Below are 90436 nucleotides of genomic sequence, written 5' to 3' on the forward strand. Positions count from 1 at the left end.
ATGGCCGGCGCCTGCCTGATCGGCTGGGACAGCCCGCACGACTTCGGCCCCGACGAACGCGCCCTGCTCACCGCCTCCGCCGGCCTCGCCGGCCAGGCCCTGATGCGCGCCCACGCCTTCGACGCCGAGCACGAACTCGTCGGCATGCTCCAGCGCCAGCTGCTCCCGCGCCGGCTGCCGAAACTGCCCGGCGCCGTCGCCGTCGCCCGCTATCTGCCCACCACGGCCGGCCTCGAGGTGGGCGGCGACTGGTACGACGTGATCCCGCTGCCCGACCACCACGTCGCCCTCGTCATCGGCGACGTCCAGGGCCACAGCGCGGCCGCCGCCACCCTGATGGGCCAGATGCGCACCGCCCTGCGCGCCTACGCCACCGAGGGGCACCCCCCTGACGTGGTGGTCTCCCACGCCAACCGCCTCCTGGCGGACCTGGAGACCGACCTCTTCGTCACCTGCTGCTATGTCGACATCGACCTGGAGGAAGGCTCCGCCTGGTGCGTGCGCGCCGGACATCTGCCGCCGGTGCTCCGTCACCCGGACGGCAGCACGGAGATCGCGGAGGCGGAGGGCGGCCCGCCGCTCGGCGTCATGACGCAGGCCGACTTCCCGATGAGCCCGCTCGGGCTGCAGCCCGGCACGGTCATCGCCCTGACCACCGACGGCCTCGTCGAGTCTCCCGACACCGACATCGACACCGGGATGGGCCGGTTCGCCCATGAACTGGCCGTCTCCGACCCCGCCCACCTCGGCCTCGTCGCCGACGCCCTCCTCGGCAACGCCCGCCGCAGCGACGACGTCGCCCTGCTCCTGCTGCGCTACGACGGGATGGCCTCGCGCCCGCTGCGGGAGGGCTGGACGGTGTGGCGGGTCCCGCAGGCCGTCGGCCACGCCCGCCGCTTCACCCGGCGCACCCTGCGCACCTGGGGTGTGCCGGCGGCGGACCTGGACGCCGTCCTCCTCGTCGTCTCGGAACTCGTCACCAACGCCCTCGTCCACACCGACGGCAAGGTCCGCCTCGACCTCACCCTCATCAGCGACCGGCTGCGTGTCGCGGTCGCCGACGCCTCACCCCGTACGCCCATCAAACCGACCAGCATCGGCTGGGAGGCCACCGGCGGCCGCGGCATCCTCCTCGTCGAGGCCATGTCGGCGGTCTGGGGGACCGTGCCCGTCAGCGGCGGCAAGCAGGTGTGGAGCGAGATCGCGCTGGGCCGGTAGGGCACATGCGCGTCAGACCGGCACCGGTTATCCGGCTGGATCAGGGCTATCGTGAAGCAGATGAAGGCTCTCGTGCTGTCCGGTGGCGCCGGCACGCGGTTAAGGCCGATCACGCACACTTCGGCCAAACAACTCGTGCCGGTGGCCAACAAGTCCGTTCTCTTCTACGGGTTGGAATCGATCGCCGCGGCCGGTATCACCCAGGTCGGCGTCATCGTCGGCGACACCGCCGCCGAGATCGAGGACGCCGTCGGCGACGGATCCAAATTCGGCCTGGAAGTCACCTACATCCCCCAGGAACGCCCCCTCGGGCTGGCCCACGCGGTGCTCATCGCCCGCGACTGGCTCGGCGACGACGACTTCGTGATGTACCTCGGCGACAACTTCATCGTCGGCGGCATCGCGGACCTCGTCGACGGGTTCCGCAGAAACCGGCCCGACGCCCAGATCCTGCTCACCCGCGTCCCCGACCCCCGCTCCTTCGGCGTCGCCGAACTCGACGACGCCGGCCAGGTCGTCGGCCTGGAGGAGAAACCGGAGCACCCGAAGAGCGACCTCGCCCTGGTCGGCGTGTACCTGTTCACGCCGGTGATCCACGAGGCGGTGCGCGCCATCGGACCGTCCTGGCGCGGCGAGTTGGAGATCACCCACGCCATCCAGCACCTGATCGACCGTCATGCCGATGTGCGTTCCACGGTCATCAAGGGCTACTGGAAGGACACCGGGAACGTCGACGACATGCTCGAGGTCAACCGGACCGTCCTGGAAAGCCTGGGCCGCCGCATCGACGGCGACGTCGACACCGCGTCGGAGACCGTGGGCCGGGTGGTCGTGGAGGAGGGGGCGCGCATCGTGAACTCGCGCATCGTCGGCCCCGTCGTCGTCGGTGCCGGAACCGTCGTCAGCGACTCCTACGTCGGCCCCTTCACCTCGATCGCGGAGAACTGCCGTATCACCGACAGCGAGGTGGAGTTCTCCATCGTGCTGCGGAACTCCTCGATCCACGGAGTGGGCCGCATAGAGTCCTCGCTCATCGGCCGGCACGTCGAGGTCACCCCCGCACCCAGCGTCCCCAGCGCCCACCGACTCGTCCTCGGCGACCACAGCAAGGTGCAGATCCACACATGAACCTTCTCGTCACCGGCGCCGCCGGTTTTATCGGCTCGCACTACGTCCGCACCCTGCTGGCCTCCGACGCGCCACCGAGGATCACCGTGCTGGACAAACTCACCTACGCCGGCACCCTCACCAACCTCGAACCCGCCCATCCCCGGCTGAAGTTCGTCCACGGTGACATCCGCGACGCCGAACTGGTCGACAAGCTGATGGCCGAGGCCGACCAGGTGGTGCACTTCGCCGCCGAGTCCCACGTGGACCGTTCGATCGACGGGGCGGCCGACTTCGTCCTCACCAACGTGCTCGGCACCCAGACCCTTCTCGACGCCGCCCTGCGCTACCGGGTGGAGCCCTTCGTGCACGTCTCCACCGACGAGGTCTACGGCTCCGTGGAGACCGGCTCGGCCACCGAGGACGACCCGCTGCGGCCCAGCTCCCCGTACTCCGCCTCCAAGGCATCCTCCGACCTGCTCGCCCTGGCCCACCACCGCACCCACGGCCTGGACGTCCGCGTCACCCGCTGCTCCAACAACTACGGCCCGCACCAGTTCCCCGAGAAGGTCGTCCCCCTCTTCGTCACCAATCTCCTCGACGGCGCCAAGGTCCCGCTCTACGGCGACGGCCGCAACGTCCGCGACTGGCTGCATGTCGACGACCACTGCCACGGCGTGGAACTCGTCCGCACCCAGGGCCGCCCCGGCGAGGTCTACAACATCGGCGGCGGCACCGAGCTCAGTAACCGGGACCTCACCGGCCTGCTCCTCGAGGCCTGCGGCGCGGACTGGGACAGCGTGACGTACGTCGAGGACCGCAAGGGCCACGACCTGCGCTACTCCGTCGACTGGACCAAGGCCCGCACCGAGCTGGGCTACCACCCCCGCCACGACTTCACGGCCGGCCTCGCCGCCACCATCGCCTGGTACCGCGAGCACCGCGCCTGGTGGGAGCCGCTCAAACGGCGTGAGGAGCCCGGATGAGGTGGCTGGTCACCGGAGCGGCCGGCATGCTCGGCCACGACCTGGTCGAAGAGCTGCTGCGGCGCGGCGAACACGTCACCGGCCCGTCCCACTCCGCCCTCGACATCACCCAACGGGCCTCCGTCGACCGGGCCTTCGCCGAGCACCGCCCCGACGTCATGGTCAACTGCGCGGCCTACACGGCCGTCGACGACGCCGAGGAGGACGAGGAGGCGGCCCTGCGGATCAACGGCGACGGCCCGCGCCTGCTCGCCCGCGCCTGTGCGGCGTACGGCGCACGCCTGATCCACCTCTCCACCGACTACGTGTTCTCCGGCGACGCCCGCACCACCCCGTACCCGGAGGACCATCCGACCGCCCCGCGCACCGCCTACGGCCGCACCAAACTCGCCGGCGAACAGGCCGTGTCGGACGAACTCCCCGAAGCGAGCGCGATCGTACGTACCGCCTGGCTCTACGGCGTCCACGGCCGCAGCTTCGTCCGTACGATGATCGGGCTCGAGGCCCGCCGGGACACCGACACCGTCGACGTAGTCGACGACCAGCGCGGGCAGCCCACTTGGACCGCCGACGTCGCCGCCCGTATCGCCGACCTCGGCCCGCACGTCGGCCGCGACGCGAAAGGCGTCCTGCACGCCACCAGCTCCGGCGAGGCCACCTGGTACGAGCTGGCCCGCGAGGTGTTCCGACAGCTCGGCGCCGACCCCGACCGGGTGCACCCGGTCAGCAGCGAGGCCTTCCCGCGGCCCGCACCCCGCCCCGCCTACAGCGCCCTCGCGCACGGCCGCTGGCGGCAGACCGGTCTGCCGCCGCTGCGCGACTGGCGCACCGCCCTCGACGAAGCACTGCCCCGGATCCGCAAGGAGGCCCTAGGTGAAGCGCCATGAGTTCCTGAGGGAACTGCACAAGGTGAGCGGCAACCGCAACTACCTGGAGATCGGCGTCAACGACGGCCGCAGCCTCAGACTGTCCCGCGTCCCCACCGTCGCCGTCGACCCCGCGTTCAAGGTCGTCACCGAGATCCGCTGCGACGTCCACCTGGTGAAGGCCACCAGCGACGACTTCTTCGCCCGCGACAACCCGCTCGTCCATCTCAGGGGCGGCCGCCACCCGCTGCGCAACCTGCGCCGGGGCCGCGGCCCGCTCGCCCACTGGCGGCGCACCACCCTGGACCTGTCGTTCATCGACGGCATGCATCTGTTCGAGTACGCGCTGCGGGACTTCATGAACGTCGAGCAGTACTCAGACTGGGCGAGTGTGATCGTCTTCGACGACATGCTGCCGCGCAGCGTCGACGAGGCGGCCCGCGACCGGCACACCGGAGCCTGGACCGGCGACGTGTACAAGCTCGTCGAGATCCTCGCCCGGTACCGCCCCGACCTGGTGACCGTCCTGGTCGACACCCAGCCCACCGGCCAGCTCGTGGTCTTCGGTGCCGACCGGCGCAACACCGTGCTGCGGGAGCGGTACGAGGAGATCGTCGCCGAGTACGACGTGCCCGACCCGCAGAAGGTGCCCGAGACGGTCCTGGACCGGGCGGGCGCGGTGCCGCCGGAGGCGTTGCTGGAGGCGGGTTTCTGGCGGCCGCTGGCCCGGGCCCGGCGCCTCGGCGTGGGGCGTTCACGGGGCTGGGAGCCGTTGCGGCACGCCGTCGAGCAGATCGCTGTCAGCCGCTGAACCGGCGGTCGCGCAGCTCGGCGTAGCGGGCGGTGCAGGCCGCGTACGACGGGAGCAGGCCGGAGCGTTCCGCCGCCGCCAGCGAGGGCGCCTCCTCGTCCTTCGGCGACAGCAGCGGCGGGATGTGCTCGGGCCAGGCGATGCCCAGCTCGGGGTCGAGCGGGTGCACCCCGTGCTCGCGCTCCGGGGCGTACCCGGTCGAGCACAGGTACACCACCGTGGCCTCGTCGGTGAGCGCCATGAAGGCGTGCCCGAGCCCCTCCGCGAGGAACACGGCGGGCCGGCTGCCCTCGTCGAGCCGCAGCGCCTCCCACCGCCCGAAGGTGGGCGAGCCGACCCGCAGGTCGACGACCACGTCGAGGACGGCGCCGCGCACACAGGTGACGTACTTGGCCTGCCCGGGCGGCACGTCCGAGAAGTGCACCCCGCGCAGCACGCCCCACCGGGAGACCGAGCAGTTGGCCTGCGCCAGGCTCAGGTCGTATCCGGTGGCCTCGCGGAACTCCTCGCCGCGGTACCACTCGTGGAAGCTGCCCCGGTCGTCCGGGAACACCTTGGGCTCCAGCGCCCAGGCGCCTTCGATGCCGAGGGCTCGCATACCGTCACCTCCGTCGTGTCCGGATCCGGGCCACCGCCCGCCGCAGCACCGTGCCGAGCTTCCGGCGCGTTCCGTGGGCCAGCCGCCGTACGGCGCCCGTGCGGGGAGCGCGGACCATCCGCACGGCGTCCGCGCGGACGCGCAGGGCGAACGGCAGCGCGACGAAGCGCGGCCCGGGCACCCCGAGCGCCGTCCGCCAGGTCGCGTCCGTCAGCTCGCGGACGGGCAGTACGGCCTCCAGCAGCGCCCCCGATCGGTCCGGGACCAGCGTGCCCGGCGCCTCGACGGTCGTACCCGCCGAGGCGAGCCGTAGCAGCACCGCGGTCTCGCCGGGTACGTGCAGCGGCAGCGGCGCGCGGAACCGGCCGCCCGAGACCATGACGTTCGCGGGCGTGACGGCACCCAGGCCCAGGCGTTCGGTCGCACGGTCGACGTCCAGGGCGAGATGGCCGTGCGGCGACGTCCAGTACGGCAGGACCACATGGCCGCCCGCCACACCGGCGGACAGGGCCTCCCGGCGCGGGGCGGGGCCGAGGCGGCACTCCTTGGTCCAGCCGCCGACCTTGACGCGGACGAAGGCGTCCCACAGGCCGCCGCGGGTCAGGTCGGCGGGGTCGACGTCGGCGGTGGCCCGCAGCACCAGCCGGACCGGGCCGCCGTCCCCGGCCGGCACCGTCTCCCTGGTGAACCGCACCGGCTGGAAGTACTGGGCGCCGCCGGCGCGTTCACGCAGCAGCAGGTCGGCGGTGGCCTTGCCGAACCGGGCGACGGTGTCGGCGCCCACCCAGGCGATCGCCGCGGCGACGTCGGCCGGCGGACCGTCGAGGGGCGCCCGGTCGCCGTCGCCGGGGAACGTCATCGGCGTACCGCCGGAGGCATACTCGGCGGCGAACCCGACCCGCAGCCTGCCGCCCTCCCACACCACGCGCTCCGGTACGGCCGTCAGGACGACCCCGGCCTCCCACGCGGCGAAGGCCTCGACGTCGTCGTACCGGCCCGCCGCGATCAACGCGGCCACGACCTGCTGCGTGGGCTGCAGACCGGCCGCGACACCCGGCCCGAAGCGGTCGACGACGACCTGGCGGATCTCCTCGAACAGCTCCCGGCGATAGTCCTCCGGCACCGCGAGGAGCCGCCGCCCGCGCAGCCGCTCCACCATCTCGACCCGCAGCCATCGCCGGAACAGCCGGTCTCGCACCGGCCCCGGCTCGGTGTACAGCTCGACGACGTCGAGCGCCTCCCGGAGGTTCTTGAAGTACCCGGCCGGGTCGAAGCGCTGGAAACCCGCGTTCGAGGCGTCGTCCCGCCGCGTGTGGTAGTAGCAGACGTAGTCGCTGAGCACGGAGACGTTGGCCGCGCGCAGGAACGCCTCGGTGACGAAGACGTGGTCCTCCAGCCGCCGCCTGCCCTCCGGGAAACGCAGCCCGATGTCGTCGAGGAACGCGCGGCGGAACATCTTGTGCGGGGTGAGACTGTCGATCAGCGGCGCGTTCTCGACGGTGGCACGGGGATGGTTGCGGCGGAACAGCTCCACCGGCACCCCGCGCCCCTTGCCGGCCATCTTGCCGACCACGACATCGGCGCCGTTGGCGACGCCGTAGTCGTACATCCGCTCGAGGGCCTCGTCGCCGAGGTAGTCGTCGTTGTCGACGAACATGACGTACTCGCCCCGGGCGGCGGCGATCCCGACGTTGCGCGGCTTGCCCGACCAGCCGGAGTTCTCCTGACGGAGGACCGTCACCCGGGAGTCCGCGGCGGCGAGCGCGTCCAGCCTGGCCGGGGTCTCGTCGGTGGAACCGTCGTCCACGAAGAGCACTTCGTACGCGTCCGGCGGCAGCGACTGCCTGAGCAGTGACGCGATGCAGTCCTCGATGTAGGACCCCGGGTTGTACACGGGGACGACGACGCTGACCTTGACCGGCATCGGGCTCCGAGCCCCCTCGGGTGACGGTGCGTTCAGGTCACATTACGGTGCTCGTGGCCAGATGCTAACCCCGTGGACGCCTTTGTCCACGTGAAGCGCCGGGCGACGGCAACGCCTCAGGGGCGCGGGGCTGTGTCAATTTGCGGCTACCGCCGCGTGGGCGCCGGGTGTAGTCACGCAGCACGACGCGTTCAACGGCCAGGTGCAGGCCAGGGCCCGCCTGGACAGCCGCCGTGCCGCCATGAGGCCCGGCTGATTCACTGGGCGTCCGGGCCGTCGTCCCGCTGTGCTGGTCGGCGTGGTGATCGACGCCCCGCTCGTGCGGCTGCCGCGGTACGCCCACTGGGTGGGCCAGGTGGACCGCGAGCAGTACTGGCCGCCGCGGCTCGCCCCGCATCTGCCGCTGCCCGTCTCCGAGCCGGTCGCGAGGGGAGAGGCCGGCGAGGGCTATCCGTACCCGTGGTCCGTGTACCGCTGGCTGGCGGGGGGAGACGGCGACCACCGAGATGCTGGCCGACCCGGTCCGGGCCGCCCTCGACCTCGCGGAGTTCATCGGCGCGCTCCAGTCGGTCGACGCCACCGGCGGGCCCGGCCCCGAGCAGAGCAACGCCTTCCGCGGCGTCCCGATGGGCGACCCGCGCGACTCCATCGCCGTCGAGGCCCGCGTCCGGCCCAAGATCGAGGTGTTGAAGGGGACCGGCCTCGTCGACACGGACGCCGTGACGGAGGTGTGGAAGGCGGCCCTCGCGGCGCCCGCCTGGCAGAAACCGCCGGTGTGGATCCACGGCGACCTCGATGCCGGCAACCTCCTGGCCAGGGACGGCCGGTTGAGCGCCGATGGGGGCACCTCCCGGTTCGAGCGAAGCCGAGAACTGGGGGACGACTTCGGGACGCTGGCCGGATCGCTGCCGGTCCCGACGACCTGTTCTTCCGGGCGGACCCGGCACGGGTGACCACGGCTCTGCGCCACCTGGAGCAGGTCATGGCCGACCATCGCCGGGACCAGGCCTGACGGCTCCTCCGGCCCTACCGACGACGACTCCGCCGCCACCGCCGTACCCGCGTCGCCACCACCAGCACCACCACGACGGCCGCCCCCACCACCGCGGCGCGCTTCCCGACCGGCACCCCGGCGGTACGGAGCAGGTCCAGTGGCTCATCCATCTGATGGGGCTCGGCCTCGGCCCGCTCAGCCAACCGCTCCGACAGGCACTCCGCGAACTGCCCGACCAGCCGGTCGCCCACCTCCGCCAGCACGCCGCGCCCGAACTGCGCCGGCCGCCCGGTCACCGACAGATCGGTCCGCACCGACACCGCCGTACCGCCGTCGCGCTCGCCGAGCGTGCCGGTCACGGTGGCCCGCGCGGTGCCCTGGCCGCGGGTCTCCCGGCCGCTGGCGATGAGCACCATGCGGTGCGTGGTCTCGTCCTGCTCCTCGAAGACGGCGGTGCCCTTGTACGTCACGGTGACCGGTCCCACCTTGACCTTCACCGAGCCGGTCACGGTCTTGCCGTCGTACTCCTCGACGCTCGCCCCGGGCAGACAGGGCGCGACACGTTCGATGTCGAGGAGGGTCCGCCAGGCGTCGTCGACGGGGACGGGGACGGTGAACTCGTGGTGCAGCTCCATGACTTCCTCCAGCGGGCTGACAACGGGCGTTACGGCGACGGGTGGATCGCGCCCGCCGTGGCCGTCAGCGGAGCGCCGGTACCACCCCAGCGCAGCGCGACGATCTCGGCGGCGACGGACACGGCGACCTCCTCGGGCGTACGGGCGCCGAGGTCGAGCCCGACCGGCGAGCGCAGCCGGGACAACTCGCCCTCGCCGAGCCCGGCTTCGGCCAGCCGCTTCATCCGGTCGTCGTGGGTACGGCGGCTGCCCATCGCCCCGATGTACGCGGCCGGCCGGCGCAGTGCCTCCTCCAGCAGCGGTACGTCGAACTTCGGGTCGTGGGTCAGGACGCAGATCACCGTGCGCTCGTCGGTGTCCGTGCCCCGGAGGTAGCGGTGCGGCCAGTCCACGACCACCTCGACGCCCGCCGGGAAGCGCTTCGGCGTGGCGAAGACCGGGCGGGCGTCGCAGACCGTGACCCGGTAGCCGAGGAAGTCGCCGATGCGGGCGACCGCCGCGGCGTAGTCGATGGCGCCGAACACCAGCATGCGGGGCGGCGGCGCGAAGGAGTGCAGGAAGACGGTGACCGCGTCCTCGCGGCGCTCTCCGTGCGGGCCGTAGTGCCGCAACCCCGTCGCCCCGAGGGCGAGTTCGCCGCGCGCGTCTGCGGTGACCGCGACGTCCAGGCCGGGCGTGCCGAGGGTGCCGGCGACCCGGTCGGGCCAGACGGCGAGGGTGGCCCCGCGTGATGCGGGTCCGTCGGTCACCGTCGCCACGGTCACCGGGCGGCCCTCGGCGACCGACTCCGCGACCGCGCCGAAGGACGGATCCAGACCGGCCGTGACGGGACGGACGAGCACCGTGATCTCGCCACCGCAGGTCAACCCCACCGCGAACGCGTCCTCGTCGCTGTACCCGAAGGTCTCCAGCCGGGCCTCGCCGCTCGCCACCACCTCCTGCGCGAGCTCGAACACCGCGCCCTCGACACAGCCGCCGGACACACTGCCCACGACCTCGTCGCCCGGCCCCACGGCCATGGCGGCCCCCGGATCGCGCGGCGCGCTGCGGCTCACGGCGACCACCGTGGCCAGACCGAACGGCGACCCCGCCGCGTGCCAGCCGCTCAGCACCGGGAGAATCTCACGCACGACCCGCTCCTCTCACCACCGCCGCCAGCCTCTCCAGCGCGGCCAGGCTGTGCCCCTCGACGAACGCGTCCACGCTCGGCAGCGCGGCCGCCATCCCGGCCGCCAGGGGCGCGTAACCGGGGCGCGCCTTGCGTGGATTGGCCCAGATCACCCGGTGCGCCAGCCGCCGCAGGCGTCGCATCTGGGCCCCGAGCAGCTCCGGATCGCCACGCTCCCAGCCGTCGGACAGCAGCACCACGACCGCGCCGCGCGCCATGCCCCGCTGTCCCCAGCGGTTCAGGAACGCGCGCAGCAGCTCACCCAGCCGGGTACCCCCACGCCAGTCGGGCACCGCCGCCGCGACCGCGGCCATCGCCAGGTCCGGATCGCGGTGGGCCAGCTCCCGGGTCACACGGGTCAGCCGGGTGCCGATCGTGAACACCTCCGTACGGCCGTGCCGGGCGGCCGCGTGCGCGAAACGCAGCAGCGCGTCCGCGTACGGCGCCATCGAACCGCTGACGTCCACGAGCAGCACGACCCGCCGGGGCCGCTCGGCCCGCGCGTGCCGGCGCAGCCGTGCGGGCTCCCCGCCGCGCCGCAGCAGCTCCCGCACCGTCCGGCGCGGATCGACCTCCCCGCGCCGGGCCGGCCGCCGCCGCGCGCTGCGCCGCGTCTCGCCGCGCAGTGCGAACGCGGCCAGCAGACGGCGCAGCTGCTCACGCTCGGCGACGTCCAGGTCGGCGATGTCACGGTGGCGGAGGACCTCGCCTGAGCTCGCCAGGGAGGCGACGGGAGGGGCTTCGGGCCCGTGGCCGCTCGTACGGGGCTCCGCGGCATCCCGTACGACCAGCCGCAGCCGGGGCGGGGGAGCGGCGGACACCGGACGCCCGGTCGCCTCACCCGCGCCGAAGTACGCGGCGAACACCCGCTCGTACCGCTCCAGGTCGTCCCTGTCCGCGCACAGCGTCAGCCGACCCGCCCAGTACACGTCCGCCCGCATGCCCGGCCGCAGTACGTCCACCGCCCGCAGGAACGCGTGCACCCGCTCGGCGCTCGCGTCGACGCCCGCCGCGCGCAGGGCACGGGCGAAGCCGAGGAGCGCGGCGTCCGCGGCGAGCACGTCCGTCACGCCCCTCGCGCGGCGAGCACCGCGGCGAAGTCCAGCCCCCGTGCCCGCTCGGCGTCCTCCCGGTACTTCAGCACCGACCCCAGCGTCGCCACCGCCAGCTCCGCGTCCACCTCGGTCGCGCCCAGCGCGTCCAGGGCCTCGGCCCAGTCGATCGTCTCGGCGACACCCGGCGGCTTGAGCAGGTCCTGGGCGCGCAGTGCCTGCACCAGGGCGGTCACCTGTTCGGCCAGCCGTGCCGACACGTCCGGCAACCGGCGTCGCACGACGGCCAGTTCGCGGGCGAAGCCGGGATGGTCGAACCAGTGGTAGAGGCAGCGCCGCTTCAGTGCGTCGTGCACCTCGCGGGTGCGGTTGGAGGTCAGCACGACCACCGGCGGCACCTCGGCCCGCAGCGTGCCCAGCTCCGGGACGGTGACCGAGAACTCCGACAGCAGCTCCAGCAGGAACGCCTCGAACTCGTCGTCGGCCCGGTCGATCTCGTCCACCAGCAGGACGCACGGCTGGGTCTCCAGGGCCCGCAGCAGCGGCCGGGCGACCAGGAAGCGCCGGTCGTACAGCTCGCCCTCCAGCCGCTCGGCATCGGTGATGCCGGCCGCCTCCGCGGCCCGCAGATGCAGCAGCTGACGTGGGAAGTCCCAGTCGTACAGGGCCTGCGAGGCGTCGATGCCCTCGTGGCACTGCAGCCGGATCAGCGGGGCGTCGAGGGCCTCGGCGAGGGCGGCCGCGAGCGCGGTCTTGCCGACGCCCGCGTCGCCCTCGCAGAACAGCGGCCGGTGCAGCCTGAGCGCCAGGAAGCAGGCGACGGCCAGCCCGTCGTCGACGAGATACCCCGTCTCCTCCAGGCGGGCCCGCACCTCTTCCGGGCTCCGCATCGAGTCGATCGGCGCTCACCCCATTCCGGCGGCGGTGAGGACCGCCCGCTTGGTGAGCACCCGCGCCAGATGCGCCCGGTACTCGGGAGACGCCGACGTGTCCTGCGCCGGCCGGGTCCCCTCGGCGGCCTCCTGAGCGGCCCGCGCCACAGCGTCCGGATCCCCTGCACCGGACAGCGCGGCCTCGGCAGCCGAGGCCCTCAACGGCGTCGAGCCCATGTTGGTGAGCCCGACCCGGGCCTCCGCGATGTGCCCGTTGTCGCGCCGCACGAGCGCGGCCACCCCGACGATCGCCCAGGCCTGCGCGACCCGCTGGAACTTCTCGTAGTGGAAGCCCCAGCCGTCCGCCTTCGGGATCCGCACCTCGACCAGCAACTCGTCGGCCGTCAGCGCCGACTGGAGATAGTCGACGAAGAACTCCCGCGCCGGGATCGTCCGGCGCCCCCGCGGACCGACCGCCACCAGCTCGCCGTCCAGCGCCAGCATCACCGCGGGCAGGTCCCCGGCCGGATCGGCGTGCGCGAGCGAGCCGCCGAGGGTGCCCCGATGGCGTACGGCGGGATCCGCGACCGTGGCCGTGGCGGCCGCCAGCAGACCGGCGTAGCGCCGCACCAGCGGATCCCGGATCACCTCGTGGTGCGTGGTCAGCGCGCCGATGGTGAGGCTGTCGCCCACCTCGCGCACCCCGCGCAGCCCGGGGATCCGGCCGACGTCCACGACGAGTTCCGGGAAGGCCAGCCGCAGCCTCAGCAGCGGCAACAGGCTCTGTCCGCCCGCCAGCACCTTGCCCTCGTCGCCGGCGTCGGCGAGCGCGCGCACCGCCTCGTCGACGGTCGCCGGACGGGTGTAGTCGAATGCCGGAGGAATCATCGCGCGGCCTCCCTGAGTGTCTGCCAGACCCGTTCGGGCGTGCACGGCATCCGCACGTCGCGCACGCCCAGCGGCCGCAGTGCGTCGACGACCGCGTTGACGGCGGCGGGAGTGGAGGCGATGGTGCCCGCCTCCCCAACTCCCTTGACACCCAAGGGGTTTGTGCTGGACGGCGTCTCCGTCCGGTCCGTCACGAAGTCGGGCAGGTCGGCCGCCGACGGCACCAGGTAGTCGGCCATCGTGCCCGAGAGCAGGTTGCCCTCCTCGTCGTACACAGCCTCCTCGAACAGCGCCTGCGCGATGCCCTGCGCGAGCCCGCCGTGCACCTGCCCCTCGACGATCGCCGGGTTGACGACCCGGCCCACGTCGTCGACGCAGACGTACGACCGGATCCGTGTCCGCCCGGTCTCGGTGTCGACCTCGACCGCGCACAGGTGGGTGCCGTGCGGGTAGGAGAAGTTGTCCGGGTCGACCAGGTACTCGGCGTTGATGGTGGGTGCCATGCCGTCGGGCAGGTCGTGCGAGGAGAACGTCTCGAAGGCGACCTCCTGGATGGTCTTCCGGGCGTCCGGGGAGCCCTTCACGGAGAAGACGCCGTCGGTGAACTCCAGGTCGTGCTCGCTTGCTTCGAGTAGATGCGCGGCCACCTTCCGCGCCTTCTCCACCACCTTCAGCGCCGCGTGGTGCACCGCCGAACCGCCCACGACCAGCGACCGCGAGCCGTACGTGTCCATGCCCTGCGGGGCCGCCATCGTGTCGCCGTGCACGACCTCGACGTCCTCGAACGGCACGCCCAGCACATCGGCGGCGATCTGGCTCCAGCAGGTCACATGCCCCTGCCCGTGCGGGCTGGTGCCGGTGACCACCTCGACCTTGCCGGTGGGCAGCATGCGGATGGTCGCCGCCTCCCAGCCGCCGGCCGCGTACCGCAGATCGCGCAGCACCCGGCTCGGCGCGAGCCCGCACATCTCGGTGTACGTCGACACCCCGATGCCCAGCCGTACGGCGTCACCCCGCTCGTTGCGGTCCGCCTGCTCGGCGCGCAGCTTGTCGTACCCGAACAGCGCGAGCGCCTTCTCCGTCGCGGCCTCGTAGTTGCCGCTGTCGTACGTCAGGCCCGCGATGGACGTGTACGGGAAGTCCTCGTGCCCGATCCAGTTCCGGTGCCGCAACTCCACCGGATCCAGGTCGAGTTCGGCGGCGAGGTCGTCCATGATCCGTTCGATGGCGTACGTCGCCTCCGGGCGCCCGGCGCCGCGATAGGCGTCCGTGGGCGTCCTGGTGGTGAACACGCCGGTGCAGGTGAAGTCGTAGGAGTCCATCTTGTAGATCGCCGGGTACATGAAGGCGCCCAGGATCGGGATGCCCGGCGTGACCAGCATCAGGTAGGCGCCCATGTCGGCCAGCAGGTCCACCTTCAGGCCCAGGAGCTTGCCGTCGCGGTTCGCGGCGATCTCGACGTCCTGGATCATCCCCCGGCCGTGATGGGTGGCCAGATAGCCCTCGGAGCGGGACTCGGTCCACTTCACCGGCCGGCCCAGGCGGCGGGCGAGCGTGAGGGCGATGGCCTCCTCGCCGTACACCTGGAGCTTGGAGCCGAAGCCGCCGCCCACGTCGGGGGCGACGACGCGAAGCTTGTGCTCGGGGACGCCGGTGACGACCGAGAGCATGACCCGCAGGATGTGCGGGATCTGGGTGGCCGAGTAGACCGTGTACTCGCCGGAGGCGGCGAGCGGGGTGACGACGACGGCACGGGGTTCCATGGCGTTGGGGATGAGCCGCTGCTGGTGGTAGCGGCGCTTCAGGGTCACCTCGGCGCACTCCCGGACCGAGTCGAAGTCCTCGCCGGTCTTCAGCGGCCAGTCGTAGCAGCGGTTGGTGCCCTTGTCGGAGTGGACGAGCGGGGCGCCCTCGGCGAGCGCGGCCTCCAGGTCCAGGACCGGAGGCAGCGGCGTGTAGTCGACCTCGATCGCCTCCAGCGCGTCGGCGGCCGCGTACCGGTCGCGGGCCACCACGACCGCCACCGGATCACCGGCGTAGCGCACCTCGTCGACCGCGATCGGCGGATGGTCGGGCAGCACGATGTCCTCGGTCACCGGCCAGGCACAGGGCAGCGAGCCCAGGCCCTCCGCGAGGTCGGCGCCGCTGAACGCCGCGACGACGCCGGGGCGGTCGAGGGCCGCGGAGACGTCGACGCGGTCGAGCCGGGAGTGTGCCATCGGGCTGCGCAGGATCGCGACGTGGAGCAGGCCGTTGACGCTGATGTTGTCGGTCCAGTTGGTCTGGCCGGTGATCAGCCGGGCGTCCTCCTTGCGGAGCCGGGGGCGGCCGACCTCCCGTTCGACGGTCCCGCTCATGCCGTGACCTCCTGTCCGGAGGCGGCGAGGACCGCGCGCACGATGTTCTGGTAGCCCGTGCAGCGGCACAGGTTGCCCTCCAGGCCCTGCCGTACGTCGTCGGCGCTGGGGTTCGGGTTCTCGCGCAGCAGATCACGCGCAGCCATGAGCATGCCGGGGGTGCAGTAGCCGCACTGCAGCGCGTGCCGCTCGTGGAAGGCCCGCTGCAGCCCGCTCAACTCCCCGTTGTGGGCGAGCCCTTCGACGGTGGTCACGTCGCTCCCGTCCGCCTGGACGGCGAGGACCGAGCAGCTCTTGACGCTCTCACCGTCCAGGTCGACCGTGCAGGCCCCGCAGTTGGAGGTGTCGCAGCCAATAGGGGTGCCGGTCAGGCCGAGACGGTCACGCAGGTAGTGGACCAGGAGCAGCCGGGGCTCCACTTCGTCCTCGTACGTCGTGCCGTCCACCTTCACCGAGATGCGGGTCATGTGCCCTCCCAGAGAACGCGCTGGGGAATAGAGGGGAAATCGGTCGCGGGATGTGATGTACGTCACTCTATGGCGGGTCTCCGGAGGGGGCGAGTGCTGCGACGGGTTTGTTGACCGTTAATCCATTGCCGTCGAGCTTCCGGCTCTGCTGCACTGCACAGGAACCGTCGTCACACAGCGAGGAGCAGCGATGCGCACTGCGTGCATGTCCACCCAGGAAGGAACCCCCACCATGCCGAAGGACATCACGCTCAGTGCACTCGCTCAATCTCGGAATCGTCGCGCACGTAGACGCAGGTAAGACCAGCCTCACCGAGCGGCTGCTGTACTGCGCAGGGGTGATCGACGAGATCGGAAGCGTCGACACCGGCAGCACGCAGACCGACACCCTCGCGCTGGAGCGGCAGCGCGGCATCACCATCAAGTCCGCCGTCGTCTCCTTCGCGCTCGACGACGTCACCGTCAACCTCATCGACACCCCCGGCCACCCGGACTTCATCGCCGAGGTGGAGCGGGTGCTCGGCGTGCTCGACGGGGCCGTGCTGGTCGTCTCGGCCGTCGAAGGCGTCCAGGCGCAGACGCGCGTCCTGATGCGGACGCTGCAGCGGCTGCGCATCCCGACCCTGATCTTCGTCAACAAGACCGACCGGCGCGGAGCGCGGTACGAGGGCGTCCTGCGGGAGCTCTCCGAGCGGCTGACGGCGTCCGTCGTGCCCATGGGGACGGCCGACGGACTCGGCACCCGCGCGGCGCGGTTCCTGCCGGGCCTCGGCCCGTCCGCGCTGGACGTCCTCGCCGACCACGACGACGACCTGCTCTCCGCGTACGTCGAGGACACGGTCTCGTACGACCGCCTCCGCACCGCCCTCGCCGCCCAGACCCGGCAGGCCCTCGTGCACCCCGTGTACTTCGGCTCCGCCATGACGGGCGCCGGCATCGCCGCGCTGGCCGACGGCATCAGGGAACTGCTGCCCACTGCCGGCGGCGACCCCGGCGGCCCGGTCTCGGGCACCGTCTTCAAGGTCGACCGGGGTCCGGCGGGGGAGAGGGTGGCGTACGCGCGGATGTTCTCCGGGACCCTGCGCACCCGCGACCGGATCCGCTTCGGCGAGGCCCGGACCGAGGGCAGGGTCACCGCCGTCAGCGTCTTCGACCACGGCACGGACATCCGCGCCGACGAGGTCCCCGCGGGCCGGATCGCCAGACTGTGGGGCCTGGCCGACATCAGGATCGGCGACACCCTCGGCGAACCCCGCAAGGCGTACGGCCACTTCTTCGCCCCGCCCACCCTCGAGACGGTCGTCGTCCCCGGCGTCGGCACGGACAAGCGGGCCCTGCACCTCGCGCTCACCCAGCTCGCCGAACAGGACCCGCTGATCGACCTGCGTCACGACGAGGTACGCCAGGAGATCTCGGTCTCCCTCTACGGCGAGGTGCAGAAGGAGGTCGTGCAGGCCACGCTCGCCGACGAGTACGGCCTCGACGTCACCTTCCGCGAGACCACGCCCCTGTGCATCGAGCGGCCGGTCGGGTCGGGAGCGGCGGTCGAGTTCAACAAGAAGGACGCCAACCCCTTCCTCGCGACCGTCGGCCTGCGCGTCGATCCCGCGCCGCCCGGTTCGGGCGTCGCCTTCCGGCTGGAGGTGGAGCTGGGCGCCATGCCGTACGCCTTCTTCAAGGCCGTCGAGGACACCGTGCGCGAGACCCTCGGCCAGGGCCTGAACGGCTGGCAGGTCACCGACTGCACGGTCGCCATGACCCACTCCGGCTACTCGCCCCGGCAGAGCCACGCCCACCAGGGCTTCGACAAGAGCATGTCGAGCACCGGCGCCGACTTCCGCGGAGTGACCCCGCTGGTCCTGATCGAGGCACTGCGGCGGGCCGGCACCCGGGTGTACGAGCCGATGCACCGGTTCCGCGCCGAGGCCCCGGCCGACACCCTGGGCGCCCTGCTCCCGGTGCTGGCCGCGGCCCGGGCCGTACCGCAGACCACCGAGACCCGGGGTGCGGCCTGCGTCCTGGAGGGCGTGGTGCCGGCGGCCCAGGTGCACGGACTGGAGCAGCGGCTGCCGGGGCTCACCCGGGGCGAGGGCGAGATGGAGTGTGCCTTCGACCACTACGCGCCCGTCACCCGCGGCACGGTGCCGGAACGGCCGCGCACCGACCACAACCCGCTGAACCGGAAGGAGTACCTGCTGAACGTGACACGCAGAGTCGGCGCATGAGGCCGCAGAGGTGGCTGAGAGTCAACTTACTGGGGAGTCAGGGGTGTTGACTGTGTCCGGATATCGCCGGACTGTAGTGGACATGCCGAATAAACGCGCGCGTCTGCTCGTTGTTCTGGTTCTCCTCTTCGGATTCCTGACGGTCGCGGGCAACCGCCCCGCCACCGCCGCCACTCTCCCCGACTCCCTCTGGTTCGACGAAACGCCGCTGACCGTGCAGAACGGCCGCTTCACCGACGGCCAGGGAAGAGAAGTCGTACTGCGCGGCTACAACGTCTCCGGCGAGACCAAGCTGGCGGAGAACAGCGGCTTGCCCTTCGCATCGGTCGCGGACGCGAAGAAGTCCGCGACCGCGCTGCGCGCCCTCGGCGGCGGCAACTCCGTCCGCTTCCTGCTCTCCTGGGCGTACGCCGAACCGGTCCGCGGCCAGGTCGACACAGCGTACCTGGCCGCCGCCACCGCCCAGATGCGCGCCTTCCTCGACGTCGGCCTCCGCGTCTACCCCGACTTCCACCAGGACCTCTACTCCCGCCACCTCTTCGACCCGGACAGCTGGTACACGGGCGACGGCGCCCCCAAGTGGGCCGTGGACGCGGGGAACTACCCCGACGAGAACTGCGGGATCTGCCTTTTCTGGGGGCAGAACATCACCCAGAACGAGGCCGTGAAACGGGCGACGTACGACTTCTGGCACAACACGTACGGACTCCAGGACGCCTTCCTCGCCACCGCCCAGAAGACGATGGCGTACATCAAACAGAACGTCACCGCCGCCGAGTTCACGGGCGTCCTCGGCTTCGACCCGTACAACGAACCGCACCCCGGAACATACGATTCCGGCCAGACCAGTCGCACCTGGGAACGGGACGTACTGTGGCCGTTCTACGAGAAGTTCCGGGCCCGCATGGACGCGGCAGGCTGGCAGGACAAGCCCGTCTTCGCCGAACCGAACCTCTTCTGGAACGCCAACATCGACTTCCAGAAACAGGAGGGCGGACTGCTCGACGCCGGGACGCTCGGCCCGCGCTACGTCTTCAACACCCACTTCTACGACCAGAAGGCCATCTCCGGCGTCTTCATGTGGGGCAAGGCGCAGGACGGCCAGTACACGGGCGACTTCGGCACGGTCCGGGACCGCGCGGCGGCCACCAGGACGCCCGCGATCATCAGTGAGTTCGGCCATCCGCTGGCGGGCTCGGTCTCCGACAAGGCGCCGACCGTCCTCAAGGCGATGTACCAGGCCCTCGACTCCCGGGTCCCGGGCGCGAGCTGGTGGTCGAACCCGGCGGGCTCCGGCCCCGTCCTGTCCGGCAGCCAGTGGCAGTGGGACATCTACAACGGCCGTCACCACGAGCTGATGAACGACAACCCCGACAAGGTCCTCACCACCGGCGACGCCTGGAACGACGAGGACCTGTCCGCCGTACGCCTCGACGACTCCGGCACGGCGACACTGCGCCAGGACGCCCGCCTGCTCGACCGGGTCTATCCGAGCGCCACCTCCGGCACGACGGTCGCCTTCACCTACGAGGACCGCTCGCGCGACGGCTCGACGACCCTGACCTGGAACCCGGTGCCGAGTTCGCTGCCGAACGTGGCGCGGCTGGTGGGCACGGGCCAGTACGGGCTGCTGGTGTGGCGCTCGGGCAGTGGCTCCGCCCCGACCGAACTGCACCTGCCGGCGTCCTTCCCGACCGGCACCACCACCGTCGTCTCCGACCTGGGCACGACGTACGGCCCGCCCGCGTACACCTCGACGACCCCGGTCGCCGCGGCCCCCGAACCAGGCGGCACGGGCAGCCGCCGCCTGCTGCTCACCGACCAGGACTCCGGCGTCCTGCACTACGCGCTGGTGACCAACGGGGCCACCCCCGCTCCCTCGGCGGCGCAGCTGACCGCGGCCCGGTCCGAGCTGGCGGCGTGGGCCGCGCAGAAGATCGGGTAGACGATCGGATCCTGGCGCTGAGTTGACCCTCCCCTTACGTCAGGCTGCACGCTGGGTCCCGACGAAAGGGCAGGTGAATGAGTTATTCCGTGGGGCAGGTCGCGGCCTTCGCCGGGGTGACCGTGCGCACGCTGCACCACTACGACCGGGCGGGACTCCTCTCGCCCAGTGGCCGCAGCGGCGCCGGTTACCGGCTGTACAGCGACACCGACCTGGCCCGGCTCCAGCAGATCCTCTTCTACCGGGAACTGGGCTTCTCCCTCGACGAGATCGCCGACATCCTCAAGGACCCGCAGGCGAACGCTCTGGAGCATCTCCGGGTGCGGGTAGGGCAGTTGACCGCGGAGATCGACCGGCTCCGGCGACTCGCCGAGGTGGCCGAGCAGGCCATCGAGGTCCAGCAGACCGGGGTGCGGCTGACTCCCGAAGAACGCTTCGACGTCTTCGGCGAGATCGGCTTCGACCTGAGCTATGCCACCGAGCGGCAGATCAAGTGGCAGGACTCGGCCGGCCAGAAGGAGTCGATGGCCCGGGCCGCCGCCCACACCAAGGAGGACTGGCGGCAGCTCATGGGCGAGGCCGCCGCCTGGCGCGCGGAACTCCTCGCCGCCTACGACGAGGGCGAGCCCAGTGACGGCGAACGGGCCATGGACCTCGCCGAGGAACACCGGCTGCACATCGCCAGCTGGTTCACCAGCTGCCCGCCCGACATGCACCGGCGCATCGCGGACGACTTCGCCACCGACCCGCGCGCCTTCGCCCTCGTCGTCCCGCCGTCCCAGCAGCGGCCGGGCCTCGCCGCCCATCTGCGCAAGGCCGTTCACGCCAACGCGGCCCGCCGGGTGGCTTCGGAGGAGGACCGATGAGGATTCTGATCGCTGCCGCCGGCTCGCGCGGCGATGTCGCGCCCTACACGGGGCTGGGTGCGGAACTGGGGCAGGCCGGATGCGACATTGCCCTGGCCACGACCGGCGTCTTGCGCGGCTTCGTCTGCCATCTGGGCGGGGCAGTTCATGCCAACGCGGTGCGCAGGGTGGCTCCGGGGGAGGATCGATGAGGATTCTGATCGCTGCCGCCGGCTCGCGCGGCGATGTCGCGCCCTACACGGGGCTGGGCGCGGAACTGCGGCAGGGCGGATATGACGTCGCCCTCGCCACGACCGACGCCTTCGCGCCCCTCGTACGGGAGGCCGGGGTGGAGTTCCGTAGCCTCCCCGGTCGCCCGGAATCCCAGGGCGATGTCACGGACCGGCGTGAACTGATGCGCACCGCGGCCGCCTTCGTCACCGACCTCGGACAGGGCTTCGCCGACGCCGTCGCCCTGGGCACCGACCTGCTCCTGTTGTCGGCCACCACGGCCCAGCTCGGCTGGCATCTGTCCGACGCCACGGGCGTGCCGACCCTCGGCGCCTACCTCCAGCCGACCGCCCCGACCGGCGACTTCCCGCCCGTGGTCGCGGGGACCCGTTCCCTGGGGCGCCTCGGCAACCGTACGGCCGGGCGGTTCGCGCTCCGCATGGCTGACCGGATCTACGCCCAGGCGGTCACCGAGCTGCGCCGCCGCCTCGACCTGCCCCCGCTCACCCCTGTCGCGATGCGCCGACGACAGCAGCGGGCCGACTGGCCCGTCCTGCACGGCTTCAGCACGGCACTCGTGCCCCGCCCGCCCGACTGGCGGTCCGGCCTGGACGTCGTAGGGACCTGGTGGCCGTACGTCGCCCCGGACCGACGGCTGCCCGCGGAACTGGAGGACTTCCTCGCGGCCGGACCCCGCCCGGTGTTCATCGGCTTCGGGAGCATGGCGGGCGGCCACGGGGAGCGGCTGAGCGAGATCGCCGTGACCGCGCTGCGCAGCGCCGGGCTGCGCGGGATCCTCCAGGCGGGCAGCGCCGGGCTCGCCGCCGACGGGGACGACGTGCTGACGATCGGGGACGTACCGCACGCGCTGCTGTTCCCGAGGGTGGCCGCGGTGGTGCACCACGCCGGCGCGGGCACCGCGGCAGCCGCGCTGCGCGCCGGGGCGCCCGCGGTGTCGGTGCCGGTGACGGCGGACCAGCCGTTCTGGGCCGGACGGCTCGCCGCACTCGGCGCCGCCACCGACCCGATCCCCTTCACGTCCCTCACCGCGGAGCGGCTCGCCGACGCGCTCGGCCGGGTGGTACGGCGGCAGACGTACGCCCGCGCCGCCGCGGTCGCCGCACAGCACATGGCGACCGAGGACGGCGTGGGGGCGGTACTGAAGGCGCTGCGCTGATCAACCGGCCGACGGGCTGGTCCAGTTGGCCTGCACATGGCCCAGGCGTACGCGCTGCGGGTGGTCGCCGACCGGGACGGACACCGTCTTCTGCCCGGTGGCGAAGTCGATGGCCGTGACCTGGTCGGTACCGCTCTCGGACACGACACAGGACTTGCCGTCACCGCTGACGGTCGCCCAGTAGGGCTTCGAGGCGGTGACCAGCGGGCCCTCCTGGAGCGTCGTGCGGTTGACGACCGTCGCGTAGTCGTCCATCGTGCCCGCGACACACAGCTTGCTGCCGTCCGGACTCATCGAAATGCCGTGGTGGCGCGAGTCGTTGACGAACGTGGTGCGGTCGTCGTTGGTCGCCGGGTTCTTCGGCAGGGTCTTCGTCCGGGTGATCTTGTCGGTGGCGATGTCGTACTCGAAGAAGCCGTTGAAGAACGACACCTGGAAGTACAGCTTCGACTCGTCCGGCGAGAACACCGCGGGCCGCACCGCGTCCGAGTAGTCGGACAGACCGATCGCGTTCAGCCGCTCCCGCATGTCGATGACCTTGACCTGCTGGTACGTGGTCGCGTCGACGACCGTGATGCGCCGGTCACCCTTCGTCCAGTCCAGCCACGGCGCGTCGGTGGACGTGTTCACGTCGCCGATCGACATGTTCCAGATGTACTTGCCGTCCTTGGTGAAGATGTTCTCGTGCGGCTTGTCGCCCGTGCCGAACGAACCGAGCTCCTTGCCCGTCTCGATGTTCAGCACGTGCACCTTGTTGCCCGTGGAGGCGGACACCGCGACCCGGGTGCCGTCGGGGGAGACCGCCATGTGGTCGGCGCGGTAACCCGACACGGCGAACCGCCAGTTGATGGCACCGGTGGCCAGGTCGATGGACACGACATCGGCGAAGCTCGGCCGCGAGACCACCACCGAGTTCCCGTCCGGCGTGGAGTACATGTCGTCGACGAACTGGTCGTGCCCCTCGCCGACACTGTTGCGGATCGCCATGAAATAGATCCACTTGATCGGATCGGCGTTGATCTCCGCCATCCGCGCGTCCTTGTCGGGGATGACGTTGATCCGCCCGATCTTCGCGAAGTCACCGGAGGACTTGATGACTTCGGCGGTGCCGTCCCAGTTGTTCCCGACGAACAGCACCTCGCGCAGGGCGGCGGCGGAGGCGTCCGGAGCGGCGGTGGCGGCGGTCGCTGGAGCGGTGACGGTCAGGACGAGGGCGGCGGCTACGGAGCAAAGGTGCCTGGGACTGATGGCAGGCATGCTGCGCTCTCCTCTGGGGTGGGGGTGGGCCGTGACATGGCTGAGAATCTGAACACGAGCGCATTCAGAGATAACTTACTGAAAAGTAAGGAGGGGCGGCCTTCTGCACAAGACTGCGTACGCGACAAAATTGGCCCGGGGGTCGAACGACGCAACAGGAGGAACAGCGTGGCGGGCAGGCTCAAGGCGCCGACCGGTCGCTATGGCGGCAAGACCGCACAGGAGCGCCAGGCCGAGCGGCGGCGCCGCTTCCTGGACGCGGCACTCCAGCTGTTCGGCGACAGCCCCGGCTTCCGGAACACGACCGTCGCCGCGCTCAGCGAGGCCGCGGGTCTGTCCACCCGTCAGTTCTACGAGGAGTTCCGCACCCTCGAGGACGTGCTGGCCGCCCTCCACCTCCAGGTCAACGCCTGGGCCGAGGAAGCGGTCCTGACCGCGGTGGCCGGCACGGAGGACTGGTCGGTCCTCGAACGCGCCTCCACGATCTTCCGCGCGTACGCAGCGAACGTCACCGCCGACCCGCGCCGCATCCGCATCACCTTCGTCGAGATCGTCGGCGTCAGCCCGCGCGTGGAGGAACAGCGCCTGGCCCGCCGGTCCGGCTGGATCGAGCTGATCTGCGCCGAAGCACAGTCGGCCGTGGCCCGCGGCGAGGCGGCGCCCCGCGACTACCGGCTCGCCGCGACGGCGTTCATCGGCAGCGTCAACGGGTTACTCCACGACTGGAGTGCCGGGTGGGTGAACGCGACGCTGGACGAGGTGGTCGACGAACTGGTCCGGCAGCTGGTGGCGATCCTGCGGCCGCCGGGTTGGAGCCCGGACGACGCCTCGTCGGCGCAGGTGGGCGTGCCAGGCCCCGCGTCTCCGGCATGATCCGCCGGGCAGGCCTTGGTTCCCGAGGCGGTTCAGCGCGTCCACCACGGGGGTGACCCCGTCCTCCGCGCGGATACGAGCCCCCAGCGTTCGCGCCCGCTCGCCGTACGCGGGCTCACGGACCGCCCGGACCAGCGCCGACGACGGCGTGAGGCGGGCCCTGGCGCGAGGCAGTCCCAGTCGTGCCCCGCACCTCCGGGACGGTCGCCGCGAAGACCCGCTCGACGGCCAGGTTCACCGCGTGCCCGGCGATGCGGTTGCCGACGGCGCCCCAGGAACCGGTGCGGAGCATCGGCGGCGCGAACTCCCCGGTGGGGGCGAGCGGTTGGAGGTGGACGCCGATGCTCGGCAGCGACATCCTCTCGGCGATGCTGTGTCCCAGGGGAGCGGTCGAACCGGCCAGCAACAACACGTCACTCGCCCATGCAGATCCTCCTCGACCACTGGACCCTCGGCGCCCGCGGGTCCGCCGCGCTCGCCCGGCTCCTCGCGGACGCCGAGGGACTGCGCCCGGCCGGGCAGGTGACGGACCGGCTCGGGCGGTGCGGACAGGCGTATGTCCACCACGTCCCCGGCGCACGCCGGATGCTCATCATGGCCCCGGCGACGGACACCGTCCTCGGTCTGGAGACCACTTTCACCAAGGACGGGCCCGAGCACGGCGTCGAGGTGTCGTACAACGCCTGGATGCGCTGACGATCACACGGAGCGCCCTGCCTATTCGTCCCAGGCCTGGACTATGGTCTGGTCGACGATCTTGCCGTCGCGCAGGGTGATCATCGATTCGGCGAAGACCCGGACCCCGTCCGAGTACTCGCAGGACTCCGTGTAGGCGGCGCTGTCTCCCTGGATCACGCACTTCTCCAGCTTGTGCGTCTTGATGTCGCGGCTGTAGACGTCGTCGAACAGCTCGCCTATCTCGTCGCGGCCGTGCAGCACCCTGGGCTGACTGGGCTGGGTGTTGCGGTCCACGACCCGCAGTTCCGCGCCGTCCGCGTAGAGCGACAGAAGATTCGCCGCAGTGCTTCCTTCGATGCTTCGGCGCAGTGTTTCGGTGGTGAAGCCGGAACTTGCCGCGGTGCCCATAGTGACCTCCTTCGAGGGCCGCGGCCCGATGAGAAGCGGGCCGCGAAGAACCCCCCCCACCTTTCGAGCGTCCTCCGCCCCGGCGGGCTCGGCAAACGCAGCCGCCCGCTCCGCCTGACGGGTGAGCGGCACCGGGCGGCCGTGTCCGGCACGGTGCCGTCGGCGTTGCTGAAAGCATGATCTCAACACGACGTATCGTCGCCGCCGTTGGTCTGGCCGCCGGAATCACCGGCCTCGCCGCACCGCTGGCCGGCGCGGCCGAAGCGGACGCCCAGAACGTCGGCAAGCTGAACCCGATCAGCACGCTCGACGCGGTCACCGTGAGCGACATCCCCGAGCAGCACAAGCACAGGATGCCGCGGGTCTCCCAGCAGCTGACGCAGCTCAACCGCCTCAACGACCTGAACCAGCTGCACCAGGCCACCGACCTGGCCGCCCCCGTCACCGGCCTGCTGCCGGCCATCGAGGCCTGACACGTCCCACATCCACCGCCAGGGCCGCCCGGATCGTCGCCGGGCGGCCCTTCGCGTGCGCCGAGCGTGACGTGCCGCCTACCCGGTGGCGTCCAGGAAGTGGAAGCCCGGCCTGGGGTGCATCAGGAAGTCGTGGTGGGAGATGTTCCACGCGTAGGCACCCGCCAGTGAGAACGCCACCCGGTCCCCGGCCCGCAGCCCCGGCGCAGGCACCCGGCGGGCCAGCACGTCCTTCGGCGTGCACAACTGTCCGGCCAGGGTGACATGGTCGTCCTCGGCGGCCGGGCGGGGCCAGGGATACGGCCAGGCGTCCACCTCGAGCACGGAGCAGGGCTGGTCGTGGCCCTTCGCCGCCGGGGTGCGCAGATGGTGGGTGCCGCCCCGGACGACGGCGAACTCCTCGCCGTGGCTGTGCTTCACGTCCAGCACCTCGGTGGCGTACCAGCCGCAGTACGCCGTCAGCGCCCGCCCCGGCTCGATCCGCAGGGTCAGCTCCGGGTGCGCCTCGGTCAGCCGGGCCAGGCCCTTCCCGTACGCGGTCCAGTCGAAGCGGCGCTCCGGGTCGGCGTAGTCGACGGTCATGCCGCCGCCGACGTTCACCTCGGCGAGCGGAACCCCGAGGCTCGTCGCCCAGTCGACGACCGTCTCGGCGACCGCCAGCTGCTCCGGAGCCTCCAGGCCACTCGCCAAGTGGGCGTGGATGCCCCGCAGTTCGAGCTGTCGATACGTGCCGTCCGCGAGCGCCCCGATGACGGTGACGGCCCGGGCCGGGTCCATGCCGAACGGTGTCGGACGGCCGCCCATCGCCAGCGAGCTGCCCGCCAACGAACCGTCGGCCACCGGCAGGTTGACGCGCGGCAGCACCGCGACCTTCCGCCCCGGTGCGACCTGTCGCGCCAACTCGGCCAGCATGCGCAGCTCGTACTCGCTCTCGACGTGGAAGCGCTCCACTCCCGTCTCCAGCGCGGCCGTCACCTCGTCCGGCGTCTTGCCGGGTCCGCCGAAGGCGAGCGGCCGGCCCGGCACCGCCTTGGCGACATGGGCGAGTTCACCGCCCGAGGAAACCTCGTAGCCGTCGACGTGCGGGCCGAGCGCGGCGAGGATCTCCGGCTCCGGGTTGGCCTTGGCGGCGTAGTACAGCTCGACCCGCGCGGGAAGCGCCGCCCGCACGGTTGCCGCGTGGTGGCGAAGGGCCGCCAAGTCGTAGAGGTACGCGGGCAGTTCGGCTGACGGCAGGGACAGGACGCGGTCGCGGACCGCGGGCGTCGGGTCGGTCATCGGGTGGCACTCCCGGTCGTCGTGTCGCGCAGGATGTCCTCGGCGAGCGGCGACGGCAGCCGGACGTAACCGGCCTCGCGGTCGGCCTTGCGCTCCCAGCGGGTCAGCAGATTGGTCTTGGCCGGCAGCGGCACTCCGGCGAGCAGGGCGGCCAGGCGCGGCGGGCAGCCGTTCCGGTCGGCGTACGTCTGGAGCGTGCCGCGTACCCGGGCCCACAGCGCCGCCTCCGCCTGCGGATGCAGGTCGGCGAGCGCGGCGAGCAGCTCGGCGACGTGGTTGACCAGCAGGCAGTAGACGACGCGGTCCCAGCCGCGCTGCGCGTCGTACGTCATCGGCCCCGCGACCTCGGGCGGCAGCGCGGCCAGCATGTCCGTGTGGTGGTCGGGGACCAGCTTGGTGCCCTCCAGGTCACGGAACAGGACCTGGGCGGGCATCGCGTCGCCGTCGACACAGACCAGCACGTTCTGGAGGTGCGGTTCCAGGACCAGGCCGTGGTCGAAGTAGGCGGCCAGCACGGGTGGGACCAGGAGGTCCAGGTACGCCGACCACCAGTCGAGGGCCTGCTGTGCGTCCGCACCCGCCAGGAGGCGGGAGATGTGGGCGGCGCCCGTCGGGTACTCGTCGGCGACCGCGGCCGCCAGCAGGGGAGTGGTGCCCGGCGCCAGCCGCAGTGGCAGGCCCTCGCGGACGATGACGCCGAAGCCCTCGAACAGCGCGAGGTCCGGGGTCCCGTCGGCGCCGGGCAGGGCGAGCGTGCGGTAGGCGGGTTCGCGGAGCACCGCGCTGCCGGAGAAGCGTTCGGCCAGGTCGGTGAGGGCCGGGGCCAGGGCGTGGGTGAGGGCGACGGCGCCGGACAGCTCGTAACTGCTGTTCTTGCGCAGGCAGTTGGTGATCCGCACGTTCAGGCTGAACTTCAGGAACGTCTCGCCGTCGTACAGGGTGCGCACCGACGCGGTGGCGGCGAAGGGCTGTCCGCCGGGGCCGAGGTCGAGGACGTCACCGCTGTCGAGGGCCGCGCGCAGCGCCGGGTGCTCGCTGAGCGTCTCGTACTGCCAGGGGTGGGCGGGCAGCAGACGGTAGCCGTCGGGGACGTCCGCGCGCTGCTGGTCCAGCGGGGCGACGGCCGACGGGTCGGCGTACTCCTCGGCGATCAGGTCGGCGCGGACGGCGAGGTGCCGCAGCGGGAAGGCGGCCCCGACCTCCGGCGCGTACGCGGACCAGGCGCGCGGGTCGCCGGTGCGGGCCTTGGGGGTGGGGTGGAAGCGGTGACCGAACAGCAGCGACTGCTCGGAGTCCAGGTAGGCGGAGAGACGGTCGGCGGAGGGGCGGGCCGTCCGTGGGGCGGCCAGTGCGGTGGCGATGGCGTCGTGGCTGGAGGCGATCTGCTCCAGGAACTCCTCGTTGCGGACGCCGGTGCGCAGCGACAGCTCGTCGTGCGTGTACTCGGCCAGCCGGCGCCAGTCCACCTCCGCCCAGCCGGCGTCGCGCTGTTCGCTCACCGGGCCCGTGAAGCGGTGCGCGCCGAGCAGGGAGGTGCGGCGCAGGGCGACGCGCAGCAGCACTCCGCGGCGGGGCAGCCGCAGCAGCAGCCGGCCGTCGGCGACGACGCTCTGGTGCTCGGGTCCGGACACCTCGCGCAGCAGGCAGTTGAGGAGGGTGTGCGCCACCGCGTCGTCGGCGGTGGGCAGTTCGGTGGGGGCGACGGGGGTCCCCCCGGGCTCGAACGGAGTCGAGAGATTGGGGGCGCTCCCGAGCGAATCGGTCAGCGAGGGCATCAGCGGCTCCAGCGGGTGCGCAGGTGCAGTGTGGGGAGGAGAGTGGCGGTGAGGGCGGCGGCGGCACCGCCGATCAGCACGGGTGCGGCCGGTCCGAAGCGGACACTGCCCGCGGCGGCGGCCACGCCGGCGGCGACCGCGCCGGCCTTGGAGAAGAACTCCAGCGAACCGAACATGCCGCCGGGCGCCCGGCCCTTGGCGCAGTCGGCCGCCAGCACCGACAGACACACCAGGCCGAGCGTGAGCCCCGCGCCCAGCAGCAGCCGTACGGCGATCAGCGCGGGCAGCGAACCGGCGATCCCGTGTCCGGCGAGCCCGAGCGCGATACCGGCGAAGCCGAGCGCGAGGCCGGTCCGGGGCCGGTCCTGGAAGACGGAGTGGACCTTGAGCGCCGTCACCAGATAGCAGAGGTGGGGCAGCGCGAAGAGCACTCCGGACAGCGCCGGTGAGGTGCCCGGCAGCCGGTCTTCGACGAGCTGGATCAGATAGGGGAAGGAGATGACGGTGGAGAACACGAAGGCGAACTCCAGGGCGTACAGGGCGTTCAGCGAGACCGTCGGGGTCTCCTCGGACGCCGTGACGGGCTTGCGCTCCGCCTGCCGTACCGTTTCCGGCTCGGGCAGCGCGGCAAGCAACAGGGCGGCGGTGAGCGGCAGTACGGCCAGCAGCGCGTACTGGCGTTGCGGGGACATCCACCCGGACAGCGACCCCACCACGATCGGCGCGACGACCAGGGCGGCCCGGGCGCTGCCCTGCATCAGGGTGAGCGCCTTCGACAGGGCCACGCCCTCCAGCGCGGCGCCCAGATAGCCGTTGGACGCGGCGAAGGTGCCGCCCAGGATGCCCTGGAGCACCAGCGCCACCGTGAAGGTGGCCAGGGAGTCCGCCCAGCCCGCGAGCAGAAAGGCCACGGCCAGGCCCAACTGGGCCCGCAGCAGCAGCCGTTTGCGCCCGAACCGGTCGGCGAGCCGACCCCACAGCGGGGCGCCGAGCGCGCCGAACACGGTCGGCACGACATACAGCACACCCGCCCAGCGGGCACCCCGGTCGCCCAGCTCCGGCAGGATCTCCGTGAGATACGGCGGCAGCCCCAGCGCCGCGAAGGACGCCACGAAGTAACAGCCCGCCACCGCGTGCACATGGCTGCGCCCGAACGCGCTGCCCGGCATCCGCAGCGCCTGGACGCTCATGCCGAACCTCCGCCGGTCAGCAGGTAGTTGGGGCCGGTGGTGTAGTGCTTGTTGACGTCGGCGGCGCCCGAATGCTCCTTGGACAGCAGCGTCCCGGCCGTCACCATCGCCTTCACCGGCAGCCGCGGCGCCCGCAGCACCCGGGCGCGCAGAACGTCCCCCGCGTCCCCGCCGAGCCGGTCCACCGCCTCCGTCAGCCGGTCCCGGACGAGGCCGAGCAGGGCGTGGCGGTGCCGGGGGAGCCCGAACGCGTAGGCGCCCGCGCACAGATGGACGGTGATCGTGGCGAACACGTCGGCGACCGGCCCGTCGTCGGTGCAGAACGTCCGCGCGTCGTCGAAGCCCCACGGCCCGGGGAGCACGGCGTCCAGCCGCTCGCTGTTGATCCGCGGCCCGTCGTTGTCCTTGAACAGCAGCCGCAGACTGCCCGGCCGCAGCACCAGCGAGACGTTCTGCTGGTGCGACTCCAGCGCGATGCCGTAGCCGAACAGCGTGGTCTGCCAGTCGAAGAGCAGCGTCAGGCAGGCGTCCAGCAGGGCGAGCGGGTCGCCGCCGTAGAAGCGGTCGGCGAGCTGGTCGACGACCAGCCGTCCGTCGGGCGCCTCGGCGAGGAGGGCCGCCAGCGGTACGACCACGGAGTCGTCGAGGCCGGGCGGGTAGCGGCGGCAGAGGACGGCGAGCAGCTCGTGCCCGGCGTGCGCGTACGTCGTCTCGTCGGCGTGCAGGACCGTGTCCCGGAAACGGGGCTCGCGGGCGATCACGGCCTCCAGCAGCCGTTGCCCCGCCGCACCGTCGACCAGCGTGCCGGGCTTGACGGTCCGCTTGTTGCGCAGGCCCAGCGTCGCGGTGGCCAGGGGGAGTTTGAGGTGCACGGACGGGTCCTCGACCGTGGCCACGGTGCGCATGGACAGCGTCGGTACGACGTCCAGGTACGCCCGCTCGGCCAGTACGGTCCCGTCCGGAAGGTCGCCGGCCCTGCGCAGGGCGTCGACGGTCAACGGGTGCACGGGCAGCAGCACATGAGTGTCGCGCACGCCGTCCAGACCGAGCGCCTGGGGAGGGGGCCAGAACTCGGGCAGCTTGCCGGTGAGGGTGACCGTCTCGCGGGGTACCGCCATCCAGCGCAGGGCGAACCGCGGGTGGAACTCCGGGGCGTACGCGCGCAGTTGGTCCTCGGTGAGCCCGGACCGCCCGCGTGCCGTCGGATACACGGGGTGGTCGAGGCGGGCGGCCAGGGTGTCGTAGGCCAGGCCGACGTCCGGAACACCCAGCGTCTTCGTGAGCTCGTCCCGGGTCGCGGCGTGCAGCCGCATCGTGGCGAGGGTCTGCCGGCACTCCTCGGTGAACGCGTCGAAGCCGCCCCGGTCCTCGGACTCGGCGAGCGCCCGAAGCGCGGCCAGCACGGTGTCGTACGACGTCAGCTCGGCGCCGTCCGACTCACGCACCAGGAGCGGCAGCCGGGCGGCGTACTCGCACTGGAAGCCGTCCTCGGCGACGGGCAGCAGCAGGGCGTCGTCCGGTGCGGCGAGCCGCAGCCAGCGGCCGTCCGCGCGGTCCACGGCCGTACTGGCCGTGCGCAGCCCGACCACGTCCTCGCGCAGCAGGGCGCTCAGCACCCGCGTGAGCAGTTCCGCCTCGGACGTGTCCGGCACGGCGGGTGCGGTCACGGCTGGATCTCCCACTGCCGTTCGGCCAGGAAACCGGCCACCACCCGGTCCACCGTCCGCTGGTCGGTGCCGGTGGCGCGCAGGACGCCCAGGTAGTCGCGGTTGGTCAGGTACAGGTCGTGCCGCTCGCCCACCGCACGCAGCGGACGGTACGTCAGATGGACGCCGTCGACGTCGAGTTCGGTGGCGACCGGGGCACCGACGAGGGTGCCGGTGCGGTCGGCGCACGGGTACTCCAGGCGGGCGGCGCCGTCGCGGCGGGCGCCCAGGTCGGCCGGGAGAGGCTCGCCCAGGTGGGTGCGCAGGATGTGCTCGAAGAGCGGGATCTGAAGCAGGCGGGCCAGCAGCAGGTCGCACTGGTCGCCGATGGCCCGGTAGTTGACCTCGATGATCCGCGCTCGGCCCTCGTGCACCACGAACTCGGTGTGGCAGGCGCCGAACCCGACGCCCAGCGCGTCCAGTTGTGTCAGGACCTGTGCGACGACAGGCTCGGGATGGGCGGGGACGAAGGCGAGGCGTTCCTCGATGAAGTAGGGCGGCGGAGACAGCTCGGTGTGGAAGCCGCCCAGCACATGGCGGACGGTGCCGTCGCCGAGGGTCTCCAGAGTGAACAGCTCGCCGGGGAGGTACTCCTCGACGACCAGGACGGCGCCCGGGCGGCGGTCCAGGATCTCCTTGGAGCGCGTCACCAGCTCCTCCGCGCTGTGCACGAGGACGACGTCCTCGCTGGCCACGCCCTCGCGCGGCTTGATCACACACGGGTACGGCGCGTCCAGCGCGACCGGCTCGGTGAGCTCGGCCGACCACACCGTGTCCACACCGGCCGCGGCGAGACGGCGGCGCATCTCGGCCTTGTCCTTGGTGCGCAGGGTGGCCCGCCAGTCCTTGCCGGGGAGGCCGAAGTAGGCGGCGGCCTGGGCGGCCTGGGTCTGCAGGTGGTCGCTGTTGGTGAAGACGGCGTCGGGCAGGTGATGCGTGGAGATGCGGGTGATCACGGCCCGGAAGTCACGGACGTCGCACTCCAGGATCTCGACGTCCGGGTGGACGGCGCGGTGCGCGGCGGGCTGGTCGGTGACGACGGTGACGTCCAGGCCCAGCCGGTTCGCGGCCGGCAGGAAACCCTCGGTGACCGAGTCGGTCGGGTTGAGGGCGAGCAGGTACAGGCGCATGGCAGAGGAACAACTTCCGCTAGCGGGTGGGGGGTCGGGGCGGGCCGGCTCGGAGGGAGCCGGCCCGCCCCGCAGGAACAGCGGCGGCTACTTCGCCGGGAGCTCCACGCCGGTGGCCTTGGCCACGTCCTTGAGCATCTCCTCGGCGGCCTGGACGCCGATGCCGGACATCCAGGTCTCGTCCGCGACCTCGAAGACCTTGCCGTCCTGCACGGCCGGGAGGTCCTTCCACACCGGGTTGGAGGTGACCTGCTTCTTCTGGGTCTTGTCCTCGGCGTCGGCGGAGGTGACGAAGATCAGGTCGGCGTCGGCCTGGTCGATCTCCTCGGGGCTGACGTCCTTCATCGTGACCTCGGGGTCGTCCGAGATCTGCGACTTCGGGCGCTCCAGGCCGATGTCGTTCAGGACGACCCCGCTGTAGGAGTTGGTCTGGTACAGGCGGGTCGGGCCGGCGACGAAGCGGACCACGGACGCGGTCGGCATGGTGCCGCCGTCCTTCTTCTTGATGGCCTCACCGAGCGCCTTGGCCTGCGTCTCGTACGCCGTGAGCTTGGCCGCGGCCTCCTTCTCCAGGCCCAGCGCCTCGGCGTGGACCTTCAGGTTCTCCTTCCAGACACCGCCGGTGGTCTCGGTGAAGACGGTCGGGGCGATCGCGCTGAGCTTGTCGTAGACCTTCTCGTGGCGGACCTTGGAGGACAGGATCAGATCGGGCTTGAGCGAGGCGATCTTCTCCAGGTTCGGCTCCAGCAGCGGGCCGACGTCCACGGTGTCCTCGAGCTCGCCCTTCAAGTACGTCGGGAAGCCGCCCTCGGTCTTGAAGTGCGGGGCGACCGCGCCGACCGGGTCGATGCCGAACAGGGTGACGTCGTCCAGCTCACCGGTGTCGAGGACGACGACCCGCTTCGGCTGGGACGGGATCTCGACGTCGCCCATGACGGTCTTGAGGGTGCGCGGGAAGTCGGACGACGCGGCGTTGGTGGCCTTCGCCGTGTCGGCCTCGGCGGCGGAGTCGTCGTTGCCGCAGGCGGCCAGGACGGCCGTACCGAGCAGCACGGAGAGCAGCACGGCGAAGAGCCGGCCGATCCCGTGCAGGGGAGATCGCATAGACATGAGCGGGTGGTCTTTCTGATAGGGAGCGGTCACACGGTGGCGGCGGAGTGCCGCACCGCGCTGCTTCTCGGGACGACCAGCGGGGTGCCGGTCTCCGGATCGGGGATCACCCGGCAGTCCACGTCGAACACGGACTTCACCAGCTCCGCGTCGAGGACGTCGGCCGGGGCGCCGGCGGCGGCGAGACGGCCGTCCTTGAGGACCACCATGTGGTCCGCGTAGCGGGCGGCCTGACCGAGGTCGTGCAGCACCATCACCACGGTGCGGCCCGCCTCGGCGTGCAGGGCGGCGACCAGGTCGAGGACGTCGAGCTGGTGCCGCAGATCGAGGAAGGTGGTGGGCTCGTCGAGCAGGAGCAGCTCGGTGTCCTGGGCCAGCGCCAGCGCGATCCAGGCGCGTTGCCGCTGACCGCCGGAGAGCTGGTCCACCGGGTGGTCGCGCAGCGGTGTGGTGCCGGTGTGCTCCAGGGCCTCGTCCACGGCCCGCTGGTCGGCGGCCGACCAGGGGCTCAGCAGCCGCTGGTGCGGATACCGGCCGAGCCGGACGAGCGCCTCGACGGTGATGGCCTCCGGGGTGACCGGCTGCTGGGGCAGCAGTCCCATGCGGCGGGCCAGCGCCCGGGCGGACATGCCGTGGATGTCCGCGCCGTCCAGCATGACGTGTCCGGCGGCCGGTGCGAGCAGCCGGCTCAGGCCGCGCAACAGGGTTGACTTGCCGCAGGCGTTGGGCCCGACGATCGCGGTGACGGCGCCGCCGGGCAGCGTCAGGTCGAGGCCGCCGACGACGAGCCGGTCGCCGTAGCGCAGGTCGAGGCCCTCGGTGGTGAGCTGGTTCGGGGTGGGCATCTGCGGCTCCTGACGCGTTTCCTGTACGTCCGTCATGCGTGGTTCCTCTGCACGGGCGAGCTCTGGCGCAGCATCAGCACCAGCAGCCAGGGCGCGCCGAGCGTGGCGGTGACCGCGCCGACCGGCAGCCCCTCGATCGGCAGCAGGTGCTGCACCACCAGGTCGGAGGCGAGCAGCAGCATCGCCCCGGTGAGCCCGGCCAGCGCCAGCGAAGCGGCCGTCGGCGGCCCGGTGACGAACCGCACGATGTGCGGCACGGCCAGCGCCACGAACGTCACCGGACCGGCCAGCGCGGCGGCCAGCGACGCCAACACGACGGCGATGACGAGGAGTTGCAGCCGTGCGGCCGACGTGCCGAGGCCGAGAGCGCCCGCGGAGTCGTCCCCGAGGTCGAGCACGGCCAGCCGCCGGTGCAGCACCAGCGCCGCGGCGAGCGCGACCACCATGGCGCCGCCCGCGCCCCACACCTCCGTCCACGTCCGCCCGTACACCGAACCGGTCGTCCACTGCAGAGCGGACCCGGCGAGCTCGGCCGGGAAGCGCACGATCATCAGGTTCACGGCCGCCGCGAGCCCCGCCTGCACGGCGAGCCCGGTGAGCACGAGCCGGGTGACCGCGAGCCCGGACCGCCAGGCGAACACGCCCAGCAGCAGCGCCGCGAGCAGCCCGCCGCCCAGCGCCCCGACCGGGATCAGCACCTGCGAGGCACCGGCGGCGATCAGCGCGACCGCGCCCAGCGACGCCCCGCCTGTCACGCCCATGACATCGGGGGACGCCAGGGGATTGCGGAACAGCCGTTGCAGCACCAGGCCCGCGGCCCCCAGCCCGGCCCCGGCGACGATCGCCGCCACCGAGCGCGGCGCCCGGAACTGCTGCACCACCAGCACGTCCCCCGGATCCCCGAGCCCGACCAGCGCGCGCAGCGCCGTGCCCGCCGGCATCGGCACCTCACCCGTCGTCAGGGACACGGTGAGCAGCACGAACAGGGCGGTCAGGCCGGACGCGGCGAACACCAGGACGCGGCGGCGCACCCGGGCCCGGGACGCGGACGGGGGCTTCGTACGGACGGACACGACAGCACTGGTCATCGGGTCACCCGCCGGGCCAGCAGTGCCAGCAGGGGTGCGCCCAGGAACGCGGTCACGATGCCGGCCTCCAGTTCCGAGGGTCGGATCACCATCCGGCCGACCACATCGGCCGTGAGCAGCAGCAGCGGACCGGCGATCAGACAGCCGGGCACCAGCAGCCGGTGGTCGCCGCCCAGCAGGGGACGGACGAGATGGGGCGCGGCAAGCCCGATGAACGCGACCGGCCCGGCCACCGCGACCGCCGACCCGGCGAGCAGCACGACCGCGACACCGCCGGCCAGCCGGATGCGGGCGACCGGCACACCGAGCGCCTGCGCCGAATCGTCGCCGAGGGCAAGGGCGTTGAGGGCGGGGGAGACCGCCAGCGCGACCACCAGGCCGAGGACCAGGGTCGGCAGCACCGGCCACAGCACGTCCAGGGTGCGCCCGGACAGCGAGCCGGCCAGCCAGAAGCGGGCCTCGTCCAGGGTGCGCTGGTTCATCAGCATCACCGCCGACGTCCAGGACAGCAGCACGAGTTGGAGCACGGTGCCGCCCAACGCGAGCCGTACGGCGTCGATGTCCCCGGCCCGCCGGGCGAGCGCCTGCGCGAACAGGGCGGCCCCGGCCGCACCGGCGAACGCGAACCACACGTACTCGGCGGGGCTGTTGAGCTTCAGCGCGAAGATGGCGACGACGACCGCGAAACCGGCGCCCGCGTTGATGCCGAGCGTGGTCGGTGACGCGAGCGGATTGCGGGTGATGCCCTGGGCGACGGCCCCCGCGACCCCGAGCGCGGCGCCCACCGCGAGTCCGATGACGGTACGCGGCAGCCGCAGCCCGGTCACCACCAGCGCCTCCCGGCCGTGCGCATCGCCGAACAGCGCGTCCGCCACGGTGGACAGCGGCACGGAACGGGCGCCGAGGGCCAGGCTCGACGCGGTGCAGAGCGCCAGGGCGCCGAGGCCGATGAGGAAGAGCGGAATGTGCCGGAAGGCACGGAAGGGCACACCGGGGGGTGCGCCCTGTCGGGTCGCAGTCACAAGCCGTGAGCTTAGGTTAGCCTTGCTTTAGACGCCAACTGCTGTGTGATCTCTGTGATGTGTGCAATACAAGATCGCTCAGAGGGGGCACGCTGACCGTTTTTACGGTATCTCACGTGTAAGGTAAGGCTTACCTTTCCGACTCTCGCCGAAATCCCCTGCACTGGAGCTCCGATGTCCGTGGCCCTGAAGACCTCGCCGGCCGGCGCCGTCGCAGACACGCTCGGTGACGTCTACCGGCGGCTGGCCGACATCTGCGAAGTCCTGTCCGTGCGGATCGCGGGCGACGCCCAAGGGGGCGCGACCGCAGCGGAGTTGGTGAAGGACGAGGCCGTGCTCGACGCCTTCGTCGACGCCGAGGCGGCGCGCATCCGGCACCGCTACGGAACGGTGCCGCGCCGCGACGTCGCCGCCTCGCGCGCCCTGCACGACTACGCCTGGTCCGTCGCCCTGCTGATGAGCGGCGCCTGGTACCTGGAGCGCCGGGTGCCCCGGATCCGGCCCGAGGACCTCCGACTCGACCTCGCCACGGCCGAGTTCACCCTCACCCCGGGCGCCGACCTCACCTGCCTGCCCGGCGACCCGGCCGCCACCTTGCCCGGCGTGCTGACGGTCCCTCACGAAGACGCCCTGTGCGACGAGTTGAGGGCGGCCGTCGCCGAGCACATGGAACCGCTCCTGACCGCGATCGGCCCCCTCGCCCGACGGGGACAGCGCGCCCTGTGGGGCATGGTCGCCGACGACCTGGTCTCCGGCATCTGGTACCTCGGCCGGACCCTCGGCCGCGAGGGCGACGCGGTACGGGCCGCCACCACGCTGCTGCCGACCGGCGTGACCCCGTACCCCGGCGGCGCCGGCTTCCGGTACCTCACCACCGACGACGGACGCCGGCACCCGACGCGTACGCGCACCGGCTGCTGCATGTACTACACGATCCGCCCCGACGAGGCGTGCGCCACCTGCCCCCGCACCTGCGACGCGGAACGGCTGCGCCGGCTCCAGGGCTGAGCCCGCCGGGTCACTCCGCCGTCGCCAGGAACTGCGTCGCCGCCAGCTCCGCGTACAGCGGATCGGCCGCGACCAGTTCCCGATGGGTCCCCACCGCACGTACCCGCCCCGCGTCCATCACCACGATCCGGTCGGCCATCGTCACCGTCGACAGCCGGTGCGCGACGACCAGGACCGTGGTCGTCCGGGCGACATCGGCGACGGTGTCCCGCAACGCCGCCTCGTTCACCGCGTCCAGCTGCGAGGTGGCCTCGTCGAGGAGCAGCAGCCGGGGCCGGCGCAGCAGGGCGCGGGCGATGGCGACACGCTGCCGTTCGCCGCCCGAGAGCCTGGTGCCCCGGTGTCCGACGAGGGTGTCGAGGCCGGCGGGCAGCCGTGCGACCAGACCGTCGAGGCGGGTCGTCTTCACCACGCGCGTGACGGCGTCCTCGTCCGCGTCCGGGTTGCCCAGCAGCAGGTTGTCCCGCAGTGAACCCGACAGGACCGGCGCGTCCTGCTCCACATAGCCGATGGCCGACCGGAGCCCGGACAGCTCCCAGTCCGCGAGGTCCCGTCCATCGAGCGTGATGACGCCGGACTCGGGGTCGTAGAACCGCTCGATCAGGGAGAAGACCGTGGTCTTGCCCGCGCCGGACGGACCGACGAACGCCGTCATGCCCTGGGCCGGCACGGCGAACGTCACCCCGTGGTGGACGTACGGCAGATCGTCGGCGTACCGGAAGCGGACGTCCTCGAACGCGAGCGCGGCGGGCTCGGCGCCGGTGGCGGGCAACGGTGCGGGCAGGGCGGCCGGTTCGGACGGCAGGCTCAGCGCCTCCTGGATGCGGGCGAGGGCGGCGGCACCCGTCTGGTACTGCGTGATCGCGCCGACGACCTGCTGGATCGGCGACATCAGATAGAAGACGTACAGCAAGAACGCGACCAGCGTGCCGACATCGACGGCTCCCGTCGCCACCCGCGCCCCGCCCACCGCGAGCACCGTGATGAACGCGATCTGCATCGCCAGCCCCGCCGTGTTGCCCGCCGCCGCGGACCACTTGGCGGCGCGCACACTCTGCCGCCACGACTCCTCGGCGGCCCCGTGCAGCGTCCGCTCCTCCCGGTGCTCGGCACCGGACGCCTTGACCGTGCGCAGCGCGCCGAGTATCCGCTCCAGCGAGGCCCCCATCACGCCGACCGCGTCCTGCGCCTGCCGGCTGGCCCGGTTGATGCGCGGCACGATCACCCCGAGGACCGTCCCGGCGCCCAGGATCACGGCGAGCGTGACGCCGAGCAGCACCGGATCCACCAGGCCCATCATCACCACCGTCGCGACGAGCGTGAGCCCGCCCGTACCGAGACCGACGAGCGAGTCGGTGGTGACCTCACGCAGCAGCGTCGTGTCCGAGGTGATCCGGGCCATCAGGTCGCCGGGCTCGCTGCGGTCCACGGCGGTGATGCGCAGCCGCAGCAGATACGACGACAGGTTGCGCCGCGCACCGAGCACCACCGACTCGGCGGTGCGCCGCAGCACATACGAACCCAGCGCGCCCACCGCCGCGTTGGCCACCACCAGGCCCGACATGACGACCAGCGCCCCGGTGATCGTCCGGTCGTGCGACAGATCGTCGATCAGCTCCCGCGCCACCAGCGGCAGCAGCAGCCCCGTGGCCCCCGTGACCAGCGACAACACCGCGCCGGCCAGCAGGGCCCACCGATGCGGCCGGACATATCCGAGGAGCAGCCGCCACGGGGGCTGGTCGGTGTGCGTCGCTGCGATGGTCACGGTGCTCCTCGGAAGTCGGACGGAGCGTTCAGGCTACGTCGGCACCCCCGCCCCGGGCTCGCGGGTTTCCGCGCCTGCCGGCCGCCGCGACGACCTCCTGCGCCGGCCCGCAGACGACGACCCGGTCCAGATCGCCGACCCGCAGGAAGCCCCGGCGGCGCGGGCGGCCATGCCGCAGGTGTTTGTGAGCGCCCGGAAGACCAGGCCGCCCGCGATCCCGGCGGCCGGCCCCGCGTGCCGCCGGTCAGTGGCATGGCGGATGAGATCCTTTTGAGGGCCGGGAACGGGAAGGGGGCCCCGAGGTAAGATACCCCCAAGGGTATCCAGAGGAGTGATCGTGGAGCTTCAGTTCGAGGGTGATGACCTCAAGTCCGTGCTGAACCGGCTGCGCCGGGCGCAGGGGCAGATCTCCGGTGTGATCAAGATGATCGAGGAGGGCCGCGACTGCGAGGACGTCGTCACCCAGCTCGCCGCCGCCTCCCGCGCCCTCGACCGGGCCGGCTTCGCGATCATCGCGACGGGACTGCAGCAGTGCCTCACCGATGCCGAGAAGGGCAAGGCCAACGGTGAGACGACCGAGCAGATGAAGGCGCGGCTGGAGAAGCTGTTCCTGTCGTTGGCGTAGGCGTTACTGATCAGTCACGCGTAGGGTCGAGGGTCCGCACACCGGCCGACGGAAGGGTTTCAGCACCATGGCTCAGGAAGTACGCGGCGTGATCGCACCGGGCAGGGACGAGCCGGTGCGGGTCGAGACGATCGTCGTGCCCGACCCGGGGCCCGGGGAGGCCGTCGTACAGATCCAGGCGTGCGGGGTGTGCCACACCGACCTGCACTACAAGCAGGGCGGCATCAACGACGAGTTCCCCTTCCTGCTGGGCCATGAGGCGGCGGGTGTGGTGGAGTCGGTCGGCGACGGGGTCACGGACGTCTCCCCGGGTGACTTCGTGATCCTGAACTGGCGTGCGGTGTGCGGGAACTGCCGGGCCTGTCTGCGGGGCCGGCCCTGGTACTGCTTCGACACCCACAACGCGACGCAGAAGATGACCCTGACCGACGGCACCGAGCTCTCGCCGGCGCTGGGAATCGGCGCGTTCGCGGAGAAGACCCTCGTCGCCGCGGGCCAGTGCACCAAGGTCGACCCGGCGGTCGCCCCGCAGGTCGCCGGCCTCCTCGGCTGCGGAGTGATGGCCGGGATCGGCGCCGCGATCAACACCGGCAACGTCGGCCGGGGCGACACCGTCGCGGTCATCGGCTGCGGCGGCGTCGGGGACGCGGCGATCGCCGGGGCGAACCTGGCCGGCGCGGCGCGGATCATCGCGGTGGACATCGACGACCGGAAACTGGAGACCGCCCGCACCATGGGCGCCACCCACACCGTCAACTCGAAGGACACCGACCCGGTCGAGGCGATCCGCGAGCTGACCGGCGGCTTCGGCGCGGACGTGGTGATCGAGGCCGTGGGCCGCCCGGAGACCTACAAGCAGGCGTTCTACGCCCGGGACCTGGCCGGCACGGTCGTCCTGGTCGGCGTGCCCACCCCGCAGATGAAGTTGGAACTGCCACTGCTGGACGTCTTCGGACGCGGCGGTGCCCTCAAATCCTCCTGGTACGGGGACTGTCTGCCCTCCCGGGACTTCCCGATGCTGATCGACCTGCACCTGCAGGGCCGCCTGAACCTGGAGGCGTTCGTGACCGAGACCATCGAACTCACCGACGTGGAGAAGGCCTTCGAGCGCATGCACCACGGCGACGTCCTGCGCTCGGTGGTGATCCTCTGATGGCCGCCCGCATCGAACGCCTCGTCACCTCAGGGCAGTTCAGCCTCGACGGCGGCACCTGGGACGTCGACAACAACGTCTGGCTCGTGGGCGACGACCACGAGGTCGTCGTCATCGACGCCGCCCACGACGCCGACGCCATCGTGGAGGCCGTCGGCGACCGCCGCCTCACGGCGATCGTCTGCACGCACGCCCACAACGACCACATCGACGCCGCGCCCGCCCTGGCCGACCGCACCGGCGCCATGATCTGGCTGCACCCCGACGACCTGCCGCTGTGGAAGCAGACCCACCCGGACCGCGACCCCGACGCCCAGCTCGTGGACGGCCAGATCATCGAGGCCGCGGGCGCCGACCTGACGGTCCTGCATACCCCCGGACACGCCCCCGGCGCGGTCTGCCTCTACGACCCCGGCCTGGCGACCGTCTTCACCGGCGACACCCTCTTCCAGGGCGGCCCCGGCGCCACCGGCCGCACCTACTCCCACTTCCCGACGATCGTCGACTCGATCCGCACCCGCCTGCTCACCCTCCCACCTGAGACGAAGGTCCTCACCGGCCACGGCGACACCACCACGATCGGGGCCGAGGCACCGCACCTGGAGGAGTGGATCGCCCGAGGTCGCTGACGCGGCCGGGAATCTCCCCTCGGGCCGTATTTTCCTGGCGCAGCCCTCCGCACCGCTCCTATGATCACGCCGCATGACCTCTGAAACGGTGAACCTCCACGGTGTACGCGTCCTGCGCTGCACCCCCGACGGCCCGACCCTGGACGGCGAGCGCGCCGCGCTCGATCTGATCGGGGACGCCATGGGGCAGGAGGCCGAGCTCGTCGCCGTGCCCGTCGAGCGGGTCGGTGCGGAGTTCTTCCGGCTGCGGTCGGGGGTCGCGGGGGCGGTCATGCAGAAGTTCGTGAACTACCGGGTGCGCCTGGCCGTCGTAGGCGACGTGTCCCGGCACGTGGACGGGAGCACCGCCCTGCGCGACTTCGTCCACGAGACCAACCAGGGCCGCCAGGTATGGGTCCTGGCCGACTTCGACGCACTCGGCGAGAAACTCCGCGCGGCCGGGTGACCCGCCGTAAAAGGTGACAGGAGATGTCCGGCTTACCCGGCAGCCTGAAGGCGACAGCAGTCGTCATGGGAGGTCGGACATGTCACAGCCACTGCGGGACAAGGTCGCGCTGGTCGCCGGAGCGACACGGGGAGCCGGACGCGGCATCGCCGTGGAGCTGGGGGCGGCCGGCGCCACCGTCTACGTCACGGGGCGCAGCACCCGCGCGCGGCGCTCGGAGTACGACCGCCCCGAGACGATCGAGGACACCGCCGACCTGGTCACCGAGGCCGGCGGTCACGGCATCGCCGTACCCACCGACCACCTCGACCCGGCACAGGTCCGCACCCTCGTCGACCGCGTCGCCGACGAACAGGGCCGCCTCGACATCCTCGTCAACGACATCTGGGGCGGCGAGCACCTCTTCGCCTGGGACAGCCCCGTCTGGGAGCACGACCTCGACAAGGGGCTGAGGCTCCTCCGCCTCGCGGTCGAGACGCACGCCGTCACCAACCACCACGCCCTGCCCCTGCTGCTGCGCCACCCCGGCGGGCTGGTCGTCGAGATGACCGACGGAACCACCGAGTACAACCGGGACAACTACCGGAACTCCTTCTTCTACGACCTGGCCAAGTGGTCCGTCCTGCGCATGGCCTTCTCCCTCGGCCACGAACTCGGCCCTCGCGGGGCCACCGCCGTGGCGCTGACCCCGGGCTGGCTGCGCTCGGAGATGATGCTCGACAACTTCGGGGTGAGGGAGGACAACTGGCGCGACGCCCTCGACCGCGTCCCGCACTTCGCCGTCTCGGAGACCCCGCGCTATGTCGGCCGGGCCGTCGCCGCCCTCGCCGCCGACCCCGACGTGGCTCGCTGGAACGGCGAGTCCCTCTCGAGTGGCGGACTGGCCCAGGTGTACGGCTTCACGGACCTCGACGGCAGCCGCCCCGACGCCTGGCGCTATCTCGGCGAGGTCCAGGACGCGGGGAAACCGGCGGACGTGACCGGCTACCGCTGAGCCGAGCCGTCGGGCGCGGCGGACACGACCGCCCGTCGCGCCGAGTGCCCGGGCGGCAGCGCCAGATCCTCCCGTACGGCCGTGTAGTAGCCCTCACGCCCGGCGCGCTGCCGCTCCCGCGGCGCCCGGTCGCGCCTCCGGATCCCGCGTGCCGTCGCGGACGAACCGCTCCATCTCCATCACCGTCACGACCCAGGCCCGTGCCTTCTCCATCACCGTGAGGCTGCCACGGTGACGTACCGGGTCGCTTCCGGGCTCGGCAACGGGACGCACCCGGACCCCGGCGCGCCGCCTGCTCGCGCCGCAACCTCATCCGGTCGCCCCGCACGGCCGCCGGATACGAGGCTGCCGGACAGTACGGGGACCGGACCCAGCGCGGCCACGCCGTCCGGCGACACGGACACCCCGAGCCGCTCGCCCACCCACTCCCGGCCGATCGCCACCCCACGGTCTTCCGCTCCAGAGCCGCAGCCCAGGAGCCGGCCACGCCCGAACCGTTCTGGTCGTACGCGCTGGTCAGCCAGTCCCCGGCGACCTGGGCGGGCGTCGCACCACCGGTGACGAACCGGCCGCTCGGCCAGCCCGCGGGCGGCCAAGTCGCTTGCGGACTGGAGGAGTTCGGGAGGCCGGGACATGTCGTCGCCGAGTGTGCGGTACATGAGCGGCAGCGTAAGCGGGCATGACGGCCGTGCATTCGGTCCAGTCGAAGGAACCGCTGCGGACGCGGCCCCTGAGTTTCACCGTTTCGTCACAGCCGGTCCGCGCCTACAACCGACACCCCCGCACACCGGTCTAGCTGGCAGAAGACCAACAGGAATCACGCAAGGGAAAGGCCCGGCCATGGGGGACATACGCAGACGGCGCGCCGTCGCACTCGGCATCACCGCAGGACTGGTCGCACCGCTGACGCTCGCACTCGGCACCGCACCGGCACAGGCGGCCCCGAGCTGTACGACCCAGACCGGGCCGTACCAGAAGCAGGTCGAGAAGTTCCTCGGCCGGCCGGTCGACGGCAAGCAGTCCGCTGCCGACTGCAAGGCCATCCAGGCCTTCCAGACCAAGCACGGCATCACCCCGAACGCCGGCTACGCGGGTCCCGTCACCTGGGGCGTGATGGACCTCATGAACAAGCAGAAGGCCGTCGGCAAGAACCCCAACAAGGCCGGCAAATGCCCGGTCAACAAGGGTCGCATCGCCTGCGTGAACCTCACTCTCCAGCTGAGCTGGATCCAGGACGGCGACAAGCTGGTCTACGGCCCGGTACCGGTCCGCACCGGCCGTAACGGCTACGAGACCCGCACCGGCCTGAAGAAGATCTACTGGCGGAACATCGACCACGTGTCGAGCATCTACCACGTGCCCATGCCCTACAGCCAGTTCTTCGACGGCGGCCAGGCCTTCCACTCGGCCGGCGTCAGCATGTGGAACCCGCCGGGCTCGCACGGCTGCGTCAACATGACCAAGACCGACGCCAAGAAGTACTGGTCGCTGCTGAAGAAGGGCGACGACGTCTACGTGTACGGCCGCAAGCCGGGCACCTGACGCGGCACAGGCACCCGGCCCGACATCGGCCGGTGCCTACAGCTCGGGAGCGTCCCCGAAGTCGGGGATCTCCAGCCGCGCTCCACCCTGCCGCGCCGACTCGTGCGCGACGATGCCCGGCAGGGTGTAGCGGGCGGCCACCCAGGCGTTCACCGGCGGCAGCGTCCGCGTGTTGACGGCGGTCACGAAGTCGTCGACGAGGAAGTGGTGGCTGCCCTCGTGGCCGTTGTGGAGGTTGTCGAACTCCCGCGGGAGCCGCGCCCGGTCGTGCACCGGCGCCGAACCCGAGGTGAAGGCCGCGCGCAGATCTGGCGCGATGTGCTGGAGTGACGGGTCGTCAGGAGACATGGTGGGCTTGGGCTCCAGCAGCTCGCTGATGTCCTTCACCCCGTTCTTGTCCTGCCAGAACGCCACCGTCGCCAGCTGCTCCATGCTCGCCTCCGTCCCGAAGAACCGGAAACGCGACTCCCGGATGTGCGAGGGATACCCCACCCGCCGGAACTCGTTGGTACGGAACGACCCGCCGCCCGCCACCTCGAACAGCGCGGTGGCGTTGGAGACGTCGTTGCCGAACTGGCTGACGCCCTTGTCGAACACCCCGTCCCCGCGCTCGTCGACGACCCCGATCGCGGACACGCTCACCGCGTGCGTCTGCCAGGCGCCCAGCACACCGCCGATCGCATGCGTCGGATACAGCAGCGGGGGATAGCTGGCGGTCGCCTTCCAGTTGTCGCCGCCGCTGTACTGGTACGCCTCGTAGAACCCCAGGTCCATGTCGTGGACGTAGTCGCCCTCGGCGTAGAAGATCCGCCCGAACGCGCCGTCGGCGATCTGGTTGCGGGCGTGCACGGTCGCCGGGTTGTACTGGCTGGTCTCGCCCATCATGTACGTCAGCCCGGTCGCCTTGACCGCGTCGATGATCGCCGCGATCTCCTCCGTGGCGATCGCCATGGGCACCGCGGAGTACACGTGCTTGCCGGCGTTCAGCCCTTGGAGCACCAGCGGCCCGTGCGTCCAGCGCTGGGTGAAGATGGCGACCGCGTCGACCGCCGGCGACTCCAGCATCGCCTCGTACGTGGGAAAGGTGCCCGACAGGCTTTCGGCGGCCGCGAGTTGCTCGGCGCGTTCCGGCAGCAGATCGGTGACGTAGACGTCGTCGACGCCGGGATGGGCCAGGAACAGCTTGGCGAACTGGCCGGAGAACTGCCCGGCGCCGACGATGCCGAGGGAGAACGTCATGGAGTGTGTGCCTTTCACTGGCCGAGGAGGAAGTTGATCTGGTCGTTGGTCCTGGTCAGGCCGCTCACCGGGGCCCCGTTGGCGAAGACGTCCTGCATGGCCGGGCGCATCAGGGCGTACACGTCCGCCGCGTAGTCGGTGACCGGGAAGGAGAACGTCGTGGAGTGCTTCCTGTCGGTGACCGGCTCGGTGAAGGCGGACACGTCGATGCCCTTCTTCTCGTACGCGGCCACGGCCGCCCGGGTGCCGTCCGGAGTCGCCGGGAAGACGATGCCGTAGCTGCCGACGGTCTTCTGGCACTCATCGGAGGCCAGGTACTTCACCCACTTCTTCGCGCCCTCCTTGTTGCGGGCGTTCTTGGTGACCGAGTCGGCGAGGCCGTTCATCATCGTGGCCCGCTTGCCGGTCGGGCCGGTCGGCGTGGGGGCGGTGCCGACGTCGAGCCCCTTGGTGCCGTAGTACGTCGAGATCATCCAGGCGCCGTCGAAGGAGGTCGCCGCCTTGCCGGAGGCGACCTGGGCGTTGGCCGGGTTGGCGCCGTCGGTGTAGTCGGTGAACGGCGCGAGGTAGCCCTTCTTCGCCAGGCCGAAGTACCAGTCGGTCACCGACTGGAAGGTCTCGCTGTCGTACTGGTATTCGGTGCCCCAGCGCGCCTTGTCCGTGTAGTGCCAGCCCGCCGAGCCGGTGAACGGGCTCCACGTGGTCTGCCCGTCGCCGTCGCCCGCCCCGCCCGTCGCGAGGCCGTACACCTTGACGTTGTTCTTGTCGAAGCCCGGCTCGTCCCCGCGCTTGCCGTTCTTGTCCACGGTCAGGTGCGCGATCGTCTTCTCGAAGGTGCCGCCGTCCTTCGGGTTCCAGGCGAGGGTGTTGAGCTCCTCCGCGGTGAGCCCGGCCTCCTTGACCATCTTCATGTTGTAGAAGAGAGCGACGGTGTCCCAGTCCTTGGGTGCGCCGTAGCGATGGCCGTCCTGGCCCGTCCAGTTGGCGGCCAGCCCCGCCTGGTAGGCGGAGTCGTCGATGTCCAGGTCGTCCAGTGGCTCGAGCACCTTCAGATCGGCGAACTGCCCGAACTTCTGGATGTGGTCGGTGAAGACGTCCGGCTCCGTGCCCGCGATGAAGCTCGCGGTGAGCTTGGTCCAGTAGTCGGCCCAGCCCATCTGCGTGATCCTGACCTTCAGGCCCGGGTTCTCCTTCTCGAAGCCCTTCGCACAGGCCTGGTAGGCGGGCTGCTGGTTGGCGTCCCACAGCCAGTACGTCACCGTGTTCGCCCCCGATCCGGCCGCGCCGCCCTGCGCACACCCGGACACCAGGGACAAGGCCAGCGCTCCGGTGAGCGCCATGACGGTACGAGTTCGCATCCCAGTCCCCTTACTTGATGCCCGTGAAGCTGATGGTGCTGACGATGCGGCGCGCGAAGATGCCGAAGAGCACGAGCATCGGGAGAGCCGCGATGAGCGTGGCCGCCATCAGGCCGGACCAGTCGTAGCCGGTCTGCGGGGTCTGCGCCCGGAAGATGGCGAGCGCGACGGTGAGCACCCGCGAGCTGTGGCTGTAGGACACCATCAGCGGCCAGAAGTAGTCGTTCCAGGAAGTGATGTACGTCAGCACCCCGAGCGTGAGGACGGGCGTGGACGCCATCGGCAGCATCACCCGGAAGAAGATCCGGATCTTGCCGGCGCCGTCGAGCAGGGCCGCCTCCTCGACCTCCCGGGGCACGTTCATGAAGAACTGGCGGAGGAAGAACACCGCGAACGGCGTCATGAACATCGTCGGCAGGGAGATGCCCAACAGGCTGTCCACCAGGCCGAGTTGCTTGATGAGCACGAAGTTCGGCAGCAGGGTGAAGATCGTCGGTACCATCAGCCCGGCCAGGAACAGCCCGAACATCTTCTCCCGCCCGCGCCACCGCAGCCGGGCGAAGGCGTAGGCGGCCATGGCGGAGAAGAAGATCTGGCAGACGGTGATGAGCGTCGAGACGACGACCGAATTGATCAGGTAGCGCCAGAACCTGAGCCCGCCGCCGGCGCCGCCCTGGGCGATCGCCTCCTCGGTGGACTGCAGCCCCAGCGCCCGCTCGAAGCCGCCGGTCGTGAGGTCCACCGGCAGGGGGTCGCCGGGATGGGCCGCGAGCGCGGCGTTGGCGGACAGCGCGGTGCGCAGGATCCAGTAGAACGGCAGCAAGGTCACGAGCACCATCGCGGCCATCGCCGCCCAGGCCACGATCCGCCCCGGGGAGGGACGGCGCCTGAGGGGCCGTACCCGTGGCGCCTGTGTTGTCGGGGCGGTCACGGCAGCTGTGTCAGTCATGTCGGTGTCTCCCTTCCGTCAGCCGAGGTCGGTCTGGCCGGCCCGGGTGAGCCGGTACTGCAGGACGGTGATCGCGCTCAGCACGACGAGCAGGGCGACGGACATCGCCGACGCGTAGCCGAACTGGAAGCGGCCGAAGGCGGCGCCGTAGATGTAGAACTGGAGGACGTTGGTGGCGTTCGCCGGTCCGCCGTTGGTCGTCACGGCGACCGTGTCGAACACCTGGAACGAACCGATCACCGTCATGATCAGCACGACCGCCAGGACCGGCCGCAGCAGCGGCATGGTGATCCGCCAGAACATCCGCCACTCGCTCGCGCCGTCCACCTTCGCGGCCTCGTACATGTCGCTCGGGATCGCCTGGAGCCCCGCGAACAGCAGCAGCGCGGTGTAGCCGACATGCCGCCACACATTGATCAGGGCGATCATCGGGATCGCCCAGGTCTCGTCCGCGAGGAACGGGATGCGGTCGGCACCGAGTCCCGCGATGATCTCGTTGCCGATGCCCAGCTGGGTGTCCAGGATCCAGAGCCAGACGATGCCCGCGACCACGTTCGACATCAGATACGGCGTGAGCACGACCCCGCGCAGCACCGCCGACTGCGTCAGCCGCTGCAGCAGCACGGCGATGGCGAGAGCCGAGACCGTCTGCACACCGATGTTGATGGCGACGTACTCGACGGTGACCGTCAGCGAGTCCCAGAAGATGGGGTCGTGGACCATTCGCACGTAGTTGTCCAGGCCCACCCACTCCGCGGGCGTGAGCAGATTGAATCGGGTGAAGCTGAGGTAGATGCCCCGCAGCGTCGGCCAGAGCAGGAAGACCGTGAATCCCAGCAGGGCCGGTGCCAGGAACACCGCGGCGAGCCGCCCGTCCCCCCGCGTCTCGCGGGCCCCCGCCCGGTCCGTCCTCGGCTTGGGCCGTGCTTCTTCCGCGGCGCCGAGTGGCAGACGCGACGGTGGGCTGCTGGAGGCGATGGTCATCGGGAGACTCCCTTGTCCGCGCGGCTCGACCTCAGGCCACTTACTTTTGAGGCGGAAGAATCGATGCGTCAAGGGGTGTGCAGACATCTTCTACCGGCCGGGCCGGAGGGCTTAGATTGGCCTCGTTGTTTTTGTGGTGAAAGAAATCATGAAGGAAATCATGGGGAAGGGTGACCGTCATGACGGCAGTAGCGGCCAGCTGGCTTCCGCTCAGTCCCGGCGAACGCTCGGTGGCGATCGAGGTGCTCGTCGGCGGCCCGCTGTCGCGCACCGAGCTCGCCCGGCGGCTGAACCTGTCCGCCGGCAGCCTCACCCGGCTGACCAAACCGCTGATCGAGTCGGGCCTTCTGATCGAGGTCCCCGAGGCGGGCACCCCGGCCGAGGTGCGCCAGGGCCGCCCCTCCCAGCCGCTGGACGTCGTCGCCGAGTCCCGCTCCTTCATCGGCTTCAAAATTACCGAGGACATGGTCTACGGCGTCGTCACCACCCTCCGCAGCGAGATCGTCGCCCGCCACGACCGCCCCCTGACCAGCCACGACCCCGCCGAAGTCGCCGGCCTGCTGGGCGAGATGACCGACGAACTCGCCCGCACCCACCCCCGCCTCGCGGGCATCGGCATCGGCGTGGGCGGCCTCGTCCAGGACCGTGCCGTGGTGGGGGAGTCACCCTTCCTGCGCTGGCGTGACGTGCCGCTCGCCGAGCTCGTCGAGCGGCGTACGGGACTGCCGGTCGTCGTCGAGAACGACGTCGCTGCCCTCGTCGAGGCCGAGACCTGGTTCGGCGCCGGCCGCGGCCTCGACCGGTTCGTCGTCCTCACCATCGGCGCCGGCATCGGCTACGGCCTCGTCCTGGGTGGCAAGCGCGTGCCCTACGCCGAGGAGGACCGGGGATTCGGCCGCCACTGGATCGTGAACCCCAACGGCCCGCTCACTCCCGACGGCGAGCGCGGCAGCGCCGTCTCCCTGCTGACGATCCCCAACATCCGCTACCAGATCCAGGCCGCCACGGGTCAGGACCGGACGTACGAGGAGATCCTCACCCTCGCCGCCGCGGGCGACGCGATGCCCGCCCGCGTCATCGACGAGGCGGCCCGCGCCCTGGGCACCCTGGTCGCCCAGATCGCCAATTTCGCCATGCCGCAGAAGATCCTGCTCGCCGGAGAAGGGGTCGGACTGATGGACGTCGCCGAGGACGCCGTGGCGGAGACCGTCCGGGCGCACCGCCATCCGCTGGCCGCCCCGATCGACCTCGAGACCAAGGTGTCCGACTTTCACGACTGGGCGCGCGGCGCCGCCGTGCTGGCGATCCAGGTGCTGGTCCTGGGGGCGACGGAAGCGTGAATTCCGCCACCTCACCTGCGTGAACTCCTCGATCTGCGTGGACAGATGGACGTGATCAGTAACACGGTCCGAAATGTCCGGATCGCTCGTGATTACTCACAGTGCCTTCACCTCTGGAGTCGTATGCTTCACGGCATGTCCACCAGTGTTGAACCCGTTTCCGATCGATCGGCTGACGAGGTCAACGAGGAGATCCGGGCCCTGTGGCGCCGGTCGGGCGGGACACTGAGCGTCGAGCAGCGCGAGATCTACCAGCGCCTCGTCCTGGAGTGGGCCGCAGCGGCCCCGCCGCAGCCGGTGCAGGCGGCCTGACGCTCCCCGAGAGGATCACCGCCGAGCCTCGGAGACCGAAGCGGGCACCCTGACGCGAAGGGTGCCCTTTTCATTGCGCTGATCATCCCCAGGTCGCCGAGTAGTACCGCTGATAGGCCTTGCGGTCCTGCTCGGCGCGGATGTACCGCGTCGCCACCAGTGCGACCAGACTCCCCGCGATCACCAGCATCCCCGGCCCGATGTTCCTCGGATCCGCGAGCCGCGACAGCAGCGTCGACACCTGTGCACCGCCCACCGGCGCCGACGACCCCGGTGACGCCGCGCCGGGCGCGATCGCGCTCTGCGTGGCCGAGGCGGACGGCTCCGGCGACGGTGCGGCGCCCTGCTGCCCGGAGCCGTTCTGCGCCGCCACGATCAGCTTCACGTTCAGGTCGGCCAGCGCCTTCGTCACCGGCTGGAAGAACGTCGTACCACCCGACGTGCAGTCACCGCTGCCGCCCGACGTCACCCCGAGCGCGATGCCCTCGGAGAACATCGGCCCGCCGCTGTCACCCGGTTCTGCGCACACGTTCGACTCGATGAGCCCGGTGACCGTGCCCTCCGGGTAGTTGACCGTCGCGTTGACCGCGGTCACCTGGCCGTCGCGCAGCCCGCTCGTGCTGCCACTGCGGAACACCCGCTGCCCGACCGCCGGATCGGCCGCGCCCGTGATCCGCACGCCGTTCCCGTCGCCGATGGCCACCACGTCGGCACCCTGGCCCGCGTCGCCGCCCTGGTACTCCACCAGGGAGAAGTCCCCGCCGGGGAAGCTCTGCTGGACCGTCCGGCCGACCTGCTGCCGGCCCCCGTTGTCGGCGAACCACACGGACCCGTTGGGCCCGCAGTGCCCCGCCGTGAGGATGAAGTCGCGCTGCCCGTCGGTCACGTTGAAGCCCGCCGAACAGCGGCCCGCCGTCGACAGGATCGGCTGGGCGCCGTTGATGCGCGTCGTGAAGGTGCCCTCGGTGCGCTCCATACGGACAAAGCTGCCGATGCCGTCCGCGATCCGCGTCAGCCGCGTCCAGTCGGCGGCCGAGACGGTGCTGTCGGCCCGGACGACCACCTCGTTGGTCCGGTAGTCCATGAGCCACGCCGTGCCGGCCACCGTCGGCTGCGAACGCAGCGTCGACGTCGCCGACTTGAGCTCGTTCATGCTGTGCGACACCATCTGCGCCGCGGCGCCCGCCCGCCGCACCTCGGCGGCCGCGTCCTCGTCGGTGACCGCGACGACCGGCTTCCCGTCGGTGCCCATCCAGGTGCCCGCCGTACGGGAGTCACCGAGCCGGGTGACGAGACCGGAACCCATGTCGGCGGCCGACGCGGCGGTCGTCCGCGGGACGGCGGAGGCGTCCGGAGGCTCACTCGCCACAGCCCGCGTGACCATCGTTCCTCCGAGGAGGAGTCCGCCGACGGCCGCCAGCCGCGTCACTCGCCGGACGACCTGTCGTCGTGCGTGCCTCATGCATGGCTCCCGAACCAGTACAGCGCGGCGCGAACACCGCGGGGCCCTCCCGGAGTTGAGCACCCTCTCTCCATACGTGGCCCGGTCCGGTCGTGTTCACCTCACAGGTGATCGTTCTTGTGTCCCGCCCCGAGCGAGCAGTTCCCAGCTGCGTTCGTCGCCCCACACCGACGCCGGATCCACATACGGCCTCAGCAGCTCGGTGAGAGCCGGATCACCGCGCCCGTTCAGCTCGTCGGAGGCGATCTTGCGGGCGATGCCGGCCAGGAAGTCGGCCAGCTGCACCCGCGGATCGAGCCGCGCGTGCACCAGCCGCACCCCGGCCAGCCCGATCCCGGACCGCCGGGCCGTCTCCTCGAGCCAGGCGATCCGCTCCGGCGTCAGCATGTTCTGCCGGTCGTGCACCAGCAGGACCGGCCGCCCTCCCGCGCTCCAGTGGGCGGCCGTCCGCACGATGGAGGGCAGCAGCGGATTGAGCACCGGAACCAGGGTCGGCCCGGCCGTGATCCGGGCCCGGTAGGACGCGGCGCGGGCCCGGGCGGCCGCGAGCTGCTCCATCGTTCCCGCCACACTCGTACGGGACTCCGCGCGCCGCAGGGCCTGGACCGTACGGAAGAAGACGTCGACGGGCGCCTCCGGCTCACCGTCGTTCCGCACGCGCAGCAACTGGTTGGCCGCCGCCAGGAACTCCCGCCACCGCTCGTCGCCGAAGGCGCCCGGCCCCGCACGGAACAGGCCGACCGCCTCGGACCCGTCACCCAGCAGCAGATCGACGGCCCGGTCCACGACGAAGAACGCCTTCTCGGTCAGACACACATGCGCGTTCCCGTGGATCGGCCCCGCGGGCGAGAGCAGCCACTCCAGCACCGCCCGGTGCTTCTCCCGCAGCAGATGGTTCGCCTTGTACTCCTCCGCGGGCGACCGGATCCGGTCCCGTATCTCCTGCACATACCCGGCCGCCGCGGCCATCGGCAGCCGCACACTGGCATGCGCGAACACGTCCGTGTTCCCGCCGGTCAGATTCTCCCCGTCCGAGCCCGACTCGTCGCAGGCCACCTCGAGAAACCCGGCGTCCGCCACCGCCCGCACCCCGTCCTCACCGTTCCCGGTCATCGCACGGCCCCCTTATCTTGTGCCCCATGACCAGGATCCCGCACGAGACGGCCGATGAACCGAATCCCCTGCGCGCACTCACCCTCGACCGGCTCCGCAGCCGGACGAGCATGAAATGGCGCACCTACCCCGACGACGTCCTGCCGCTGTGGGTGGCCGAGATGGACGTACCGCTCGCCGAACCCGTCGTTCGCGCGCTCACCGAGGCCCTCGCCCTCGGCGACACCGGCTACCCCGCGGGCACCTCCTACGCGGAGGCCCTCGCCGACTTCGCCGACAAGCGGTGGGGCTGGGAGGGACTCGCCGTGGAGCGGACGGCGATCGTGCCCGACGTCATGCTCGGTGTCGTCGAAATGATCAAACTGGTCACCGGACCCGGCGACGCGGTCGTGGTGAACCCGCCGGTGTACCCGCCGTTCTACCAGTTCGTGGAGCACATGGACCGGCAGGTGATCGAGGCCCCGCTCGGGACGGACCTCCGCATAGACATGGGCGCACTGGAGGAGGCCTTCCGCCGGGCCGTCACGGACCGAGCGCACGCCGCCTACCTGCTGTGCAGCCCCCACAACCCGACCGGCACCGTCCACACGGCCGCTGAACTGGCCGCCGTCGCCGCCCTCGCCGACCGCCACGGCGTGCGCGTCGTCGCCGACGAGATCCACGCCCCGCTCACCGCCGGCGGCGTGGACTTCGTGCCGTACCTGAGCGTGCCGGGCGCCGAGCGCGGCCTGTCCCTGATGTCGGCGTCGAAGGCGTGGAACCTGGCCGGACTCAAGGCAGCACTGGCCGTCGCGGGCCCCGCTGCCGCCGCCGACCTGGCCCGCCTGCCCGAAGAGGTCAGCCACGGCCCCAGCCACCTCGGGATCATCGCCCACACCGCCGCCCTGCGCGACGGCACCGACTGGCTGGACGCCCTGCTGGCCGGCCTCGACGACAACCGGCGGCTGCTCGCGGACCTCCTCGCCGAGCAGCTGCCCGCCATCACCTACCGGCCGGGCGACGGCACCTACCTCGCCTGGCTCGACTGCCGCGCCCTCGGCCTCGGCGACGACCCCGCGGACGTCTTCCTGCACCGCGGCCGGGTGGCCCTGTCCTCCGGCGTGCCCTTCGGCACCGGCGGCACCGGGCACGTACGCCTGAACCTGGCCACGTCACCGGAGCTGCTCACGGAGGCGGTGCGGCGGATGGCCGCGGCACTCCACTGAGCAGGATGCCTACACTTCCGGCCATGGACGACACGTCGCTGGACCGGCTCGGGGCGGGCAAGTACCTGCTCGTCACCAGCTATCGCAAGAACGGCACCTCGGTCGCCACCCCGGTATGGGTGGTGCGTGACGGGGACGCACTGGGCGTGTGGACGGCCGCCGACTCCTGGAAGGTGAAGCGGATACGGGCGCGCGGCGATGTCCTGGTCGGCCCCTGTGACCTGCGGGGCAGGCCGACCGGCGACCAGATCCCGGCCACCGCCGAGATCTGCGACGCTGCCACCAGCGCCCGCTACCGCGGGCTGATCGCCCGCAAGTACGGCATCACGGGCCGCCTCTCGCTGCTCGGCAGCCGGCTGCGCCGGGGCGTGAACGGCACCCTCGGCATCCGGGTGACGCTCACGCCGGACAACTGACAGTGGCCGCGCGGGGCTCCTGAGAGCACCGCGCGGCCACCGCCGTCGCACCGGGCGGGCTACGACGCGTCGAGCACCGTCCCCGTCACCACCGGCGCGCCCGGCAGCGGCTCACCCTCCTGGCCGGCGAGCTGGAAGCGCACCGACTCGGCCGGCTCGGCCACCGTGTCCGCGACCGTCGGCACGGTCAGTTCCGCGCTAGTCCGCCCCGCCGGGACGGACACCCACAGGTACAGGCCGTCCACCTGGGACAGCGGCCGCTCCGGATCGGGCTGCTCACCCGAGTTCTCCTCCAGCCACTCCGGGGCGACGTCCTTCGTGGACAGCTCCGCGCCACCCGTCACGGGCAGCAGCGCGAACAGACCGTCCACGTCCACGTCGGCCGGCTCGGACAGGCTCACCCGCCACGTCAGCGGCCTGCCCTCGGTCACCCGGTCGGCGACCGGTGTCACCTCGAGGGTGGGCACCGGGTCGTCGTTCCGCACGGTCACCCCGCCCCGGTGCGCGCCGACCACGGCACCGCGGACCGCCTTCACCAACACGTCGTGCTGCAGGTCGTAGCCGTAGCGGGTGTTGCCCTCCACCCGCACCGGGACATCGACGACGTTCGCGCCGGGTCGCACTGTCACCAGCCGGTTCTTCGCCGTCCCCGTCTCCGGGTCGACGACGTACAGCCGTACCTTTCCGCTGCCGTGCCCCGACACCTGTATGGGCACCCGGTACGTCCGTACGCCAGAGTCGCCTTCCTCGACGGTCGTCCGGCCGACATCGACGCGGGGCAGCGCGGCCTCCCGCACCGCCGGGGTACCGGGGCGCCAGGCCCAGGCGTCCATCAGCCACGCCTGCCCGGACCGGGTGCGCGGAGTCAGCTCCAGGGCCTTGATACGGCGCAGGTCGAGCGCGGTGCGGCCGGCGTCCGGGAGCGGCACCCGCACCTCACGGGCCCAGTACGACGCGGTCCGGTCGCTTCCGGGCAGCCCGTCGACCTTGACCCGGCCGAGGGTCTGGCGCCGGCCCGAGATGTCGGTGAGCGACACGTCGAGCTGTGTTCCGGTGCTGTTGGGCGGGACGATGACGCGCAGCGCCAGGTTCTTGGCGCCGCCGACGTCCAGCGGCTTCGCGGGCCGGACCCGCACCGCGGATCCGGCCGAGGTCCAGCTCAGGGCCACCGCGCGACGGCCGGCCTCGGGTGCCGTCTCCCACTGGGCGAAGTGCGGTGCGGCTCCGACCGTGTCGGGGCCGAGGCAGGCGGCGGCCGGATCGGGATCCACCGCGGAGCACAGCCGGCCACCGGTCACGGTCACCGGACCGTCCGGCAGGAACCCGGCGCCGCGCCGCGCGCCCACCGCGTGGGTGAGGACCCGCGCGGGATCCGCCGACGGGGCCCGTCGGCCCGAACCGTCCAGCAGCGGGCGGACCTTGTCGTCCCCGGCGACGAACAGCCGCGCCGCCGCCGCGATGTACGTGGCGCCGGCCTTGTGCTGCTGGTCGGCGGTCAGCCGCGTCCGGGTACCCGCCGAGCAGACCCGGTCGGGGTTCTCCTCGTCCTCCCAGAAGTCGTCGAAGGCGGGCGCCTCGGCCTGCCCCGGCGTCCACTCGCTGTTGAAGTAGTTGTGGTTGGCCCCGACCACATAGACGGCGCCGTGCAGCGCGGCACCGCGACTGACGCCACGCGTGCCGTCGACGTACACCTCGCCCTGGAGGTCGGAGACGTCACCGTCGCAGCCCGGCAGGATCGTCACCGACGGGACGTCGGGGACCGGGTTCTGCCCGAACACCGTGGGACCGATGAGCACCGTGCCGCGGATCCGCCAGCGCACCGGACCGCGGTAGCCGTCCTGAGCGGCCGGCGGCGGGTACAGGCTGTCCATCGCCGCCCGGTTGACGCCCTCCCCGCCGCGCGAGTGTCCCACCAGCAGGACCCGGGACAGATCGGCCTTCGGCGCGTTCCGTACGGCCGCCGGTGCCGTGCCCGGGCGGGCGGCCCACTCGGCCCAGCGGGCCAGGTGCTGCCGTACCAGCGAGGACCGGGCCTGCGCGCCGCCGTCCTCCGCCGCCCAGTCCTGCCCGTTGATGCCGTTCGCCGAGATCGACACCGTCACATAGCCCTGGGAGGCCAGCAGCTTCTGGTCCCGCAGATAGCCCTTGTGGCTCGGCACCGGCTTGCTGCCGGCCGGGCAGGGCCACTCGCCGTCGATGTCCCCGTCCGGCTTGTAGCAGGTGAAGTGACGGCCGTGCAGGAACAGCGCGAGCGGGCGGCTGCCGGTGGCACCGGCCGGCGCCACCACGACAGCCTGCATCTCGACCGGCTCGGGGAACCCGGGCAGCCGCACCGGGGCGAGCCCGTACTCACCGGTGACGGTCCGGTACGTGCCGGGCTTGCCGGGGTCGACGGGGTTCGCCGGAAGCCGCTCCGGGACGGTCACCGCCTGGCGCGCGCCGGAGGTGTCGCCGGGCGCGTCCAACCGGCGCCCCCCGGCCCGTACTTCGAGATCCTGGGCGGAGTCCAGGCGCACCCCGTCGAGGCCGAGCCGGAACGTCCGGCCGTCCTTCGCGGGCGCCGGGATCCCCAGCAGCCGGTCCCCGGAGTAGAACTCGACCCGGGCGTCCCCCATGGGCACCCGCTCGTCGGAGCGCCACACCAGCTTCCGGGAGGATCCCTCACCGGTGATGCGCCAGTCGGGCGGCAGACCGTCGCCGTCATCGGCCGGGGACGCTAACGGCCGTACGTCGGACGCCTGTTGAGCCGAGGCCCACCCTGGCGATCCCGCCACCATCGCGAGGACCGCCAGCGCGGTGACCCCTATTCGCCGGGCACGCATCAACATGCCCCTCCTTCCGCTCGCCCCGGAACGGCACCGGGACCTCACCCCGGAGGACGGCGGGAGGGACGTGTGAGTTGCCTGTGAAGCAGCGGCAAAAGCGGGCCGGAGTATTTCACCGGCCCTGCGGGCAGCGGGAGTTGAGGCTCAGGACAGCGGGCGGCGCACCGACTGCCGGAGGACCAGCTGGGTGCCGAGCACCACATGGTCGTCGCCCGCGAGGCCCTCCGCACGGTCCAGCGCCAGACGTACGGCAGTCCGCCCGAGTTCCTCGTACGGCACCCGGACCGTGGTGAGCGCCGGAGTGAGGTCGGCGGCGAACGGCACGTCGTCGAAGCCCACCACCGACACGTCACCCGGCACGTCGAGACCGGCCTCGCGCAGCGCGGCGAGCGCGCCCAGGGCGACCATGTCGGAACCGGCGCACACCGCCGTGAACTCCAGCCCGGCCCGCAGCGCGTCACGGGTCCGCAGATAACCCGAGGTGCGCGTGTACGACCCCATGGTGTCCAGCTCCTCGACGTACTCGGCCCCGTGGGCGCGCAGCGCGTCACGGCAACCGGCGCGGCGCTGCTCCGCACTGCTGAGCCGCGCCTCGCCGCCTACCGCACCGGCGGCTCGCGCGCGGCGGCCGACTTCGTCGCCGGCGCCTTCGGCCCCGACGCCCCGCCCGGACTTCGTACCGCACACGTCCGGACCATGCTCGGCACCCCGGACCACGTGATCGCCCAGTCGTACGCCGGGATGTACACCGACCCGGACGCGGTCGGCATCCGCCCGCACAGCGAGGAGTACCTGCGCCGCCGTACCCGACCGGCGCTGACGGTATGGACGTTCGCCGAGGCGGCCGCATGGGAGCGCGGCATCCTGCACACCCCCGGCTCCCGAGTGGACCACTGGCCGGGCACCGGCCACTACCTCCACGAGGAGCACCCACGACGCACCATCCGCCTCATCGAGGACTGGACGACGGCCTGACGGGAAAGGCCACCCCGCATGAGCCGAACTCCCCTCCACCGAGCCGCCGTTGTAGGCACCGGCCACCGCGCCCAGACCTTCACCCGGGCCCTCGCGGAACGCCCCGAACACCGCGTCGCAGCCCTGTGCGACCCCAGCCCGACCCGCATGGCCTTCCACAACCGGCTGCTGACCGAGGCCGGCGAACCCACCGCCACCCAGTGGGAACCCGGCCGCTTCACCGACATGCTCGCCAAGGAGGACATCGACGAGGTCGTCGTCACCACTGTCGACGCCGCACACGACCGCTACATCGTCCCCGCGCTCCGGGCGGGCTGCCGCGTGGTCACCGAGAAACCGATGACCGTCGACGCGGACCGCTGCGCCCGCATCCTGGACACGGTCCGGGAAACCGGCAACTCGCTCACCGTCGCCTTCAACTACCGCTTCAACCCCGTCCACGAGAAGGTGCGAGAGCTGATCGCCGACGGCGCGGTCGGCGAGATCCTCTCCGTCCACTTCGAGTGGCTCCTCGACGTACGCCACGGCGCCGACTACTTCCGCCGCTGGCACCGGGAGAAGCAGCACAGCGGCGGCCTGATGGTGCACAAGTCGAGTCACCACTTCGACCTGGTCAACTGGTGGCTCGCCGACCGGCCGCAGGAGGTCTTCGGCTACGGACGGCTCGGCTTCTACGGCCGTGACGCGGGCGAACGCCACGGACTGCGCCGCGACTACACCCGCGCCCACGGAGCCGACCTGGCCGCCGACGACCCCTTCGCCCTGGACCTCGCCGCCGACGGCACCCTGCGCGCCCTCTACCTCGACGCCGAGCGGGACGACGGCTATCTGCGCGACCGCAACGTCTTCGACGGCCATGTCACCATCGAGGACGACATGGCGGTCCTGGTGCGCTACGCGAAGGGCGCGACGATGACGTACCACCTCACCGCGTACTCCCCGTGGGAGGGCTACCGGGTCATGTTCAACGGCAGTGCCGGCCGCCTGGAACTCGAGGTCGAGGAGAGCCGCTGGCAGCCGCCCCGGACCCGGATCACCTCCGACAGCGGTGCCCTGCACGGCGACACCGCCGCCGAACACGCGGGCGGCGCCTGCCTCACCCTGCGCCCGCTGTGGCAGCCGCCGCGCGACATCCCCCTCGTGACCGCCCACGAGGCCCACGGCGGGGGCGACCCCCGCATGCTCGACGCGCTCTTCGGCCCCGCCGATCCCGCCCGGCCGGCCGACACCGGTACGGCGGCCCACCGCACGGCCACCGAACGCGACGGCGCCCTCGCCCTGGCCGTGGGCCTCGCCGCCAACCGGTGCTTCGAGACGGGGCGGCCCGCGGCCGTGCGGGAACTGGTTCCCGGGGTGTGGGAGCGGTGAAGGCGGCGGATTATGCCGGATTGCGGGCCGGGTCCCGTGCCGTACTCCTGGTGACCTGCGGCTCGTCGGGGGGCGGACGGTGCCAGAGCCGGCCGGGCCACCAGAACCAGCGGCCCAGGTCGAGGGCGAGGGCGGGCACCAGGACCGTGCGGACGAGGAAGGTGTCCAGCAGGACACCGATGCCGACGAGTACGCCCATCTGCGCCATGGTGACCAGGGGCAGCCCGGCGAAGACGGCGAAGGTGGCGGCCAGGACGATGCCCGCGGAGGTGATGACGCCTCCGGTGCTGGTCAGCCCCTCCAGAACACCGCGCGCGTGGCCGAGACGGGTCGCCTCCTCCTTCACCCGGTGCATCAGGAAGATGTTGTAGTCGATGCCGAGCGCGACCAGGAACACGAAGCCCATCAGCGGGATCGACCAGTCCACACCCGCGAATCCCAGGACGTGTTCGAAGAGCAGGTTCGACGCGCCGAGGGCCGCGAAGTACGACAGCACCACGGTGGCCAGGAGCAGCAGTGGGGCGACCAGGGCCCGCAGCAGCCAGATCAGGACGGCGAACACGACCAGGAGCACGATCGGGATGACCGTGGTCAGGTCGCGGTCGGCGGCCCGCCGGGTGTCCAGCGACTCCGCGGTGGTGCCGCCGACGAGGGCGTCCATCGGATGTACGGCCGCGCGGAGGCCGTCGATCGTGTCCTTGGCCGCCTGACTGTCCGGGGTGTCCCTCAACACCACGGAGAGCGCGGTGAGTTCGCCGTCCGGAGTGCGGTCGCCGCCGTCCTCGACGCGGGCGACTCCGGCCACGGCGGAGGCCGCCGTGCGGACCTCGGCGGCGCTGCCGGTGCTGGTGACGATCTTCGCGGGGTCGGAGGAACCGGACGGATAGTGCGCCGAGATCCTCTCCTGGGCGACGACCGACTCGGGCTTGTCCTGGAACATCTCGGCCTGGGTCAGGCCCATGGAGACGCCGGCCGCGCTGAGGGCGAGGGCGCCGGTGACGGCGACCGACATCAGCCACGACCAGCGGGGGCGCAGGGCGACGGCGCCGCCGATGCGGGACCAGACGGTGCGCGGCTTGCGGGCGGGTGTGCCGTACCGCGGTACCAGGGGCCAGAAGACCCAGCGGCCCGCGATGACGAGCAGCGCCGGCAGCACCGTGACCATCGCGAGGAAGGCGCAGACGACGCCGACCGCGCCCACCAGCCCCAGCGACCGGGAGGAGTTGATGTCGGCGAAGGCCAGGCAGGCCAGGCCGACTGCGATCGTGGCGGCGGAGGCGAGGATCGCCGGGCCCGAGCGGTGCAGCGCGATCCGCAGCGCCGTGTGCCGGTCCTCGTGGCGGTGCAGCTCCTCGCGGTAGCGGGCGATGAGCAGCAGCGCGTAGTCGGTGCCGACGCCGAAGACGAGCACCATGAGCACACCCGCGCTCTGCGGGTCCACCGGCAGGCCGGCGTACTTGGCCAGCAGGTAGGTGCAGACCTGGGTGAGGACGGCCGCGAAGCCGACGGAGAGCAGGGGCAGCAGCCACAGGACGGGGCTGCGGTAGGTGAGGAGCAGCAGGACGGCCACGACCAGTCCGGTGGCGAGCAGCAGGGTCGAGTCGAGGCTGTCGAAGACCGCCACGGAGTCGGTGAGCGATCCGGCGGGGCCGCCGACCTCGATGTCCACGCCCGGCGGAGCGTTGGCGCCGGCGAGCTCGCGCAGCTCGTCGACCTTGTCGGTGATGTCGTCCTCGCTGTCCAGCGGAACGACGGTCATCAGGGCCTTGCCGTCCTCGGACGGGATCGGCTGCGAGACCTCCTCGCCGGCGGCGGCGAAGCGCTCGAAGGAGGGCCGGTCGGCGGCAGCCTTCGCGTCCGCGCCGTCGCCGGTGTAGACGACCACGGCGGGCATGACCGGGTCCGTACGGAACTTCTCCAGCTCGGTGTTGACCCGCGCGGACTCCGCGCCACGGGGCAGGAAGGCGTTGGCACTCGTGTCCTCGACGTCGCCGAGTTTTCCGGCCAGGGGGCCGAGTGCGACGGCCACGATCAACCAGGCCGCCAGCACCAGCCACTTGCCGCGCCGCCCGCCGGGCGCACGGGCGACACGCTGCAGTAGCGCACGCATGAGTAGTCTCCTTCGTGTGGAACGCGCCGCCGCCGGTCGGTGACCGGCACAAGGGCGCACGGGACCCGCACCACGGCGCAGAGGTGTGACGACCGGCCGTGGCGTACGGGATGGGTGTACCCGGGTGTGTTCTGCGTCGGTACGGCCGGGAGTTGCAGCTCCCGGCCGTACGTTCATGTCCGGCGTTACTCGATCTCGCGCATCATCTTCTCCATCGAGCCGACCGCGAGCCGGGTCTGCGTCAGCTCGTCCAGCGTCTGCCGCTGTTCCTCGGCCATGCGTCGCTGCAACTCCACTGTGTCTTCGAGGAGTTGGGCGTACTTCGTGGCGAGTTCCCGGTACTGCTCCTCGCGCGCGGCCACCATGCGGGCCCGCCAGGTTGCGGCGACCTGCCAGACGATCACGATCAGCAGGGTGAAGAGCCCGGCCGCGCCGACGGCGCCGACCAGGATCCCCCACTCGTCCTCTCCGGCGGCGAGCGTCACCAGTTGTTCATTCACTTCGCTTCCTCTTTCGCGGTCCGGTCAGCGGTCTCGGTGATCGTCATGGCTGCCCGTGCGACGACGTGGGGCGTCAACTCGTAGAAGAAGGGTGTGACTTCGAAGTACTTCATCGCCTTGCCGTCCTCCGCGAGTTCGAGCGTGCCGACGACCAGTCCGGCCGCCTCCAGGCGCTGCAGGTGCATGTGCAGCAGCGGGCGGCCCATGCCGATCTCGCGGGCCAGCGCGCTGACGTAGTTGCGGCTCTCCAGGAGCGCGGCGACGATCCGCATGCGATGCGGATTGCCGAGCGCGGAGAGCACCTTCAGCAACTCGTCGCCCGTCGGTGCCGGAGACGGGACCTCGGCCATCGCGGCCCCTTTCCGTCGTGCCTGTCAGAAAAGGCTGACAGGTATCTCGGGCACCTGTCAAAGATTCCTGACACATCTCAGGGAGATATGGGGGACACGTCAGGGTCGGTGGCGGGGGTGAACTCCTGCTCGGAACCCGTGCGTTTCGAGGTGCGGAAGGAGCGATGATTGCCTGATGCCCGACAGGCTGTCCCTGCACTCACTGCGAAGGACACGTCTGGGCGGACGTACGCCGCAAGGCGTTCTCGCGGGCCGAGGAAGCCGGTGCACAGAAGCCGGCGGACACTTACGGCGCGATCCGCTCTGCGTTGCAGGCCGTTGGTGACGGCCACAGTTCCTTCTTCGAGCCCAAGGAGGTTGGGGAGAAGCTCCAGGCGCCGCCCGCGGATTCCTTCGACGGCCTGGAAGGCCGTTCGCTGGAGAGGCGCATCGGTTACGTCTCCCTCCCCGGGGTGCAAGGGTCGGACGAGGCGTACGAACAGTACGTACGGCAAGGCCGCGAGGCGGTCGCGAACGCCGACCGGCCCCGGGCCTGTGGCGGGATGGTGGACCTGCGCCGCAACAGCGGCGGTTACATGTGGCGGCAGTCCGCGCTACGCCGGCAAGCCCTTCGACCGGGGAGACGGAGCTGGCCAACTCCCGACGCCCCGGTCGCGGTGTTGACCAGCAGGGTGACAGCCAGTTCCGGCGAGGCAGTGGCGGTCGCCTTCTGGGGGCGGCCCGACACGCGGTTCTTCGGCCGGCGAACCAGCGGCGTCCCCGTGGAAACGACGGCCATCGCCTGCCCGACGGCGCCCTGCTGGTCCTCACGGAGGTCAAGGACGCCGACCGCACCGGCCGCACCTACGACGCGCCGATCCCCCCGGCGAAGGACTGGCTGCTCGAGCAGGCCGTGTGTAAGTGAACCGGCATTTAGTTCCAGGCCCGGTACGGCTCGTCGACCAGTTGGAACACCGGCTCGCCGCGCACCGGATCCTTGGCCGTGGACAGCCGCACCCGGTCACCGCTGTGAATGCCGATCAGCGGGCCCATGACCCGGCCGCGTACGACGAACCCCTCGGCCAACTCGACGAGCGAGACATTGCGCGCGGCGGGCGTGTTGCGGTGGACCACCGTGGCATGGCGGACGGTCCCCACCCCCTGGCTGCGCTCCGTGCGCAGGTCGCTGCCCTGGCAGACCGGACACAGCAGCCGGTGGTACATCGCGGTGCCGCACCAGGTGCAGCGCTGGAACAGGATGGCCTCCGTGTCCGGGGCCACGGGATCGAGCACACCGGCCGCGGAACCGGCGGTCTGGCGAACAACGCTTCCTGAGGGGTGGTACACGCTGGTCAACTCCCTGCACTCGGCCGGAATCCCACGTGCGCGGGCGCCCCGTGCACGCACGTGCGCGGTTCGCCGTGCCACCGTGCACACCGTCAGCGTATGGCACTGAGTGCCAGGCGTAAAGGCACTGCGTTCCCTCGATGTGCCGGAACCGGATCGTGCGACCCGCCGGGCGGGTCAGTCGCGTCCGAGCGTGGTCTCGATCTCCTGCACCACCCGCCACAGAGGCGCACCGCGCCGCGACACGACGACCACCACGTCGTCGGCCGGCTCGTCACCGGCGGGATGCGGGGGAGAAGCGGCACCGAAGGCGGACTGCACATATCCCAGCGCATGGTCCACCGTGGCACTCGCGTCGCCCTGCCCGTCCGAACGCAGCCAGGAACGCAGCGCGTTGTTGTGCGCCGCGACCACGGCGGCGGCGATCACGTCGGCCTGCAGGGTGCCGTCACGCCGGACGGCGAGACGCCCGCGCAGATACTCGGCCAGCGCCCGCTCGTAGCGCCACACCACGGACAGCTCGTACGCGCGCAGCCCCGGCACCTTCTTGGTGAGGCGGTAACGCTGCACGGAGAAGGCCGGGTTCTCCGCGTACATGCGCAGCACCAGCCGGGCCGCGTCGCACACCCTGCGCACCGGTTCGTGCTCCTCGTCGCTCGCGGCGAGGAACGCCGTCATGTCGGCCAGGCAGCGCTCGTGGTCGGGGAAGACCACGTCCTCCTTGGACGGGAAGTAGCGGAAGAACGACCGCCGTCCGACACCGGCGAGCGCCACGATGTCGTCGACGGTGGTCTGCTCGTACCCCCGCTCCAGGAACAACTGGAAGGCCGCCGCGACCAGCGCCTCCCGCATCGGGGGCTTCGCGCCCGCGGTCTCCGCCGTCTCGTCACGGCGGGGTGCCGCACTGCTGGAGCTCATGGACGGGAACGTAGCACCAGAGGCACCCGGATGGCACTCAGTGCGCTGCTGAAAGGGAACTGAGTGCACCCGGTCCTGGCGCGGGCCCGTGCAGGGGACCTCGGATCCGCTGAACCCACGGGGCGGCGGCCACGTATCACTACGCGGGAATGGCGAAGCGGAACGCGGAGTGCCGACGCCCGTGAAGACGGGACGGAAGGAGAGCGGATGCCGACACGGCCCGAACCCTCACAGCCGGACGACAGCCGGGTCCTCGAACCGGTCCGCGTCCTGCGCCCCCGCCGCACCGACGCCCTCGCGGAACTGTTCAGGGAGTTCGAAGAGGACGCCCGTGGCCGGGCGGCACGGGAGTCACGCGGCTACGAGTTCCCTACCGTGTCGAGGCCGCATTCGGGGCCGGAGCCCGAGACGCAGGAGCTGCCGCCCGTCGCCACCGGCGAGCGCTACGCGTCGAGCCGCGTCCGTGACTCCGGGCGCCGACGGCGCCGTGCCGCCGTCGCGATCGCGGTGACCGCGGCCGCGCTCGGGGGCTTCGCCGCCGCGCTCCTGCTGGCCGGCGGGAAGGAGAGCGCCGAGGCCCAGGCGCCCGCCCCGTCCGCCACGGCACCGGCCGCTCCCGCCGAGCCGCCCACCGAGGCCGCCCCGACCGAGCCCGACCCCGACCCCGACGGCCCCGGCACTCTCCGCGAGGGTGACAACGGCCCCGAGGTGACCGACCTCCAGCAACGCCTGCTGCGCATCCCGAACGTCTACGAGAACGGCTCCACCGGCGGCGAGTACGACGCCCGGCTCACCGAGGCTGTGGCCCGCTTCCAGGTCTGGTACGGCATCCGGGGCGACGAGAGCGGTGTCTACGGCAACGACACCCGGCAGTCGCTGGAGTCCCGCACCAGCGGCGACTGACCGCACTCGAACGCCTGGCAACGGATGCGGAAAGTACGGGAAGTGAGGGGTCGGCGGACCTCATCATGGGCGGAGCGGCGACGCGTCCGGCGTCGCCCCGCCCGTGCCGAACCGAAAGCCCCGCCCATGAACGGCTCCCGCATCCCGGGCTTGGTGCTGCCCGCCGCCTTCCTGCTGGCCCTCGTCGTGGGCGCGTTCTGGTACTGGCGGCACCGCGACGACGACTGACGGCGACAGGTACCCGGCTCAGCGGCCGTTGGCGACCAGCGCCTGGGACACGGCCCGGACACTGCGGGCGATGTGCTGCAACTGCAGGACCTCCGCCGCGTACAGCTTGATGGTGTGCTCGATGACCGACTCCGGCATGCCGAGCCGCGGCAGGTCGGCCCGCGCCGTCTGCAGGGCGGTGCGCGCGACCCGGATCTCGTGCTGGACCTGGATCTCGGCATGGCGGGCGAGCAGCACGGGGTGGCGGATCAGGGCCGGGTAGCTGGCGTAGCGGGCCGGTACCAGCTCGCGCAGCCACTTGGCCGCCGAGCGCTCCCAGTCGTAGCTGCCGGGGGCCTTGACCTGGCACGGCCAGTCCGGGCTGATGCGCGTAGTCGTCAGAGTCATGGTCATCGCTTCCGGGGTGTGCGGCGTCGTGGGGGTGGTCCGACGGGTTGGGCGGCCCCGACCCAGGCGATGACCGGGGCCGCCATGGGCGGTCGCGCAGGCGATGCCCGACCGAACGCCCCGAGCGCCGACGCGGGTAGGAGACGGCGGCTGCGGAGGGTTCGCGCAGGAGCCCGGGAGGGCAGACGGTCCAGCGGACCGTCGGCCTTCTACGGGCGGGTGATCCTTGAGCAGTATTTATATATGCCGTCCGGTTTGCAAGAAGCATGAAAACATTCATGCGCGAAATGAGGCGAATGATGCCCTTGTGACGCCGTCTGGCCGGAGTGGTCCTGCGCCCGGGAAGTCAGTCCCGGAGGAAGAACTGGTGCTGGTCGGAGATCTGCTCGTACTCCTCCAGCCGGCCCTGGGTGCGCTCGGGATCGGCGTCGGTCATGGCCTGGAGCAGCGCGGCGGCCATCACGCCGGGCGCGGCGTAGGAGTCGAAGACCAGCCGGGAGCCGGTGCCGGTGGCGAAGACGACGTCGGCGGTGTCGGCCACCGGCCCGAGCGCCAGGTCGGTGACCAGGGCGACCCGCAGCCCGGCCGTGCGCGCGACCCGCACGGCCGTCAGGGTCTCCTGGGCGTGCCGGGGCATGGAGAACGCCAGCACCCAGGTGCCGCCGGCCTCCCGGGACTGCAGCAGCGCGTCGTAGGCGACGCTGCCGCCCAGCGTCACCACCCGCACATCGGGGTGGATACGGCGCGCCGCGTAGGCGAAGTACTCGGCGAGCGACGCGGAGATGCGCAGCCCGAGGACGGTCAGCGGGGTCGACCGCGACAGCTCGCGGCCGATGGCGATCACCTGGTCGGGGTCGGCGAAGTCGCGCCGCAGGTTCTCCAGGTTCTCGATCTCGGCGTCGACCGCCGCCTGGAGTTCGTTGCTGCCGTTCTCCTCGGTCGTCGCCGGCCCTCCGGCGAGGGTGCCGAGGGCGATCGCCTGGAGCTTCTCCCGTAGCGCGGGGTAGCCGCTGAAGCCCACGGCCGCGGCGAAACGCGTCACCGAGGGCTGACTCACGCCGACCCGCTCGGCGAGATCGGTGATCGAGAGGAACGCCGCTTCGGTGATGTGCTCGATCAGGTACTGGGCGATGCGCCGCTGCCCCGGGGACAGCCGGGGCTGGTCGAAGAGCGTCCTGAGCTGGGAGGTCGGGGATGCCTCGGCCTCCGGAACGGTCTTCCCCGAGGTGATCGCTGATGCCTGTGCGCGTGCCTGCTGCGGCGATGGCACCGGGGCGCCTCCTTTGTCTCCCACAGTGTTTCAACATAGCTCACACACCGTGGTGGCCAGGGCTTGAACGGGTACCAGGTCAGCGGCGATAGACGGTGATCGAATGGCCGACCGTGTCGACCGGACGGCTGCTGTCGATCAGTTCGGCCAGCCGCCCCGTCGCCTTGGCCACCGAGGAGTCCGACACGACCAGCAGCCCGCGCACCCGAGCGGCGGGCACCGTGCGCGGATCGGAGGACTCGATGCCGTAGTACGAGGGCACACCGCTGCCCTTGTACACGAGCCAGACCCGCTCACCCGGGTACCGTTCGCGCAGCCGGTCGGCGAGCCGTCCCAGGTCCTGGCCCCAGTCCACGTTGGAGTCGTGGAGATGCAGATGGGTCCGGGCGGGGCCGCCGAACGCCTCGTTGGAGTACGGCAGATAGTAGGGGAACGTCCGCACCGAGCTGACCGCGACCCACAGCACCAGCACCCCCGTCACGGCCGGCGCCCACCGCCACCGCACCGCGAGCACGCACCCCGCCGTCACCGCCAGGAACATCGGCACGAACACGACGTAGCGCGTCCCGAAGTCCCGCGACCCGAGCATGGCCGCGGCCGCCGGCGCAGCGGTGGAGGCGAGCAGATACGGCGCCGCGGGCCGCAGCCGCCGTACCGCCACGACCACCACGACACCTGCGGCCCACAGGGCGAGCATGCCGAGAGGCGTCTTCACCAGCAGCGCGGCCGGCAGGTAGTACCAGAGCGACCCGGTGTAGAGCCGGCCGAACAGGAAGCCCTGCCACGGGTGGTTCTCGAAGCCGAACTGGATGCGCATCCCGTCCCGGTACGCCTCCGGGAACGGCATCAGATCCACGAACAGCGCGCGCAGCCCGTGCACGACGGGCACATGCTGCTGAGGCGTCCAACGCAGCCGCGGATCGACCACCAGATACGAGACCCATACGACGGCGACGGCGGCCACGGCCACGACGCCCGCCCCCGCGGCCGCCCGCGCCAGCACCCTGCGCCGGGACTCCGAGGGCGAGCGAGCGGACCACACCGACAACGCGGCGAGCGTCAGCAGCACCGGAAGCGCCGACAGGGCGCTCATCTTCGTCGCCAGGGCCGCCCCCAGTGCCACCCCGGCGAGCGGCACGAACAGCTGCGGCCGCCGACGTGCCCGCCACAGCAGCCACACCGACGTCAGCAGGAAACCGGCCGCCGGCACGTCCAGCGTGGCCAGCGAACCGTGCGCGACGACGTCGGGGGAGAAGGAGTACAGGGCCAGCGCCGCCAAACCGGCCGCCGCACCGGCGAGTTCACGGGCGAAGGCGAACACGACAAGACCGAACAGCAGCGTCAGCACGATCACCGGAAGCCGGGCGAACAGCATCAGCCGCCACGGATCGTTCCCGGACTCGTACAGCAGATGCCGGCCAAGGCCGCCCTGGTCACCGGAGAACGAGGCGTCGTAGCGCGGATCGGCCAGCGCCACCCCGACCCCGACGACCAGTTTGCCCAGTGGCGGGTGTTCGGGGTTGTAGCGCAGGCTGCGCTCGTGCAGATAGACGGCCGCCGTGCCCACGTACACGGGCTCGTCGATGGTCGGGGTCTGCCGCACGGCGGTCGTCACCATCGCGACGGCCAGCTGCGCGAGCAGCACGAACACCAGCATCGGCACCAGCCACCGCCGGTCCGCGAGACGTGCCGAGCCCCCCACCGCCACAGGCGGCAGGGGGCGTTCGAGGACCGTGTGCCGTTCGCGTGCCATCATCCGCCCCGCGGGAACACCGTCGGGGCGGAGGCGGGAGTGATCCGGAGTGGCCGCATGGGCCTACTCTCGCACCAGCTCCCGCCACCAGGGTGTCACCGCTTCAGGAGTCGTACCGACAGACCTTCCGCCGTGTACACGGGTACGGCCCGCAGCGTGTCGGAGTTCAGCTCGATCCGGTCGAACTGGCCGCGCAGCACCGGGGCGTCCAGCACCCGCACCGTGCTCCCCGCGGCCGGCGGCTTCTCGGCGTCCAGCCGCAGCGACAGCACGCTGCGCCGGCCCAGCACGGCACGCCGCGTCACCTCCAGGGCGGGCCCGCGCCCCGACCGCAGCGTGACCTCGAGACCGGACGCCTCCTGCGTGTACGTGCCGTGGATCTGCACCGTCGACCTGCCCGGGACCCGCAGCGTCCCGCCCTGCACCCGCACGTCACCGTGGCCCAGGGCGTGCGCGGACGCGGCGGCCAGGACGCCGTCCGCCAGCACGGTCCCGCCGGTGTACCGGTTGTGGCCGGTCAGGGTGAGCGTGCCGGTGCCGCGCTTGGTCAGGCCGCCGTGGCCGCGGATGTCGTTGCGCCAGCTGTCGGCCGCCCCGAAGCCGCCGGCCGCCGCGTCGAGCGTGACGGTGACGTCGCAGTCGAAGGAGCCGTAACCGTCCGCTGCCGCGAACAGGTTGAGCCGGCCCCACTGCTCGAAGCCGTCCAGCAGGACGTACCCGGAGGGCAGCGCGGTCGTCCGCAGCACCTCGCGGCGCTGGGCCGCGTCCAGGTACGGCAGCCGCGTCTCCAGCAGCACCTCCGCGCCCTTCGGCACGGTCAGCGGCTCGTTGCCGCCCTGCCGGGTCAGTACGTACGTCAGCCGGGGCTTGACCGCACGGGCGTTGGCACCCCGGTCGGCGTAGGGGTCGGTGTCGGTGCCGGCCGAGTGCGCGTACGCGTACAGGGTGTCCGCCGTCGTGCCGGTCTGCTCCTGGAAGTACGCCAGGGCCTGGGCGCGTGCCGCCTTCTTGAGGTCGGAGTTGGCCGGGTCGGCCAGTGCGGCGGCGGCCAGGGCCGTGGCCATCACGCGGCCGCCAATGACGTCGACCGGGGAGTGCATGCCGGACACGATGCGGTCGTGGCTGAGCTCGAAGGCCCGGGTCACCAGCTCCTGGAAGCGTTCGGGCACTGCGTAGGCGAACGCCAGGGCCGCGAGGTGGAGGGCGTTGGTGTGGCCGCTGGGGAAGCCGCCGTCCTCGGCCGGGGTGGTGGAGCGCTGGCGCAGCAGCTGCGGGGCGACGACCACCTCCGAGTCGTACACCGGGTAGCCGAACGCGTCCGTCCGCCCGGTGTCGACGACCTCGCTGTCCTCGTTCATACGCCACGGACGCGGGTACTGGAAGGTGAACTTGGCCGGGTTGCTGGAGGCGAACGGGCCGCGCACGGTGTTCACCAGCGTGGCGACCTGGCCGAGTTCCGAGTCGGGTGAGCCCGCGCCGGTCGCGGATCCGGCCGGGGCGTCGGCGGGCACCGAGTCGCTGATCTTGGCTGCGGGGGTGCCGTCCGGCGCGCTGGTGATGGACGTGACCGCCTTGGCGCCCGACTTGTACAGCTCGGCCAGCGGACCGAGCCCGTCGATCACGGAGTAACTCTGATGCTGGCGGTCGGAGATGAACGCCTGCTTGGCTTCCGCCTCGGTGCGCCGCGACGTGATGCGCGCGCAGTAGCGCATGTTGGCGCGCAGCACCTCGGGCCTGAGCGGCGTGCCGGTGTCCCAGGCGCCGCCGGTCTTCCACACCTGGGCGAAACCGCCCAGGATCCGGACCACGGCGTTGGTCTCGGGCGTCTGGTTCGCCACCACGTTGGTCTTGTAGTCGTCGACGAACGCGGCGGGCCCGGTCGCGGCCTTCGCGTCCGCGGCGGCCAGCCACGTGGCGAAGGTGGGCGCGGCCAGCACGGCGGCCGAGGCGCCCAGGGACGTCTTGAGGAACCCCCTTCGGTTCACGGCGAGTTCACTGACCGACGCGGGGGAGTGGTGCCCGGCTGGTGACGGCATGCGTCTGCCTCTCTGGAGTTCTTCGGCCGTACGGCCGGGGAGATCGAGTGGACCGACTCGACTGTCGTGGTGCGCCTGGGGCGCAGAGTGTGGTCGAGTCGTACGAGCGAAGATCTACGGGCGAGTTGTGTCGGAGACGGGATGACCCGGCGTCCGGCAGATGTCATACGAGTGAACGGGCCAGCGCCACCGCCCCCTCGACCGGCGGCCCGTGCAGCGGCTGCGGCCGCGCCCCCGGCACGCGCTCGGTGAGAGCGGCGACGAAGGCGTCGTACAGGACGGGTTGGGCGAGGACGGTGCTGCCGGCGACGACGACGTCGTCCACCGCGACCCCGCGGGCGGCGAGCCGGGCGACGAGCGCGGCCAGCGACCGGCCGCCGTCGGCGATCACCGCACGGGCGAGCGGCGAGCCCGACTCGGCCGCCGCGAACACGGCCGGCGCGCGGCTGCCCCAGGCGGCGGAGAGATCGGTGGCGCCCTCCAGCGCCGCGCCGAGTGCCGGAACCTCGTCGACACCGAACGCGTCGACGAGCCCCAGGGCCAGTGCGTCGGGTTCCGCACCGCGGTCGTGCGCCGCCCATACGGCCCGTACCGCCTCGCGGACGAGACCGGCCGCGCCGCCCTCGTCGCCGAGGACCGCGCCCCAGCCGCCGACCTGGACCGGAGTGCCGTCGGCCAGCCGGCCGACCGCCACCGATCCGGTGCCCGCGACCAGGCCGACGCCCTTGTCCAGGCCCGCTGCGGGGACCAGGAGTTCGGCGTCGCCGACGACCAGCGCGGGCGCGTCGAAGTGGAGCTGGAGAGCGGTGCGGGTCTGGGCGCACTGACGAGGCGTCTCACAGGCGTGTCCGCCGAGGGCCACCGCGGACGGGCGGGCACCCGCCGGCAGGGCGTCGGCGACGAGCGCGGCCAGCCATCCGGCGGCGGCCACCGGGTCGTGCGGCCGCCAGCCGCTGCTCGTGCGGACGTGATCGGCGACCAGGCCGTCCCCCGCGCGGGCGCGGAGATGCGTCTTGGTGCCGCCCACGTCGATGCCGACCACGAGCGGGCCCGAGTGAGGGGTGTCCTGCACGGATCCTCTTTCGTCGTTGCACTGGGCTGCGACGGTGGGCGAACCGTACCTGGAGGAAGGGGAGTTGACGAACTAGCGAAGCCCCGGGACGGGCCTCTGACGGACCACGGCAGGCGAGTACCGTGACGTTCGTTAGGAAGTTAACTAACGAAGTACAGTGCGTCAAGAGGCATCACGCACTCGATCACCGGAGCGGCCCGCACGGGCCGCCGCGGGTGGGAACGCGGCCCCTTACCTGTGTGGGAGAACTGTGGAACACGACGTGGCGAAAGCCCCCCGCCTGACCGAGAGCGCGAGCGCGGTGTTCGCCGTGCTCGCGCAGGCCGGCAGCGCGACCCGGCCGCAGCTCGCGAGCCTGGCGGGCCTGTCCAAGCCGACGGTGTCCTCCGCCGTCGCGGAACTGGAGAACGCCCGGCTCGCCGCCCACTCCGGCACCGCCTCCAGCGGCACGGGCCGCTCCGCCGCCGTCTACCGCCTCGGGCCGGCCTCCGGGGCGGTACTCGCCGTCGACCTCGGCCCCGCCCTCACCCGGGTGCGCGGCTGCGCCCTGGACGGCACCCTGCTCGCCCAGGCCACCGGCCCCCGGGAGGGCGCCGCCGACGTCGTGCGCGAGGCCCTCCTCGCCCTGCCCGACAGCGTCCCGCTGCGCACCATCGTCGTCGCCGTCGGTGATGTCACCAGGCAGGAGAAGGAGGGCGCCGTGCGCCCCGCGACCGCCAAGGCCGGTCCCGTCTTCGACGCCATGGCCGTCGCGCTGCCGCCGGGAGTGCCCGTCCACCTCGAGAACAACGTCAACTGCGCGGCCCTGGCCGAGCTGCACGAGGGTGCCGCCCGGGGCCGCCACACCTTCGGCTATCTGCGGATCGGCGTGGGTATCGGCCTCGGCATCGTCGTCGGCGGCCAGGTGCTGCGCGGTGCGAACGGCGCGGCCGGAGAGCTGGCCCGGCTGCCCTACCCCTGGGACGACGGCCGGGAACCGCGCCAGGAGGCCCTGGAGGAGTACATCGGCGCCCGCTCCCTGCTGCGGCGGGCCGCCGAGGCCTGGCAGGACGCCGACGGGCCGTGCCCCCGCACCGCCGAACGGCTCTTCGCCCTCGCCCAGGAGGGATGCGCCGCGGCCCGCGCCGTCGTCGGCCGCCATGCCGCCGACGTGGGCCGTCTCGCCGCCGCCGTGACCGCCGTACTGGACCCGGGACTGATCGTGCTGGGCGGCAGTACCGGCGCGGACCCGCAGCTGCTGCCCGGGGTGCGGGCCGAGCTGGCACGGCTGAGCTGGCCCACCGAGGTGGTCAGCAGCACGGTCGGGGACTCCGGCACCGTCGTGGGTGCCGCCCGGCTCGCGGTCGCCCGGGGAGTCCAAACCGTGACCGAGGCCGCGCGGACTAAGGATTGACGGCCTCCGACTCGGTCTGCCAATGTCCGGACAAGCGCTTTCTAAGTCGGCCGGGACGCCGACTTGGGGTGAGCGTCCCGCCCGTACGCGAAGTACGGCAGCCGCACGAGGGCGTGCCCGTGCGGTGACGGCCAGGACGGCCGGGGATCTCGCCCCGCGTGGACGACGCGGCCGGGCGAGGCCGCGCCCCCGGAAAGCGAATTTTTCTGCAAGATGCACCCGTGCCGCCTCGGTCGGCGCCGTGCTCCGTCCCCTACCGAAAAAAAGGGATCGAAGATGACCACTGTGGGTGTGCGGCGCTCCCGCCGACTCGGCCGCGGCGGTATGCGCCGCCTGGTTCCCCTCGCTGCCGTTGCCTCGGCGGCGACCCTGCTGCTCTCCGCCTGCGGAGGGGGATCCGACTCGGGCGGTACCTCCAAGTCGCTGACGTTCTGGATCTCCACGGTTCCGGGGCAGGACGCGGGCTGGAAGAAGATGGTGGCGCAGTACGAGAAGGAAACCGGCGTCAAGGTCAAGCTCGTCAACATCCCCTACGACGGCTACGCGACGAAGCTGCGCAACTCCGCGCAGGCGAACTCGCTGCCCGACGTGGCGGCAGTGCCGGCGCTGGACCCGATCTGGTCGAACAAGCTGATCGACCTCGGTGACATCGCCAACAACAAGACCAACAAGATCAACGCCAACTTCGTCGCCAAGGACTCGTCCGGGAAGGTGCTGTCCATCCCCTCGGACGTCACCGCGTCCGGCATGTTCATCAACAAGTCGCTCTTCGAGAAGGCCGGCGTCTCCTACCCGACCTCGCCCGACAAGACCTGGACCTGGACCGAGTTCATCAAGGCGGCGGACGAGGTCCGTGAGAAGACCAAGGCCAAGTACTCCCTGACCTTCGACCAGTCACCGTCCAGGCTGCGCGCCATGGTGTACGAGATGGGCGGGAAGTACGTCCACGCCGACGACTCCGGCAAGTTCTCGGTGGACGCGGCGACCAAGAAGGCCGTGAACACCTTCGTCGGATGGAACGACGACAAGACCATGCCGAAGTCGGTGTGGACCAGCGGCGCCGACCCGTCGGCCATGTTCCAGAGTGGTGACGTCGTCGCATACTGGTCCGGCGTGTGGCAGGTTGCCGCCTACGCGGAGAGCATCACGAAGTTCGAGTGGGCGAGCGTCCCGACTCCCGCCCAGCCGGTGCAGGCCAGTGACGTCAACAGCGGCGGCATGACGGTGGGCTTCAACAACAACGCCGACGCGGCCGCCGCCGCGAAGAAGTTCCTGTCCTGGCTATACGAGCCCGACCACTACAAGGCGCTGTGCGAGGCCTCCGGCTTCCTGCCGGTCGAGAGCGGTCTGAACCCGAAGTACCCCTTCGAGTCCGAGGCGGCGCAGGCGGCGTTCAAGCTCTACAACGAGTCCATCCCGCTCTACGACCCGATCTCCGGCTACTTCAACGGCGCGCAGACGAACTGGGTGCTGAAGGGCAAGAGCCTCGCCGACGACCCGACCAAGGCGGAGCTCGGCAAGGCGATCAACGGCGAGCAGTCGGCCGACAAGGCCCTGCAGAACATCGTGGACGGCTACAACCAGCAGGTTGGCGGCTGATCGTAGGCCACGGGCCCGGGCGGCGGTGTCTCGATCCCGCCGCCCGGGCCCGTGGACCCCACGTGATGCCGGGCTCATGGCCTGAGCCCACAGGAACCCATTCCACCAGCACGGAGTCAGGAAGATGACAAAACGAGCTTCGGACGTGTCCGTGAGCCCGCCCAGGAGACGAAGCAAGTACACCGTCGCACCGCTCGTCCTCATCGCGGCCAATGTCGTGCTCTTCGCGCTGTTCTTCCTCTGGCCGGCGGTGATCGGGCTCGTCTACTCCTTCACGAACTACACGGGCGTGGGGGCGTTCCAGTTCGTCGGACTGGACAACTACAGCAACCTGTTCGAGGACTCCGCCTTCTACGGCGCGATGACCCGCACACTGCTGTACACCGTGCTCTTCGTCCCGCTGAACTTCGTGTTCTCGCTGCTCATCGCCAACGTGCTGGTGAGCAAGCACGCCAAGGGCGTGTCGGTCGCCCGCGTCTTCTTCTTCATCCCGTGGCTGCTGTCGCCCATCGTGGTGGGTGTCCTGTGGCGGTGGCTGTTCGGTGAGAACTTCGGACTGGTCAACTACCTCATCGAGAAGGTCGGCGGAAGCGCCGTTCCGTGGCAGTCGAACGCGGACCTGTCGCTGATGGTGGTCGTGGTGGCGGCGTCCTGGGCCTGGACGGGCTTCTCGATGCTGCTGTTCATCGCGGCGATCAAGAACGTACCGACGTCGTACTACGAGGCGGCCGCGCTCGACGGCGCCGGTCCGTGGCGCCAGTTCATCAGCATCACACTGCCGAGCATCGCGCCCACTTCCTTCATCGTCATCCTGCTCAACACGATCCACGGGATGAAGGAATACCCGCTGTTCGCCTCCCTCAACAACGGCGGACCCGGAACGTCGAACAACCTGCTTGTCCAGTACATCTACCAGACCGGGTTCAAGTCGGGCCAGATCGGCTACGCGAGCGCCGCGTCGTTCGTGCTCATGCTCATCCTGATGGCCGTCGCGATCATCCAGCTGATGGTCAACCGGCGGGTGGAGAACCGATGACAACCACAGACATGCCACGCAAGGTCGAGACCGGGCCCGGACGGGCTGTCCTCAAGAAGCGGTCCAGCGGCGCGGCCACCGGTGGGCTTCGGCGCGCGGTGCCCGCGACGACACTGCTGTGGGTCCTCGCGGCCCTCTACGGGGTGCCGGTGCTGTGGTTCGTCCTCAGCTCCTTCAAGCCGGCGGGAGACCTGTTCTCCCTCCCGCTGACGCTGTTCCCGACGAACCCCACCGTGTCGGGTTACGAGGCGGCGTGGGACAGCGCCAACTTCTCCCAGTACTTCATCAACACCACCATCGTGTGCGTGATCGCGACGATCCTCACGGTGGGAGTCAGCTGCTGCACGGGGTACGCGCTGGCCAAGTACGACAACAAGTGGCTCAAGTTCTTCTTCATCTGCATCCTGGCCACCACGATGCTGCCGTCCGAGGTCATGCTCGCCCCGCAGTTCCTGGTGGTCCGCGACCTCGGCCTCTACAACTCGCTCGCCGGCATCATCCTCCCGGCCGTGCTCACCGCGACCGGGTGCTTCATGTTCCGCCAGTTCTTCCTGACGGTCCCCGACGAACTCATCGAGGCCGCCCGCATCGACGGTGCGCCTGAGCTGAAGATATTCCTGAGGATCATGGTGCCGATCTCCCGGCCCATCATGCTGACGCTCGCCATCCTGTCGTTCCAGTGGCGGTGGAACGACTACATCTGGCCGCTGCTGATGCTCAACGACCCTGAGAAGTTCACTGTCCAGATCGGCATCCAGAGCCTCGTCGGGGCGCAGAACATCAACTGGTCGGTGCTGCTCGGCGGATCGGTCATCTCCATGGTGCCGCTGATCGTCGTCTTCCTGGTGTTCCAGCGTTACGTCATGAACGCCGACATCAACGCCGGACTGAAGGACTGACCTTGCCCACCCAGCTCGACCACGAGTTCGTCCGCGCGGTGGCCCGCGCCGCCGACCGGTCGGCCGCCCCGCTTGCGGCCCGCCCCGACGAGGAACCCGCCGGTGTGCCGCACCGTGGTCTGGCGCGGCGGGTGAAGACCCTGGTCGCGGCATACCGTTCCCCGGACTCGGCACTGCACCGCAGCAGGCGGGCCGTCGCCGCCGCGATGACCCACCTCCGCGTCCTGCGGGCCACGCAGACCACCACCGGCCTCTTCGCCGGCGGCGACAACGTGCAGTCACCGCCTGACTCCGCGTTCACGGTCAACGACGTGTGCGACGCGCACGTCCTCGCCGCCGACGCGGGGCCGGAACTGCGCGAAGTCACGGCCGCGCTCGCCGAGATCGCCGGCGCCGTCTCCGGCAGCCTCCTGACGGGTGGGGTGCACACCCCGAACCACCGCTGGGAGCTGTGCGCGGCGCTGGCCCGGCTGCACCGGTCGTTCCCGGACGACCGGCTGCTCGACCGCGTCGAGGAGTGGCTCGCCGAGGGCGTCGACATCGACGTGGAGGGCCTGTACTCGGAACGGAGCGCCAACTACGCGGCCCATGTGTCCAACCCGTCGCTGCTGCTGCTGGCCGACGTGCTCGGCCGCACCGACCTGCTGGACGCCGTCGAACGCAATCTCGCCACCACCCTGGACCTCATCAGGCCGGACGGCACGGTGGAGACCGTCCACTCGCGACGGCAGGACCAGAACCGCCCGTTCCCGCTGGCGCCCTACCTGCCGCACTACCGGCTGCTCGCCATCCGCACCGGCCGGGGCGACTTCGGCCGGGCGGCGCGGCTGGCGGCCGCCGGCGGCATCGACGACCCCGACCTGCTCGCCCAGACCCTCCTCACCCCGGACCTGTGCCGTGCCCTGCCGGCCCCGGCCGCGGAGACACTTCCGCGCGACCGCTACATCACCACCGCACGCCTCGCCGCACGCGCCTCGGCCGACGTGCACACGGTGGTGTACGGCGGCTCCGACGTGCCCGAGCACCGGCGCATCCGCTCGGGCCTCGCCTGCAATCCCACCTTCCTGCGGCTGTTCGCCGGCGACGCCGTCCTCGACGCGGTCCGTCTGACGCGGGGGTTCTTCGACCTGGGCCCGTTCCGCGCCGCCGACATGGAGCAACTCGCCGACAACCGGTACCGGCTCACCGAAACCCTCACAGCCGCCTACTACCAGCCGCTCCCGACGGATCAGAGGCGGGACGACGGCATCTACCGGCTGGTGGACGAGGGACGCTTCTCGGCCGCGATGGCCTTCCCGGACCGGCCTCGGGACGAGGTCTCCCACACGACCCGCGTCGAGGTGGACCTGAGGGAAGACGGTGCCGACCTGCGGATCGACATCAGCGGACCACGAGTGCCCTGGGCCCTCGAACTGACCTTCCGGCCGGGTGGCGTGCCGGAGGGCGCCGTACCGATCGGCGACGGACGCTGGTGCCTGACGACCGGGCCGATGACCTACCAGGTCGGCGACGACGAGATCCGGGTCGAGGCCGGGGTCGAGGCGGGCGAACCGCTGGCCGGGCCGGACCGGAGCGACGTGCTGCGGTACGACCCGGGTCAGGACTACACCGTGGTGGGCGGCACCGATGCGACGACCGGGAACCGTGTCTACATCGGGGGACTCGGCCCGCACATACTGACCGTCGCACTGCGCGCCCGTCGGCCCGCACCTGTCGTGTGACCCCGACGACCCACGCCATGGCCACCTCAGGCTTGAAGGGCTGATCCCCGTGCACCTCACGCCCTCTCCCGTACACCTCACGCACCAGCGCGGCCCGCTGCACGACCTGCCGGACAGCCCCGAGGCATACGACGCGGTCCTCGCCGACGTCGTCGAGCAGGCCCTGGCCCGGCTCACGCCAGAGGGCAACCTGGAGCACCCGGACTGCGTCGACGACATCGGCGACACCTCGCTCGGCATCACCTCACTCCTCGCCCTCGCCTGGCAGCGCGGCAGGACCCGCGCCTGTTTCAGGCGGTGCGCCGCAGCCTCGCCTTCCACCTGCGGGAGCGGGTGTACACCGAGGACAACCCCGGCTACCCGAACCTGAAGGCGCGCAACTCCGATTTGCCGTACGCCCGTTACACCCTCGCCTCCGGCGCCCACCCCATCGGCGACTGGCCGAGCACGGTGTGGGCGCTGCTCCAGGCGGTCAACGTGCTGGACCTCGCGGAGGGCCTCGTCGAGGACGAGCAGCGCGCCGAACTCGTCGAGGTGGCGCACGGCTACTGGCGCCGGCTGACCGAGGCGACCTTCTTCAACCCGCAGAAGGCGGGCAACCAGGCCATCGGCTGCGTCGTCGGCGGGTTGATGCTGGCCCGCCATCTCCCGCCGGAGCAGGGCGAGCCGGTGCGTTCGCGCGCGATCGACCTGTACGTCGACAAGATCCGCGCCCACCGCGTCGCGGACCGTGGCGCACTGCTGCCTCCCGAGCACGGCGGCGCCTACGACAACAACTACGGCCCGATCTCCCTGTCCTTCCTCGCCCAGGCCCACCGGATCAGCGGCGAGGAGATCTTCGCCGAGGACGGCGACGCGCTCGCCCGCTACATCGACGCCCGGCTGACCGGCGGCGGCTTCGACAACGGCGGCCCGCGCTACAGCGAGCAGCACTCCGCCTTCGAATCGGTCCTGGGACTGCGCTACTTCGGCGCCCGGATCGGCTCCGACCTCGGCCGCTACCGGGGCGACAGCCGCTGGGGCCGGCACGCGGTCAAGCCGGACGGCGGCGTAGACGGCCACTTCGCGTTCATGCTGGTCTGGCAGATCCAGGACACCACGCGCTGGCACCGCACCCCGTCACCGACACCGGCCCGGCACCAACTCCGCGCCGGCACGGTCTCGGTGGCCTTCGACAGCCACCTGACGCCGTCCCTGGTCGAGGCGGCGGGTACGTACTACCTCCCCGCCGCCGTCAACCGGCAGCACGGCTTCGGCCCGGTCACCGACGGCTTCCTGCTGTCCCGCCCCATGGGCGAGGTCCGGGTCCGCGACGTCCGCGCCGACGGTCTGACGGCGAAGCTGGTCACCAAGCCGGTCGTCGGCCGCGACCACGTCCTGCGGCACGTCCAGTCGCTGTACGTCACGGACGGCACGGCCCTCTGGCTGACGGTCGCCGTGGAGCGGCTCCCCGGCACGCCGTACCTGCTCGCCGGTCTGCCGTACGCCACGGACGACGGCGACCGCGTCCGCAGGACGGCGGACGCGAAGGCGACATCGCCGGGCGCACTGCGCCTGACCCACCCGCCGTCGGACACCCCGGACCACTTCGACGCCCGCGCGGACATCACCCAGGAACAGGCGGCCTTCGCCCTGGCCCTCGACCCCCGCGGCTACGGCAACCCCGACGAGGGCTGGCGCCACCTGGTCACGTCCACGGCCCTGGAGGCGGAACCGGCCCCGGGCGCCCCGGAGGACCTGCACGTCTTCGCCGTGCGCTACGGACCGGAAGGCCCGTACACGCCGGCGTTCGAGCGCGACGGAAGGGGCCTGCTCATCCGCACAGAGGCGTTCACCGCCCTGGTCGGGGACGCGACGGGCGACGCGCACGGAGAGCCGGAGCTGAACCTGCGGGCGTCGTAGGCGCGTTCAGCCCTCGAAGGACATGCGCGGGGTGCCGCGCACGGCGTAGGCCGGCAGGCGGGCGCCGTCGAGGTAGGCGGGGTCGAGCGACAGGCCGAACCGTCGCGCGACGACGCCCAGGGTGCGCCGGTACCCCGTTCTGAAGTCCTCGTCCTCCGGGGCGAGTTGGGCCGTCCCGTCGGGTGTCAGGATGCCCGCCGTGGCGAGTTCGGGCAGGAGCAGGTCGGGCTCCTGCCCCCAGCGCCACAGTTCCTCGCGCAGCCCGAACCCGCACAACGACACGCCGTCGCGGGCGTAGCAGACGGTGGCGGGCGGGTGCTCCTGGACGATCCACCGCCCCGGACACGCGGCGTGCACGCCGAACGGCTCGCGCAGCGTCTCCAGCAGCGGTTCGGCCCGGGCCCAGTGGGCGGCCAGCGCGGTGACGGCCGGCGGCGGGCAGACGAACAGCAGGCTCGGCCGCCGCCGGTCCGTGCCGACCGGCAGCAGCGCGGTGTCCGGGACACCGATGACGCCGCCTTTGCCGTCCGCGTCCCAGAGCAGGTCGCGCAGGAAACCGTCCAGATGCTCCCGCAGCACCGGATCGGCGAAGTCCCGTACGTCCTCCCATGCCTCGCCGGCCCAGAAGTGCGGCTTGTACGACCCGGCCGTGCTGTGGAACTCGTACCGCCCGCACCACGGCACGTTCGACGCCGCCGGCCACACCCAGCCCCGTCGCGGCTCCGCGTCCCGGTCCAGCTCGTGCTCGGGCAGCGCCGCGTCCTCCAGCAGCCCGAGCCGCTCACCGGCCGGCGTCTGTTCGAGCCACTCCCAGTCGACGGCGAGCACCGTGATGTCCAACCCCATGGCGAAAGGCTAGGCGCGCGACCGGCCGCGTTCGCCGGAATTTCCTACAACCCCCACGTCGACGCCCGGCAGCGCCGACACCGGTACGACCAGATCGGCCCGGTCCTGGGTCTCGGCGACCAGTTCCGCGTTGTGCTGGTCCGAGCCCAGCACCCATGCCACCGCCTCGTTGTGGCTCTTCCCGAACTCCTCGTGCCGGGCGACCAGCCGCCGGACGCGTTCCCGCTCGTCGAGCTCGCAGAACCACACCTCGTCCAGCTGCGGCCGCACGCGCGCCCACCCGTCCGTGTCCAGCAGCAGGTAGTTGCCCTCGGTCACGACCAGCCGGGCCGACGGCGGCACCGGAACGGCCCCCGCGATCGGCTGCTCGAGCACCCGCTCGAAACCGGGCGCGTACACCACCTCGTCGTCCTCCTCGCGCAGGCGCCGCAGCAGCGCCGCGTACCCGGCCGCGTCGAAGGTGTCGGGCGCGCCCTTGCGGTCCCGGCGCCCGAGGCGGTCCAGGACGACGTCGGCGAGGTGGAACCCGTCCATGGGGACATGCGCCACCCACGGCTCCCCGGCCCCGTTCAGTTCCCGCACCAGGTGCTCCGCGAGCGTCGTCTTGCCCGCACCGGGACTGCCGACGATACCCAGAATGGCGCGCCGCCCGTCCCGGGACAGGGAACCGGCACGGGTGAGGAGGTCGTCGAAGGTCAGGGGCACACAGCAGAGTGTGTCACCACGGCGCCGATGACTTCCGGCGCGGTGGGGAGTCGGAACAGTGAGTCCGCACAGCGAACAGTCCCGCACAGCGACAGTGGAGGGAGCGGCACCATGCCCGACGACACCGCGCGGATCCGCACCCTGATCACGAACTGGGCCGACGCGGTCCACCGTGGCGACCTCGACGGCGTCCTCGCCGACCACGCCGAGGACATCGTCATGTTCGACGTACCGCCGCCCCACGACGGCATCCGCGGCCTGTCCGCCTACCGCGCCACCTGGCCGCCGTTCTTCGGCTGGCAGGCCCAGGGCGCCCGCTTCGACATCGAGTCCCTCGACATCACCGCCGGCACCGACGTCGCCTACGCCCACGCCCTGCTGCGCTGCGGCACCCCGGACGAACTCGCCGAACGCCCCACCCTCCGCCTGCGCCTGACGTTCGGACTCCGCAAGGAGGGGGACCGCTGGCTCGTCGCCCACGAGCACCACTCGTTCCCGCACGACTGACCCACGTGCGCGTGGACCGTCAGGCACCTGGCCGAACTCCGCGCTGCGCACTCGCACCGTGCGCGTTAGTTTGTCCATGTTTTTCCGTTTTTCCGTTTTTGCGGTTTCTGTGTGGTCCCTGGCTCCCGCCTTCAGCCCGCCAGGCTGTGGGGTCTTAGAAGCCCTACGACTTAGAAGCCCTACGACTAGTAGGGGTAAGGGGTGGACGATGACGCTCGACACGAACGCCATGCTCGTAGCCATGCGGCGGCGCGGCGAGGCGACCGTGACCGGCAGGTCCTGGCGGTCCCGCGACGACGGTCTGCTCGCCGCCGTGGCCGGCCTGTACGTCCTCGCCCAACTCGTCCTCGTGTCGCCCGCCATGGGGCTCGGCTGGGACGAAGTGGTGTACGTCAGCCAGGTCGGCACCGAGAGCCCCGCCGCCTTCTTCAGCGCACCACGCGCGCGTGGCGTCTCCCTGTTGGCGGCGCCGGTCGCGTCCTGGTCGTCGTCCACCGAACTGCTGCGCGTCTACCTCGCCGTCCTGTCCGGCCTCGGCCTGTACCTGGGCCTGCGCGCCTGGCGCGGACTCTTCCCGGCCCGCGTCCTGGCCGGCGCCGGAGCCCTGTATGCCTCCCTGTGGCTGACGCTGTTCTACGGTCCGCAGGCCATGCCCAACCACTGGGTCGCGATCGGCGCCCTGCTGTGCGTCGGCTGCTTCCTGCGGGCCCGCGCGGACCGCTCCGACCGGCGGGCCCTGTGGGGCGTCCTGGCCGGCGCCGTCCTGATGGCGTGGATGCGGCCCACCGACGCCGTATGGGTCACGCTGCCGCTCCTGGTCCTCGCCCCGGCGGTACGCCACTGGAGGCTCGCCGCCGCGCTCGTGGCGGGGCTCGTGGCGGGCGCCGTCGAGTGGGTGATCGAGGCGTACCTCTCCTACGGCGGCCTGGGGGAGCGGCTGGCGGAGGCCTCCCGCATCCAGGGCGGCCTCGGCTGGAACTTCGCCGTCGACGACCAGCTGCGCAGCCTGGCCGGACGCAGCCTGTGCCGGCCGTGCACCGTCCCGATGCCCAACCCGGTCGTGTTCGCATGGGTGCTCGCCCTGCCGCTGATCGCCGCCCTCGGCCTGGCGATCGCGGTGCGGGCCGGGCGCACCGCCCGCACCCTGGTCCCGCTGGCCTGCGCCACGACAGCCGCCCTCCCCTACCTGTTCATGATCGGATACGCCGCCCCCCGCTTCCTCCTGCCCGCCTACGCCCTGGCGGCCATCCCGGTCGCCGACGCGCTGCGCCACCTCGTCACCACGCCGCAAGGCCGGTGGCGGCCACTGACCGCCGCCCTGATCGCGCTCGGACTGGCCGGGCATCTGGCGGTGCAGTACGTCATCCTGGACCGCACCACGGACCGTACCGTCGCCGCCCGCCAGGCCTGGGCGCGCTCCGCCGCCGAACTGCACCGCCTGGGCGTCCGCCCGCCCTGCCTGCTCACCGGCCGCCAGTCCATCCCCGTCGCCTACTACACGGGCTGCTCGTCCGGCGCGACGAGCGGCAACAACGCCAACACGACGACCGCGGAGATCCTGCGGACCGCGGACCGCATCCCGGTCGCCGCCCTCAGCGCACCGGGCGCCACCCCGCCCCGGTACGCCCGCGGCTGGGACCTCCACCGACTCGACGGCCTGCAGGCCCGCATCGCTCCGGCGGCGGGGGAGCGCTGACCCGTATGACGTCCGAGCAGGTCCGCGCCGCACCCACCCGAAGACGGGCCCACTGGCACACCGCCCTCACACTCGCCGTCCTGGTGGGCGCCGCGTATCTGGCCCGGCGCCACTGGACGGTGCTGGAGAGCGGAGCCGGCCGGCTCGTCGTCGCCGACCAGGGCTGGCTGCTGGTGGCCGCCACAGCCACGGCCGGGACCTGGCTGTGCGCAGCGCTCGCCCAGCAGGGCGCCGTACCCGAACGGCTGCCACGGGGACGGCTCGTGGCTACGCAGTTCGCCGCCTGCGCGGCCAACCACGTGCTGCCCGCCGGCCTCGGCGCGGGCGCTGTGAACCTACGTTTCCTCATGCGTTGCGGACTGCCCGCCGGCCGCTCGGTGACCGCCGTCGCGGTGAAAGGCACGGCCGGTGCGGTCGTCCGCGGCGCCCTGATCGCCGTACTCGCCGCGGTCTGCCCCGGAGTCCTGCGGATCCCTCCCGTCCCCGGGGCGGTCCTGGCCGCCGTACTCGCCGTGGCCTTGGGAGTGACCGTCCTGCGGGCGAGCCCGCTGTGGGCCCGCTGCCGACGGGCCCTGGCCGCAGGGCTCGCGGACGTCCGGGCCGTCCACGCCAGACCGCCGAGGGCGGCGGCCCTGTGGGGCGGCTCGCTGGCCTTCGTCACACTGCACGCCCTGGTGCTGATCGCCGTCACCCGGGCCGTCGCCCTCCCGCTGCCCCCGGTCCGGGTGGCCATGCTGTACCTCGCCGCGAGCGCCGCCGCCGCCCTGCTGCCCACGCCCGGCGGCCTCGGCTCCCTCGACGCCGTGCTCGCCCTCGCCCTCACCGCCGCCGGAGCACCGGCCGCCGCGGCCGCCTCCGCCGTGCTCGGCTACCGGCTGCTGACCGTGTGGCTGCCCCTGCTCCCGGGGCTGGTCGTGCTCGGGGTGCTGATCCGCCGTAAGGCACTGTGAGCACGACAAGCGTTTCCCGTCCGTCCGCGACAGGTAGGAGTCCGGTTGTCGGCCCGGTGACCAGGACGAGGGGGAGAGCCATGACGTACGGCGAGAACGGCGGGCGGTTAGGGGAGGAGTTCTTCACTCCGGGGACCTCGTCCTTCACCGAGTTCCTGACGGCACACCGCCCGGCCCTGCTGCCCACGCGCCGCCCCTTCCCGGAGGGTGTCGCGCTGCGAGGCGGCCACCGGTCAGGACGGCATTCTCTTTCGGCCGGCTGGGCTGATGCCGGTGAGCACGTCGTGCCTGCGCTTGCGCGACTGCCTCCAGGACGCCAATACCAACCGCACCAGCGCCGTCGTCCCGGGCGAGGGACAGGCCGAACACCGGAGCTGAACCTCTGTCATGAGCCGGGAGCAGCCGGCTGCTGGACCTGGTGGCCACCGCCGCGCATCTCGCGGGCCAACTGCAGGCCCTCGCCGACGACTTGGTCGAGGACTACGTCGAGCACTGCCGGATGCACGGCAGCTCGTGGACCGACATCGGGGCGGCCCTCGGGGTCACCCGGCAGGCGGTGCAGCAGCGCTTCCATGCTCCCCACAAGCGGTACGGCCCCGAGACGATGTCCGAGGACCTGCGCGGCGCCATGGTCCAGGTGAAGCGCGCCGCCGTACTGCACCGCAACAACTACATAGGCACCGAGCACCTGTGGTGGGGCCTCACCGCCGAACCGAACAGCGCCACCGAGCTGCTGGAGAGGGGCGGCGTCGACCCGGCGGCCATCCACCGCAAGGTCGAGGACCGCCTCGCTCTCGGCGCCTCCCAGGCCGCCGAACGGATCGCCTGGACTCCCTACTCCCGCAAGGCGATCGCCCTCGCCGAGGTCCGTTCCGCAGAGTCCGGCGCCGCGCGCATCGACTGCGGCGACCTGCTCGTCGGCCTCGCCCGCGTCGGCCGGGGTGTGGCGGCCACGGTCCTGACCGAGGCCGGATTCGAGGTGCCGGTCCTGGACCGCACGGCCGACCGGGACCAGCCGTGAACGGCCGTCACCCCCGCAGCCGCAGCTCCTTGCGCCACTTGACGATCTGTTTCTCCGGATCGCCGGTGTACGACCACGGAGTGCGCGTGGCCCGGCGCCCCAGCATCCCGAGCAGCGCGGCAGCGACGTCCTGGACCCCGGCGAGACATGCCGCGTGCGTCAGACAACCGAGGTCCCGCAGCTCGCCGGGGGCCACGCCGGTGTCCGTGCGCCCCATGATCCAGCGCTGCCAGGTGCGGCGTACGTCGTTCGCGGCGCCGTCGTTGTTCCAGTGCCGCGCGAGAGCCACGGAGGCCTGCCTGCCCTGCGCCGCGTCCACGGCGTGGCGGAACTCCTCGACCCGGGCGTGCTGCACGAGCACCGGCAGCGGACTGCCGGGCGGCGCGACCCCGGCCGCGTCGCGGGCGAAGTCGTACATCAGATCGTGCGAGCCGTGCCAGCGCGCCGAGTAGTAGTGCAGCACCTGGAGGTGCCCCTCCATGCTGTACGGCTCGCGCCGGTGCAACTCGTCCCACCAGCGCGCCAGTTCCTGCCGTCGTACGCCCGACGGATACAGCCGGGCCACGCAGATCAGGGAGATCCACGGCGTCGGGTCCTCCGGATACGCGTCGGTGGCCCGCAGGCACGCCAGCACCGCGGCGTCGACACGGCGCTGGTCGATCGGCACGCCCCGGTCCGCCGCGGTGGCCAGGTTGAAGGCCCGCGCCGTCTCCGTCGCCGCCCACAGTACGTGCGCGTCGGCGTTGTGCGGCTCGGCGGCCAGCCACGACTCCGCCGTCGAACCGCTCGCGCAGGCATGAGCGAGCAGCCGGACCCGGTGGCCGCGTGCCCGCCAGTCGGGCCCGGTGACATACAGCAGGTCCCGCAGGCCCTGCCAGCGGCCGATGACGATGTCGTGCCGGGCGGCAGTGAGAGGCGCGTCCCCGCAGTCGGGATCGAAGTCGGGAACGAAGCGGTCTCGCGCCATCGGGATCTCCCTCAGAAGTCGGAGGGCAGACCCTCGTGGACACGGGAGTGCGGTCCGGCGACGCAGACCGCTGTCGTGGCGGTGCTCGGCTCGCTCAGCGACTCGACGACGATGTTCTCCGCGTGGCTCTCCGCGCGCCCCTCGTCGAACAGGGTGGGCGTCATCGACCACGCCCGCAGCCCTCTGCCGCTGCTGATGCTCATGACTGTGCTGCTTTCCGTCGCGCTCGGCGCACGGGCGTGCCAGGCCCGGGCGGCGTGGAGGGGGGTGAAGCCGCCGATGACCGGAGAGGGGTGGCCTCGGGTCAGGGGCGTGACAAGGGGGTGGTGGATACCGTCCGCCCGTTCCGCAGCCGGACGGTCACACCGTGTGTGCGAGTGATGATAACCCCACTCATTGACCTTTCAAGATTGACTGGACGGTAACCTCCCTCAGTCGCCGATGCGGTCGATCTGCCGCAGCCGGTTCGTGGCGTCCAGGGCGGCGACCTTGTAGGACTCCGCGAGCGTCGGGTAGTTGAAGACCGCGTTGACGAGATAGTCGACGGTGCCGCCGCACCCCATCACCGACTGCCCGATGTGAATGAGCTCGGTCGCCCCGGTGCCGAAGCAGTGCACGCCGAGCAGCGTGCGGTCGTCGGGGGAGACCAGCAGTTTCAGCATGCCGTGCGAGTCGCCGATGATCTGTCCGCGGGCCAGCTCGCGGTAGCGCGAGATACCGGCCTCGAACGGCACCCGCTCCTCGGTGAGCTGGTCGTCGGTCCGGCCGACGAAACTGATCTCCGGGATGGTGCCGATCGGCTGGAGGTTGTGCATCCGCCCGACGGGCTCCCCGCAGGCGTGGTACGCCGCCGAGCGTCCCTGCTCCATCGACGTCGCCGCCAGCGCCGGGAAGCCGATGACGTCGCCGACGGCGTAGATGTGCGGCACCTGGGTCCGGTAGTGCTCGTCGACCGCGATCCGGCCGCGCGGGTCCGCGGACAGCCCGGCCTTGTCGAGGTCGAGTTCGTCGGTGAGCCCCTGCCGGCCCGCGGAGTACATCACCGCGTCGGCGGGGATCTTCTTGCCGCTCTCCAGCACGGTCAGTGTGCCGCGGGGATGCCGCTCCACCGCCGCGACGGTCTCCCCGAAGCGGAACGTGACAGCGAGGTCCCGCAGGTGGTACTTGAGCGACTCGATCACCTCGACGTCGCACATGTCGAGCATCCCGGCCCGCTTCTCCACCACGGTGACCTTGCTGCCGAGCGCGGCGAACATCGACGCGTACTCCATGCCGATGACCCCGGCGCCGACGATCACCATGGAACGCGGCACCCGCTCCAGTGTGAGGACGTTGTCCGAGTCCATGATCGTCCGCCCGTCGAACTCCACGCTGTCGGGCCGCGCGGGCCGGGTGCCGGTGGCGATGACGATGTGCTCGGCGCTGAGCAGCCGCT

General features: G+C 71.7%; 79 protein-coding genes and 6 pseudogenes (1 of these 85 only partly in view). 40 read left to right on the forward strand and 45 right to left on the reverse strand.

Annotated elements, in window-relative coordinates; translation table 11 throughout:
• The 5 genes in view from AQJ91_RS26315 to AQJ91_RS26335 are tightly spaced (at most 60 nt apart) and all read left to right on the forward strand, a layout consistent with a single transcriptional unit that may run on beyond the window.
• Positions 1-1218, forward strand: the end of a protein-coding gene (locus AQJ91_RS26315; protein ID WP_067026397.1) for a SpoIIE family protein phosphatase. Its footprint begins 1239 nt before the window's first position; the window shows 1218 of its 2457 coding nt (coding positions 1240-2457); the start codon falls outside the window, past its left edge; it ends in the stop codon at positions 1216-1218.
• Between the two features lie 60 nt (positions 1219-1278).
• Positions 1279-2346, forward strand: a complete 1068-nt coding sequence (locus AQJ91_RS26320) for a glucose-1-phosphate thymidylyltransferase (protein ID WP_067026563.1) — start codon at positions 1279-1281, stop codon at positions 2344-2346.
• On the forward strand, positions 2343-3311 hold the full coding sequence (rfbB, locus tag AQJ91_RS26325) for a dTDP-glucose 4,6-dehydratase (protein ID WP_067026399.1): 969 nt from the start codon (positions 2343-2345) through the stop codon (positions 3309-3311). The genes AQJ91_RS26320 and rfbB overlap by 4 nt, the downstream gene beginning before the upstream one ends.
• Positions 3308-4198 (forward strand): dTDP-4-dehydrorhamnose reductase, encoded by an 891-nt coding sequence (gene rfbD, locus AQJ91_RS26330; protein ID WP_067026401.1) that lies wholly within the window; start codon positions 3308-3310, stop codon positions 4196-4198. Before rfbB ends, rfbD begins: the two co-directional genes overlap by 4 nt.
• Entirely contained in the window at positions 4185-4988 is an 804-nt protein-coding gene (locus AQJ91_RS26335) for a class I SAM-dependent methyltransferase (protein ID WP_067026403.1), read from the forward strand. Before rfbD ends, AQJ91_RS26335 begins: the two co-directional genes overlap by 14 nt.
• Here AQJ91_RS26335 and rfbC read toward each other — a convergent pair.
• Together rfbC and AQJ91_RS26345 are read right to left on the reverse strand one after the other, a co-directional pair.
• On the reverse strand, positions 4978-5586 hold the full coding sequence (rfbC, locus tag AQJ91_RS26340; RefSeq protein ID WP_067026405.1) for a dTDP-4-dehydrorhamnose 3,5-epimerase: 609 nt from the start codon (positions 5584-5586) through the stop codon (positions 4978-4980). The two genes, AQJ91_RS26335 and rfbC, sit on opposite strands and share 11 nt — an antisense overlap.
• Before the next feature lie 4 nt (positions 5587-5590).
• Positions 5591-7510 (reverse strand): glycosyltransferase family 2 protein, encoded by a 1920-nt coding sequence (locus AQJ91_RS26345; protein ID WP_067026407.1) that lies wholly within the window; start codon positions 7508-7510, stop codon positions 5591-5593.
• Between the two features lie 355 nt (positions 7511-7865).
• Between AQJ91_RS26345 and AQJ91_RS55990 the strand changes: the two are divergent.
• A pseudogene (locus tag AQJ91_RS55990) lies at positions 7866-8463 on the forward strand (phosphotransferase).
• A 73-nt stretch (positions 8464-8536) separates the two neighbouring features.
• Here the strand turns inward: AQJ91_RS55990 and AQJ91_RS26355 are convergent.
• Genes AQJ91_RS26355 through AQJ91_RS26385 form a run of 7 tightly spaced genes read right to left on the reverse strand, consistent with a single transcriptional unit; the run spans position 8537 to position 15943 of the window.
• The gene (locus AQJ91_RS26355; protein WP_067026412.1) at positions 8537-9139 is read right to left on the reverse strand and encodes an SRPBCC family protein; all 603 of its coding nucleotides are present in this window, start codon (positions 9137-9139) and stop codon (positions 8537-8539) included.
• A 29-nt stretch (positions 9140-9168) separates the two neighbouring features.
• Entirely contained in the window at positions 9169-10269 is a 1101-nt protein-coding gene (locus AQJ91_RS26360) for an XdhC family protein (protein WP_067026414.1), read from the reverse strand.
• Positions 10262-11377, reverse strand: coding sequence for a vWA domain-containing protein (locus AQJ91_RS26365; RefSeq protein WP_067026416.1), 1116 nt, complete (start codon positions 11375-11377; stop codon positions 10262-10264). The genes AQJ91_RS26360 and AQJ91_RS26365 overlap by 8 nt, the downstream gene beginning before the upstream one ends.
• Positions 11374-12249, reverse strand: a complete 876-nt coding sequence (locus tag AQJ91_RS26370; protein ID WP_067026418.1) for an AAA family ATPase — start codon at positions 12247-12249, stop codon at positions 11374-11376. Before AQJ91_RS26370 ends, AQJ91_RS26365 begins: the two co-directional genes overlap by 4 nt.
• Before the next feature lie 15 nt (positions 12250-12264).
• Positions 12265-13119, reverse strand: a complete 855-nt coding sequence (locus tag AQJ91_RS26375; protein ID WP_067026420.1) for an FAD binding domain-containing protein — start codon at positions 13117-13119, stop codon at positions 12265-12267.
• A complete protein-coding gene (locus AQJ91_RS26380) occupies positions 13116-15476 on the reverse strand; it encodes a xanthine dehydrogenase family protein molybdopterin-binding subunit (protein WP_067026422.1) in 2361 nt (786 codons plus the stop codon). The genes AQJ91_RS26375 and AQJ91_RS26380 overlap by 4 nt, the downstream gene beginning before the upstream one ends.
• A complete protein-coding gene (locus AQJ91_RS26385; RefSeq protein ID WP_067026424.1) occupies positions 15473-15943 on the reverse strand; it encodes a (2Fe-2S)-binding protein in 471 nt (156 codons plus the stop codon). The genes AQJ91_RS26380 and AQJ91_RS26385 overlap by 4 nt, the downstream gene beginning before the upstream one ends.
• Positions 15944-16197: 254 nt before the next feature.
• Between AQJ91_RS26385 and AQJ91_RS26390 the strand changes: the two genes are divergently transcribed.
• The 5 genes from AQJ91_RS26390 (at position 16198) to AQJ91_RS26410 (ending at position 22366) form a co-directional block, all read left to right on the forward strand.
• Positions 16198-18168 (forward strand): elongation factor G, encoded by a 1971-nt coding sequence (locus tag AQJ91_RS26390; protein WP_067026426.1) that lies wholly within the window; start codon positions 16198-16200, stop codon positions 18166-18168.
• A gap of 82 nt (positions 18169-18250) precedes the next feature.
• Positions 18251-20113, forward strand: a complete 1863-nt coding sequence (locus AQJ91_RS26395; RefSeq protein WP_067026564.1) for a cellulase family glycosylhydrolase — start codon at positions 18251-18253, stop codon at positions 20111-20113.
• A 77-nt stretch (positions 20114-20190) separates the two neighbouring features.
• Entirely contained in the window at positions 20191-20979 is a 789-nt protein-coding gene (locus tag AQJ91_RS26400) for a MerR family transcriptional regulator (RefSeq protein ID WP_067026428.1), read from the forward strand.
• Complete coding sequence (locus AQJ91_RS26405; protein WP_067026430.1) at positions 20976-21170, forward strand: hypothetical protein; 195 nt, start codon at positions 20976-20978, stop codon at positions 21168-21170. Before AQJ91_RS26400 ends, AQJ91_RS26405 begins: the two co-directional genes overlap by 4 nt.
• Positions 21167-22366, forward strand: a complete 1200-nt coding sequence (locus AQJ91_RS26410; protein WP_067026432.1) for a glycosyltransferase — start codon at positions 21167-21169, stop codon at positions 22364-22366. Before AQJ91_RS26405 ends, AQJ91_RS26410 begins: the two co-directional genes overlap by 4 nt.
• Here the strand turns inward: AQJ91_RS26410 and AQJ91_RS26415 are convergent, their stop codons facing one another.
• A complete protein-coding gene (locus tag AQJ91_RS26415; RefSeq protein ID WP_067026434.1) occupies positions 22367-23623 on the reverse strand; it encodes a YncE family protein in 1257 nt (418 codons plus the stop codon).
• A gap of 168 nt (positions 23624-23791) precedes the next feature.
• Between AQJ91_RS26415 and AQJ91_RS26420 the strand changes: the two genes are divergently transcribed.
• A complete protein-coding gene (locus AQJ91_RS26420; RefSeq protein WP_067026436.1) occupies positions 23792-24496 on the forward strand; it encodes a TetR/AcrR family transcriptional regulator in 705 nt (234 codons plus the stop codon).
• Between the two features lie 115 nt (positions 24497-24611).
• Here the strand turns inward: AQJ91_RS26420 and AQJ91_RS26425 are convergent, their stop codons facing one another.
• Positions 24612-24854: a hypothetical protein gene (locus AQJ91_RS26425; protein WP_199848027.1), complete on the reverse strand. Its 243-nt coding sequence runs from the start codon at positions 24852-24854 to the stop codon at positions 24612-24614.
• A gap of 71 nt (positions 24855-24925) precedes the next feature.
• Here AQJ91_RS26425 and AQJ91_RS26430 point away from each other — a divergent pair.
• Positions 24926-25192, forward strand: a pseudogene (locus tag AQJ91_RS26430) (CU044_5270 family protein); the annotation flags it as partial.
• A gap of 21 nt (positions 25193-25213) precedes the next feature.
• Here the strand turns inward: AQJ91_RS26430 and AQJ91_RS26435 are convergent.
• Entirely contained in the window at positions 25214-25582 is a 369-nt protein-coding gene (locus AQJ91_RS26435) for a nuclear transport factor 2-like protein (RefSeq protein WP_067026442.1), read from the reverse strand.
• Between the two features lie 176 nt (positions 25583-25758).
• Between AQJ91_RS26435 and AQJ91_RS26440 the strand changes: the two genes are divergently transcribed.
• Positions 25759-26055 (forward strand): hypothetical protein, encoded by a 297-nt coding sequence (locus tag AQJ91_RS26440; RefSeq protein WP_067026444.1) that lies wholly within the window; start codon positions 25759-25761, stop codon positions 26053-26055.
• Between the two features lie 78 nt (positions 26056-26133).
• Here AQJ91_RS26440 and AQJ91_RS26445 read toward each other — a convergent pair whose 3' ends face one another.
• The 9 genes from AQJ91_RS26445 to AQJ91_RS26485 form a co-directional block, all read right to left on the reverse strand.
• Positions 26134-27333, reverse strand: coding sequence for a type III PLP-dependent enzyme (locus tag AQJ91_RS26445; protein WP_067026446.1), 1200 nt, complete (start codon positions 27331-27333; stop codon positions 26134-26136).
• Positions 27330-29108, reverse strand: coding sequence for an IucA/IucC family protein (locus tag AQJ91_RS26450; protein ID WP_067026448.1), 1779 nt, complete (start codon positions 29106-29108; stop codon positions 27330-27332). The genes AQJ91_RS26445 and AQJ91_RS26450 overlap by 4 nt, the downstream gene beginning before the upstream one ends.
• Complete coding sequence (locus tag AQJ91_RS26455) at positions 29108-30298, reverse strand: MFS transporter (RefSeq protein ID WP_067026450.1); 1191 nt, start codon at positions 30296-30298, stop codon at positions 29108-29110. Before AQJ91_RS26455 ends, AQJ91_RS26450 begins: the two co-directional genes overlap by 1 nt.
• Positions 30295-31965: an IucA/IucC family protein gene (locus AQJ91_RS26460; protein ID WP_079085195.1), complete on the reverse strand. Its 1671-nt coding sequence runs from the start codon at positions 31963-31965 to the stop codon at positions 30295-30297. The genes AQJ91_RS26455 and AQJ91_RS26460 overlap by 4 nt, the downstream gene beginning before the upstream one ends.
• Positions 31962-33134: an ATP-grasp domain-containing protein gene (locus AQJ91_RS26465; RefSeq protein ID WP_067026453.1), complete on the reverse strand. Its 1173-nt coding sequence runs from the start codon at positions 33132-33134 to the stop codon at positions 31962-31964. The genes AQJ91_RS26460 and AQJ91_RS26465 overlap by 4 nt, the downstream gene beginning before the upstream one ends.
• Positions 33135-33221: 87 nt before the next feature.
• Positions 33222-34244 carry an ABC transporter substrate-binding protein gene (locus tag AQJ91_RS26470; protein ID WP_067026566.1) on the reverse strand — a complete coding sequence of 341 codons (1023 nt, stop codon included), beginning with the start codon at positions 34242-34244 and terminating at the stop codon, positions 33222-33224.
• A gap of 29 nt (positions 34245-34273) precedes the next feature.
• Positions 34274-35089, reverse strand: a complete 816-nt coding sequence (locus tag AQJ91_RS26475) for an ABC transporter ATP-binding protein (protein WP_067026568.1) — start codon at positions 35087-35089, stop codon at positions 34274-34276.
• 32 nt (positions 35090-35121) lie between these two features.
• The gene (locus tag AQJ91_RS26480) at positions 35122-36177 is read right to left on the reverse strand and encodes a FecCD family ABC transporter permease (RefSeq protein WP_067026455.1); all 1056 of its coding nucleotides are present in this window, start codon (positions 36175-36177) and stop codon (positions 35122-35124) included.
• The gene (locus AQJ91_RS26485; RefSeq protein ID WP_407696924.1) at positions 36174-37199 is read right to left on the reverse strand and encodes a FecCD family ABC transporter permease; all 1026 of its coding nucleotides are present in this window, start codon (positions 37197-37199) and stop codon (positions 36174-36176) included. Before AQJ91_RS26485 ends, AQJ91_RS26480 begins: the two co-directional genes overlap by 4 nt.
• Before the next feature lie 174 nt (positions 37200-37373).
• Between AQJ91_RS26485 and AQJ91_RS26490 the strand changes: the two genes are divergently transcribed.
• Positions 37374-38207, forward strand: coding sequence for a (2Fe-2S)-binding protein (locus AQJ91_RS26490; RefSeq protein ID WP_067026459.1), 834 nt, complete (start codon positions 37374-37376; stop codon positions 38205-38207).
• A gap of 10 nt (positions 38208-38217) precedes the next feature.
• Here AQJ91_RS26490 and AQJ91_RS26495 read toward each other — a convergent pair whose 3' ends face one another.
• Positions 38218-39972, reverse strand: coding sequence for an ABC transporter ATP-binding protein (locus tag AQJ91_RS26495; RefSeq protein ID WP_067026461.1), 1755 nt, complete (start codon positions 39970-39972; stop codon positions 38218-38220).
• Positions 39973-40309: 337 nt separating this feature from the next.
• On the opposite strand from AQJ91_RS26495, the gene AQJ91_RS26505 reads away from it, so the two are divergent.
• The 6 genes from AQJ91_RS26505 to AQJ91_RS26535 all read left to right on the forward strand — a co-directional run bounded on the left by AQJ91_RS26505 (position 40310) and on the right by AQJ91_RS26535 (position 45360).
• A complete protein-coding gene (locus AQJ91_RS26505; protein WP_067026465.1) occupies positions 40310-40597 on the forward strand; it encodes a metal-sensitive transcriptional regulator in 288 nt (95 codons plus the stop codon).
• A 67-nt stretch (positions 40598-40664) separates the two neighbouring features.
• Positions 40665-41750, forward strand: a complete 1086-nt coding sequence (locus AQJ91_RS26510; protein ID WP_067026467.1) for an S-(hydroxymethyl)mycothiol dehydrogenase — start codon at positions 40665-40667, stop codon at positions 41748-41750.
• Positions 41750-42379, forward strand: a complete 630-nt coding sequence (locus AQJ91_RS26515) for an MBL fold metallo-hydrolase (RefSeq protein WP_067026469.1) — start codon at positions 41750-41752, stop codon at positions 42377-42379. Before AQJ91_RS26510 ends, AQJ91_RS26515 begins: the two co-directional genes overlap by 1 nt.
• A gap of 73 nt (positions 42380-42452) precedes the next feature.
• Complete coding sequence (locus AQJ91_RS26520; protein WP_067026472.1) at positions 42453-42824, forward strand: DUF4180 domain-containing protein; 372 nt, start codon at positions 42453-42455, stop codon at positions 42822-42824.
• 79 nt (positions 42825-42903) lie between these two features.
• Positions 42904-43818, forward strand: coding sequence for an SDR family oxidoreductase (locus AQJ91_RS26525; RefSeq protein ID WP_067026474.1), 915 nt, complete (start codon positions 42904-42906; stop codon positions 43816-43818).
• An 840-nt stretch (positions 43819-44658) separates the two neighbouring features.
• Complete coding sequence (locus tag AQJ91_RS26535) at positions 44659-45360, forward strand: L,D-transpeptidase family protein (protein ID WP_067026475.1); 702 nt, start codon at positions 44659-44661, stop codon at positions 45358-45360.
• A 36-nt stretch (positions 45361-45396) separates the two neighbouring features.
• On the opposite strand, the gene AQJ91_RS26540 is transcribed toward AQJ91_RS26535, so the two are convergent.
• The 4 genes from AQJ91_RS26540 to AQJ91_RS26555 are packed head-to-tail and all read right to left on the reverse strand — an operon-like array spanning position 45397 to position 49890.
• Positions 45397-46599 (reverse strand): Gfo/Idh/MocA family protein, encoded by a 1203-nt coding sequence (locus AQJ91_RS26540; RefSeq protein ID WP_067026477.1) that lies wholly within the window; start codon positions 46597-46599, stop codon positions 45397-45399.
• A gap of 14 nt (positions 46600-46613) precedes the next feature.
• On the reverse strand, positions 46614-47957 hold the full coding sequence (locus AQJ91_RS26545) for an ABC transporter substrate-binding protein (protein WP_199848028.1): 1344 nt from the start codon (positions 47955-47957) through the stop codon (positions 46614-46616).
• A gap of 10 nt (positions 47958-47967) precedes the next feature.
• Positions 47968-48906, reverse strand: a complete 939-nt coding sequence (locus AQJ91_RS26550; protein WP_067026480.1) for a carbohydrate ABC transporter permease — start codon at positions 48904-48906, stop codon at positions 47968-47970.
• Positions 48907-48924: 18 nt separating this feature from the next.
• Complete coding sequence (locus AQJ91_RS26555; RefSeq protein ID WP_067026482.1) at positions 48925-49890, reverse strand: carbohydrate ABC transporter permease; 966 nt, start codon at positions 49888-49890, stop codon at positions 48925-48927.
• 179 nt (positions 49891-50069) lie between these two features.
• Between AQJ91_RS26555 and AQJ91_RS26560 the strand changes: the two genes are divergently transcribed.
• Complete coding sequence (locus tag AQJ91_RS26560) at positions 50070-51230, forward strand: ROK family transcriptional regulator (RefSeq protein ID WP_067026570.1); 1161 nt, start codon at positions 50070-50072, stop codon at positions 51228-51230.
• A gap of 123 nt (positions 51231-51353) precedes the next feature.
• A complete protein-coding gene (locus AQJ91_RS26565; RefSeq protein ID WP_067026484.1) occupies positions 51354-51542 on the forward strand; it encodes a hypothetical protein in 189 nt (62 codons plus the stop codon).
• 82 nt (positions 51543-51624) lie between these two features.
• Here the strand turns inward: AQJ91_RS26565 and AQJ91_RS26570 are convergent, their stop codons facing one another.
• Both AQJ91_RS26570 and AQJ91_RS26575 read right to left on the reverse strand, forming a co-directional pair.
• Complete coding sequence (locus AQJ91_RS26570) at positions 51625-53004, reverse strand: S1 family peptidase (protein ID WP_067026487.1); 1380 nt, start codon at positions 53002-53004, stop codon at positions 51625-51627.
• Between the two features lie 96 nt (positions 53005-53100).
• Complete coding sequence (locus tag AQJ91_RS26575; protein ID WP_067026489.1) at positions 53101-54117, reverse strand: hypothetical protein; 1017 nt, start codon at positions 54115-54117, stop codon at positions 53101-53103.
• A 26-nt stretch (positions 54118-54143) separates the two neighbouring features.
• On the opposite strand from AQJ91_RS26575, the gene AQJ91_RS26580 reads away from it, so the two are divergent.
• Together AQJ91_RS26580 and AQJ91_RS26585 are read left to right on the forward strand one after the other, a co-directional pair.
• The gene (locus AQJ91_RS26580) at positions 54144-55322 is read left to right on the forward strand and encodes a MalY/PatB family protein (RefSeq protein ID WP_067026491.1); all 1179 of its coding nucleotides are present in this window, start codon (positions 54144-54146) and stop codon (positions 55320-55322) included.
• A gap of 23 nt (positions 55323-55345) precedes the next feature.
• The gene (locus tag AQJ91_RS26585; protein WP_067026494.1) at positions 55346-55738 is read left to right on the forward strand and encodes a PPOX class F420-dependent oxidoreductase; all 393 of its coding nucleotides are present in this window, start codon (positions 55346-55348) and stop codon (positions 55736-55738) included.
• 59 nt (positions 55739-55797) lie between these two features.
• On the opposite strand, the gene AQJ91_RS26590 is transcribed toward AQJ91_RS26585, so the two are convergent.
• Positions 55798-58563: a dienelactone hydrolase family protein gene (locus AQJ91_RS26590; protein ID WP_067026572.1), complete on the reverse strand. Its 2766-nt coding sequence runs from the start codon at positions 58561-58563 to the stop codon at positions 55798-55800.
• Positions 58564-58707: 144 nt separating this feature from the next.
• Positions 58708-59148: pseudogene (locus AQJ91_RS26595) on the reverse strand (substrate-binding domain-containing protein); the annotation flags it as partial.
• Between AQJ91_RS26595 and AQJ91_RS26600 the strand changes: the two are divergent.
• Positions 59095-59538, forward strand: coding sequence for an alpha/beta fold hydrolase (locus tag AQJ91_RS26600; RefSeq protein WP_234382945.1), 444 nt, complete (start codon positions 59095-59097; stop codon positions 59536-59538). The pseudogene AQJ91_RS26595 and the gene AQJ91_RS26600 sit on opposite strands and share 54 nt — an antisense overlap.
• Before the next feature lie 18 nt (positions 59539-59556).
• Positions 59557-60906 carry a Gfo/Idh/MocA family protein gene (locus tag AQJ91_RS26605; RefSeq protein ID WP_067026497.1) on the forward strand — a complete coding sequence of 450 codons (1350 nt, stop codon included), beginning with the start codon at positions 59557-59559 and terminating at the stop codon, positions 60904-60906.
• A gap of 10 nt (positions 60907-60916) precedes the next feature.
• Here the strand turns inward: AQJ91_RS26605 and AQJ91_RS26610 are convergent, their stop codons facing one another.
• The 3 genes from AQJ91_RS26610 to AQJ91_RS26620 all read right to left on the reverse strand — a co-directional run bounded on the left by AQJ91_RS26610 (position 60917) and on the right by AQJ91_RS26620 (position 63866).
• Positions 60917-63016, reverse strand: a complete 2100-nt coding sequence (locus tag AQJ91_RS26610) for an MMPL family transporter (protein WP_067026499.1) — start codon at positions 63014-63016, stop codon at positions 60917-60919.
• A gap of 185 nt (positions 63017-63201) precedes the next feature.
• Positions 63202-63516 (reverse strand): hypothetical protein, encoded by a 315-nt coding sequence (locus AQJ91_RS26615; protein WP_067026501.1) that lies wholly within the window; start codon positions 63514-63516, stop codon positions 63202-63204.
• Positions 63513-63866: an ArsR/SmtB family transcription factor gene (locus AQJ91_RS26620; RefSeq protein ID WP_067026503.1), complete on the reverse strand. Its 354-nt coding sequence runs from the start codon at positions 63864-63866 to the stop codon at positions 63513-63515. The genes AQJ91_RS26615 and AQJ91_RS26620 overlap by 4 nt, the downstream gene beginning before the upstream one ends.
• A gap of 452 nt (positions 63867-64318) precedes the next feature.
• Between AQJ91_RS26620 and AQJ91_RS56000 the strand changes: the two are divergent.
• Positions 64319-64570: pseudogene (locus AQJ91_RS56000) on the forward strand (S41 family peptidase); the annotation flags it as partial.
• Between the two features lie 208 nt (positions 64571-64778).
• Here AQJ91_RS56000 and AQJ91_RS26630 read toward each other — a convergent pair.
• Together AQJ91_RS26630 and AQJ91_RS26635 are read right to left on the reverse strand one after the other, a co-directional pair.
• Entirely contained in the window at positions 64779-65192 is a 414-nt protein-coding gene (locus AQJ91_RS26630; RefSeq protein ID WP_067026507.1) for a Zn-ribbon domain-containing OB-fold protein, read from the reverse strand.
• Positions 65193-65369: 177 nt separating this feature from the next.
• Complete coding sequence (locus AQJ91_RS26635; RefSeq protein WP_067026510.1) at positions 65370-66110, reverse strand: TetR family transcriptional regulator; 741 nt, start codon at positions 66108-66110, stop codon at positions 65370-65372.
• Positions 66111-66317: 207 nt separating this feature from the next.
• Between AQJ91_RS26635 and AQJ91_RS26640 the strand changes: the two genes are divergently transcribed.
• Positions 66318-67013, forward strand: a complete 696-nt coding sequence (locus AQJ91_RS26640; RefSeq protein WP_067026512.1) for a peptidoglycan-binding domain-containing protein — start codon at positions 66318-66320, stop codon at positions 67011-67013.
• Positions 67014-67259: 246 nt separating this feature from the next.
• On the opposite strand, the gene AQJ91_RS26645 is transcribed toward AQJ91_RS26640, so the two are convergent.
• From AQJ91_RS26645 to AQJ91_RS26665, 5 genes are all read right to left on the reverse strand, one after another.
• Complete coding sequence (locus AQJ91_RS26645) at positions 67260-67634, reverse strand: hypothetical protein (protein ID WP_067026514.1); 375 nt, start codon at positions 67632-67634, stop codon at positions 67260-67262.
• A 340-nt stretch (positions 67635-67974) separates the two neighbouring features.
• A complete protein-coding gene (locus tag AQJ91_RS26650) occupies positions 67975-68898 on the reverse strand; it encodes a MurR/RpiR family transcriptional regulator (RefSeq protein WP_067026516.1) in 924 nt (307 codons plus the stop codon).
• A 79-nt stretch (positions 68899-68977) separates the two neighbouring features.
• Complete coding sequence (locus tag AQJ91_RS26655; RefSeq protein ID WP_067026519.1) at positions 68978-70654, reverse strand: phospholipid carrier-dependent glycosyltransferase; 1677 nt, start codon at positions 70652-70654, stop codon at positions 68978-68980.
• Between the two features lie 92 nt (positions 70655-70746).
• Complete coding sequence (locus AQJ91_RS26660) at positions 70747-72687, reverse strand: phosphatase PAP2 family protein (protein ID WP_067026521.1); 1941 nt, start codon at positions 72685-72687, stop codon at positions 70747-70749.
• Positions 72688-72850: 163 nt separating this feature from the next.
• Positions 72851-73759 carry an N-acetylglucosamine kinase gene (locus tag AQJ91_RS26665; RefSeq protein ID WP_067026523.1) on the reverse strand — a complete coding sequence of 303 codons (909 nt, stop codon included), beginning with the start codon at positions 73757-73759 and terminating at the stop codon, positions 72851-72853.
• A 262-nt stretch (positions 73760-74021) separates the two neighbouring features.
• Between AQJ91_RS26665 and AQJ91_RS26670 the strand changes: the two genes are divergently transcribed.
• From AQJ91_RS26670 to AQJ91_RS26695, 6 genes and pseudogenes are all read left to right on the forward strand, one after another.
• Positions 74022-75152 carry an ROK family transcriptional regulator gene (locus AQJ91_RS26670; RefSeq protein ID WP_234382937.1) on the forward strand — a complete coding sequence of 377 codons (1131 nt, stop codon included), beginning with the start codon at positions 74022-74024 and terminating at the stop codon, positions 75150-75152.
• Positions 75153-75428: 276 nt separating this feature from the next.
• Entirely contained in the window at positions 75429-76751 is a 1323-nt protein-coding gene (locus AQJ91_RS26675; protein ID WP_067026526.1) for an extracellular solute-binding protein, read from the forward strand.
• A 124-nt stretch (positions 76752-76875) separates the two neighbouring features.
• Positions 76876-77787 carry a carbohydrate ABC transporter permease gene (locus AQJ91_RS26680; RefSeq protein ID WP_067026528.1) on the forward strand — a complete coding sequence of 304 codons (912 nt, stop codon included), beginning with the start codon at positions 76876-76878 and terminating at the stop codon, positions 77785-77787.
• The gene (locus AQJ91_RS26685; RefSeq protein ID WP_067026530.1) at positions 77784-78686 is read left to right on the forward strand and encodes a carbohydrate ABC transporter permease; all 903 of its coding nucleotides are present in this window, start codon (positions 77784-77786) and stop codon (positions 78684-78686) included. The genes AQJ91_RS26680 and AQJ91_RS26685 overlap by 4 nt, the downstream gene beginning before the upstream one ends.
• 2 nt (positions 78687-78688) lie before the next feature.
• Complete coding sequence (locus AQJ91_RS26690) at positions 78689-80407, forward strand: hypothetical protein (RefSeq protein WP_067026532.1); 1719 nt, start codon at positions 78689-78691, stop codon at positions 80405-80407.
• A gap of 49 nt (positions 80408-80456) precedes the next feature.
• Positions 80457-82309: pseudogene (locus AQJ91_RS26695) on the forward strand (hypothetical protein).
• A gap of 6 nt (positions 82310-82315) precedes the next feature.
• On the opposite strand, the gene AQJ91_RS54580 reads toward AQJ91_RS26695, so the two are convergent.
• Together AQJ91_RS54580 and AQJ91_RS26705 are read right to left on the reverse strand one after the other, a co-directional pair.
• Positions 82316-83155 (reverse strand): hypothetical protein, encoded by an 840-nt coding sequence (locus tag AQJ91_RS54580; RefSeq protein ID WP_199848029.1) that lies wholly within the window; start codon positions 83153-83155, stop codon positions 82316-82318.
• 9 nt (positions 83156-83164) lie between these two features.
• On the reverse strand, positions 83165-83860 hold the full coding sequence (locus AQJ91_RS26705) for a nucleoside/nucleotide kinase family protein (protein ID WP_067026534.1): 696 nt from the start codon (positions 83858-83860) through the stop codon (positions 83165-83167).
• Between the two features lie 111 nt (positions 83861-83971).
• On the opposite strand from AQJ91_RS26705, the gene AQJ91_RS26710 reads away from it, so the two are divergent.
• From AQJ91_RS26710 to AQJ91_RS26725, 5 genes and pseudogenes are all read left to right on the forward strand, one after another.
• Positions 83972-84367 (forward strand): YybH family protein, encoded by a 396-nt coding sequence (locus tag AQJ91_RS26710; RefSeq protein WP_067026536.1) that lies wholly within the window; start codon positions 83972-83974, stop codon positions 84365-84367.
• A gap of 208 nt (positions 84368-84575) precedes the next feature.
• Positions 84576-86063: a hypothetical protein gene (locus AQJ91_RS26715; protein WP_067026538.1), complete on the forward strand. Its 1488-nt coding sequence runs from the start codon at positions 84576-84578 to the stop codon at positions 86061-86063.
• A 5-nt stretch (positions 86064-86068) separates the two neighbouring features.
• A complete protein-coding gene (locus AQJ91_RS26720; RefSeq protein WP_067026540.1) occupies positions 86069-87013 on the forward strand; it encodes a lysylphosphatidylglycerol synthase transmembrane domain-containing protein in 945 nt (314 codons plus the stop codon).
• Positions 87014-87093: 80 nt separating this feature from the next.
• Positions 87094-87225, forward strand: a pseudogene (locus tag AQJ91_RS56005) (proteasome subunit beta); the annotation flags it as partial.
• 206 nt (positions 87226-87431) lie between these two features.
• On the forward strand, positions 87432-88034 hold the full coding sequence (locus AQJ91_RS26725; RefSeq protein ID WP_234382939.1) for a Clp protease N-terminal domain-containing protein: 603 nt from the start codon (positions 87432-87434) through the stop codon (positions 88032-88034).
• A 7-nt stretch (positions 88035-88041) separates the two neighbouring features.
• Here AQJ91_RS26725 and AQJ91_RS26730 read toward each other — a convergent pair whose 3' ends face one another.
• The 3 genes from AQJ91_RS26730 to sthA form a co-directional block, all read right to left on the reverse strand.
• Positions 88042-89001: a hypothetical protein gene (locus tag AQJ91_RS26730; RefSeq protein ID WP_067026542.1), complete on the reverse strand. Its 960-nt coding sequence runs from the start codon at positions 88999-89001 to the stop codon at positions 88042-88044.
• Positions 89002-89012: 11 nt separating this feature from the next.
• Positions 89013-89204, reverse strand: coding sequence for a hypothetical protein (locus tag AQJ91_RS26735; protein WP_067026544.1), 192 nt, complete (start codon positions 89202-89204; stop codon positions 89013-89015).
• Between the two features lie 228 nt (positions 89205-89432).
• On the reverse strand, positions 89433-90436 hold a 1004-nt coding region (sthA, locus tag AQJ91_RS26740), incomplete at its 5' end, for a Si-specific NAD(P)(+) transhydrogenase (protein WP_067026546.1).

The sequence above is a fragment of the Streptomyces dysideae genome (assembly GCF_001514305.1).
GTDB classification, from domain to species: Bacteria; Actinomycetota; Actinomycetes; order Streptomycetales; family Streptomycetaceae; genus Streptomyces; species Streptomyces dysideae.

Coding starts and splice junctions, on each gene's coding strand:
- AQJ91_RS26320 (WP_067026563.1), top strand. CDS start 1,279: ATGAAGGCTCTCGTGCTGTCCGGTGGCGCCGGCACGCGGTTAAGGCCG.
- rfbB (WP_067026399.1), top strand. CDS start 2,343: ATGAACCTTCTCGTCACCGGCGCCGCCGGTTTTATCGGCTCGCACTAC.
- rfbD (WP_067026401.1), top strand. CDS start 3,308: ATGAGGTGGCTGGTCACCGGAGCGGCCGGCATGCTCGGCCACGACCTG.
- rfbC (WP_067026405.1), bottom strand. CDS start 5,586: ATGCGAGCCCTCGGCATCGAAGGCGCCTGGGCGCTGGAGCCCAAGGTG.
- AQJ91_RS26345 (WP_067026407.1), bottom strand. CDS start 7,510: ATGCCGGTCAAGGTCAGCGTCGTCGTCCCCGTGTACAACCCGGGGTCC.
- AQJ91_RS26355 (WP_067026412.1), bottom strand. CDS start 9,139: ATGGAGCTGCACCACGAGTTCACCGTCCCCGTCCCCGTCGACGACGCC.
- AQJ91_RS26370 (WP_067026418.1), bottom strand. CDS start 12,249: ATGCGGAGCCCGGAAGAGGTGCGGGCCCGCCTGGAGGAGACGGGGTAT.
- AQJ91_RS26375 (WP_067026420.1), bottom strand. CDS start 13,119: ATGATTCCTCCGGCATTCGACTACACCCGTCCGGCGACCGTCGACGAG.
- AQJ91_RS26380 (WP_067026422.1), bottom strand. CDS start 15,476: ATGAGCGGGACCGTCGAACGGGAGGTCGGCCGCCCCCGGCTCCGCAAG.
- AQJ91_RS26385 (WP_067026424.1), bottom strand. CDS start 15,943: ATGACCCGCATCTCGGTGAAGGTGGACGGCACGACGTACGAGGACGAA.
- AQJ91_RS26395 (WP_067026564.1), top strand. CDS start 18,251: ATGCCGAATAAACGCGCGCGTCTGCTCGTTGTTCTGGTTCTCCTCTTC.
- AQJ91_RS26400 (WP_067026428.1), top strand. CDS start 20,191: ATGAGTTATTCCGTGGGGCAGGTCGCGGCCTTCGCCGGGGTGACCGTG.
- AQJ91_RS26405 (WP_067026430.1), top strand. CDS start 20,976: ATGAGGATTCTGATCGCTGCCGCCGGCTCGCGCGGCGATGTCGCGCCC.
- AQJ91_RS26410 (WP_067026432.1), top strand. CDS start 21,167: ATGAGGATTCTGATCGCTGCCGCCGGCTCGCGCGGCGATGTCGCGCCC.
- AQJ91_RS26415 (WP_067026434.1), bottom strand. CDS start 23,623: ATGCCTGCCATCAGTCCCAGGCACCTTTGCTCCGTAGCCGCCGCCCTC.
- AQJ91_RS26425 (WP_199848027.1), bottom strand. CDS start 24,854: ATGTCGCTGCCGAGCATCGGCGTCCACCTCCAACCGCTCGCCCCCACC.
- AQJ91_RS26435 (WP_067026442.1), bottom strand. CDS start 25,582: ATGGGCACCGCGGCAAGTTCCGGCTTCACCACCGAAACACTGCGCCGA.
- AQJ91_RS26440 (WP_067026444.1), top strand. CDS start 25,759: ATGATCTCAACACGACGTATCGTCGCCGCCGTTGGTCTGGCCGCCGGA.
- AQJ91_RS26445 (WP_067026446.1), bottom strand. CDS start 27,333: ATGACCGACCCGACGCCCGCGGTCCGCGACCGCGTCCTGTCCCTGCCG.
- AQJ91_RS26450 (WP_067026448.1), bottom strand. CDS start 29,108: ATGCCCTCGCTGACCGATTCGCTCGGGAGCGCCCCCAATCTCTCGACT.
- AQJ91_RS26455 (WP_067026450.1), bottom strand. CDS start 30,298: ATGAGCGTCCAGGCGCTGCGGATGCCGGGCAGCGCGTTCGGGCGCAGC.
- AQJ91_RS26465 (WP_067026453.1), bottom strand. CDS start 33,134: ATGCGCCTGTACCTGCTCGCCCTCAACCCGACCGACTCGGTCACCGAG.
- AQJ91_RS26470 (WP_067026566.1), bottom strand. CDS start 34,244: ATGTCTATGCGATCTCCCCTGCACGGGATCGGCCGGCTCTTCGCCGTG.
- AQJ91_RS26475 (WP_067026568.1), bottom strand. CDS start 35,089: ATGCCCACCCCGAACCAGCTCACCACCGAGGGCCTCGACCTGCGCTAC.
- AQJ91_RS26480 (WP_067026455.1), bottom strand. CDS start 36,177: ATGACCAGTGCTGTCGTGTCCGTCCGTACGAAGCCCCCGTCCGCGTCC.
- AQJ91_RS26490 (WP_067026459.1), top strand. CDS start 37,374: ATGTCCGTGGCCCTGAAGACCTCGCCGGCCGGCGCCGTCGCAGACACG.
- AQJ91_RS26510 (WP_067026467.1), top strand. CDS start 40,665: ATGGCTCAGGAAGTACGCGGCGTGATCGCACCGGGCAGGGACGAGCCG.
- AQJ91_RS26515 (WP_067026469.1), top strand. CDS start 41,750: ATGGCCGCCCGCATCGAACGCCTCGTCACCTCAGGGCAGTTCAGCCTC.
- AQJ91_RS26520 (WP_067026472.1), top strand. CDS start 42,453: ATGACCTCTGAAACGGTGAACCTCCACGGTGTACGCGTCCTGCGCTGC.
- AQJ91_RS26525 (WP_067026474.1), top strand. CDS start 42,904: ATGTCACAGCCACTGCGGGACAAGGTCGCGCTGGTCGCCGGAGCGACA.
- AQJ91_RS26535 (WP_067026475.1), top strand. CDS start 44,659: ATGGGGGACATACGCAGACGGCGCGCCGTCGCACTCGGCATCACCGCA.
- AQJ91_RS26540 (WP_067026477.1), bottom strand. CDS start 46,599: ATGACGTTCTCCCTCGGCATCGTCGGCGCCGGGCAGTTCTCCGGCCAG.
- AQJ91_RS26545 (WP_199848028.1), bottom strand. CDS start 47,957: ATGCGAACTCGTACCGTCATGGCGCTCACCGGAGCGCTGGCCTTGTCC.
- AQJ91_RS26550 (WP_067026480.1), bottom strand. CDS start 48,906: ATGACTGACACAGCTGCCGTGACCGCCCCGACAACACAGGCGCCACGG.
- AQJ91_RS26555 (WP_067026482.1), bottom strand. CDS start 49,890: ATGACCATCGCCTCCAGCAGCCCACCGTCGCGTCTGCCACTCGGCGCC.
- AQJ91_RS26560 (WP_067026570.1), top strand. CDS start 50,070: ATGACGGCAGTAGCGGCCAGCTGGCTTCCGCTCAGTCCCGGCGAACGC.
- AQJ91_RS26565 (WP_067026484.1), top strand. CDS start 51,354: ATGCTTCACGGCATGTCCACCAGTGTTGAACCCGTTTCCGATCGATCG.
- AQJ91_RS26570 (WP_067026487.1), bottom strand. CDS start 53,004: ATGAGGCACGCACGACGACAGGTCGTCCGGCGAGTGACGCGGCTGGCG.
- AQJ91_RS26575 (WP_067026489.1), bottom strand. CDS start 54,117: ATGACCGGGAACGGTGAGGACGGGGTGCGGGCGGTGGCGGACGCCGGG.
- AQJ91_RS26580 (WP_067026491.1), top strand. CDS start 54,144: ATGACCAGGATCCCGCACGAGACGGCCGATGAACCGAATCCCCTGCGC.
- AQJ91_RS26585 (WP_067026494.1), top strand. CDS start 55,346: ATGGACGACACGTCGCTGGACCGGCTCGGGGCGGGCAAGTACCTGCTC.
- AQJ91_RS26605 (WP_067026497.1), top strand. CDS start 59,557: ATGAGCCGAACTCCCCTCCACCGAGCCGCCGTTGTAGGCACCGGCCAC.
- AQJ91_RS26610 (WP_067026499.1), bottom strand. CDS start 63,016: ATGCGTGCGCTACTGCAGCGTGTCGCCCGTGCGCCCGGCGGGCGGCGC.
- AQJ91_RS26620 (WP_067026503.1), bottom strand. CDS start 63,866: ATGGCCGAGGTCCCGTCTCCGGCACCGACGGGCGACGAGTTGCTGAAG.
- AQJ91_RS26635 (WP_067026510.1), bottom strand. CDS start 66,110: ATGAGCTCCAGCAGTGCGGCACCCCGCCGTGACGAGACGGCGGAGACC.
- AQJ91_RS26640 (WP_067026512.1), top strand. CDS start 66,318: ATGCCGACACGGCCCGAACCCTCACAGCCGGACGACAGCCGGGTCCTC.
- AQJ91_RS26645 (WP_067026514.1), bottom strand. CDS start 67,634: ATGACCATGACTCTGACGACTACGCGCATCAGCCCGGACTGGCCGTGC.
- AQJ91_RS26655 (WP_067026519.1), bottom strand. CDS start 70,654: ATGATGGCACGCGAACGGCACACGGTCCTCGAACGCCCCCTGCCGCCT.
- AQJ91_RS26660 (WP_067026521.1), bottom strand. CDS start 72,687: ATGCCGTCACCAGCCGGGCACCACTCCCCCGCGTCGGTCAGTGAACTC.
- AQJ91_RS26675 (WP_067026526.1), top strand. CDS start 75,429: ATGACCACTGTGGGTGTGCGGCGCTCCCGCCGACTCGGCCGCGGCGGT.
- AQJ91_RS26680 (WP_067026528.1), top strand. CDS start 76,876: ATGACAAAACGAGCTTCGGACGTGTCCGTGAGCCCGCCCAGGAGACGA.
- AQJ91_RS26685 (WP_067026530.1), top strand. CDS start 77,784: ATGACAACCACAGACATGCCACGCAAGGTCGAGACCGGGCCCGGACGG.
- AQJ91_RS54580 (WP_199848029.1), bottom strand. CDS start 83,155: ATGGGGTTGGACATCACGGTGCTCGCCGTCGACTGGGAGTGGCTCGAA.
- AQJ91_RS26710 (WP_067026536.1), top strand. CDS start 83,972: ATGCCCGACGACACCGCGCGGATCCGCACCCTGATCACGAACTGGGCC.
- AQJ91_RS26715 (WP_067026538.1), top strand. CDS start 84,576: ATGACGCTCGACACGAACGCCATGCTCGTAGCCATGCGGCGGCGCGGC.
- AQJ91_RS26720 (WP_067026540.1), top strand. CDS start 86,069: ATGACGTCCGAGCAGGTCCGCGCCGCACCCACCCGAAGACGGGCCCAC.
- AQJ91_RS26730 (WP_067026542.1), bottom strand. CDS start 89,001: ATGGCGCGAGACCGCTTCGTTCCCGACTTCGATCCCGACTGCGGGGAC.
- AQJ91_RS26735 (WP_067026544.1), bottom strand. CDS start 89,204: ATGAGCATCAGCAGCGGCAGAGGGCTGCGGGCGTGGTCGATGACGCCC.